The organism is Bradyrhizobium sp. Rc3b, from assembly GCF_900114915.1.
Lineage (GTDB): Bacteria > Pseudomonadota > Alphaproteobacteria > Rhizobiales > Xanthobacteraceae > Bradyrhizobium.
In genome coordinates, this window is the sequence record NZ_FOUS01000005.1 from 190,723 (window position 1) to 305,078 (window position 114,356).

At 64.7% G+C, this 114,356-nt stretch carries 100 protein-coding genes, 1 tRNA gene and 3 pseudogenes (1 of these 104 running past the window's edge); 54 read left to right on the plus strand and 50 right to left on the minus strand.

Translation table 11 applies throughout. The features are described from left to right. Positions 1-96: 96 nt before the first annotated feature. Together BM190_RS13565 and BM190_RS13570 are read right to left on the minus strand one after the other, a co-directional pair. Positions 97-618 (minus strand): REP-associated tyrosine transposase, encoded by a 522-nt coding sequence (locus BM190_RS13565; RefSeq protein WP_177237064.1) that lies wholly within the window; start codon positions 616-618, stop codon positions 97-99. Between the two features lie 131 nt (positions 619-749). Next, entirely contained in the window at positions 750-1,685 is a 936-nt protein-coding gene (locus BM190_RS13570) for a LysR family transcriptional regulator (RefSeq protein ID WP_092255337.1), read from the minus strand. A gap of 116 nt (positions 1,686-1,801) precedes the next feature. Between BM190_RS13570 and BM190_RS13575 the strand changes: the two genes are divergently transcribed. The 3 genes from BM190_RS13575 (at position 1,802) to wrbA (ending at position 3,973) form a co-directional block, all read left to right on the plus strand. Continuing rightward, entirely contained in the window at positions 1,802-2,554 is a 753-nt protein-coding gene (locus tag BM190_RS13575; RefSeq protein ID WP_092255340.1) for an SDR family NAD(P)-dependent oxidoreductase, read from the plus strand. Between the two features lie 36 nt (positions 2,555-2,590). Beyond that, complete coding sequence (locus tag BM190_RS13580) at positions 2,591-3,289, plus strand: pirin family protein (protein ID WP_092255343.1); 699 nt, start codon at positions 2,591-2,593, stop codon at positions 3,287-3,289. An 84-nt stretch (positions 3,290-3,373) separates the two neighbouring features. Beyond that, positions 3,374-3,973 (plus strand): NAD(P)H:quinone oxidoreductase, encoded by a 600-nt coding sequence (wrbA, locus tag BM190_RS13585; protein ID WP_018321536.1) that lies wholly within the window; start codon positions 3,374-3,376, stop codon positions 3,971-3,973. A 60-nt stretch (positions 3,974-4,033) separates the two neighbouring features. Here the strand turns inward: wrbA and BM190_RS13590 are convergent, their stop codons facing one another. After that, positions 4,034-4,510, minus strand: a complete 477-nt coding sequence (locus tag BM190_RS13590; protein WP_018321535.1) for an Lrp/AsnC family transcriptional regulator — start codon at positions 4,508-4,510, stop codon at positions 4,034-4,036. A gap of 122 nt (positions 4,511-4,632) precedes the next feature. Here BM190_RS13590 and BM190_RS13595 point away from each other — a divergent pair, with 122 nt between their 5' ends. Continuing rightward, positions 4,633-5,172, plus strand: coding sequence for an RBBP9/YdeN family alpha/beta hydrolase (locus BM190_RS13595; RefSeq protein WP_092255346.1), 540 nt, complete (start codon positions 4,633-4,635; stop codon positions 5,170-5,172). 21 nt (positions 5,173-5,193) lie between these two features. Here BM190_RS13595 and BM190_RS40395 read toward each other — a convergent pair whose 3' ends face one another. The 3 genes from BM190_RS40395 to BM190_RS13610 form a co-directional block, all read right to left on the minus strand. Then, a complete protein-coding gene (locus BM190_RS40395) occupies positions 5,194-6,336 on the minus strand; it encodes a GNAT family N-acetyltransferase (RefSeq protein WP_177237065.1) in 1,143 nt (380 codons plus the stop codon). A gap of 119 nt (positions 6,337-6,455) precedes the next feature. Beyond that, entirely contained in the window at positions 6,456-7,808 is a 1,353-nt protein-coding gene (locus BM190_RS13605) for an O-antigen ligase family protein (RefSeq protein WP_143109040.1), read from the minus strand. Positions 7,809-7,823: 15 nt separating this feature from the next. Further along, positions 7,824-8,924, minus strand: coding sequence for a glycosyltransferase (locus BM190_RS13610; RefSeq protein ID WP_092255349.1), 1,101 nt, complete (start codon positions 8,922-8,924; stop codon positions 7,824-7,826). Positions 8,925-9,170: 246 nt separating this feature from the next. On the opposite strand from BM190_RS13610, the gene BM190_RS13615 reads away from it, so the two are divergent. Next, positions 9,171-10,163 carry a glycosyltransferase gene (locus BM190_RS13615; protein WP_177237066.1) on the plus strand — a complete coding sequence of 331 codons (993 nt, stop codon included), beginning with the start codon at positions 9,171-9,173 and terminating at the stop codon, positions 10,161-10,163. A gap of 3 nt (positions 10,164-10,166) precedes the next feature. Here BM190_RS13615 and BM190_RS13620 read toward each other — a convergent pair whose 3' ends face one another. Next, on the minus strand, positions 10,167-11,195 hold the full coding sequence (locus BM190_RS13620; RefSeq protein ID WP_092255352.1) for a glycosyltransferase family 2 protein: 1,029 nt from the start codon (positions 11,193-11,195) through the stop codon (positions 10,167-10,169). Positions 11,196-11,589: 394 nt separating this feature from the next. On the opposite strand from BM190_RS13620, the gene BM190_RS13625 reads away from it, so the two are divergent. From BM190_RS13625 to BM190_RS13645, 5 genes are all read left to right on the plus strand, one after another. Next, positions 11,590-12,390, plus strand: coding sequence for a class I SAM-dependent methyltransferase (locus BM190_RS13625; protein ID WP_092255355.1), 801 nt, complete (start codon positions 11,590-11,592; stop codon positions 12,388-12,390). Between the two features lie 291 nt (positions 12,391-12,681). Continuing rightward, positions 12,682-15,051, plus strand: a complete 2,370-nt coding sequence (locus BM190_RS13630; RefSeq protein ID WP_092255358.1) for an exopolysaccharide transport family protein — start codon at positions 12,682-12,684, stop codon at positions 15,049-15,051. Further along, entirely contained in the window at positions 15,044-15,847 is an 804-nt protein-coding gene (locus tag BM190_RS13635) for a WecB/TagA/CpsF family glycosyltransferase (protein ID WP_092255360.1), read from the plus strand. Before BM190_RS13630 ends, BM190_RS13635 begins: the two co-directional genes overlap by 8 nt. 19 nt (positions 15,848-15,866) lie before the next feature. Beyond that, complete coding sequence (galE, locus tag BM190_RS13640) at positions 15,867-16,859, plus strand: UDP-glucose 4-epimerase GalE (RefSeq protein WP_092255363.1); 993 nt, start codon at positions 15,867-15,869, stop codon at positions 16,857-16,859. Between the two features lie 186 nt (positions 16,860-17,045). Then, on the plus strand, positions 17,046-17,387 hold the full coding sequence (locus tag BM190_RS13645; protein WP_092255365.1) for a hypothetical protein: 342 nt from the start codon (positions 17,046-17,048) through the stop codon (positions 17,385-17,387). On the opposite strand, the gene BM190_RS13650 is transcribed toward BM190_RS13645, so the two are convergent. Further along, a complete protein-coding gene (locus BM190_RS13650) occupies positions 17,361-21,476 on the minus strand; it encodes a bifunctional diguanylate cyclase/phosphodiesterase (RefSeq protein ID WP_092255368.1) in 4,116 nt (1,371 codons plus the stop codon). The genes BM190_RS13645 and BM190_RS13650 overlap by 27 nt on opposite strands. Positions 21,477-21,774: 298 nt before the next feature. Here BM190_RS13650 and BM190_RS13655 point away from each other — a divergent pair, with 298 nt between their 5' ends. From BM190_RS13655 to BM190_RS13665, 3 genes are read left to right on the plus strand one after another with little or no spacing between them, the layout of a single operon-like run. Beyond that, complete coding sequence (locus tag BM190_RS13655) at positions 21,775-22,827, plus strand: Ldh family oxidoreductase (protein ID WP_092255371.1); 1,053 nt, start codon at positions 21,775-21,777, stop codon at positions 22,825-22,827. A 21-nt stretch (positions 22,828-22,848) separates the two neighbouring features. After that, on the plus strand, positions 22,849-24,216 hold the full coding sequence (locus BM190_RS13660) for an LLM class flavin-dependent oxidoreductase (protein WP_092255374.1): 1,368 nt from the start codon (positions 22,849-22,851) through the stop codon (positions 24,214-24,216). 15 nt (positions 24,217-24,231) lie between these two features. Beyond that, positions 24,232-25,017: a fumarylacetoacetate hydrolase family protein gene (locus tag BM190_RS13665; protein ID WP_092255377.1), complete on the plus strand. Its 786-nt coding sequence runs from the start codon at positions 24,232-24,234 to the stop codon at positions 25,015-25,017. Between the two features lie 125 nt (positions 25,018-25,142). Here the strand turns inward: BM190_RS13665 and BM190_RS13670 are convergent, their stop codons facing one another. Beyond that, entirely contained in the window at positions 25,143-25,598 is a 456-nt protein-coding gene (locus BM190_RS13670; protein ID WP_092255380.1) for an Lrp/AsnC family transcriptional regulator, read from the minus strand. Between the two features lie 152 nt (positions 25,599-25,750). Between BM190_RS13670 and BM190_RS13675 the strand changes: the two genes are divergently transcribed. Next, positions 25,751-29,200 carry an indolepyruvate ferredoxin oxidoreductase family protein gene (locus BM190_RS13675; RefSeq protein ID WP_092255383.1) on the plus strand — a complete coding sequence of 1,150 codons (3,450 nt, stop codon included), beginning with the start codon at positions 25,751-25,753 and terminating at the stop codon, positions 29,198-29,200. Positions 29,201-29,276: 76 nt separating this feature from the next. Beyond that, on the plus strand, positions 29,277-30,695 hold the full coding sequence (gene iaaH, locus BM190_RS13680; RefSeq protein ID WP_092255385.1) for an indoleacetamide hydrolase: 1,419 nt from the start codon (positions 29,277-29,279) through the stop codon (positions 30,693-30,695). A 121-nt stretch (positions 30,696-30,816) separates the two neighbouring features. Here iaaH and BM190_RS13685 read toward each other — a convergent pair whose 3' ends face one another. After that, positions 30,817-31,728, minus strand: a complete 912-nt coding sequence (locus tag BM190_RS13685; protein ID WP_092255388.1) for a LysR family transcriptional regulator — start codon at positions 31,726-31,728, stop codon at positions 30,817-30,819. A 286-nt stretch (positions 31,729-32,014) separates the two neighbouring features. On the opposite strand from BM190_RS13685, the gene BM190_RS13690 reads away from it, so the two are divergent. The 3 genes from BM190_RS13690 (at position 32,015) to BM190_RS13700 (ending at position 35,414) form a co-directional block, all read left to right on the plus strand. Next, entirely contained in the window at positions 32,015-33,196 is a 1,182-nt protein-coding gene (locus BM190_RS13690; RefSeq protein WP_092255391.1) for an HlyD family secretion protein, read from the plus strand. A gap of 117 nt (positions 33,197-33,313) precedes the next feature. After that, positions 33,314-34,924, plus strand: a complete 1,611-nt coding sequence (locus tag BM190_RS13695) for an MDR family MFS transporter (RefSeq protein ID WP_092255394.1) — start codon at positions 33,314-33,316, stop codon at positions 34,922-34,924. A gap of 28 nt (positions 34,925-34,952) precedes the next feature. Next, on the plus strand, positions 34,953-35,414 hold the full coding sequence (locus BM190_RS13700; RefSeq protein ID WP_092255397.1) for a carboxymuconolactone decarboxylase family protein: 462 nt from the start codon (positions 34,953-34,955) through the stop codon (positions 35,412-35,414). 137 nt (positions 35,415-35,551) lie between these two features. Here the strand turns inward: BM190_RS13700 and BM190_RS13705 are convergent, their stop codons facing one another. The 6 genes from BM190_RS13705 to BM190_RS13730 form a co-directional block, all read right to left on the minus strand. Then, positions 35,552-36,412 (minus strand): D-amino-acid transaminase, encoded by an 861-nt coding sequence (locus BM190_RS13705; RefSeq protein WP_092255400.1) that lies wholly within the window; start codon positions 36,410-36,412, stop codon positions 35,552-35,554. 190 nt (positions 36,413-36,602) lie between these two features. Beyond that, on the minus strand, positions 36,603-37,334 hold the full coding sequence (locus tag BM190_RS13710; protein WP_018321511.1) for an amino acid ABC transporter ATP-binding protein: 732 nt from the start codon (positions 37,332-37,334) through the stop codon (positions 36,603-36,605). A 12-nt stretch (positions 37,335-37,346) separates the two neighbouring features. After that, on the minus strand, positions 37,347-38,039 hold the full coding sequence (locus tag BM190_RS13715) for an amino acid ABC transporter permease (RefSeq protein WP_018321510.1): 693 nt from the start codon (positions 38,037-38,039) through the stop codon (positions 37,347-37,349). A 3-nt stretch (positions 38,040-38,042) separates the two neighbouring features. Beyond that, a complete protein-coding gene (locus tag BM190_RS13720) occupies positions 38,043-38,774 on the minus strand; it encodes an amino acid ABC transporter permease (RefSeq protein WP_018321509.1) in 732 nt (243 codons plus the stop codon). A gap of 115 nt (positions 38,775-38,889) precedes the next feature. Beyond that, entirely contained in the window at positions 38,890-39,801 is a 912-nt protein-coding gene (locus BM190_RS13725; protein WP_092255403.1) for an amino acid ABC transporter substrate-binding protein, read from the minus strand. Between the two features lie 101 nt (positions 39,802-39,902). Continuing rightward, complete coding sequence (locus tag BM190_RS13730; RefSeq protein ID WP_092255406.1) at positions 39,903-41,288, minus strand: M20 family metallopeptidase; 1,386 nt, start codon at positions 41,286-41,288, stop codon at positions 39,903-39,905. 274 nt (positions 41,289-41,562) lie between these two features. Between BM190_RS13730 and BM190_RS13735 the strand changes: the two genes are divergently transcribed. After that, positions 41,563-42,942 carry an LLM class flavin-dependent oxidoreductase gene (locus BM190_RS13735; protein ID WP_092255409.1) on the plus strand — a complete coding sequence of 460 codons (1,380 nt, stop codon included), beginning with the start codon at positions 41,563-41,565 and terminating at the stop codon, positions 42,940-42,942. A gap of 144 nt (positions 42,943-43,086) precedes the next feature. Here the strand turns inward: BM190_RS13735 and BM190_RS13740 are convergent, their stop codons facing one another. The 4 genes from BM190_RS13740 to BM190_RS13755 form a co-directional block, all read right to left on the minus strand. Beyond that, entirely contained in the window at positions 43,087-44,748 is a 1,662-nt protein-coding gene (locus BM190_RS13740; RefSeq protein WP_092255412.1) for a thiamine pyrophosphate-binding protein, read from the minus strand. 260 nt (positions 44,749-45,008) lie between these two features. Continuing rightward, positions 45,009-45,512 (minus strand): GFA family protein, encoded by a 504-nt coding sequence (locus tag BM190_RS13745; protein WP_092255415.1) that lies wholly within the window; start codon positions 45,510-45,512, stop codon positions 45,009-45,011. Positions 45,513-45,635: 123 nt separating this feature from the next. Then, entirely contained in the window at positions 45,636-46,763 is a 1,128-nt protein-coding gene (locus tag BM190_RS13750; RefSeq protein ID WP_092255417.1) for an alkene reductase, read from the minus strand. Between the two features lie 117 nt (positions 46,764-46,880). Continuing rightward, positions 46,881-48,377, minus strand: coding sequence for an aldehyde dehydrogenase family protein (locus BM190_RS13755; RefSeq protein WP_018321502.1), 1,497 nt, complete (start codon positions 48,375-48,377; stop codon positions 46,881-46,883). A 182-nt stretch (positions 48,378-48,559) separates the two neighbouring features. Here BM190_RS13755 and BM190_RS13760 point away from each other — a divergent pair, with 182 nt between their 5' ends. Continuing rightward, complete coding sequence (locus tag BM190_RS13760; RefSeq protein ID WP_092255420.1) at positions 48,560-49,405, plus strand: SDR family NAD(P)-dependent oxidoreductase; 846 nt, start codon at positions 48,560-48,562, stop codon at positions 49,403-49,405. Between the two features lie 159 nt (positions 49,406-49,564). On the opposite strand, the gene BM190_RS13765 is transcribed toward BM190_RS13760, so the two are convergent. The 3 genes from BM190_RS13765 to BM190_RS13775 all read right to left on the minus strand — a co-directional run bounded on the left by BM190_RS13765 (position 49,565) and on the right by BM190_RS13775 (position 50,964). Beyond that, entirely contained in the window at positions 49,565-49,771 is a 207-nt protein-coding gene (locus BM190_RS13765) for a hypothetical protein (protein ID WP_092255423.1), read from the minus strand. Between the two features lie 181 nt (positions 49,772-49,952). Further along, the gene (locus BM190_RS13770; RefSeq protein WP_018321499.1) at positions 49,953-50,228 is read right to left on the minus strand and encodes a YiaA/YiaB family inner membrane protein; all 276 of its coding nucleotides are present in this window, start codon (positions 50,226-50,228) and stop codon (positions 49,953-49,955) included. Between the two features lie 40 nt (positions 50,229-50,268). Continuing rightward, positions 50,269-50,964, minus strand: coding sequence for a PspA/IM30 family protein (locus BM190_RS13775; protein WP_092255426.1), 696 nt, complete (start codon positions 50,962-50,964; stop codon positions 50,269-50,271). Between the two features lie 103 nt (positions 50,965-51,067). On the opposite strand from BM190_RS13775, the gene BM190_RS13780 reads away from it, so the two are divergent. The 3 genes from BM190_RS13780 (at position 51,068) to BM190_RS13790 (ending at position 54,890) form a co-directional block, all read left to right on the plus strand. Next, positions 51,068-51,676 carry a TetR/AcrR family transcriptional regulator gene (locus BM190_RS13780; RefSeq protein WP_092255429.1) on the plus strand — a complete coding sequence of 203 codons (609 nt, stop codon included), beginning with the start codon at positions 51,068-51,070 and terminating at the stop codon, positions 51,674-51,676. 169 nt (positions 51,677-51,845) lie between these two features. Next, positions 51,846-53,117 (plus strand): DUF892 family protein, encoded by a 1,272-nt coding sequence (locus tag BM190_RS13785; RefSeq protein WP_092255432.1) that lies wholly within the window; start codon positions 51,846-51,848, stop codon positions 53,115-53,117. Between the two features lie 150 nt (positions 53,118-53,267). Further along, complete coding sequence (locus BM190_RS13790; protein ID WP_092255434.1) at positions 53,268-54,890, plus strand: ABC transporter substrate-binding protein; 1,623 nt, start codon at positions 53,268-53,270, stop codon at positions 54,888-54,890. Here the strand turns inward: BM190_RS13790 and BM190_RS13795 are convergent. Continuing rightward, complete coding sequence (locus BM190_RS13795) at positions 54,887-56,230, minus strand: glycoside hydrolase family 3 N-terminal domain-containing protein (RefSeq protein WP_092255437.1); 1,344 nt, start codon at positions 56,228-56,230, stop codon at positions 54,887-54,889. The two genes, BM190_RS13790 and BM190_RS13795, sit on opposite strands and share 4 nt — an antisense overlap. Positions 56,231-56,418: 188 nt before the next feature. Between BM190_RS13795 and BM190_RS13800 the strand changes: the two genes are divergently transcribed. From BM190_RS13800 to BM190_RS13810, 3 genes are read left to right on the plus strand one after another with little or no spacing between them, the layout of a single operon-like run. Then, positions 56,419-57,927 (plus strand): DUF4153 domain-containing protein, encoded by a 1,509-nt coding sequence (locus tag BM190_RS13800; protein ID WP_177237067.1) that lies wholly within the window; start codon positions 56,419-56,421, stop codon positions 57,925-57,927. Between the two features lie 12 nt (positions 57,928-57,939). Next, complete coding sequence (locus BM190_RS13805) at positions 57,940-58,644, plus strand: response regulator (RefSeq protein WP_092255443.1); 705 nt, start codon at positions 57,940-57,942, stop codon at positions 58,642-58,644. Then, the gene (locus BM190_RS13810) at positions 58,641-60,227 is read left to right on the plus strand and encodes an ATP-binding protein (RefSeq protein WP_092255447.1); all 1,587 of its coding nucleotides are present in this window, start codon (positions 58,641-58,643) and stop codon (positions 60,225-60,227) included. Before BM190_RS13805 ends, BM190_RS13810 begins: the two co-directional genes overlap by 4 nt. An 83-nt stretch (positions 60,228-60,310) precedes the next feature. Here BM190_RS13810 and BM190_RS40400 read toward each other — a convergent pair whose 3' ends face one another. Further along, the gene (locus tag BM190_RS40400; protein ID WP_018321489.1) at positions 60,311-60,451 is read right to left on the minus strand and encodes a hypothetical protein; all 141 of its coding nucleotides are present in this window, start codon (positions 60,449-60,451) and stop codon (positions 60,311-60,313) included. Positions 60,452-60,530: 79 nt separating this feature from the next. Here BM190_RS40400 and BM190_RS13815 point away from each other — a divergent pair, with 79 nt between their 5' ends. From BM190_RS13815 to BM190_RS13845, 6 genes are all read left to right on the plus strand, one after another. Next, positions 60,531-61,100, plus strand: a complete 570-nt coding sequence (locus BM190_RS13815; RefSeq protein ID WP_092255450.1) for an alpha-ketoglutarate-dependent dioxygenase AlkB — start codon at positions 60,531-60,533, stop codon at positions 61,098-61,100. Between the two features lie 205 nt (positions 61,101-61,305). Beyond that, positions 61,306-61,710 carry a DUF3606 domain-containing protein gene (locus tag BM190_RS13820; RefSeq protein WP_092255454.1) on the plus strand — a complete coding sequence of 135 codons (405 nt, stop codon included), beginning with the start codon at positions 61,306-61,308 and terminating at the stop codon, positions 61,708-61,710. A gap of 133 nt (positions 61,711-61,843) precedes the next feature. Next, positions 61,844-62,773, plus strand: coding sequence for an alpha/beta hydrolase (locus tag BM190_RS13825; RefSeq protein WP_092255458.1), 930 nt, complete (start codon positions 61,844-61,846; stop codon positions 62,771-62,773). A gap of 152 nt (positions 62,774-62,925) precedes the next feature. Beyond that, complete coding sequence (locus BM190_RS13830; RefSeq protein WP_177237084.1) at positions 62,926-64,149, plus strand: ABC transporter substrate-binding protein; 1,224 nt, start codon at positions 62,926-62,928, stop codon at positions 64,147-64,149. A 402-nt stretch (positions 64,150-64,551) separates the two neighbouring features. Next, complete coding sequence (locus BM190_RS13840; RefSeq protein WP_018316147.1) at positions 64,552-65,178, plus strand: LysE family translocator; 627 nt, start codon at positions 64,552-64,554, stop codon at positions 65,176-65,178. 32 nt (positions 65,179-65,210) lie between these two features. Beyond that, complete coding sequence (locus BM190_RS13845) at positions 65,211-66,302, plus strand: enolase C-terminal domain-like protein (protein ID WP_092255460.1); 1,092 nt, start codon at positions 65,211-65,213, stop codon at positions 66,300-66,302. A gap of 9 nt (positions 66,303-66,311) precedes the next feature. Here the strand turns inward: BM190_RS13845 and BM190_RS13850 are convergent, their stop codons facing one another. Beyond that, complete coding sequence (locus tag BM190_RS13850) at positions 66,312-66,851, minus strand: RidA family protein (RefSeq protein ID WP_244550645.1); 540 nt, start codon at positions 66,849-66,851, stop codon at positions 66,312-66,314. A gap of 89 nt (positions 66,852-66,940) precedes the next feature. Between BM190_RS13850 and BM190_RS13855 the strand changes: the two genes are divergently transcribed. Continuing rightward, positions 66,941-67,408: an NUDIX hydrolase gene (locus BM190_RS13855; protein ID WP_092255463.1), complete on the plus strand. Its 468-nt coding sequence runs from the start codon at positions 66,941-66,943 to the stop codon at positions 67,406-67,408. A 14-nt stretch (positions 67,409-67,422) separates the two neighbouring features. Here BM190_RS13855 and BM190_RS13860 read toward each other — a convergent pair whose 3' ends face one another. From BM190_RS13860 to BM190_RS13870, 3 genes are all read right to left on the minus strand, one after another. Beyond that, positions 67,423-67,908 (minus strand): L-2-amino-thiazoline-4-carboxylic acid hydrolase, encoded by a 486-nt coding sequence (locus BM190_RS13860; protein ID WP_092255934.1) that lies wholly within the window; start codon positions 67,906-67,908, stop codon positions 67,423-67,425. Positions 67,909-67,981: 73 nt separating this feature from the next. Beyond that, positions 67,982-68,518: a DUF488 domain-containing protein gene (locus tag BM190_RS13865; protein ID WP_092255465.1), complete on the minus strand. Its 537-nt coding sequence runs from the start codon at positions 68,516-68,518 to the stop codon at positions 67,982-67,984. 32 nt (positions 68,519-68,550) lie between these two features. Further along, on the minus strand, positions 68,551-68,778 hold the full coding sequence (locus tag BM190_RS13870; RefSeq protein WP_092255468.1) for a hypervirulence associated TUDOR domain-containing protein: 228 nt from the start codon (positions 68,776-68,778) through the stop codon (positions 68,551-68,553). A 199-nt stretch (positions 68,779-68,977) separates the two neighbouring features. Here BM190_RS13870 and BM190_RS13875 point away from each other — a divergent pair, with 199 nt between their 5' ends. Continuing rightward, positions 68,978-69,502, plus strand: a complete 525-nt coding sequence (locus BM190_RS13875) for a DUF4440 domain-containing protein (RefSeq protein WP_092255471.1) — start codon at positions 68,978-68,980, stop codon at positions 69,500-69,502. Between the two features lie 232 nt (positions 69,503-69,734). On the opposite strand, the gene BM190_RS13880 is transcribed toward BM190_RS13875, so the two are convergent. After that, positions 69,735-69,809, minus strand: a tRNA-Val gene (locus tag BM190_RS13880). A gap of 75 nt (positions 69,810-69,884) precedes the next feature. Next, positions 69,885-70,244, minus strand: a complete 360-nt coding sequence (gene cpdR, locus BM190_RS13885; protein WP_007597092.1) for a cell cycle two-component system response regulator CpdR — start codon at positions 70,242-70,244, stop codon at positions 69,885-69,887. A gap of 326 nt (positions 70,245-70,570) precedes the next feature. Here cpdR and BM190_RS13895 point away from each other — a divergent pair, with 326 nt between their 5' ends. From BM190_RS13895 to BM190_RS41120, 5 genes and pseudogenes are all read left to right on the plus strand, one after another. Then, positions 70,571-71,461 carry an N-formylglutamate amidohydrolase gene (locus BM190_RS13895; protein ID WP_018316156.1) on the plus strand — a complete coding sequence of 297 codons (891 nt, stop codon included), beginning with the start codon at positions 70,571-70,573 and terminating at the stop codon, positions 71,459-71,461. A gap of 532 nt (positions 71,462-71,993) precedes the next feature. Continuing rightward, positions 71,994-72,776, plus strand: a complete 783-nt coding sequence (gene hisN, locus BM190_RS13900) for a histidinol-phosphatase (protein ID WP_018316157.1) — start codon at positions 71,994-71,996, stop codon at positions 72,774-72,776. A 21-nt stretch (positions 72,777-72,797) separates the two neighbouring features. Next, positions 72,798-73,763: a Bug family tripartite tricarboxylate transporter substrate binding protein gene (locus BM190_RS13905; protein WP_092255473.1), complete on the plus strand. Its 966-nt coding sequence runs from the start codon at positions 72,798-72,800 to the stop codon at positions 73,761-73,763. A 125-nt stretch (positions 73,764-73,888) separates the two neighbouring features. After that, a complete protein-coding gene (locus BM190_RS13910; protein WP_092255938.1) occupies positions 73,889-74,125 on the plus strand; it encodes a DUF3551 domain-containing protein in 237 nt (78 codons plus the stop codon). A gap of 27 nt (positions 74,126-74,152) precedes the next feature. Continuing rightward, positions 74,153-74,257 (plus strand): annotated as a pseudogene (locus BM190_RS41120) (hypothetical protein); the annotation flags it as partial. A gap of 18 nt (positions 74,258-74,275) precedes the next feature. Here the strand turns inward: BM190_RS41120 and BM190_RS41125 are convergent. After that, a pseudogene (locus tag BM190_RS41125) lies at positions 74,276-74,557 on the minus strand (SIR2 family protein); the annotation flags it as partial. A gap of 125 nt (positions 74,558-74,682) precedes the next feature. After that, positions 74,683-75,573 carry a LysR substrate-binding domain-containing protein gene (locus BM190_RS13920; protein ID WP_092255480.1) on the minus strand — a complete coding sequence of 297 codons (891 nt, stop codon included), beginning with the start codon at positions 75,571-75,573 and terminating at the stop codon, positions 74,683-74,685. A gap of 170 nt (positions 75,574-75,743) precedes the next feature. Between BM190_RS13920 and BM190_RS13925 the strand changes: the two genes are divergently transcribed. Beyond that, positions 75,744-76,496, plus strand: a complete 753-nt coding sequence (locus BM190_RS13925; protein WP_092255483.1) for a sulfite exporter TauE/SafE family protein — start codon at positions 75,744-75,746, stop codon at positions 76,494-76,496. Between the two features lie 126 nt (positions 76,497-76,622). On the opposite strand, the gene BM190_RS13930 is transcribed toward BM190_RS13925, so the two are convergent. Then, positions 76,623-77,255 (minus strand): LysE family translocator, encoded by a 633-nt coding sequence (locus tag BM190_RS13930; protein WP_092255486.1) that lies wholly within the window; start codon positions 77,253-77,255, stop codon positions 76,623-76,625. 247 nt (positions 77,256-77,502) lie between these two features. Between BM190_RS13930 and BM190_RS13935 the strand changes: the two genes are divergently transcribed. Next, on the plus strand, positions 77,503-79,299 hold the full coding sequence (locus BM190_RS13935; protein WP_177237068.1) for an adenylate/guanylate cyclase domain-containing protein: 1,797 nt from the start codon (positions 77,503-77,505) through the stop codon (positions 79,297-79,299). A 192-nt stretch (positions 79,300-79,491) separates the two neighbouring features. Further along, positions 79,492-82,254 (plus strand): di-heme-cytochrome C peroxidase, encoded by a 2,763-nt coding sequence (locus BM190_RS13940; RefSeq protein WP_092255493.1) that lies wholly within the window; start codon positions 79,492-79,494, stop codon positions 82,252-82,254. A gap of 214 nt (positions 82,255-82,468) precedes the next feature. Here BM190_RS13940 and BM190_RS13945 read toward each other — a convergent pair whose 3' ends face one another. Continuing rightward, positions 82,469-83,416 carry an alpha/beta fold hydrolase gene (locus BM190_RS13945; protein ID WP_028140009.1) on the minus strand — a complete coding sequence of 316 codons (948 nt, stop codon included), beginning with the start codon at positions 83,414-83,416 and terminating at the stop codon, positions 82,469-82,471. Positions 83,417-83,637: 221 nt separating this feature from the next. Between BM190_RS13945 and BM190_RS13950 the strand changes: the two genes are divergently transcribed. Both BM190_RS13950 and BM190_RS13955 read left to right on the plus strand, forming a co-directional pair. After that, entirely contained in the window at positions 83,638-84,099 is a 462-nt protein-coding gene (locus BM190_RS13950; protein ID WP_026201620.1) for an Hsp20 family protein, read from the plus strand. 284 nt (positions 84,100-84,383) lie between these two features. Beyond that, positions 84,384-85,154, plus strand: a complete 771-nt coding sequence (locus BM190_RS13955; protein WP_092255496.1) for an alpha/beta fold hydrolase — start codon at positions 84,384-84,386, stop codon at positions 85,152-85,154. Positions 85,155-85,393: 239 nt separating this feature from the next. On the opposite strand, the gene BM190_RS13960 is transcribed toward BM190_RS13955, so the two are convergent. Beyond that, positions 85,394-86,185: a hypothetical protein gene (locus BM190_RS13960; protein ID WP_092255499.1), complete on the minus strand. Its 792-nt coding sequence runs from the start codon at positions 86,183-86,185 to the stop codon at positions 85,394-85,396. A 492-nt stretch (positions 86,186-86,677) separates the two neighbouring features. Between BM190_RS13960 and gltB the strand changes: the two genes are divergently transcribed. Then, complete coding sequence (gltB, locus tag BM190_RS13965; protein WP_092255501.1) at positions 86,678-91,411, plus strand: glutamate synthase large subunit; 4,734 nt, start codon at positions 86,678-86,680, stop codon at positions 91,409-91,411. Between the two features lie 160 nt (positions 91,412-91,571). Then, entirely contained in the window at positions 91,572-93,023 is a 1,452-nt protein-coding gene (locus BM190_RS13970; RefSeq protein ID WP_092255504.1) for a glutamate synthase subunit beta, read from the plus strand. 202 nt (positions 93,024-93,225) lie between these two features. Here the strand turns inward: BM190_RS13970 and BM190_RS13975 are convergent, their stop codons facing one another. Next, complete coding sequence (locus tag BM190_RS13975; RefSeq protein ID WP_092255507.1) at positions 93,226-94,983, minus strand: outer membrane beta-barrel protein; 1,758 nt, start codon at positions 94,981-94,983, stop codon at positions 93,226-93,228. 193 nt (positions 94,984-95,176) lie between these two features. Here BM190_RS13975 and BM190_RS13980 point away from each other — a divergent pair, with 193 nt between their 5' ends. Further along, the gene (locus BM190_RS13980; protein ID WP_092255510.1) at positions 95,177-96,184 is read left to right on the plus strand and encodes a KpsF/GutQ family sugar-phosphate isomerase; all 1,008 of its coding nucleotides are present in this window, start codon (positions 95,177-95,179) and stop codon (positions 96,182-96,184) included. A 40-nt stretch (positions 96,185-96,224) separates the two neighbouring features. Here the strand turns inward: BM190_RS13980 and BM190_RS13985 are convergent. After that, positions 96,225-96,773, minus strand: a pseudogene (locus tag BM190_RS13985) (carboxymuconolactone decarboxylase family protein); the annotation flags it as partial. A gap of 74 nt (positions 96,774-96,847) precedes the next feature. Here BM190_RS13985 and BM190_RS13990 point away from each other — a divergent pair. Next, positions 96,848-97,168, plus strand: coding sequence for a winged helix-turn-helix transcriptional regulator (locus tag BM190_RS13990; protein WP_092255516.1), 321 nt, complete (start codon positions 96,848-96,850; stop codon positions 97,166-97,168). Positions 97,169-97,369: 201 nt separating this feature from the next. On the opposite strand, the gene BM190_RS13995 is transcribed toward BM190_RS13990, so the two are convergent. From BM190_RS13995 to hemH, 4 genes are all read right to left on the minus strand, one after another. Next, positions 97,370-97,813, minus strand: coding sequence for an NfeD family protein (locus BM190_RS13995; protein WP_092255940.1), 444 nt, complete (start codon positions 97,811-97,813; stop codon positions 97,370-97,372). A 55-nt stretch (positions 97,814-97,868) separates the two neighbouring features. After that, positions 97,869-98,873 carry an SPFH domain-containing protein gene (locus tag BM190_RS14000; protein ID WP_092255519.1) on the minus strand — a complete coding sequence of 335 codons (1,005 nt, stop codon included), beginning with the start codon at positions 98,871-98,873 and terminating at the stop codon, positions 97,869-97,871. 223 nt (positions 98,874-99,096) lie between these two features. Then, positions 99,097-100,074 carry an ABC transporter substrate-binding protein gene (locus BM190_RS14005; RefSeq protein ID WP_092255523.1) on the minus strand — a complete coding sequence of 326 codons (978 nt, stop codon included), beginning with the start codon at positions 100,072-100,074 and terminating at the stop codon, positions 99,097-99,099. A gap of 10 nt (positions 100,075-100,084) precedes the next feature. Further along, positions 100,085-101,122 (minus strand): ferrochelatase, encoded by a 1,038-nt coding sequence (gene hemH / locus BM190_RS14010; RefSeq protein WP_092255526.1) that lies wholly within the window; start codon positions 101,120-101,122, stop codon positions 100,085-100,087. 83 nt (positions 101,123-101,205) lie between these two features. Between hemH and BM190_RS14015 the strand changes: the two genes are divergently transcribed. After that, entirely contained in the window at positions 101,206-101,604 is a 399-nt protein-coding gene (locus BM190_RS14015; RefSeq protein ID WP_018316180.1) for an MAPEG family protein, read from the plus strand. Positions 101,605-101,709: 105 nt separating this feature from the next. Here BM190_RS14015 and BM190_RS14020 read toward each other — a convergent pair whose 3' ends face one another. The 3 genes from BM190_RS14020 to BM190_RS14030 are packed head-to-tail and all read right to left on the minus strand — an operon-like array spanning position 101,710 to position 105,523. Then, positions 101,710-102,813: a nickel/cobalt transporter gene (locus BM190_RS14020; RefSeq protein WP_092255530.1), complete on the minus strand. Its 1,104-nt coding sequence runs from the start codon at positions 102,811-102,813 to the stop codon at positions 101,710-101,712. Next, a complete protein-coding gene (locus BM190_RS14025; RefSeq protein WP_018316182.1) occupies positions 102,804-103,442 on the minus strand; it encodes a DUF1007 family protein in 639 nt (212 codons plus the stop codon). The genes BM190_RS14020 and BM190_RS14025 overlap by 10 nt, the downstream gene beginning before the upstream one ends. Further along, on the minus strand, positions 103,442-105,523 hold the full coding sequence (locus BM190_RS14030; protein WP_092255533.1) for a M3 family metallopeptidase: 2,082 nt from the start codon (positions 105,521-105,523) through the stop codon (positions 103,442-103,444). Before BM190_RS14030 ends, BM190_RS14025 begins: the two co-directional genes overlap by 1 nt. A gap of 138 nt (positions 105,524-105,661) precedes the next feature. Here BM190_RS14030 and BM190_RS14035 point away from each other — a divergent pair, with 138 nt between their 5' ends. From BM190_RS14035 to BM190_RS14055, 5 genes are all read left to right on the plus strand, one after another. Beyond that, positions 105,662-105,916 carry a hypothetical protein gene (locus tag BM190_RS14035; RefSeq protein WP_018316184.1) on the plus strand — a complete coding sequence of 85 codons (255 nt, stop codon included), beginning with the start codon at positions 105,662-105,664 and terminating at the stop codon, positions 105,914-105,916. A gap of 690 nt (positions 105,917-106,606) precedes the next feature. Beyond that, positions 106,607-107,749, plus strand: coding sequence for a type III PLP-dependent enzyme (locus BM190_RS14040; RefSeq protein WP_018316185.1), 1,143 nt, complete (start codon positions 106,607-106,609; stop codon positions 107,747-107,749). A gap of 129 nt (positions 107,750-107,878) precedes the next feature. Next, positions 107,879-108,466 carry a GNAT family N-acetyltransferase gene (locus tag BM190_RS14045; protein ID WP_092255536.1) on the plus strand — a complete coding sequence of 196 codons (588 nt, stop codon included), beginning with the start codon at positions 107,879-107,881 and terminating at the stop codon, positions 108,464-108,466. Between the two features lie 146 nt (positions 108,467-108,612). Continuing rightward, positions 108,613-109,002: a RidA family protein gene (locus tag BM190_RS14050; protein WP_092255538.1), complete on the plus strand. Its 390-nt coding sequence runs from the start codon at positions 108,613-108,615 to the stop codon at positions 109,000-109,002. A 68-nt stretch (positions 109,003-109,070) separates the two neighbouring features. Then, positions 109,071-110,513, plus strand: coding sequence for a homospermidine synthase (locus BM190_RS14055; protein ID WP_092255541.1), 1,443 nt, complete (start codon positions 109,071-109,073; stop codon positions 110,511-110,513). Positions 110,514-110,664: 151 nt separating this feature from the next. Here BM190_RS14055 and BM190_RS40405 read toward each other — a convergent pair whose 3' ends face one another. From BM190_RS40405 to BM190_RS14080, 5 genes are all read right to left on the minus strand, one after another. Beyond that, positions 110,665-110,994: a hypothetical protein gene (locus tag BM190_RS40405; protein WP_026201622.1), complete on the minus strand. Its 330-nt coding sequence runs from the start codon at positions 110,992-110,994 to the stop codon at positions 110,665-110,667. A gap of 99 nt (positions 110,995-111,093) precedes the next feature. Beyond that, positions 111,094-111,810, minus strand: coding sequence for an MgtC/SapB family protein (locus tag BM190_RS14065; protein ID WP_092255543.1), 717 nt, complete (start codon positions 111,808-111,810; stop codon positions 111,094-111,096). A 134-nt stretch (positions 111,811-111,944) separates the two neighbouring features. Next, a complete protein-coding gene (locus BM190_RS14070; RefSeq protein ID WP_177237069.1) occupies positions 111,945-112,964 on the minus strand; it encodes a WD40 repeat domain-containing protein in 1,020 nt (339 codons plus the stop codon). Beyond that, entirely contained in the window at positions 112,964-114,010 is a 1,047-nt protein-coding gene (locus BM190_RS14075; protein ID WP_092255549.1) for a CobW family GTP-binding protein, read from the minus strand. Before BM190_RS14075 ends, BM190_RS14070 begins: the two co-directional genes overlap by 1 nt. Positions 114,011-114,064: 54 nt before the next feature. Continuing rightward, a protein-coding gene (locus BM190_RS14080) for a metal ABC transporter solute-binding protein, Zn/Mn family (protein WP_018316193.1) crosses the window boundary here: on the minus strand, positions 114,065-114,356 show its 3' portion. 572 nt of this gene lie beyond the right edge of the window; the window shows 292 of its 864 coding nt (coding positions 573-864); its start codon lies off the right edge, out of view; it ends in the stop codon at positions 114,065-114,067.

A 114,356-nucleotide genomic window follows, 5' to 3' on the forward strand; every position in this document is an offset into this window, starting at 1 on the left:
CTTCGCTTTGCCCACCCTACGATAGTTTGCACAAACGATAGATTGGCGAGCTGCCGTAGGGTGGGCAAAGGCGCGCTGCGCGCGCCGTGCCCACGGTCACTCTCCGAAATGACCGGCGATGTCGCGCATGTCCCCGCCCCAATCCACGGGGAGGTCGCCCTGCTCCACGTAACGATGAAAGCTGCTGAGGGACCAGTCGCGCACGCGCGTGACGAGCCCGTGTTTCACGGGATTGAAATGGATGTAATCAACGTGTCGCTCCAGATCTGCGTCGTCGCGAATGGTGTGCTCCCAATAGCGACGCTGCCAAATGCCCTTTTCGCGCTTCTTCAATTTGCTCATTGAAGGCGGCCCGCCCTCCAAGCCTCGCGAAAAGCCGCCCTTGATCAGATTCCACCGCGACGAAAAATCAGCATCGTCCTCCGGAAGCAACCAAACAGCATGGAGATGGTCGGGCAGGATACAAATGGCGATCGTCTCGAACGGGCGGCGCTGCTGAACTGTTCGGTAAATTCGCCTGAGGCGATCAACTTGGTCCACGAGCAGCGTGCTCGAGCGGTCGGCGAGCACGACGGTGAAGAAGAACATGCTGCCTTGTGCCCGCCGATATCGAGACACTTGCGATCCCCTCAGGCGAAGCCGTGGGCACGCTTCGCTTTGCCCACCCTACGATAGCTTGCGCGAACGATAGACTAGCGAGATCTCGTAGGTGGGCAAAGGCGCGCTGCGCGCGCCGTGCCCACCAAAGTCTATCCCGCCCTCGCACCTTTCTTCGCGCGCCGCTTGCAGGTGCCCGGGAGCTTGGCCGCGAGGAAATCGCCGAGCGCTTCGACGCGGGCGGGACGGGGGCCGCCGGGGGGCGTCACCAGGTGCACGGCGCCTTCGGCCTGCTTCCAGTCCTTCAGGATCACTTCGACGGCGCCCGACGAGATCGCTTCGCCAACGATGAATTCGGGCAGCTCGGCGATGCCGAGGCCCGCAATCAGCGCCGGCATCACGGCTTCGCCGTTGTTGACGCGGAGCTGTCCACCCGGGCGCACGCTGGCCTGCTCGCCGGCCGAATTGGTGTAGTGCCAGATGTTGGGCGTCGACATATAGGCGTAGCTGAAGCACTTGTGCTCGGCCAGGTGCATCGGATGCGTCGGCCGGCCGTGCTTCTTCAGATAGGACGGCGCGGCCACGGTGAAGCGCGGCATGGTGAAGAGCCGCCGCGCGAGCAGCGAGGAGTCCGGCAGCCGCGCGATCCGCACCGCCATGTCAAAACCCTCGCCGATCAGGTCGACGGTCGCATCGCTCAAATGCAGATCGACCGAGACTTCCGGATAGGCCTCGAAAAACTCCGGCAGCAGCGGCGCCACCGCCTTGATGCCGAACGTCATGGGCACGGCGAGCCGCACCAGGCCCCGCGGCGCCACCGATTGCGCCAGCGCCTCGTTCTCCGCCGCTTCACCGTCGGACAGCAGGCGCGTCGCGCGCTCGGCGAGCTTGTGCCCGGCGTCGGTCAGCGCAAGCCGGCGCGAGGTGCGGTTGAACAGCCGGGCGCCGAGCCGCTCCTCCAGGCGGGTGACCGCCTTGGACACAGTCGCTTTCGACATCGCCAGCTCGCTCGCGGCCCCCGCGAACGACCGCAATTCCACGACTTTTGCGAAGATCGCGAGTGCCTCGAAATCGGGAAGTTTTGCCATGGCGACCCATCCATAGGGTATTTATGGAAACAATGCGTTTCAACAGTTTCTATTTCTATACCACAGACGGAGGCTTATCCAAGGGGTCATCAGACATTCAGGACTGGAGAAATCCAATGACCAAGAAGCTCTCAGGCAAGGTTGCCCTCGTCACCGGCGGCTCGCGCGGCATCGGCGCGGCTTCTGCCCGCGCTCTCGCAGACGAAGGCGCGGATGTCGCCATCAGCTACGTGGCCTCGCCGGAAAAGGCGGAAGCCGTCGTCACCGAGTTGAAGGCCAAGGGCGTCAGGGCCCGCGCTTTCAGGGCGGACCAGGCTTCCGCCAAGGACGTCACGCAACTGGTCAACGACGTCGCCAGGGAATTCGGCCATCTCGACATCCTCGTCAACAATGCCGGCGTTGCCGCGGGCGGTGCCATCGACGACGCCAATGCCGACACGGATGCCCTCGCCCGCCAGGATCAGGTCAACGTGCACGGCGTCATCGCGGCGATCCGCGCCGCCTCGCAGCTGATGGGTGAAGGCGGCCGCATCGTCACCGTCGGCTCCATGCTGGCCGACCGTGCCTCGTTCCCGGGCCTTGCCGACTACGTCGCCACCAAGGCGGCCGTCGTCGGCTACACCAAGGGCGTGGCACGCGACCTCGGACCGCGCGGCATCACCGTGAACGTGGTGCAGCCAGGATCGATCGACACCGACATGAATCCGAAGGATGGCGGCGAGTTCGCCGAGACCCAGCGCAAGCAGCACGCGCTCCAGCGCTTCGGCCGTCCCGAGGAAGTCGCCGCCGGCATCGTCTTCCTCGCAAGCCCGGACGCCTCCTTCGTCACTGGCACGGTGCTCAACGTCGACGGCGGGTTCGGCGCCTGATCAAGGCGCCAACCACCCACACAAGGAATTACGCAGATGATCGAACTCAGACCTTTCAACAAGCTCGGCAGCGCCGACCACGGCTGGCTCAAGGCCAAGCATCACTTCTCCTTCGCTGGCCATTACGACCCGAACAACATGGGTCACGGCGCATTGCGGGTGTGGAACGACGACGAGATCGCGCCCAACACCGGCTTTCCCGCCCATCCCCACGCCAACATGGAGATCATCACCTATGTGCGCGAGGGCGCGATCACCCATCAGGACAGCCTCGGCAACGAGGGCCGCACTGAAGCGGGCGACGTGCAGGTGATGAGCGCCGGCAGCGGCATCCGCCACTCCGAGTACAATCTGGAGCCGACCCAAACGCGGATCTTCCAGATCTGGATCGAGCCGACGACGCGCGGCGGACAGCCGACCTGGGGTTCGAAGCCGTTTCCGAAAGCGAATCGCTCCGGCAAGCTCGTCACCATTGCGAGCGGGATCGAAGGTGACACGGATGCGCTGCCGATCCGCGCCGATGCGCGGGTGCTCGTCACCACGCTCAAGGCCGGCGAGAGCGCGGAGTACGCACCAGAGAAGGCGCGGCATCTCTACCTGGTGCCTGCGGCAGGTTCAGTCGAGATCAACGGCGTGCGCGTCAACGCCCGCGACGGCGCCGCGATCCGCGACGAGGACCGGCTGAAGATCACCGCGCTCGAGGACACCGAGCTCGTGCTCGTCGACGCGGCCTGACGACTCTCTCCGTCATGGCCGGGCTTGTCCCGGCCATCCACGGCTCAAACAACCATTCAAACTCATCCCCCAACGGAGACCACCATGACCAAAGTTCTCGTCCTCTATTATTCCGCCTATGGCCATATCGAGGCGATGGCCAACGCCGTCGCCGAGGGCGCGCGCGAGGCCGGCGCCACCGTCGACGTCAAGCGCGTACCGGAGCTGGTGCCGGCCGAGGTCGCCAAAGCCTCCTATTACAAGGTCGATCAGGCCGCCCCCATCGCCAAGATTGAGGATCTCGCCAGCTACGACGCAATCATCGTCGGCACCGGCACCCGCTTCGGCCGCATGGCCTCGCAGATGGCGAACTTCCTCGATCAGGCCGGCGGGCTCTGGGCCAAGGGCGCACTGCACGGCAAGGTCGGCGGCGCCTTCACGTCGACTGCGACCCAGCATGGCGGCCAGGAGACGACGCTGTTCTCGATCATCACCAACCTCCTGCATTTCGGCATGGTCGTGGTCGGCATGAACTACGGCTTCGCCGGCCAGATGAAGCTCGACGAAGTCACGGGCGGCGCGCCCTACGGCGCCACCACGATCACCGGCGGCGACGGCAGCCGCCAGCCCAGCGCCAACGAGCTCGCCGGCGCGCGCTATCAGGGCCGCCAGATCGCGGAGACCGCCAAGAAGCTCCATGGCTAAGCTCCATGGCTAGCCACACGGCTGACGCGACGGGCGGCATTCTCTTTCGGGAATGCCGCCTCAGCTCCGCTCGGTCTTCTTCCTGACGAGCTCGCGGCCGATCGGCCGCGCCGGTTCGCTCCGCAGCACCAGCGAGGTCGTCACAGTGCCGAAACCGGCAATGCGATCCACGATCGTCTCCAGGTCTTCCGGCGCCGGAACCAGCACCTTCAGCACGAAGCAGTCATCGCCGGTCACGCGATGGACCTCGATGATGTATGGAATCTCGCTGAATCTCTTCAGGCAGGTCTTGATGTGCTCATGCGACGTGCGCAGGCGCACCAGCGCCATCAGGCCGAGCCCGAGCGCGCGCGGGTTGATCCGGGCCCCGTAGCCTTCGATGATGCCGGCTTCCTCAAGCCGCTTGACGCGCTCGGAGACCGCCGGTTGGGACAGGCCGACGGAACGGCCAAGCTCGGACAACGGCACGCGCGCATTGGCCTGCAGCGCCTCCAGGATCTTCAGATCCTTGGCGTCGATGCTTCCGAAACGATCCAAGAAAATTCTCCATTCCGCCTTGAGATCATCGGCAGATGATCGATTCGGCCGATGACTTGCCATGTCACGCAGCACCGTGACCGGCCACACTGCGCCTCCATCTCAGATATCACGGGACGATCATGCACGACATCATCACCTTGCCCGGCCTCGGCGGCTCCGGCGAAACCCATTGGCAGACGCTCTGGGAGCGCAGTGATGCGTGCTTCGGACGATTTCAGCCGACGAGCTGGGACCAGCCCGAGCTCGACGACTGGGAGCAATCACTGGAGCGAGCGGTCAGGCGCTGCGCGAAGCCGCCGGTGCTGGTGGCCCACAGCCTCGCCTGCCTGCTGGTGGCGCACTGGGCCGCCCGCTTCCCATCCGCGATCGCTGGTGCGTTTCTGGTAGCGGTGCCCGATCCTGACGGCACCAGCTTTCCCGGCGAGGCCGCCGCGTTCAAGCCGGTCCCCGACCGCGCGCTGCGCTTCCCTTCGCTCATCGTCGCCAGCACTAACGATCCCTACGGCAGCCTCGAGGTGACACAGCGACGCGCACGCGCCTGGCAGTCCGGCCTGATCGTGCCGGGCGCACTCGGCCACATCAATGGGTCGAGCGGGCTCGGCGACTGGTCGCAGGGTCGCGCATTGCTGGATGCCTTCTGCGCGGGCCTTCCGAGATGACGGGCGAGCAGACAGCCTGTGTCAGCGCATCTTGCGTATCGCCCGCGCCGCGAGGGCGGCGGCCGCGGGATAGCGGCGCAGGCCCTGCGCGGCGTGGTCGCGCCATGCGAAAGGAGCGCCGCGCCAGGTCAGCGCGACGCTGACGTCGGTCAGCGGCACCCGCTCGGCGCCGAAGCGCCGCTTGTAATCCTGATTGCCGATGCTGAGGTCGAAACGGCGTACGCCTTTCGCATGCATCGCGGCCATGGTGCGCTCGGCGACGAGCAGGCCCGGCGAGCAGCTCGACCATGAGTCGCCGCCGTGGCTGATGCGCAGCAGGTAATAAGTCGCGCCCTGCCTGATGCCGAATGACGTGCCGATGACAGCTTCATCGCAGACCAGTGCCGCAACGACGGCATAGCCTTCCGCGACGCCCTGGCGGGCAACCTCGCGGTAGAACTGCGCATGGGCGTCGTCATTGAGGACGAACCGCGAGCCGAGCTGGCGCATGCGCGCCTGCTGCTGCACATCCATCACGTCCAGCAGCTCATGCGCGCGCGCAACGTCCGCGGCGATCTCGAACCGCGCGCCTTGGTGACGGCTGAAGACGCGCCAGCAGCGCGGCATCTGCATGCGCTTGATCGAGGCTTGATAGTTCTCATAGTCGTCGCCCATCAGCACGACATTGCCGTTCAGCGATGAGGATCCGATCCGCCCGAACGCCACCAGCGGATTCGGCTTGCCACCGACATGGGCCGGCATCTTCTTCAGGCGGAGCAGGTCGAAGCGGTCCGGCAAGCCGCGCAACGCCTCCACCAGCGCCCCGCTGATCGCATGCGCCGCCGCCGCGTCCAACGCGGCATCGCTCGCCAGGATCGGCGCGTTGTTGTCGGAGACGCCGAGATCGGCGAATTCGACGATGCGGATGCCGCGCCTGATGTGGCTGATCATCGGCACCATCGCGATGTCCTTGCCGGTGGCGGCATCCGAGATCATCGCGATCAGCGGCGCAAAATCGTGAAACGCCTCATACCATGCATCGAGCCAGTAACCATGCTGGAATGCGGTGCGATGCCCGGCGCTCAGGCGCGACGCGGCCTGCCGCCAGTCACGCAGGAAATCGACAGCGATGTTCGACGTGCTGGACACGAGGCCATCTGGTTGCTCGACGCTGAGGAACGTCATCTGCGGGGCATACGATTATTGAATGTTTCGAGATAGATTATGTTTTGTCGCGCACCACAAGAGACCTAGCCGCTTAATCGTTAAGCCGATGCCACCATCGCCCCGACTGCGACAAGCTGTCAGCGCTCCGGTTCCATCTGCTCGACGCATTGGAACCTGGCGAGGAAATGCAGGCCGGCCACCGCGAGCGCGAACATGAACCAGATCGGATTCTGCCGTTCGAGCAGGAAGGTCTCGGTCGCGCCGTAATACAGGCCGAACAGCCATACGGTCAGGAACAGCTTTGCCAGTGCGCCACTGCGGTTGTGTGTCTGGGCTGACTGGAAATTACGGAGGGGGGCGAGCACGAACACGAGAATCACGAGCAGCAGCCCCGGCAGACCGATGGTGACCGCGAGGTCGAGATAGCTGTTGTGACTGTGCGCCGCCGACGTCGCCCATTCGGCGCCCTGGGCGGTCTGCCGCGCCGTGACATCATCCCAGAAGGCCGCATAGCCGTGACCGATGACCGGCTTCTCGGCGACGGCCGCGAGCGCGAACTCCCAGATCGCGGATCGGCCGGTGAAGGTCGGATCAAGGGGAAGCAGCCGCGTCATCGCTCCCAGCGCCGGGCTCAAGACACTGCCGACCGTCAAAAGGTTCATCACGATCAGCGGCACGAAGCAGATGATCCGCTTCAGCCACAGGCTCGGCGTCACGTAGACCAGCGACGCGAGCGCATAGATCGCAAGGCACAGCACCGACGAGGTCTTGCCGCCGGTGAAGATCAGGAAGATGCCGGCCAGCGCGGCGATCGCCGGTCCCATCACGAACGAGCCGACGGCGGTCAGGTAGATGCCGACATAGACCAGGATGGTCATCACGGGTGAGGCGATGTTCTTGTGGCCAAAACTGCCGCGCCAGTCGCCGGCAAGCTGCGGCTCGCCAATATCAAGCCCGGTGTGGATCGAATATTGCGGCGCGAGGATGACGCCGAGATAGCAGAGCGCGAGCAGCACCAGCGCGGCAGCGCCCAGGCACAGGTTGAAGCTGCGCTGCGTCGGCGGCAGCAATGGCAGCAGGACGGCGAGCGACGTCACGCTGGCGGCGAGCACGAAGCGCTGGATCGAAACGCCGCGGCTTTCAGAGAGGACAATGTTGATCACCAGCCAGCCCACGAGGCAGAGGTGAAGCGGCGTCACCAGAGTCTTCAGCGCGGGCGCATCGGTGGTGGCGACGAGCAGCACAGCGACCGCAGCGAGCAGTCCCCAGGAAACATAGGCCAGCGCCATTCGTCCGCCGACGACGGTGGTGACATCGGGATTGCGCAGGTCCGGGAACGGATCGAGCGTCACCAGCACCAGCAGCAGCGAGGCGACGGCGACGAGGCAGCGCGCCGCCTGCACGGCATTGAGCTCCGCCAGGCCGTCGCGCAGGACGCGGCCCAACGATCGGGCCTCGAGGTCAGTCATGTCGGCGGCGCTGCGGTCCATACTGCGGTCCACGGCTCAAGACACTTGGTGACGCCGGTGAAGTTCGAGGTCCTGGCTCAAGCCCATTGAGCGTCCGTCACCAGGCCTTTCGGAAGTCTGCGCCACCGGCTGCCGCACGATGCTCCGCGCAATCTCGTAATATTGCAGCGCCCGTTGCTCCAGCGTGAGACTGTCCAGGATATAGCCGCGCGGATCGAACGCGCCCGCGGCACACCCTTCCCAGAAATTGTCCCACCCCGCCTCGAATCCCGCGACGTCGACGAATTTGGCCCCGCAGCGCTCATCCCAATACGGCACCGACGACACGGGCGCGAACTGCACGCGGTGCGGATAGTAATCGGGGTCTCGCCACGGGCCGCCCGGATCCCAGGCGAATACCGGCACGCCGCAAGACAAGGCCTGCTGATAGGCGATGCCCTGGCTCTCGTTCTGACACAGGAAGATCATCGCGCGCGAGGCCGCCAGCGCCGCCTGATAATCTTCTTCCTTGTAGCTGCCATAACGCAGCTCCGTGAACGAGCGGCCCTCTTTTCGCAGACGGGCGCGGACGGGTTCGATCAACTCCGGCGCATAGCGCTCGCGGTCCCAGTGGACCTTGTCGTAGATCAGCACGTCGACCGCCTTCTGCGAGGCGTGCGACGGCACCCAGAGATCGGTATCGATACCGACCGGCCAGGCCTCCGTCTCGGGCCAATACGGCCGGTACATGTCGACGTACCAGGGCCCGGGCACCACGACCTTCTTCACCGGCAGGCGCTTGAACAGATCGAGGTCGTCCAGCGGATGATTATGGGCGGCGACGCCGAGCAGGATCGGATTCTTCCACGCGAATTTGTCGAGCAGGAAGGTGCGGCCGACGATGCAGGCGAGCTCGTCGGGATGCCGCGCGATGTAGCCGTAATCGTTGACGCGGTAGCGGATGCCGAGCCGATCGAGCCCCGCACAGAGATTGAGGAACACGCGAAGCTGACCGCTCATGCGCGGCTCGCCGAGCAGCAACCGGCGCGCCATGCGTCGCAGATGCCGGTCGCCGGGAAACCAGCGATCGTCCTTGTCCTCATAGAAGAGGTTGAGGATCATCGCATCTGGGTCGTGTTCGAATGTCTTTGCGGGCACTGGATTCCATCCGCGGCAGCCGGATGCGCATTCTCGCATGGGACCGGCGGTCGCACTCTTCCAAATTTGCCACAGGCTTAATGCCAGCGGCTTAACGCTAATTGACGAAACCAGCGCCACACACGGCTTCACGGCAACGATCTGGCTGTAATGCGAGTATCATTCGCGGGGCCTGCCCACGTTGCGATCGATCGCATCATCCATTCAGCGCACGCGTCCTGGTTAACAGACTCTTAAAGGCGAGCCGTGGCTCAGATCACCGCCGAAGACGTCCTCGATTTGCCGGCCACCAGACGCGTCGTTCCGGCGGCACGCCAGCCGCTGCCGTCGAGCTCGACCTGGTCGGTGTCCGTCGTCATTCCCGCCAAGAACGTTGCGGCCTATGTCGGCGAAACCCTCACCAGCGCACTGGCGCAGGGCGAGGTGGGCGAAGTCATCGTCGTGGACGACGGCTCGACCGACAACACCGCCGCCATCGTCCGCGGCATTCGCGATCCGCGGCTGCACCTGATCACGAATGATTCCGCCGGTGTGTCGGCAGCGCGCAATCTCGGTGCGCGATATGCCCGCGGCGACTGGCTGCTCTTCCTCGATGCCGATGACCGCCTTCGCTCTGGCGCAGTGGCGGCGCTGCTGGAGGCGGTACGCGCGGCTCCGCGGGCGGTGCTCGTCTATGGCGATTACAACACGATCGACAGCGAAGGACATCAGATCGGCCGGCGCGGCCTGCTGAAGGGGCGCCGGAAGCCGTCCGGCGACGTGCTGACGCGGCTCGCCGCCGGCAATTTCATCGTCAATGGCGGCATCGCGCTCGCGCGCGCGGAAGCTTTCCGGGCCATCGGCGGCTTTGATACGTCCTTGAGATATTGCGAGGACTGGCATTGCTGGTGCCGCTTGGCGGCGATCGGCGAGTTCGAATTCGCGCCAAAACTGCTGCTCGATTATCGCCTGCACACCGCCAACACCATGAACGCCGCGGTGCGGACGCCCAAGGATTTCTTCCCTGCCATCGCGCGGGTATTCGACGACGGGCTGATCCTGGCACGTCTGCCCGAGGGCACGGCGGCCGGACTGCGCCTCGCCGCCGAACTTCATCTCATCACCTACTCGGCGATGCAGGCGGTCCGTTTCGGCCGATATCGCCAGGCTTTTGGCTATCTTGGAATGGTCGGCCGCCGCTCGCTCAAGGCGTTGCCGCGCGCCGCGGCCAGGACTGCCCTCGCCCGCTTCGGCATCTGATCGTCACGACACGATCTTCGAGGCCTCGTAGGGCTTCGGCTCGATCCCGAACGCGGCGAGCATCGAGCCGAACGCGACCATCACGGGGTGCATCGCGACGACGGCCTTCGACGACGTCAGCAGACCTGCGGACCGAACCAGCGAGAGCGGCAACCGTCCGAGCATCTGTACGAACACCCGCGCCCGCGCCGCCGCGCTCTGCGCGGCCTTGTACTGCACGCGATAATTGATCGCGCCGATGCGCAGGCCACGCTTGGCGATCCAGCCGAGGCTGGTGCGGCTTTGCGGCACGGTCTCGGTGATGACGGCCTCCGCCGTCCAGTGGAAGATCATGCCGGCATCACGGCACCGCACGAAGAAATCGCAATCGCCGCCGCCGAGGAAATTGAAGCGCAGGTCGAAGGCGGGACGGTCGAACCGCTCGAAGGCCGCGCGCGTGATCAGACAATTGCCGCAGCCATAGATCAGCGGCACCGCGCCGGAATAGTCGTAGGCGGGACAGAAGGCGGGATGACGCGACAGCCACGGCTTGCTGTCGTCGTCGAACACCGGCAGCACCGGCCCGCCGACCACGTCGGCGCCGGTCGCCTCCGCGGTGCGGACCATCAGTTCGAGCCAGTCGCTTGACGCGATCTCGTCGTCGTCGATCATCAGGAAGCGGGTTGCGGCAGGAAACAGTGCCTGCGCCGTCTCGAACGCAGCATTGATCGCCTGGCAATTGCCCTGCCGCTTCTCGACGAGGCAGACGCCCTGCAGCCTGCCGGCGGCCAGAAACTCCGCGGCAACCGGCGCGCTCTCGCGCTGCGCGGCATCGTTCTCGACCATGACGACGGCAAATGAACGCGGGGTCCGCTGGTTCGCCAGCGACTCCAGCGTCAACCGCAGATGCTGCGGACGGCGGAAGCAGGGAATGCAGACGACGATACCGACCGACAGGTCGATGACCGCGGAGCTCGCCACGATCTCCCGGTTGGGATCGCGCACGGCATCCGCGATACGCGTGGCAGACAGGTCTGTCGGGATCAATGTCATGCCGTTCTAGATGTCCGAGATATATTGAAAAAGCCCTGCTTCATTCGTACGTCCCGCGACGGCACATCGTCGCGGGACAGATGCGTCCCAAAACGAACGGCCTGTTGATGGCGCGTGCCTGCGCCTCACGCCAGTCTCCCGACCGTCCCAAGACAACATCATGCGTTTAACCGCTTTCGCCTGTTTCTCCCGCGAAATCATGCGCACGTGGTACTGCAATTCGCGGTCCACGCGTCGATCAAGACCCAACATGAACAATGCCGTAGTTAATGCGCATGCGCATTAACCCGACCGTAAGCACTGCGACCGGTGAGACGGCGCGGCATCAGATTTGCTCTTCGGGCTCGCGATATTTTTCCTGTAAATTTGAATAGAACAAGCGCGGTCAGAAAATATGAACAAGCCAGCCACGATCGATTTTGCGACAGCCACGGCGATCCGGATCCCCGCGGCCGCGGCACCCGTCCAGGCGCTTCACGATCTCGTCCCGGGCGAAGCGCGCGACAGCCTGCTCGCCGTTCACGACGTGCTGCGGCGCGAACTGCCGCAAGGCCAGCTCGCCATCTATGAAGCCGGCGGCGGCTCGTGCAGCGTCCTGCCGCCGGAATTGCCTGGACGCAGCAAGGTCACCGTCGTCGACATCGACGAGGACCAGGTCCGCAACAACACCTACGCGGACGAGGCTATCCTCGGCGACGTGCAGACCTACCGCTTCGAGCGCGAGACCTTCGATCTCGTGATCTGCTACAACGTGATCGAGCATCTGCCCCACGTCGACGCCGCGCTCCTGAATTTCCGCGATGCGCTCAAGCGCGGCGGCATGATCTTGATCGGCGCGCCCAATCCCCGCTCGCTCTCCGGCGTCGTCACCAAATATTCGCCGCACTGGTTTCACGTCTGGTTCTACCGGCACATCCGCGGCATCAAGGATGCCGGCATGCCCGGCGAGCCGCCGTTCCCGACCTTCTTCCATCCGCTGGTGACGCTGCCCCGGCTCGAAGCCTTCGCGGCCGCCAACGGCCTTGAGATGATCTACCGCCGCGAGGTCGAGAGTCCGCGCTATCCCGAGATGCGCCGGAGCAAGCCGCTGTTCGCGGCGCTCGTGGACGCCGGCGCCGCCGTGCTGAATACCATGCTTTCGCGCGGGACCGACGTCCGTCGCGGCGACTATCACGTCATCCTGCGGAAGAGCTGACGATCATGGCGCGCGCGCGGCCCATTGCAGAACAGGCGGAGCTTCGCAGCCATGCCGCGCGCGGTAACGAACCGTTAATCTCCAGGGAGCCCCGGCATCGCTGGCGTCACGAGGACGCACTGCGGAGTGGCATGCGCTTAAACGCTTTGTTTGCCATTTCGGTGAATAGTCCCTCAATGAGTATGGTTAATTTTCCCTGTTGCGTTGATTGGGCACCTATATCCCGGGTGCATGGCGTAGAGCGAAGAGTAGCCCCTCAGCCTGCGGCATTTGGAATGAAAGCTGGGGATCATGCTTGACTATAACCAGCCGATAGATCGGGCCAGACCGGAGTCGCCGCAACAGAGGCCCCAGGCCGGCTTCAACGTGCTGGAGCTCGCCAATTTGCTCTGGCGACGCAAGATCGCGATTACCGCGGCTGCCCTGCTCGGTGCAACGCTCGCCGTTACCGTGGGCAAGAGCTTGACGCCCCGCTACACCGCCACCGCCCAGCTCTATGTCGATCCGCGCGAGCTTCAGCTCGTCGATCGCGAGCTCACGCCGCGCGCGCAGGACGTCTCCGGCATGGCCATGGTGGTGGAGAGCCAGGCGCGGCTGATCACCTCCAACAGCGTACTGCTCAAGGTGATCCAGCAGACGGGTCTCGACAAGGACCCGGAATTCGGCGGCGGCAGCGACGGCCAGAGCCTGATGTCGTCGCTGCTCGGCCTGATCGGTCTGCAGCCCCGCGCTCCCTCCGCTGCGGACAACAAGGAGGTGCAGCTTGCGGCGCTCGAGGCGCTGAACAGGCACATCACGATCCGCAAGACCGAAAAGAGCTTCATCGTCGACATCGAGGTCTGGTCGACGGATCCGGCGAAGGCGGCGACGCTCGCCAACACGCTGACCAATGCCTATCTCGCCGAGTCCCGCAACTCGCAGGCTTCGGCCGCACGGCGCGCCACCAACGATCTCTCCGGCCGCCTCAAGGAGCTGCGCGAGCGGCTGCGCAACGCCGAGACCGCGCTCGCCACCTACAAGGCCCAGAACAATTTCGTCGGCACCCAGGATGCGCTGATCAGCGATCAGCAGCTTTCCGCCAGCAACCAGCGGCTTTCCGCGGCCCGCGCGGCGACGATGGATGCCCAGGCGCGGCTCGACCAGATCGAGGCGAGCCGCCGTACCGCGGCCGACGCCGGCGCGATCCCGGAGGCGCTGCAATCGCCGACGATCGCGAACCTGCGCGCGCAATATGCCGATGCACGCAAGAAATATGCTGAGCAGGCCGGCGAGCTCGGGCCGCGCCATCCGGCACTGCGCCAGACCGAGAAGCAGGTCGAGGATCTCAAGCGCACCATCAGCGAGGAGATCGATCGCTTCGCCCAGTCGGCCAAGAACGATCTGACGCGCGCCCGCGACTATGAGGCCTCGCTCAACCGGGCCATGGAGGCGCAGAAGCGGCAGAGCGTGCAGCTCAGCCAGGCCGCCGTCCGCCTGCGCGAGCTCGAGCGCGAGGCCGATGCCAGCCGCGACGTCTATCAATCCTTCCTCAAGCGCTCGCGCGAGACCGAAGAGCAGGAGACGCTGAACACTTCGGCGGCCCGCGTCATCGGCGAAGCGACGGTGCCGCAGCGGCGCTCGTTCCCGCCCGCGATGAGCCTGTTCGCCATGATCGGCTTCATCTTCGGCGCGCTCGCGGCGTCAAGCTGGTTCGCCGCGGTCGAACTCCTGCTCGTCGGCGCACCGGCGCCTGCGCCAGTCCGCCGTGAGCGCGAGCCGGCGCCGGAGAGAACGCGCGCTCCCGAGGTATTGCCGGCTCCGGCAGCTCCGCAATCTCCTCAGGTCTCGCGACCTCAGGAAGTGGCGCAGGCCCTGCCAGAACTTGCCGCGCCATCGCTGCAGCCTGCGATGGTCGAAAAGCCCCTGATCGAAAAGCCGCTGATCGCGCGCCTCCAGGAGGCCGACGTCATCCACACGCTCGGAGCCATTCTCGCCACCGGCGGCGGCGTCGACCTTACCCGGCTGGGCTGGCCGACATTGCGGCCCGGCTTTCCGCTGACGAAGCTGCTCAACGCCTGGCGCGATATGCGCACTGCCGTAGCCCGGCGCGCCGGCGACAAGGCGATGCCGGTCATCGCGCTCGTCGGCGCCGGCGACACCACCGGACGCAGCGTGATCGCGCTGAATTTCGCGCTTGCGGCTGCGCGCGACGGCGCCCGCGTGCTGATGATCGATGCCGACCATCAGGCCCACGCACTCTCGAACAAGGTCAGCCGCCCCGGCAGGAACGAACCGAGCAGGCTCGGCTGGCTCTCGATCGGCAGCAAGGCCGCACGCGAGATCAGGACGGTCAACGGCATTTCGGTGCTGCCGGCCGGCGAGGGCGACGCCGGCAAGGCCACCGATGCGATCCGCAAGGCGATTGCGCAGGCGCGCGCCGCGGGCGGCTATGACCTCGTGATCCTCGACGGCCCCGTGATGCCGCTTCTTGCCGGCGGCCGAAAGCTGCTGGACGACACCGACGCGCTGGTGGCGGTGCTGCCGACCAGCCTCGACATCAACGACAGCCTGGAAGAGATCCTGACCGCGCTGGGCCGCGCTGAGCGCAAGCTCGTCGGCGTCGTGCTGGACGAGCTCACCCCTGCAATCCAAACGCGCCAGCGAGGCAGACAATATGCTTGAGCGTCGCGTCAACCTCGACGGACGGGCAGCAACGGCCGACGTGCCGCGAATCACCGTCGGCGGGCTCCGCATGGCCGCGATCGATCTGGAAGCGACCGCCGATTTCATGATCGAAGCGACCGATCCCGACAATCGCATCGGCCGTCCGTTGTTCCTGACCTCGGCCAATGGCGAGGTGCTGGCGCGCTGCTCGACGGAACCGCAGACCGAGCGCCTGTTCCGCGCCGCCGACCTAATCAACGCCGACGGCCAGCCGCTGGTGGCGGCTTCAAGGCTGCAATCCTGGTTTCCCCTGCCCGAGCGCGTCGCGACCACGGACCTGTTCCACGTCGTCGCGCGCAAGGCGGAAGCGGTCGGCCGCACTTTCTACATGTTCGGCGCCAGCGAGGCCGAAAACATCGTGGCGGTCGAGAACGTCCAGAAGATGTATCCGAACCTCAAGATCATCGGACGCAGCCACGGCTATCTGCGAGGCGAGGCGCTGCGCGCCAAGGTCGAGGAGATCAACGCGCTTGCGCCGGACTATCTGTGGGTCGCGCTCGGCGTGCCCAACGAGCAGGCATTCGTGGAGGAATTCACGCCGTACCTGACCAATGTTGGCGTTATCAAGACATCAGGCGGCCTGTTTAACTTTTTGTCGGGCAGCCGTTCCCGCGCGCCGCAATGGATGCAGAAGATCGGACTCGAATGGGCCTGGCGCACCTTGCTCGAGCCGCGTCGCCTGTTCTGGCGCTATTTGACCACCAACCCCCGCGCGCTCTATCTTCTCTTCAGCCGCAACCGGCCCCTCCGCTAAGAGAAGAGCAGAAGACGATATGACCGACCGACCGACCGTCCTCGTCACCGGGGGCGCGGGCTATATTGGCTCGCATGCCTGCCGCGCATTGACCGCCGCCGGCTACCAGCCCGTCGTTTATGACAATCTCTCGACAGGTCATCGCAGCTTCGTTGCCGGCCCCCTGGTGACGGGCGATCTGCTCGACGGCACGGCGCTGGCACGCGCCTTCGCCGACCACAAAATCACGGCGGTGATGCATTTCGCGGCAGCGAGCCTGGTCGGAGAGTCCATGACCGATCCGCAGAAATACTACATCAACAACGTTCAGGGCACGCTGTCGCTGTTGCAGGCGATGCGCAACGCAGGCTGCCATCGCATCGTGTTCTCCTCGACCGGCGCCGTCTACGGCAATGCCGATTCCAAGGAGCTGCCGGAAGACTTTCCCTGCATGCCGATCAATCCCTATGGCGCATCGAAATTGATGATCGAGCGGATGCTCGCCGATTATCGCTCGGCCTATGGCTTCGGCGCGTTCTGCCTGCGCTATTTCAACGCCAGCGGCGCCGATCCGGCCGGCGGCATCGGCGAGCTGCGCGACAATGAAACCCACCTCATTCCCCGCGCCATGATGGCGCTGCAGGGCCATGTCGACTTCGCGGTGTTCGGCGACGACTACGACACGCCCGACGGAACCGCGATCCGCGACTACATCCACGTCACCGACCTCGCCGCGGCGCATGTCGCGGCCCTGAAGCTGCTGGAAGAGGGGCATGCCGGCGGCAGCTTCAATCTCGGCACCGGCTCCGGCTTTTCCGTGCGCGAGATCCTGAACGCGATCAGGCAGGAGACCGGCCGCGAGGTGCCGCACACCGTCAAGCCGCGCCGCGCCGGCGATCCGACTTATCTGGTCGCAGACCCCTCCGCTGCGCGAAAGGTGCTGAACTTCGTGCCTGGCCATTCCGACCTGGCGACGGTCATCCGCACCGCCTGGGCCTGGCACCAGAAGGCGCATCCGTTCAGACCGCGTTAGGCAATCGGGGCGCTCGCGCCTTGCTCGGCGAAGGCGTGAACGGCTAGACTGGGCCTTCGCTGCCGGCGACGATGCCGGCATGCATGCTCGGCCGATTGAGCGAGCCGATTTTTCCGAGCGTCAGGTCACGATCATTTCGGCGCGAAAGCCTGTCATCGGTCGCGGATTCCTGGGAGCATGGAACGAATGCATCAGGCCGCCCGCCTGGAGTTCGAGCGCGTGATGGAGGAGTTTGCCCGCTGGCACATTGTGCCTGCGGACGAGCGCTCCCCTGCGCCCGCCTGGTGGTGGGGACCTGCCATGGCGGTGTTCGACGACCAGGAGCAGATGAGTAGCCCATGGTGCGCCGAACTCGGTTTGAACGAGGGTGCGAGCTTCGCCGAGGGCGCGCACGCGATTCTCGCGCTGTTCGTCGAGCAGACGTCGCTGACGGGGCCTCAGGATTTTCCGAGCAAGGCCGAGGTCGGGGAGCACGACGTCCGCGAGCTGCACCCGCAGCCGTCAGACGACAGCGCGTTTCAGCCGTGACGCCGCGGCTTTCGTGACGGCGACGTCCGGCTCCGGCTGGAGCGGCGGCGCGACAGGCAGGACCATCGGCCGCAGCAGCTCGGCCATCTGCTTGGCCGGCAGCGGCTTCGAGATCAGGAAGCCCTGCATCTCGTCGCAACCATGGGTGCGCAGGAATGCCTCCTGCTCGACGTTCTCGACGCCTTCGGCGACGACGGTCATGCCGAGCGCCTTGCCCATGCTGATGATGGCCTGCGCGATCGCCTGGTCCTCGGAATCCTGCGGCAGGTCGCGCACGAAGGAGCGGTCGATCTTGATGGTGTCGATCGGGAAGTGCTTCATCAGCGACATCGACGAATAGCCGGTGCCGAAATCGTCGATGGCGAGGCGGATGCCGCGGCTCTGGATGGCATCGAGCACCTTGAGCGCGCGGCCGACATTGCGCATCATCATGCTCTCGGTGACTTCGAGCTGGAGCAGCACCGGCGACATGCCGCTGGCCGCCAGCGCCTCGTCGACGTCCTGCAACAGATGCTCGTCGGCGAACTGCCGCGGCGACAAATTGACCGCCATCGACAACGGCAACAGGCCGCGGCGCTGCCAGGCCATGGCTTGCGCGCAGGCCTCGTTGAGCACCCAGCGGCCGATCGGCACGATCAGGCCGGTTTCCTCGGCGAGCGGAATGAACTGAGCCGGCGAGATGTTGCCGAGATCGGGATGCGTCCAGCGCAGCAGGGCTTCCACGCCGGTGATCTGGCCGGTCTCCATGTCGACCTTGGGCTGGTAGTTCAGCGAGAACTGCTCGCGCTCCAGCGCACGGCGCAGCGCGCTCTCCAGCGACAGCCGCTCGATCGACTGCGTCTTCACCTCCTTGGAGAAGAAGCGGTAGCCGTTCTTGCCGTCCTCCTTGGCCAGGTACATCGCCATGTCGGCGTTCTTGGTCAAGGTCTGCGCATCGGAGCCGTTGGCCGGATACATCGCGATACCGATCGAGGCCGTGGTGTGGCACTCGTGTCCGGCGAGCTCCATGGGCTCGGCGAGTGCCGCGAGCAGCCCGGTCGCGATGCGCTGGACGTCGTCGATCTCGCCGCACCGGTCCAGGATCACCACGAACTCGTCGCCGCCGAGGCGCGCCACCACGTCGCTTTCCCGCAGCGCGCCGCGCAAGCGGTTGGCGACTTCGAGCAGGAGCAGGTCGCCGGCCTCATGGCCGAGCGAATCGTTGATGACCTTGAAGCGGTCGAGATCGATGAACAGCACCGCGAAACGGTGGTCGTGGCGCTCTGCAGTTTCGATCGCCTCGCGCAAAAGCCCGTTGAAGGTCTCGCGGTTCGGAAGGTCCGTCAAGCTGTCATGCGAGGCGAGGTACTCGATCCGCTCGTCCGCCTCCTTCTTCTCGTCGGCGCGATCGAAATTCTCCATCGCGAAGGACACGTTGTCGGCGAGACGTTGCAACAGCTCGACGAATTCGGCCGTGAAAGTAGCCGGCTCGGTCGACATGTAGATCATGACGCCGACGGCCTGATCGTGCACGATGAGCGGAAATGCCGCGCCAGATCGCGCGCCGTCGCCGCGGACGACGGCGTGGAATGCGCTGACGCGATCGTCATTGAGATAATCGTTACTGATGCAGGGCCGGCGCGTGCGGAACGCCGTGCCGCTCATCCCGCGTCCTTCGGGCCGCTCGGGGTCGATCGAGAGGCGAACGTTCCGCGTGGTGTTGGAAGATGGCCCGGCACTCGCCACGATCTCCAGCTGGTCGCTGTCGGCCCTGGCCAGCGCGATGGTCGTCGACGTGAACTTGGCACCGTTCGAGGCCGCGAGACAGACGAGATCGAACAGCTCGGCGCGCGACTTCGCCCGCATGATCGCCTCGTTGGTCGCGCTCAGAGCCGCGAACATGCGCGTCAGGCGCTCTTTCTGCGCCTCGGTGCGGGCCTTTTCCTCGGCACGGTCAAAATTGTCGAGCGCGAAGGAGACGTTTTCGGCAAGGCGCCCGAGCAGTTCGACCAGATCGGGCGTGAATGTGTCCTCCTCGGGCGCGAGGAAAAGCAGGATGCCGATGGGCTCCTGGCCCGCCTTTAGAAGCGGGAAGCTGGCGGCGGCCCGCGTTCCGTCCTCGATCGCCTTCGCCCGCCAATATGCCGACCGCGGCTCGTTCAGATAGTCGTTCATGACGCTGGGCCGGCGGGTCCGGAGCGAGGTGCCGATGATCCCCTTGGCTTCGGGATGGTCGGCGGAAATGTTGCAGGTCCGTCCAACCATCTGCTGCTGCAGGCGCCCCTTCACCGCGACGACGCGGACGAGCTCGTTTTCCTCGTCGATGATGCCGATCGTTGCCGACGCGAACACGTCGCCGAGAATAGCTGCCTGGCACGCGGCCTCGAACAGGTCCTCGCGCGTCTTGGCGCGCATAATCGCTTCATTGGTTGCGCTGAGCGCTTCGAACATTCCGCTCAGGCGATTGCGCTGCTTGTCTACCTGCGCCTTCTCCTCGGCGCGATCGAAGCCTTCCAGTGCGAAGGCGACGTTGGCCTGGAGCTTGCGCAGCAATTCGACGAATTCGGGTGTGAACGTGCCGCACTCCGGGGAGTTGAACAGGAACACGCCTTCGACCTGGTCGCCGTTGAAGAGCGGCAACGCGGCAGAGGACGCGATCCCGTTGCGGCGGGCGCTGGCGTGCCAGGGCGCGATGCGCTCGTCGGCGAGAACGTCGTTGCTGACGGCGGGCTGGCGCGTGCGGAACGCGGTGCCGGTCAGTCCGCGCCCTTCCGGCACCTGCTCGGAGATGGATAACTTGAAGTTGCGAACGTGGTCGGCGTTCGGTCCGTAACAGGCGACGACGCGCAGCAGCCCGGCGTGAGGGTCGACCAGGGCGATGTTGGCCGAAGTGAACTTGGCGCCCTTCGCCGTCGCCTCGCAGACGAGGTCGAACAGATCGGCGCGCGACCGCGCCCGCAGGATCGCCTCGTTGGTGGCGCTGAGCGCCGCATACATGCGTGCCAGCCGTTCCTCTTCGGCGGCGATTTTGGCCTTCTCGGACTCGCGGCCGAAATTATCGATCGCGAACGAGACGTTCTCCGCCATACGCAGCAGGAGCGCGACGATCTCCTCGTCCTTGGCCCAGGAGCGGCTGATGAAGAACAGGAGCACGCCGACACTTTCACCGTGCCTGATCAGCGGCGCGACCACGCAGGCGGCAACGCCAGTGTTGACGTTGGCCTGCTCCCACGGCGTGCCTCTGGTGCGGCTGGCGAGATCGTCCTCGACGATGGCCTTCTGCGTCCGGAACACCTCACCGGATAGTCCCTTGCCGTAGGGATTCTCCGGATCAATCGAATAGCGCGCCTGGGTGATCAGTGCGAGGTTCTGGCCGGTGGACGCGACCGGACTCATCCAATGCGAATCCGGTTCGCGGAGCAACACGATGGTCGCCAGCGACTTGCCCCCGTGAACGGAGGCGTCACACACGAGCTGGTAGAGCTCCTGCTCGGTCTTGGCGCGCAGGATGGCTTCGTTGGTGGCGCTGATGGCGCCGAACATGCGGTTGAGCCGCCGGGTCGCCCGTTCGCTGGTCTGCCGCGCTGTTTCGCGGGCGAAATTGTCCAGAGCGTAGGAAATGTTGGCCGACATGCGCTCGAACAGCGACACCATCTGCTCGTTCAGCGAGCCGGCTTCGCGGCGGGTCACGTAGAGCACGCCGACGCTCTTGCCGTTGCAGAGCAGCGGCAGCGCCGCAGCCGCGCCGATGCCGGCGGAAGCTGCACCCTGACGCCACGCCAGCGAACGCGGGTCGTTCAGATAATCATTGCTGACGCACAGTTTCTGATCGCGAAATGCCTCGCCGCCGACGCCCGAGCCTTCGGGTGTGCCGGCATCCGTCGTGATCTCGATCGAGCGCAGCCGCGCAATGTCATCGCCACAGCCGGCCGCAAAATGGAGCCGCCGGTCGTCCGCTCCGACCAGAAACACGGCGACAGCCAAGAAATCCCCGCTCGAAAACCCGGCGTTGCAGACCTTCTGGTACAGCTCGTCCGGCGATTTCGCATAGAGGATCGCTTCGTTGATGGCGCTCAACGCCGCAAATGTGCGCGCGAGTGTCGTCGGCACGATCTCAGCTCCCGGGCATTTCTGCCTATTTCTCCCGGGTGACTTTATGAGGGGCCATCGCCTAAGTGGTGGTTATTGCGCGCTGCAAACAATCGATCAAAGTGAACGAGCTGCGAACGACCCCGGGTAAACTACCGAAAATACCGCCGCGCGGGACGAATCCTCAGCGAGAGGCGCGATCTCTTTACGAATTTGCAGCCCTGTATTGGTTTACGGGAGATTGATATCGCTGCCGCGCTTTGAGACGATGGCCTCCAACAATCAGTGCCCGCCAAGGGCAAAGACCCCGGGGAACGCCATGCCGATCGTCACGGCCGATCGCCTCACGCGCGTCAGCGCCGCCCTACTCCGCGCCGCCGGAGCCTCCGAGGAAGAAGCCGATGCCGTCGCGGTCGGCTGCGTCAATGCCAATCTCGCCGGCCATGATTCCCACGGCGTGATCGCCGTTCCCACCTATATCGACCGGATCAAGGCCGGCCACATCGTTCCCGGCGCCAAATGGACCGTGGTCCAGGAATCGCCGACCACGACCGTGATCGACGGCCATTGGGGCTTTGGTTTCCACGTCAACGCCAAGGCGATGGCGCTGACGATCGACAAAGCCAGGACGGCGAATGTCGCTGCCTGCACCGTGTTCCGGCAAAGCCACGTCGGCCGCCTCGCCGCCTACCCCTTGATGGCGATGCGCGCAGGCATGATCGGGATTGCCACGGCGGATTCCGGCCGCTCGCCGAAGCACGTGGCGCCGTTCGGCGGCAAGGAGGCGCGGCTCGGCACCAACCCGATCTCGATTGCCGTGCCGTCCGATCTCGATGCGCCGTTCTATCTGGATATGGCGACTTCAGCTGTCGCGGCCGGCAAGATCCAGCTCGCGGTCGCGCGCGGCGAGGAGATTCCGACGGGCTGGATCATCGATGCCGAGGGACGGCACACCACCGATCCGACCCAATACCGCAAGGGCGGCGCGCTGCTGCCGCTCGGCGGCACCGAGGGTTACAAAGGCAGCGGCCTTGCTGCGATGGTCGAGGTGCTGTGCGGCCTCCTCACCGGCCTCGGCTTCGGCGTCGAGCCGACGGGGCGACACAATGACGGTTGCTTCATGGCGGTGTTCAATGTCGCCGCATTCCGCCCGCTGCAGGAGTTCAAGCGCGAGGTCGCCGAGTTCGCGCGCTATCTGAAATCGACGCCGCCGTCAGAGGGCAGCAAAGGCGTCTACTATCCCGGCGAGATCGAGGGCCTGCGCGAGCAGCAGCGCCTGCGCGACGGCATCGAGATCGAGGATGCCACCTGGGAAAGGCTGCGCGCGCTGGCGCGGGAATACCGGCTCGACACCGTCCTCGATCTGGCCTGACGGCATCAGGAGAACAGCAGCATGAATCGACAGATGGTCCTGGTCGGCTTTCTCCAGGCGCAGAACTGCACCAACCTGCCGAGCTCCTGGCGGCATCCGGATTCGCGCGACGATTCGATGTCGGCGGACTATTATCAGGAGATCGGCAGAATTCTCGAAGCCGGCAAGTTCCACATGGCCTTCTTCGACGACCGCCTGGCGATGCCGGACCGCTACGGCAACGACCACGCCCATACCGTCGAATACGGCATCCGCTGCGTGAAGATGGATCCGCTGATCGTGCTGACCACGATGGGCATGGTCACCGAGAAGCTCGGGCTGGGCGCGACGTGCTCGACCACTTATTACGAACCGTTCGACGTCGCCCGCCGCTTCGCGACGCTCGATCTCATGTCCGGCGGACGCGCCGGCTGGAACGTCGTCACCTCGCTCAACGACGGCGAGGCGCTCAACATGGGGCGCGACTCCCATCCAGAACATGATTCCCGCTACGACAAGGCCGACGAATTCATGGAGGTCGTGCTCGGCCATTGGGACACCTGGGAAGACGGCGCGCTCATCATGGACAAGAAGACCGGCCGCTTTGCTGATCCGACCAAGGTGAAGCGGCTCGACCACAAGGGCGCGGCGTTCAAGTCACGCGGGCCGTTCACCGTGCCGCGTTCGCAGCAAGGCCATCCCGTGATCATCCAGGCCGGGGCATCGGGCCGAGGCCAGCGCTTTGCCGGGCGGTGGGGCGAGGTGATCTTCACCGCCGCGCGCAATCTTCAGGGCGCCAAGGACGGCTATGCGTCCGTGCGCAACGAGGCCGCCAAGGCCGGCCGCGATCCTGATGAGATGTTCCTTTGCAATTTGACGACGCCGGTCTGTGGCGCGACCAAGGCGGAAGCCGAGGACAGGATGGCGCTGATCAACAAGCTGCCGCTCCAGATCGACGCGCTGTCGCTGCTTGCCGAAGCGCTCAACTACGACTTCGCCTCCAAGGATCTCGACGAGCCGCTGACCACTGACGAGCTGAAGAGCATGCAGGGTATTCTGGGCATCCGCGACGGCGTGCTGAAGAATTCGGGCAAGAGCAATCCGAGCGCGCGCGACTTCGTCACTTTCTCCGGCCGCGGGCAAGTGCAGGACGCAATGGTCGGCGGCCCCAAGGAGATCGCGGACAAGCTCGAGGAGATGTTTGTCGAGCGCGGCTGCGACGGCTTTGTCATCGCGGCGACCTATGTGCCCGGCTCCTACGCCGATTTCGTCCAGCATGTCGTCCCGGAGCTGCAACGCCGCGGACTGTTTCAAAAAGACTATCGCGGCAAGACGCTGCGCGAAAATCTCGGACTGAAGCGGCCCGCGGCCGGCGCCTGGAAGGTGCTGCCGCGCGATGCCGCGGAATAGCAACGAGGACTTGGCATGCGCTGGCTGAAATTTACTGATGCAGGCAAGACCTCGTGGGGAATCATCGAGGACGACAAGGTAATCGCAGTCGAAGGCGATCCCTTCGACGAATGGCAACGCAGCTCGCGCACGCATTCGCTGTCGGACGTGAAGATCGAGTTGCCACTGATCCCCCGCACCTTCTATTGCGTCGGCTTGAACTACCTCAAGCACCTGAAGGAAGCCGCCGACAAGGCCGGCACCGTGCCGGCCGTGCCTGACCGTCCCGAGATCGGCTATCGCGCCCAGAACGCGCTGATCGCACATGACGAGGACGTCGTGATCCCGTCCTTTGCGACGGAGAAAATCCATTACGAGGGCGAGCTCGTCGTCGTCATCGGCAAGAAGGTGAAGCATCTCACGGAGGACAACGCGATGGATTGCGTGTTCGGCTACACTGTCGGCAACGACGTCAGCGAGCGCAGCTGGCAGAAGGCCGACCGCAGCCTGTGGCGCTCGAAGAACGCCGACACGTTCAAGCCGATGGGACCGTGGATCGAGACCGAGGCCGATCTCGAACAGATGGAAACGGTGGTCCGGGTCAACGGCAACGAGACCAACCGCTTCGCGACCAACGACATGATCTTCGGCGTGGTGCCGTTCCTGGTCGAACTGACCAAGTATTTTACCTTATGGCCCGGCGACGTGATCTGGATGGGCACGGACGGTGCCTCGCCCGACATCAAGCACGGCGATATCGTGGAGATCGACATCACCGGTGTCGGGACGTTGCGGAACAGGTTTGTGCGGGAGGGGCGCTAGCGGCCCCGCAGCACCGGTGCCGTAGGGTGGGCAAAGGCGCTCTTGCGCCGTGCCCACCATCTTTTTCCGTCGTGAAAGATCGTGGGCACGCTTCGCTTTGCCCACCCTACGGCACCTCTCGGGAATCAAAACGGCAGCGCCACACTCGACTTGATCTCCTTCAGCACCACGTTGCTGCGGACGTAGCGGATGCCGGGAATGCGGAACATGAACTCGTCGAGGAAGCGGTTGTAGGCCGCCATGTCCTGCACGACGACGCGCAAATGATAATCGGCGTCGCCCGTGGTCGCAAAGCACTCCAGCACCTCGCGGCGCTTGGTTACCCGCGCGACGAATTCGTCGACGAACTTTGCGTCATGCCGCTCCAGTGAGACGTGGAGAATGGCTGACATCGCAAAGCCCGCCTGCTCGCGCGCGACCAGCGCCGCGTAGCCCTGGATGATGCCGGCCTCCTCCAGCGCGCGCACTCGGCGCCAACAGGCAGAGGTGGACATGCCGACCTCGTCCGCCACTTGCTGGTTGGTGGCGCGGCCGTCCTTCTGGAGGTGCGCGAGAATCCGGGTGTCCTGGTCTTCGATCATCGATCGGCTCAATCTGGTGTATTCTACCGCATGATAGCGGAATCCGGGATAATTTACCAGAATCAGCTTGCAGCTAGGAAAGATAGGTAAGACCTACCAACCATCAGGGCCTACCCTCCGCTCATCCGGCAAGGATGCCGCGGGAGGTCCGCATGGACGCCTTTCCGTCACTCGACCCCTACGAACTCTCCGATCGCTACGATCGCGAACACGGCCGCGTCTTCCTTACGGGCACACAGGCCATCGTTCGCATCGCGCTCGACCAAGTCAGGCGCGACCGGGCCGCGGGGCTCAACACGGCCGGCTTCATCTCAGGCTATCGCGGCTCGCCGCTCGGCGGCATCGACCTCGAGCTCTGGCGCATCCAGGAGCGGCTGAAGCGAGACCGCATCGAGTTTCTGCCCGCCGTCAACGAGGACCTCGCCGCGACCGCGGTACTCGGCTCGCAGCAGGTCGAGACGCAGGGAGATCGCGAGGTCGATGGCGTGTTCGGGCTCTGGTACGGCAAGGGACCCGGCGTCGACCGCTCCGGCGATGCGCTGAAGCATGGCAATGCCTACGGCTCCTCGCCGCATGGCGGTGTGCTGGTGGTCGCCGGCGACGACCATGGCTGTGTCTCCTCCTCGATGCCGCACCAGTCTGACGTCGCCTTCATGAGCTGGTTCATGCCGACGCTGCATCCCGCGAGCGTCGGCGAGTATCTCGCGTTCGGCGAATATGGCTATGCACTGAGTCGCTTCTCCGGCATGTGGGTCGGCTTCAAGGCGATCTCGGAGATCGTCGAGTCGGGCGCCTCCGTCGCGCTGCAGCCGCCGCGTCACTTCCGCACGCCGGAGTTCACGCCGCCGCCAGGCGGCCTGCATTATCGCTGGCCTGATTTGCCGGGCCCGCAGATCGAGGAGCGGCTGGAGGCGAAGAAGCACGCGGTCTACGCCTTCGCAAAGGCCAATCCGATCGACCGTCACATCTACGACATTGCGGACGCGACCTACGGCATCGTCACCACGGGCAAGGCACATCTGGACCTGATGGAGGCGCTGCGGCTGATGGGCCTTGATGAAGGCGCCTGCCGCAGCATCGGCATCGACGTCTACAAGGTCGGCATGGTCTGGCCGCTGGCGCTGCATGACGCCATGGATTTTGTGAAGGGTAAGCGCGAGATCCTCGTGGTCGAGGAGAAGCGCGGCATTATCGAGAGCCAGTTCAAGGAATATTTTTACGACTATCCTGGCAGCAAGCCGGAGCGCATGGTCGGCAAGCACGACGAAACCGGGGCAAGGCTGATCTCCTGGATCGGCGAATTGTCGCCCCGCGCGCTGGCGGGCGTGTTGGCGCGCCGGCTTGATCCGATGTTTCCAGGCCTCAATCTCGCCGCACGCGCGGCCGCTCTGATGCCGGAGGCCGCACGCACCATCAACGTCTCGGGCGCGACGCGCACCCCGTATTTCTGCTCGGGTTGCCCGCACAACACGTCAACAAAGGTACCTGAAGGCTCCAAGGCGCTGGCCGGCATCGGTTGTCACTTCATGGCAAGCTGGATGGACCGCGAGACCTCGTCACTGATCCAGATGGGCGGTGAAGGCGTCAACTGGGCGGCTTCGTCACGCTTCACCGGCCACAAGCACATCTTTCAGAACCTCGGCGAAGGCACCTATTACCACTCCGGCTCGATGGCGATCCGGCAGGCGATCGCCGCCAAGGCCAACATCACCTACAAGATCCTGTTCAACGACGCCGTCGCGATGACCGGTGGCCAGCCGGTCGACGGTCCCATCAGCGTGCATGCCATCGCCCACAGCGTCCGCGCCGAAGGTGTGGCGCGCATCGCGCTGGTGTCGGATGATCCGGCACAGTTCTCGCCTGCCGACCTGCCGGCCGGCGTCACCCTTCATCCGCGCGAGGAGATGGATGCCGTGCAGCGCGAGCTGCGCGATGTCCCCGGCGTCTCGGTCCTGATCTATCAGCAGACCTGCGCCACGGAGAAGCGACGCCGGCGCAAGCGCGGGCAGATGGCCGACCCGAAGCGCTTCGCCTATATCAACGATCTCGTCTGCGAGGGTTGCGGCGACTGCTCGGTGGAATCCAACTGCCTCAGCGTCGAGCCGAAGGAGACGCCGTTCGGCCGCAAGCGCCAGATCAACCTGTCGACCTGCAACAAGGATTTTTCCTGCCTCAACGGCTTCTGCCCGAGTTTTGTGACCGTCGAAGGCGCGACGCGTCGCAAGAAGAGCGCGAGCCAGCTCGACGCGGTTGGTCGGACCGCCACACTTCCGTTGCCCGCGACGGCGGCACTCGACCGTTCTTACGACCTGCTGGTGACCGGCGTCGGCGGTACCGGCGTGATTACTGTCGGCGCGCTGATCGGCATGGCGGCGCACCTCGAAGGCCGCGGCGTCTCAGTGCTCGACTTCACCGGCTTCGCGCAGAAATTCGGGCCCGTGCTGAGCTATATCCGCCTCGCCTCGAGCCCCGCGGCGCTGCATCAGGTCCGTATCGACCAGGGCGCAGCCGATGCGCTGATCGGCTGCGATCTCGTCGTCAGCTCCTCGCCGAAGGCCTCCGGCACCTACCGCCGCGGCACGCGCGCCGCGATCAACACCGCGGAGATGCCGACCGGCGACGTCGTCCGTTTCCGCGATGCCGATCTCGCCTCCCCCGCGCGCCTGCGTGCCATCGGCCAAGTCATCGGCGAGGGCAATCTCGGCACCATCAACGCCAATGCGCTGGCCGAACGACTGCTCGGCGATGCCGTCTATGCCAACATCATCATGCTGGGCTTTGCCTGGCAGCGCGGTTTGGTGCCGATCTCACTGCAAGCGCTGCTGCGTGCAATCGAGCTCAACGGCGTCGCCGTCGAGCGCAACAAGCAGGCCTTTGCCTGGGGCCGGGTCGCCGCAGTCGATCCGGACTTTTTGCCGAGGGTGGACGATGCGCCCAAGGCCGAGACGCTCGACCAGATGATCGACCGTCGGGCCGATTTCCTCACCACCTATCAGGACGACGCCTATGCGGCGCGCTACCGGGCGACCGTCGCAAGGGTCCGCCGCGCCGAAGCTGTCCTGAACAGCGAGGCCCTGACCGAGGCCGTCGCACGCGCCCTGTTCAAGCTGATGGCCTACAAGGACGAATACGAGGTGGCGCGGCTGCACATGCAGGGCGGATTCCTCGACGAGCTGAAGCGCGAATTCGAGGACGGCTTCAGCGTCCAGTATCACCTCGCCCCGCCCTTCCTGCCGTCGCGGCGCGACGCACGGGGGCGCCCGCGCAAGCGCGCCTTCGGCCAATGGATCCAGATGCCACTCGCCGTGCTCGCGCGCTTGAAGGGGCTGCGCGGCACGCGGTTCGATCCGTTCGGCTACACCCGGGAAAGGCGCACCGAGCGCGAGCTGATTGCCTGGTATGAAGGTTTGATCGAGCGGTTCCTCGGCGGGCTCGATGCCGCACATCTGCCAGGTCTCGTCGCAATCGCGACAGCGCCGATGGACATTCGCGGCTATGGCCCGGTCAAGGACGCCGCGATCGGAAAGGCGAAGATCGAGGTCGAGCGGCTGTTCAATGAACTCCACCCGTCGCCGCCGGCAAAGCTGCGCGCCACCGGTTGACGCGGAGCCGGCGAGGCTTCAGCCTCTATGCCCGGGAGGGCGCCCTGACGGCTGCCCGCCAATCGGGTGACGCATCATGGATTTCGACCAGTTGACCCTGACCCAGGCCGCGGCCGCCCTCCGCGCCGGTTCAGTCACGAGTACCGCGCTCACAACGGAGGCTCTTGCCCGCGCCAAGGCCAATGCCGATCTCAATGCCTTCGTCACGCTGGACGAGGCCGGCGCCTTGAAGGCCGCCGCGGCATTCGACACAACGGGTGACAAGGACAAGCCGCTCGGCGGTGTGCCCCTTGTGATCAAGGACAACATCGAGGTCGCGGGACTGCCCTGTAGCGCTGGCACACCCGCACTCAGAGATTACGTTCCGAAAGCCGATGCGCCGGTCGTGGCAAAGCTGCGCGCGGCGGGCGCGATCATCATCGGCAAGACCAGCATGCACGAGCTGGCCTTCGGCATCTCCGGCTACAACACCGCGTTCAAGACCGGCACCGAGTTCGGCGTGCGGAACGCCTATGATCGCAACCTGATCGCCGGCGGCTCCTCGTCGGGCACGGGTACGGCGATCGGCGCACGGATCGTCTCAGGCGGGCTCGGCACCGATACCGGAGGATCGGTGCGCGTGCCCGCCGCGCTGAACGGATGTGCCTCGCTGCGCCCGACCGTCGGCCGCTATCCACAGGAAGGCATCGCCCCGATCTCGCACACGCGCGACACTGCAGGCCCGATGGCCGCGACCATGGCCGACGTCGCACTGCTCGATCGCGTCATCACGAATGGCGAGGCGGCCCTACCGGCCGACCTGAAGCAGGTGCGGATCGGCGTCGTGAAGACGATGTTGACCAATCTCGATGCCGATACCGAAACCGCCTTCCAGGCCGCTATCGTGCGGATGAAGGCCCACGGCGTCACGATCGTCGAGGTCGAGATGCCGCAGCTCGCCGAACTCAACGGCCAGGTCGGCTTCCCGGTCGCGCTCTATGAAGCCTATGACGACATGGTCGGCTATCTCGCCCGCACCGGCACAGGCCTCACCATCGAAGCGCTGGCGAAGGAGATTGCGAGCCCCGACGTGAAGGGCACCTATGATGGCCTCGTCATCCCGCGCAAATTGCCGGGTCCGGACAATACACTGCTCGATGCCAGGCCGATCTACGACGCGGCGATCAAGACCGCACGACCGGCGCTACAGGCGCTCTATGCCAGGACCTTCGCCGATCATCGGCTCGACGCCATCGCTTTCCCGACCACGCCGCGCGTCGCAATCGCATCCAATCCCGACTCCAGCAGCCTCGAGAACTTCGGGCTGTTCATCCAGAACACCGACCCCGGCAGCAATGCCGGCATTCCCGGCATCCAGATCCCGATCGCGCTCGGCGCCACCAGCAGATTGCCGATCGGACTTGAACTCGATGGCCCTGCCGGAAGCGATCGCCGCCTGCTCGCGATCGGCTTGTCGGTTGAAAAGCTGTTCGGGCGGCTGCCGCCGCCGCATTGACGCTCTCGTAGGGTGGGCAAAGCGAAGCGTGCCCACGTCTTCTGTCCACCAATTGACAGATCGTGGGCACGGCGCAAGGGCGCCTTTGCCCACCATACGACACGGCCGCTGCCGGCGCGGCTCACGAATACGGATTGATCAGCTTTTGCTGCTCGGCGCTGTGGTACGCGAGCAGGTCGATGAAGGTCCTGACCTTTGCCGACAGATGATGACGATGCGGATAGACCGCGTTCATCGACAGCTCGATCGTCCGATATTCCGGCAAGAGGCGCACGAGGCGGCCGGCTTCGAGGTCGTCCTGAATGAGAAATCCCGCCATCAGACAGATTGCGGCCCCCTCCAGTGCGACCTTGCGCAGCGCTTCTCCGCTATTGGTGACGAAGCTGCCCGAGATGCGTACGGAGGCCGGTGCGCCTTTGCGATCGAGGAAGCGCCATTCGTCGCCGAACGGATAGTTCAGGTGCCGGCCACAATTATGCGCGGCGAGCTCGTCGAGCTTCTGCACCCGGCCGTGCTTCTCGAGATAATCGTGCGAGCAGCACAGCACGTGACGCCAGGTGGCGAGGCTGCGGACGATCAGGCTTGAATCCGGCGGCGAGGTCATGCGCAAGGCGACATCGTAGCCTTCCTCGATGAGATCGACGTCAGCCTCGCCCATTCGCAGATCGACCTTGAGCTCCGAATAGGTCGACAGAAGCTTTGCCACCACAGGCGCGACGAACTGCACCATATGCGTGGCGACGTGGATGCGCAGCGTGCCGCGGGGCACCGACTGCAATTCACTTGCGATATCGTCGGCCTGTTCGATGTCGGCGAGGATCTGGACGCACCGGTCGTAATAGGCCTTGCCGATCTCGGTGAGGTTGACCTTGCGCGTGGTCCGCTGAAGCAGCCTCACCCCGAGCCGGTCTTCCAGCGCCTGAACGTGATTGCTCACCATGGTGGTCGACATGTTGAGCTTGCGGGCGGCTGCAGAGAAGCCGCCGGTCTCTACCACCCGGCTGAAGACTTCGAGGCTGGTCAATCGATCCATGGCGCCGATTATCCGCCTTTGATGGATAATCGCAAGAAATTCACCCCGATTATCTATCAAAACACGGGATTTCACCCCGCGTGGAGCAGGACGCATGCGTTAGCAGCAATCGCTCGACGGGCGCGGCAATCCCGCTGGGGCAGTCGCGGGTCTGGTTCGCTAGACATCACAACCAAGGCGACCTCTCCGGATTATCCAACCCTGATGGATAATCCTTCCAGCATTTCGCCGATTATCACCCGGCCCAGAAAGACCAATAGTCTCAGGACGCCGATAGGAGACTTCCATGTCCGAGATGCCCCGCGCCGAGACTTTTCAGCAGGCAACTGAAATCACCCCCGATAACCCCAAGACCCCGCCGACTGCCCCGGCCCGGAACGGGGTGCGGCGCGCGGCGCTGGCGCTCGCGTTCCTCGCGGGCACGACAACCGCTGTTTATTACGGGCACGATTACTGGACCAACGGCCGCTACCTCGAGACAACCGACGATGCCTATGTGAAGGCTGACTCCACGATCATCGCACCAAAAATCTCCGGCTACATCGCCAAGGTGCTGGTCAGTGACAACGAAAAGGTGAAGGCGGGGCAGGCGCTGGCCAAGATCGACGATCGCGACTTCAAGGCGGCGCTCGACCAGGCCAAAGCCGACGTCGCCGCCGGCGCAGCCTCGGTGCGCAACATCGATGCCCAGCTCGAGCTGCAACAGCCGATCATCGAGCAGAGCACGGCTGACGTCACTGCAGCCGACGCCAACCTGAAATTCGCGCAGGAAGAGCGCGCCCGTTACGACGACCTCATGAAGACCGGCTCCGGCACGATCCAGCGCGCGCAGCAGACCGACGCGGCGCTACGCGCGAGCAGCGCGCAATTGCAGCACGCGAAATCCGGCCTTCTTGCCGCTCAGCGCAAGATCGACGTGCTCACCACCCAGCGCGCCCAGGCGGCGGCCCAGCTCGAACGGGCCCGCGCTGTCGCACAGCAGGCGGCGTTGAACCTGTCCTATACCGAGATCACCGCGCCGGTCGAGGGCACCGTCGGCGCTCGCTCGCTGCGCGTCGGCCAGTACGTGCAAGCCGGCACGCAATTGATGGCGGTGGTGCCGCTCGATGCGGTCTACGTGGTCGCCAACTTCAAGGAGACCCAGCTCACGCATGTGCGGCCGGGTCAGCCGGTCGAGTTGCACGTCGACAGTTTTCGCAATCGAACCCTGCACGGCCATGTCGACAGCCTGTCGCCCGCGAGCGGGCTCGAATTCGCGCTGCTGCCGCCCGACAACGCCACCGGCAATTTCACCAAGATCGTGCAGCGGGTCCCGGTGAAGATCGTGCTCGACGACCACAGCCTCACCGGCCTGCTGCGCCCCGGCATGTCGGCGGTGCCGACGGTCGACACCAAGCAGGCGGTGCTGGCCGAGCGCGAGACGGCGAAGCGCCTCGCCGGCAACACGTCCCGCCCGAACGGCGGCTGAAGCCGGAAGGCCTCGGCAGGATTATCAAATCCTGCCGAACGATCCTTCCACAGCTTCATCGATTATCGAAACCATTCGCCTGACGCATCCTGTCTCCGTACCCGAGACGAGGCCTTCATGAGCACGCTGCAACCGACCCTCGACGCCGCCACCAATCTCGCCGCCCCCGCAGCTCCGAGCACGCCGGCCGTATCCGCAAAGACCTGGGTCGCCGTGATCGGCGCGACGCTCGGCGCCTTCATGGCGGTGTTGAACATCCAGATCGTCAACGCCTCGCTCGCCGACATCCAGGGTGCGATCGGCGCCGGCATCGACGACGGCGGCTGGATCTCGACCTCCTATCTGGTCGCCGAGATCGTGGTGATCCCGCTGTCCGGCTGGCTGGCGCAGGTGTTCTCGATCCGGATTTACCTTCTGACCAATGCGATCCTGTTCCTGGTTCTCTCGGCGGCCTGTGCACTTGCGCAGGATCTGCCGCAGATGATCGTGCTGCGCGCCGTGCAGGGATTTACCGGCGGCGTGCTGATTCCGATGGCGTTCACGCTGATCATCACGCTGCTGCCGCGCGCAAAACAGCCGGTCGGCCTTGCGCTGTTCGCGCTGTCGGCGACGTTTGCGCCGGCGATCGGCCCGACCATCGGCGGCTATCTCACCGAAAATTTCGGCTGGGAGTACATCTTCTACGTCAACCTCGTCCCCGGCGCGGTGATGGTCGGCATGCTCTGGTACGCGCTCGAGCCCAAGCCGATGAAGCTGGCGCTGCTGCGCGACGGCGACTGGGCCGGCATCATCACCATGGCGATCGGGCTATCGGCGCTGCAGACCGTGCTGGAGGAAGGCAACAAGGACGACTGGTTCGGCTCGCCCTTCATCGTCAAGCTGTCAGTGATCGCGGCCGTCGCGCTGACCGCCTTCCTGATCATCGAGCTCACGGTGAAGAAGCCGCTGCTCAACCTGCGCCTGCTCGTCCGCCGCAATTTCGGCTTCGGCATGCTCGCAAACTTCCTGCTCGGCATCGCGCTGTACGGCTCGGTCTTCATCCTGCCGCAGTATCTGTCGCGCATCCAGGGCTACAATTCCGAGCAGATCGGCATGGTGCTGGCCTGGACCGGATTGCCGCAACTTCTGCTGATTCCGCTGGTGCCGCGCTTGATGCAAAAGTTCGATGCGCGGATCATCATCGGCGTCGGCTTCGTGCTGTTCGCGGCTTCCAACTTCATGAACATCTATATGACCAACGATTACGCCGCCGACCAGCTGCTGTGGCCCAACGTCGTCCGCGCCATCGGCCAGGCGCTGGTGATGGCGCCGCTCTCGGCGGTCGCTACCGCCGGCATCGAGCCGGAGAACGCGGGCTCGGCCTCGGGCCTGTTCAACATGATGCGCAATCTCGGCGGCGCCGTCGGCATCGCACTGCTCCAGACCGTGCTGACCAAGCGCGAGCAGTATCACTCCAATGTGCTGATGCAGTCCGTCTCGGTGTTCGAGCAGGCCACCCGCACACGGCTGGAACAGCTCACGCAATATTTCGTCAATCACGGCATCCTCGACCGTGCGGATGCAGCACATCGCGCCTATGTCGCGATTGGCCATATCGTGCAGAAGCAGGCGTACATTCTCGCCTTCAGCGACACGTTTTATCTGCTCGGCATGGCACTGATCGTCGCGCTCGCCGCGGTCCTGTTCCTGAAGAAGCCCGGCCAGACCTCAGCCGGTGGCGCCCACTGACTCAACCCAGCAAGCAAGGAGAACGACCATGAAACCCCGCATGAACTACTATCAGGCCGCGCCGGATACGATCAAAGCGCTGATGGCGCTGGAGACGCAGATCCAGTCCACGGGGCTCGAGAAATCGCTGATCGAGCTCGTCAAGATCCGGGCGTCACAGATCAACGGCTGCGCCTTTTGCATCAACATGCACACCGAGGACGCCCGCAAGCGCGGCGAGACCGAGCAGCGCATTTATTTGCTCGATGCCTGGCGCGAATCCCCGCTTTACACCGATCGCGAGCGCGCCGCGCTGGCCTGGACGGAATCGGTCACGCTGATCTCGCAGACGCATGCGCCTGATGATGTCTACGAGCAGGTCCGTGCGCAGTTCTCCGAGGAAGAGACCGTGAACCTGACCATGCTGATCGGCGCCATCAACGCCTGGAACAGGATCGCGATCGCGTTCCGTGCGATTCATCCGGTGAAGATGAAGGCGTCGGTGGCGTGACGGGAGGCGCTCCCCTCACGGGTAAGTCTCGTAGGGTGGGCAAAGGCGCACTTGCGCCGTGCCCACGTCTTCCCATCAAATAGGCAGGACGTGGGCACGCTGCGCTTTGCCCACCCTACGGCAGCTGAGTGCGCGGCTCAGACCGCCGTCGCCTTGGCGAACTCCACGTAGATCTCGCGCAGGCGCGTCGCCATCGGGCCGGGCTTGCCGTCGCCGATGGTCTTGCCGTCGATGGCGACCACCGGCTGGACGAACAGTGAAGCCGACGTCGCAAAAGCCTCCTTCGCGGCAAGCGCCTCGGCGACCGTGAACGAGCGCTCCTCGACACGGAGCTGACGTTCCTCGGCGAGCGCCACCACGGCCTTGCGGGTGCAGCCCGGCAGGATCGCGTTGGAGTTCTTGCGGGTCACGATGACGTCGTCCTTGGTGAGGATGAAGGCCGAGGACGAACCGCCTTCGGTGACGTAGCCATCTTCCAGCATCCAGGCTTCGCCGGCGCCGGCTTCGGCCGCCGCCTGCTTTGCCAAGACCTGCGCCAGCAGGGCCACGCTCTTGATGTCGCGCCGCTCCCAGCGGATGTCTGGCACGGTGATGACGTTGATGCCGGTCTTCGCCGAAGCGGCGTTGATGATATCCTTCTCCGAGGTGAACATCACCAGGCTCGACTTGACGTCGCCCTTGGGAAACGGAAAGTCGCGGCCCTTGTCGGCGCCGCGTGTCACCTGGAGATAGACCAGGCCATTGGCGACCTTGTTGCGCGCGATCAGCTCCTTCTGCAGCTCGGTGATGCGCGCGACCGTCTCCGGCAGCTTCAAGCTGATCTCGCCGACCGAGCGCTCCAGCCGCGCCAGATGCGAGGCGTTGTCGACCAGCTTGCCGTCAAGCACGGCCGAGACCTCATAGATGCCGTCGGCAAACAGGAAGCCGCGATCGAGGACCGAGATCTTGGCGTCCGAGAGCGGGACAAATGAGCCGTTGACGTAGGCGATCGGGTCCAAGGCAGGTCTCCTGGGGGGAAGGGGGATTTGGCCACCGGTATAGGAGATTTGGCGAGCCCGATAAACCCTCGATCCGTCATTCCGGGGCATTCGCAAAGCGAATGAGCCCGGAATCCATCTTACCTCGCGTACTGCCGCCCGATGGATTCCGGGCCCGCGCCAAGAGGCGCGTCCCGGAATGACAGGGGAGCTAATGCGACAGAATCTTCGACAAGAACTTCTGCGCGCGGTCGCTGCGCGGCTGGCCGAAGAAATCGTCCTTCGCCGCGTCCTCGACGATCTCGCCGCGGTCCATGAAGATCACGCGATTGGCCACTTTGCGGGCAAACCCCATCTCGTGGGTGACGACCATCATGGTCATGCCCTCATGGGCGAGATCGACCATGACGTCGAGCACTTCGCTGACCATTTCGGGATCGAGTGCCGAGGTCGGCTCGTCGAACAGCATGACGATCGGGTCCATGGCAAGCGCGCGCGCGATTGCCACGCGCTGCTGCTGGCCGCCGGAAAGCTGCGCGGGAAATTTCTGTGCCTGTTCCTTCAGGCCGACGCGATCCAGCAGCATCATGCCCTTCGTCACCGCCTTGTCAGACGACCTGCCCAGCACCTTCTGCTGCGCGAGGCAGAGATTATCGATGATCTTGAGGTGCGGGAACAGCTCGAAGTGCTGGAACACCATGCCGACGCGCGAGCGCAGCTTGGGCAGATTGGTCTTGGGGTCGTTGACCTTGGTGCCGTCGACGCTGATGTCGCCGCTCTGGAACGGCTCCAGCGCATTGACGCACTTGATCAGCGTCGACTTGCCCGAGCCCGAGGGTCCGCAGACCACGACGACCTCGCCCTTGGTGACGCTGGTGGTGCAATCGGTCAGCACCTGGAAGCTCGGAGTGTACCATTTGTTGACGTGGCTGATTTCGATCATGACCGACACGCTCTATCGAATGATGGCGATGCGCGCCTGGAGGCGACGGACGCCGAAGGACGCGATACAGGAAATGGTGAAGTAGACGACGGCTGCGAACAGATACATTTCGACGAGACGCCCGTCGCGCTGCGCGACCTTGCTCGCCGCTCCCAGGAAGTCCGTGATCGAGAGGACATAGACCAGCGAGGTGTCCTGGAACAGCACGATGGTCTGCGTGATCAGGACCGGCAGCATGTTGCGGAAAGCTTGCGGCAACACGACGTAGCGCATGGTCTGGGCGTAGGTCAGCCCCAGCGCGCTGGCCGCGGCCGGCTGGCCGCGCGAGATCGACTGGATGCCGGCGCGCATGATCTCGGAGAAGTACGCCGCCTCGAACATGATGAAGGTGATGAGCGAGGATGCGAACGCGCCGACGCTGATGGGACGCGAGGCGCCGGTTAGCCACTGCCCGATATAGGGCACCAGGAAGTAGAACCAGAAGATCACCAGCACCAGCGGCAGCGAGCGCATGAAGTCGACATAGACCCCGGCGATCCGGCCGAGCAGCTTGAGGCCCGACAGGCGCATCAGGGCGAGCGCCGTGCCGAAGACGAGGCCACCGAGGGCTGCAAGGCCCGTCAGCGTCAGTGTGAACGTCATGCCCTCGTAGAACAGATAGGGCAGAGCGCGGCGGATGACGTCGAAATCGAGATTGCCGAACATCGCTTATTTCCCCGTGATGTAGCCGGGGATCGCGACCCAGCGTTCGAGGAAGCGCATCGCGGTCACCACGACGGCGTTGACGAGGAGATAGAGGATGGTCGCGGCGGTGAAGGCCTCGAACACCTGGAACGAGAATTCCTGCATCGAGCGCGCCTGTCCGGTCAGCTCCAGCAGGCCGATGGTGATCGCGACCGCCGTGTTCTTGATGGTGTTGAGGAACTCCGACGTCAGCGGCGGCAGGATGATGCGGAACGCCATCGGCAGCAGCACGTAGCGATAGCCCTGCACGGTGGTCAGACCCAGCGCGGTCGCCGCCATCTTCTGCCCGCGCGGCAGTGAGCCGATGCCGGCCTGCAGCTGCACGGCCACGCGCGCCGACATGAAGAAGCCGACGCCGATCGCCGCCGTCCAGAACGGCGCGTTCGGCAATTGCTTGAGCCAAATGCCGGCGGCCTTCGGCAGCAGCTCCGGCAGCACGAAGAACCACAGGAACAGCTGCACCAACAGCGGCATGTTGCGGAAGAATTCGACATAGGCGAAGCCGAACCAGTTCGCCCCCTTCGACGGCAGCGTGCGCATGACGCCGACGATCGAGCCGGTGATCAGCGCGATGACCCAGGCCAGCGCCGCGGTTTTCAGGGTCAGCGCCAGGCCCGACAGCAGCATGTCGAGATAGGTGCCCGTCCCCATCGGGTTCGGCTGGAAAAAGATTCCCCAGTTCCAGTTATAGTTCACGTGTCCCCCGCGCGAACGCGCCAGTCAGAGATATCCTGGCCGCCTATGCAAATGTCCGGCCACCCCTGTGTCAAGAGTGGCCGGACATGATCCCGATCGAAAGATCGAGGTTATCTTACTTATAGTCGTCCGGGTTCGGCGAGTCCGTCGGCTTGGCGAACTCGTTCTTCAGCTCGGCCGAGATCGGCGTGTTGAGGTTCAGGCCCTTCGGCGGGATCTTGGCGGTGAACCACTTGTCATAGATCTTCTGGGCCTCGCCGGACGTATAGAGCGCCGCGGTCGCCGCATCGACCACCTTCTTGAAGGCGGCATCGTCCTTGCGCAGCATGATGCCGTAGGGCTCCGGCTTGGAGAATGCGTCCTTGGAGATGACGTAGTCAGCCGGCGACTTCGAGCCGGCGACGAGGCTGGCGAGCAGGATGTCGTCCATCACGAAGGCAACCGCGCGGTCGGTCTCGACCATCAGGAAGGCTTCGGCGTGGTCCTTGGCCGGAATGATGTTGGCGCCGAGCTTTTTCTCGACGTTGGCCTCGGTCAGCTGCTTGATGTTGGTGGTTCCCGCGGTCGAGACCACGGTCTTGCCCTTGAGGTCTTCGATCGACTTCAGGCCGCTCGACTTCTTGAAGACGTAGCGGCTCGCGGTCAGGTAGTGGGTGTTGGTGAAGGCAACCTGCTTCTGGCGCTCGGCATTGTTGGTGGTCGAGCCGCATTCGAGGTCGATGGTGCCGTTCGCCATCAGCGGGATACGGGTCGCCGACGTCACCGGGTTGAGCTTGACCTCGAGCTTGTCGAGCTTGAGCTCCTTCTTCACGGCGTCGACGATCTTGTAGCAGATGTCCATCGCAAATCCGACGGGCTTCTGATTGTCGTCGAGATAGGAGAAGGGGATCGAGGAGTCGCGGAAGCCCAGCGTGATGGCGCCGGTGTCCTTGATGTTCTTCAGCGTGCCTGTCAGCTCCTGGGCCCCGGCCTGGCTGACGGCGAAGGTCGCGGCGAGCGCGAGCCCAATGCTACGGAAATGTTTCACTTTTTTGGTCCCCTTTCAGGATGATGCGGCCCGGATGCAAGCACAGATTGGGCCGGATTAGAATGTGACTTTCGGCTGGCTTGCGGCAGAGGTTAATGGGCTCAGGTCAGCGGCTTGGGCAATTCCCCGAGATCCCAGAACAGGCCGGCCATCACCGTCAAGGCTTCTTCCGTCAATGGCAGCAGGATGTGCTCATTGGGCGCATGCTGGGAGCAGCCGGGATAGGAGTGCGGGACCCAGATCGTCGGCAGACCCAGGATCTCGGAGAATACGTCGTTGGGCAGCGAGCCGCCGAAGTTCGGCAGCACCGCCGGCGGCTTGCCGGTGGTCTCTTTCACCGAATCCGCCGCCCATTTGATCCAGGGGCTGTCGAAATCGGTGCGCGATGCAGCAAAGCTCTGCGCCGCCCGCACCTCGACCATCGAAAAGCCCTTCTGGACAAGATGCGCGCGGATCGCCTCGATCAGGCCGCCGACCTCGGTGCCGACCACGAAACGCAGTTGCAGCACGGCATTGGCATGGCCCGGAATGGCGTTGGCCGGCTTCTCGATATTGCCGGATGACATCGCCAGCACTTCCAGCGTGTTCCAGGCGTAAAGCCGCTCGGCGGCCGACAGCCCCTCCTCGCCCCAGTTCTCGGCAAGCGCCGGCTCGTCCTCGGTCGGCACCACCTGTACGTCGGCAAGATAGCTGCGGATCTGGTTGCTGAGGCGCGGCGGTTTCAGGGCGTCGAGCTGCAGGCGGCCATGGCCGTCGACCAGCGTCGAGATCGCATTCACCAGAATGGTCGCGGGGTTGGCGAGCACGCCGCCCCAATTGCCGGAATGGTGGCCGCCATCGCGCAGGTTCACATCCAGATGAATGCGGATGCCGCCGCGGCATCCCAGGAACAGCGTCGGGCGGTCGGCGGACAGGCGCGGCCCGTCGGAGGCCATGAACAGGTCGGCCTTGAGCGCGTCGCGATTGAGGTCGCACACCTTGCCCAGATCGGGTGAGCCGATCTCCTCGCCCATCTCGACGATGAACTTGGCGTTGAAGCCGAGCTTGCCGCCACGGGCGTCGCGCACCGCGCGGAGTGCCGCCATGTTGATGCTGTGCTGGCCCTTGTTGTCGGCGGTGCCGCGGCCATAGAGCCGCGTGCCCGCAACCGTCGTGCGCCAGGGATCGCGGCCCTCGCGCCACTCGCCCTCCATGCCGTCGACGACGTCGCCATGGCCGTAGATCAGCACGGTGGGCGCTGAGGCGTTTTCGTGATGCTCGGCGAACAGGAACGGCGACTTGCCACTGGGGGACTCGACGATGCGGCTGGTAAAATCCAGCGCGGCAAACGCCGGCTGCATCTCCTGTTCCAGATAGGCGCGCAGCTCGGCGCCGCGCGAGGGATTCTGGCTTTCGGTCTTGAAGGCGACGCGGCGGTCGAGTTCAGCGAGGAACGCACCGGATTTGAAATCCTCACGGGCGCGGGCGATGGCGTCGGCTCTGGTCATGACTTGCTTTTCGAGACTTTGAGACAAAGGACACTACCCGAGACAGGTGGCCCTTCGAAAGTGGCGGGGACGTCGATAGTTCTTGGAGTTCTCTTGAACTTCTCTTGTAGTTCTCTTGGGAATTCGTTCTTGCTCTCTTGAGACTGGCTTGCCAAGGGCGGCAGCCCGCTGATTTTGGCCTTGCCAAGCGCAGGTTATATGCAAGAACTTCGCCAAGTTCGGGCGCACATCTACCATTCGAAGAGCGCTCAGTATAGAGCGCCGGGGAACGATCATGGCCAAGCAGATCAGGCTCAATGCCTTTGCGATGAATTGCGTCGCGCACCAGTCGCCGGGCCTGTGGACTCATCCACGCGACCGCACCGCCGAGTATAACCGCCTGCCCTACTGGATCGATCTTGCCAGGACACTGGAGCGCGGCCGTTTCGACGGGCTGTTCCTGGCCGACGTGCTCGGCGTCTACGACGTCTACGGCAACAGTCCTGACGCTGCCTTGCGCAACGCAGCACAGACGCCGTCGAACGAGCCGCTGCTGCTGCTCTCGGCGATGGCCGCGGTGACGAAAGACCTCGGCTTCGGCGTCACCAGCAATCTGTCGTTCGAGCCGCCCTATCCGTTCGCGCGGCGGATGTCGACGCTGGACCATCTCACCGAGGGCCGGATCGGCTGGAACGTCGTCACCGGCTATCTCGACAGTGCCGCGCGTGGCGCCGGCAAGGACAAGCAGACCGGGCATGACGACCGCTACGACATCGCGGACGAATATATGGAGGTGGTCTACAAGCTCTGGGAAGGGAGCTGGGAGGACGACGCCGTGCTACGCGACCGCAAGCGCGGCATCTTCACCGATCCCAGCAAGGTTCACCGCATCAATCACGAGAGCGCGAACTACCGCATCAACAACACCATCCATCTCAGCGAGCCCTCGCCCCAGCGCACGCCGGTCCTGTACCAGGCCGGCACCTCGCCGCGCGGCCGGCAGTTCGCGGCCAAGCATGCCGAATGCGTGTTCATGTCGGGACCGTCGGCCAAGATCATCGGGCCGCGTGTCGCCGCGATCCGCCAGGAGGCCGCCGCGGTCGGCCGCGATCCGGCTGAGATCCTGATGTTCAACATGATGACGATCATCCTCGGCAACACGGAAGCAGAGGCTGCGGCGAAATATGCCGACTACCGGTCGCATATCAACCCGGAAGGCGCGCTGGCCCTGATGTCGGGCTGGACCGGCATCGACTTCTCCGGCTACGAGCTCGACCAGCAGGTCCGTCACGTCCAGAACGATGCCGGTCGCAGCGCACTCGACAACGTCACCCGCGGCGATCCGGACCGCGTCTGGACCGTGCGCGACGTCATCGAGCATGTCGGCATCGGCGGCGCCGGCCCTGTCGTGGTCGGCACGCCGGAGATGGTCGCGGACAAGATCGAGGACTGGTTCGAGAAGACCGACGTCGACGGCCTCAACGTCGCGTTTGCGATCTCGCCCGGCGATTTCGAGGATATTGCCGACATGCTGGTGCCGGAGCTGACGCGGCGCGGACGGTACAAGTCGGAATACGCCAAGGGCACGCTGCGGGAGAAGCTGTTCGGCGCCGGCCGCGCAAGGCTCGATGCGCCGCATCCGGCGGCCGGATATAGGGTGGGGAGGAAGGGGTAGTTGCCACGTCCTAGGTGTCGTCCCCGCGAACGCCGGGACCCATAACCCCAGGGAGTGGTTTGGCGAAGACTCCTTGTTCGGGATTAGCTCTGTCCGCAATCGATAGATCGCGCGGTGGGTCCCGGCGTTCGGAAGCAGCCTGCCCTACACCTTCCCGTCCACCATCACCTCGATCAGCTTCGTCCCCGGCCGATTGAACGCCGATGCCAGCGTCGCCTTCAGCTCGCGGGGATCGCTGACCTTGATCGCCTCGCAGCCGAGCGCCTTGGCGACGCCGGCGAAATCCACGGGCGGATCGACGAAATCCATGCCGACATAATTGTCGTCGCCGTGGAAAGCGAGCAGGCGCTGCTTGATGATGCGGTAGCCACCATTGTTGACGATGACGACGTTGAGCGGCAGCTTGTGATGCGCCGCGGTCCATAGCGACTGGATCGAATACATCGCACTGCCATCGCCCGAGAAGCAGACGACCGGACGATCAGGATTGGCGATGCTAGCGCCGACCGAGGCCGGCAGGCCCCAGCCGATGCCGCCCGAGGCAAGACCGTGATAGCCGTAGCGATCGCGATGCGGCCGCAGCGCCGTCACTTGACGGCTGGAGGTGAGGCCTTCGTCGACCAGGATGGCATTGTCAGGCATGGCCTCGACCATTTGCAGCACCAGGAAGTCCGGATCGATTGGCGTGCGGCCAGCGCTCTTGCCGATCTGCTCGACCAGCGCCGCGCGGCGTGCGGTCCAGTTCTTCGGCGCGAGTTCGGCGAGACGCTGCTTGGCGCGGCTCGCCAGTGTCGCGCCACCCATCTCTTTCAGCACCGGGATCAGCGCGCGCAAGGTTTCCTTCAGATCCGCCTTCAGGGCGATCTCGACGCCATAATTCTTGGCGATCTCCCAATCGACGAGGCCGATCTGCACGACACCGAGACCATCCGGCAGCGCATCAACCTCGCTATAAACAGACATCCGCAACGGATCGCCGCCGAGCGCGATCAGGAGGTCGTATGGCGCAAGCGTATCGCGCGCGACCTTCTGCACGCGTGCCAGCGTGCCGACGAAGCTCGGGCTCTCCGACAGGAAGTGCGAGCCATAGGGCGTCGAGGACTGAAAGGCCGCCGCGCCGAGCAGTTCGGCAAGTTCGGCGGCCTCCTTCAGCGCATCGCTCTTGACCACCTCGTCCATGGTGACGATCACGGGGCGCTCCGCCCTGAGCAGGCGCGCAGCAAACGCCTTGAGCGCTTCGTCCGACGGTCTCGTCCGCGCGTCGATGCGGGTGGAGCGGCCGAGATCGATCCCGGCTTCGCTGTTCAGGATGTCGCCGGGCAGCGAGATGAACACCGGCCCCGTCGGCGGCGTCGTCGCAATCTTGGCGGCACGGCGCACGATGCGCGGCAGATCCTCCAGCCGCGTCACCTCCACCGCCCACTTCACCAGCGGCTCGGCCATGCGCACCAGCGGGCCATACAGCACTGGCTCCATCAGGCCATGGCCCTGCTCCTGCTGGCCGGCGGTCAGGATCATCGGCGTACCCGTGAACTGGGCGTTGTAGAGCGAGCCCATCGCGTTGCCGAGGCCGGGCGCGACATGGACGTTGCAGGCGACGAGCTTTCCCGAAGCGCGGCTATAGCCATCGGCGATCGCGACCACCAGACTCTCCTGCATCGCCATCACGTAGGTGAGGTCTGGATGGTCCTTCAGCGCATGCATGATCGGCAGCTCGGTGGTGCCGGGGTTGCCGAACAGATGCGTGATGCCCTCGTCCTTGAGCAGCGCGAGAAAGGCGGAGCGGCCGGTGATCTTGTTCTTCATGTTTCCTCCAGGAGCGGACGTTGCCGCAAGGACTGAAAGCATGATGGCCGAAGTCGCGGGAGGCGCGCAAGGAAGCGTGGTCATGGCTGCGTTGCATGGAAACCCCGCTCGTGTCCCGGACGCGACGCAGCGCGCAGCGGTGCGGCGCAGAGCCGGGACCCAGTTGCTCGCCGCATTCTCCGCCGTATGGGCCCCGGCTCAGCGGAGCGTCACTTCGTGCCGCACCGCTTCCGGGGCACGAGAGCGGAGTACGTTGCGCATTACATCTCCTCCCGCCCCAGCTCGAACGGATCCTCGCCACCCGCCCGCTTCTTCTTTTTCGAGCGCTGCCAGACCACGCCCGGAAAGCCTTTCAGCGGCACCAGCGGCTCGCCGGTATAGGCCCAATCCTGCAGCTCCTCGATCGCGATGTGATAGAGCGGCTGGCGGCCGGTGCGCTCCCTAAAGAGCGCACGCGGGATGTTGACCATGTGCGGACCGCGCGGACGTTCATAGGCGATCGGCGTCCCGCATTGCGAGCAGAAGCTGCGCGTGGTCCTGGTGGACTTGTCCTCGTAGCGCGTCAGAGCCGTCTTGCCTGACGTAATGCGAAACCGCTTCTTCCAGCTGCCGACATAGGTCGCGTACGCCGCGCCGTGAGCGCGGCGGCTGGAGGCGGAGTGATCGTGCCAGGCCCAGCGCGCAGGGATATCGATCTCGAAGGTGACCTTGCCGCAGAGGCATTGCCCGGTGGCGAGGCCTGCGGCGGCTGCGGCTTTGGCCATTTGTGTTTTCCCTGCTGTCATTCCGGGATGGTGCGAAGCACCAGACCCGGAATCTCGAGATTCTCCGGTGCGCAATTGCGCACCATAGTTCGATGCTACGCATCGCCCGGATGACGGAAGAGATCAGGCCGGCGTCAGCTCGTCATAAACAGGATAATCCGTGTACCCCTTCTCCTCGCCGCCGTAGAACGTCGCGCGGTTGTACGGGGTGATCGGATAGTCATGCTCCAGCCGCCGCGGCAGGTCGGGGTTGGAGATGAAGATGCGGCCGAAGGCAATGATGTCGGCGTGCCCCTCGGCGATCGCGGCATTGGCGGTCTCGCCGGTGAAGCCTCCGGCGGTCATCAGCACGCCGCTGTAGTGCGGACGGAACAGCACCATCGCGGAAGGCACGTTCTCCCAATGGACGTCGGCACGGCCGGCGCCGCTGGAGCGCGGCTCGATGAAGTGCAGATAGGCAAGGCCGAGCTTGTCGAGCGCCTTCACCACGTGTGTATAGAGCGGCATCGGGTCGGGCTCGCCGGAATCATTGGCGATGCCGTGGGGCGACAGCCGCACGGCGACGCGGTTGGCGCCCCAGACATCGATCGCGGCCTGCGTGACCTCGAGCAGCAGCCGCGCGCGGTTCTCGATTCCGCCGCCATATTGATCGGTGCGCTGGTTGCTGCGTGATTGCAGGAATTGCTCGAGCAGATAGCCGTTGGCACCGTGGATCTCGACGCCGTCGAATCCGGCCGCGAGCGCATTCTTCGCGCCTTGCCTGAAGGCCTCGACGATACCCTTGACCTCCTCGGTCTCCAGCGCTCGCGGCGTCTCATAGTCCGAGATCTTGCCGTCGGCCGTCATCGCCTTCATGCCCTCGGCCTTGATCGGGATCGCCGAAGCCGAAACCGGCAGCTCGCCGCCGTGGAAGGAGGAATGCGAGACGCGGCCGACATGCCAGAGTTGGAGGAAGATGATGCCGCCCTTGGCGTGCACCGCATCCGTCACCTTGCGCCAGCCGGCGATCTGCGTTTCCGAATAGATGCCGGGCGTCGCGGGATTACCGCGGCCATGCGAGAGCACCGGCGAGGCTTCGGCGATGATCAGGCCACCTTGCGTCGCACGCTGGCCGTAATATTCGGCGTTGAGCGGCCTCGGAGAAAAGCTCGCGCGCTCGGCCCGCATGCGTGTCAGCGGCGCCATCGCCACGCGATGCGCAAGCTTGTACGGCCCGACCTGCAACGGTCTAAACAACGCCTCGAATTTCATGCTGACCCCGAATTACTTTGGAAGGATGCGGATCATATAGCGAGGGGCGGCCCCCGGAAAAGGCGCCGCCCCACAAAAGCAGATATTCCCTCTCGCGGAAGGCGGAGAGCACAGGGGCTAGGCCGTCTTGACCCAGACGGCCTTCACGTTGAGATATTCCTCGACATGCTGCTTGCCGGACTCGCGGCCATAGCCGCTCATCTTGTAGCCGCCGAAGGGCACGGCCGGGTCCATGGCCTGGTAGCAGTTCACCCAGACCGAGCCGGCGCGCAGCGACTTTGCAACCGCATGCGCCTTGCTGACGTCGCGCGTCCACAGGCCCGAGCCGAGGCCGAAGGTGGTGTTGTTGGCGCGCTTGACCAGCTCGTCCATGTCCTTGAATGCGATCGCTGAGATGACGGGGCCAAAAATCTCCTCCTGCGCGATGCGCATGTTGTCCTGAACGCCCGCGAACACGGTCGGCGAGACGAAGAAGCCCTTCGACAATGCCCCCTCGGTGACGCGGCCCCCGCCGGCGAGCGCCTTCGCGCCTTCCTTCTGGCCGATGTCGAGATAGCCGGTGACGCGCTCGAGCTGCTGCTCGGACACCAGCGGGCCGATCTGCACATTGGGATCGAGACCGTTGCCGACCTGCAGCTTCTTGCCGAACTCGGCGACGCGGCCGACGAACTCCTCGTAGATCGACTGCTCGACGAACAAGCGCGTGCCGGCGCTGCAGATCTGCCCCGAATTGGCGAACACCGCCATCGCCGCACCCGGCACTGCGGCGTCGAGATCGGCGTCGGCGAACACGATGTCCGGCGACTTGCCGCCGAGCTCGAGCGAAACACGCTTGAGGTTACCGGCGGAGGCGCGGATGATCGACTGACCCGTGACGTGCGAGCCGGTGAAGGCGACCTTGTCGACGTCATGATGCGAGGCGAGCGCGGCGCCCGCGGTCTCGCCATAGCCGGGCACGACGTTGACGACGCCGGGCGGAATGCCGGCCTCCATCGCCAGCTCGGCGATACGCAGCGATGTCAGCGGCGCCTCTTCGGCGGGCTTGAGCACCACGGTGCAGCCGGTCGCGATCGCCGGGCCGATCTTCCAGATCGTCGCGGTCAGCGGGCCGTTCCAGGGAATGATGGCGCCGACGACACCGATCGGCTCCTTCAGCGTGTAGGAGAAGATTTCGCCGGGCAGCGAGTTCTCGATGGTCTCGCCGTGGATCGCCGTGGTCTGGCCGGCGTAATAACGCAGCATGCCGACGGCGCGCAGACGATAGGCCCGGGTGCGGCTGAGAGGCGCACCCATGTCGAGGGTGTCGAGCTGCGACAATTCGTCGAAATTCTTCTCGACGAGATCGGCGAGCTTGAGCAGCAGATTCTGCCGCTCGAACGGTTTCACTTTGCTCCAGGGGCCCTCGAAGGCGCGGCGGGCGGCGGCAACCGCACGATCGATGTCTTCCTTGTCGCCCTCGGCGACGGTGGCGAGCAATTCGCCGGTGGCAGGGTTGTGAGTCTCGAAGCGCTTGCCTGAGGCTGCGTCGACCCACTTCCCGTCGATCAGCATCTGCTTGTAGGACCCATTCGCGAACGGATGGCGCGTGATCGGAATAGCCTGCGACACAGCCATGGCTGCACTCCCTGTCAGGTGATTTATTGGTTCGATCTGGGCGGGATCGTTGGGATGAAGGATACAGCCGTGCCGGATAGGCGTAAAGGCAGCGCCGAACGAAGACCTCCCATGCCAACTTGTGCAGGGTCGGAGTGCTGCCATGTTATAACGCGACGAAGAGTCCTCCCCGGAGATGATCCATGCCACATCCCGCCATCGTCAAAGACAATGTCGCCGTGATCACAGGTGGCGCATCCGGAATCGGATTTGCGGCGGCCGCAGCGTTCGCGCGCGCCGGCATGAAGGTGTGTATCGCGGACGTGGACCAGAAGCGGCTGGCGGACGCTGCGACAAAACTGTCATCCGTCACGGTTGCCACGAACGTGATGACCTTCGCCGTCGATGTCAGCAGCGCGGAGAGCGTGACGGAACTGGAACACGCCGTGGCTGCGCAGTTCGGCGGAACGGACCTGCTCATGAATAATGCCGGCATCCAGCCGGGCAGCACGCTGTTCGGCGAACCCGACAATTGGCAGCGCATCATCGCCGTCAATATGTGGGGCATCATCAACGGCTCGCGCATCTTCGCGCCCAACATGATCGCACGCGGCAAGACCGGCCTCATCATCAACACCGGCTCGAAGCAGGGCATCACCACACCGCCGGGCGACCCCGCCTACAATGTCTCCAAGGCCGGCGTGAAGGCATTTACCGAAGCGCTTCAGCACGAGCTGCGCAACATGAGAGACTGTCGCGTCACGGCACATTTGCTTATTCCCGGCTTCGTCTTCACCGGCCTCACCGCGAAGGGGCGCACCGAAAAGCCGGACGGCGCGTGGACGCCGGAGCAAACGGTCGATTTCATGCTGGCGCGGCTGGAGGCGGGCGATTTCTACATCCTGTGCCCGGACAACGACGTGCCGCGCGCGCTCGACGAGAAGCGCATGCAATGGGCCGCCGGCGACATCGTCGAGAACCGCCCGCCGCTGTCGCGCTGGCACCCGGACTACGCGGACGCGTTCACCAGGTTCGTGGAAGGGAAATAACTGTCAGACCCTCATGGTGAGGAGCGCGCCCTTGCGCGCGTCTCGAACCATGCAGGCCCGGCTGCAACAGCCCGGCCTCGATCCTTCGAGACGCCCGCTTTCAGCGGGCTCCTCAGGATGAGGGTTGGAGTGTTCGCGGCGCGGTAAGTCGCAACCGCCCTACAGCGTCTCTTGCTGATGCCCGCAATTCTTGCAAGCGAACTTGACCCGGGTCTGGCCTTTTTCCGCCTGGATCCGGTTCGGCGCGCCGCACTTGCCGCAGACGGCCTCGATGCGGGTCGCGCCCTGCTTGACGACGATGGTCTTCTTTTCCATCGATTCGCGGATCAGGCGCTCGGCCTCCTCACGCAGCGATTGTTTCGACAAAGCTCGTCTCCGCCTCTGGAAAGCGCGAGAGCCATAACGCACCTGCGTTCGAAGTACAATGCGGGATGCGGATCGGAAGGCCCGATCAAAACGTCATTCCGGGTGGTCGCGGACGCGAGAGCCGCGGCGCGACGCTCCGCGGCTCTCTTGCTCGTGGTCCGATTGGCGCAAGGCACATTCTTCAAGCCGCCTTGGAAACCTCCATCAGCAGCCGTTCGGCCTTGGCATCCTCGATGCGGTTCACCAGCCGGCTGCTCTCGTGATTGTCGCGCACGGTCTTGGTCAGGGTGATGCAGGTCTGGATCAGCATCACGATGCCCATGGTGAGATAGCCCTTCATCCAGAGGTCGATCGGCAGGAAGAAGATGCCGATGGCAATGAGGAACGCGGAGGCTGCGAAGGACGCGTAAGTGAAGGTCACCCAGGCGCTGCTATGGGGTTGGCCGTTCTGGTTCATGATCGTCTCCTGTTGGTTCGAATGATGATGGGGTTGGGGATCAGGCAGTCGGCGCGCGCTTGGACTTCAACCGGACCAGCACGTCGTCCGCAGTCGTCTTCAGCCGGGGGCCAAAACCCTGCTCGGCGAGTCTCTCGGCGGTGGCGAGCGGACCGGTGGCCGCATCGAGCTCGACCAGCGCATCATCGGCCGCCTGGGCCTCCACCTGCCGCTCGCGCAGGCGCCGCAGGGTGCTCTCCGCCTCCGGCAGCGTGGATTCGTAAGGGCGTGCCGCCTCGATGCCGCTGCGGCGAAGCGAGCGCACCGCCTCCGAGGCGCGGGCGACGCGGCGGCCGCGATCGAGCTCGGTGATGCGGGCCTGCGCGGTTGCGACGTGTCGCTTCAGCCGGGCGATCTCGGTCGCGAACAAGGCGCGGGCCGTCATCGCCGCATCGCGGTCGGCCTCCAAGCCTGCGATGGCTTCGGCAGCGTCCCTGGCGAGATCCTCGCGGCCGCCGTCGAGCGCCGCAACCGCGCGCGTCTCGAGATCGGCAATGCGGGCGATCGTCGCCTCGAGCTTGCGGCCTTCCTGCTGATCCTGCGCGATGGCCAGGGCCAGCGTCCGCTTGCTGCGCTCGACGGCGGCTGCCGCATCCCGCATCTGCTGGTCGAGGATCAGAAGGGCAGTTCGGTCTTCCAGCTCTTCGCCGGCGGCGGCCACGCTGCCGCGGAAAAGTGTCACGACGGTCTTGAACATCTGTTGCTCCCTGTTATGAGCGTTGCTCACAGAACCTTTGTAGCAACAACCTTGAACATTGTTCAAGAGAAATTTGAGCAACGCTCAAGAATTTTGCCGACATATGTCTAAAGCCTTGGAACGTCGAGAGAAACTTCGATCCGCGCTCATCCTGGCGGCGGAACGGATGATCGCGGACCGTGGTTTGTCAGGGCTGAAAACCCGCGATCTCGCCCGCGAGATCGGCTGCGCCAATGGTGCGGTCTATAATCTCGTGGCCGACATGGACGAGCTGATCCTGCGTGTGGGGTCGCGCACGTTGCTCCGGCTCGACGAGGCGCTGAGCGTGGCGGAAGGCGCGGGCGTCCCCTCGCCGCAGGAGACCCTGGTCCGCATCGCCATCGCCTATTGCGATTTCGCGGCGGAAAATCTCCAGCTCTGGCGCGCGCTGTTCGAGCACCGCATGGAGGCCGACAAGGTCGTCCCCGACTGGTCCGTCGCGGATCAGATGCAGCTGTTCCGCCACATCTACCAGCCGCTGGCCGCGCTGTTTCCAAAGCGCGGCCAGGAGGAGCTCGGCATCACCGCGCGCAGCCTGTTCTCGGCGGTGCATGGCATGGTGGCGCTGGGGTTGGAGCAGAAGCTGGTCGCCGTGCCGCTACCGGCGCTGCGCAAGGAAATCGCAGGCCTCGTGCGCGCGATGATTGACGGACTGATCGCGCGGGCGCCGTAGAGCCGCGCAGCAGCGGGATCGTAGAGATCTCGCCTGCACCAACGAACGTGCATATGCGCTCCGCTTTACTTCCTCGCACAGCACCGGATCCGAATCTCGACGAGAGTAGGAACGAACATTCCGAGGGTCGGTTGACGCGCATAGTTTCCCTCAGAGCGCGAGCCCTCCCATGTATCATCACGTCAAAAAACTGATGTTCACCGTGCGTGTCGACGAACCCGATCCCCGCTTCGGCAATATGCTGCTCGAGCAGTTCGGCGGCGCCAACGGGGAACTCGCGGCCGCGATGCAATACTCGATTCAAGGTTTGAATTGCGAGGACCCCGACCGCAAGGATCTCTTGATGGATATCGGCACCGAAGAGCTCAGCCATCTCGAAGTCGTCGGTTGTCTCGCACGGATGCATCTTGCGCCTTCGAAGAACGACCGCCAGGCGGCGGAAGCCGATCCGCTGATTGCGATCGCCGGCGGCGGCGGCGTCAACCTGTTCAATTCGCAAGGCAATCCCTGGACCGCCGACTATCTCAAGATCACCGGCGAGCTCGACGTCGACCTCCGCAGCAACATCGCCGCCGAAGCGCGCGCGAAGATCGTCTATGAACGGCTGATCAATTTCTGCGACGACGCCGGCAGCAAGGACGCACTCCAGTTCCTGATGACGCGGGAGATCACTCATATGAAGGCGTTCGCGCGAGCGCTCGAAAGCCTGTCGAAGCCGGCCTTCAGCGTCGGCAGGATCGCGCCGACGCCCGGCCTGGTGAACCAGTACTTCAACGATTCCACCGGCAGCGGTGAGCACGGCGAAATCGACACCCGCGGTCCCTGGAACGAGGGTGAGGACTGGGTGTTCACGGAATCGCCCGCGCTGCAGTCCGCCGATCCCGGCGCCGGCACGCCGATCGTCACGGAGAGCTCACCGCCCGTCGACGAAGCCGGCCTGACCGATCTGCTGCTCCATGAACTGCGCGACATTCTCCATGCCGAGAAGCAGTTGACCAAGGCGCTTCCCAAGATGGCGCAGGCCGCCCGCTTCGACCAGTTGCGGGAATTGTTCGAGCAGCATCTGGCCGAGACCGAGAATCAGATCGAGCGCATCAACGAATGCTTCGAGCTGCTCGGCGAGAACGCTCGCGCCAAGCCTTGCAAGGGCATGATGGGCCTCATCGAGGAAGGCCAGGAGGTCATGAAGGAAGGCGAAGAACAAGAGGACGCAGCCGCCGACCTCGCACTGATTTCTGCGGCTCAACGCGTCGAACATTACGAGATGTCCGGCTATACCACCGCACGCAACCTGGCACAGCAGCTCCGGCATAGCGCAGTGGTCGCCCTGCTCTCCAAATCCCTCGCCGAAGAGGAAAACGCCGATCTCCTGCTCAATCAGGTCGCGCGATCGCTGATGTCGGTTGCGAAGATGCCTGCCGCTCTGGAGCAGGCCGAATAGGAAGCGCCTGGCGCAACGCACCGGCGCACTGAATGAAACCGCCTCGCGCCGTCGCGCGAGGCGGCCGGCCATGGATACGGTACGATCATTCGTGCCGGTGGCACACACCTTGCCTCTCGATACCGGACAATTGCCGGACAGGAGGCCCCCATGAGCAGTTCACCCTTCCATATCAGCCGCCGCAGCGTGGTGCTCGGCGGCGTGGGTGCCGCCGGCATCAGCGCCGTCGCGCCTTCCTTCGCCTGGGCGCGGGGCCGGAGCGAGACGCTGCTGGTGGTGCAGGAGCTGGGTCCGAACTCGCTGGACATGCAGGGCGTCGGCTCCAACCAGACCGTGAACGGGCTATCGTGGAATTGCTACGACCGCCTGCTCTCCTACGCCTCCAAGACGCTGCCGGACGGAACGCTGTCGTATGATCGCGAGAGGCTCGCGCCCGAACTCGCCGAGAGCTGGGAGGTCGCGGCCGACGGCATGTCCTGCACCTTCCGCCTGCGAAAAGATGCAAAATTCCACGACGGGACGCCGGTTACGGCCAAGGACGTGAAATGGTCGTTCGACCGCGCGGTGAAGGTCGGCGGCTTTCCGACCTTCCAGATGTCGGCGGGATCGCTGGAAAAGCCCGAGCAGTTCGTAGTCGTCGACGATCACACTTTCCGCATCGACTATGTCCGCAAGGACAAGATGCTGCTGTTCAACGTCGCCGTCGTGGTGCCGTTCATCATCAATTCCGAGCTGGCGAAGAAAAATGCGACGGTTGAAGACCCGTGGGCGCTGGCGTGGCTGAAGAACAACGAGGCCGGCGGCGGCGCCTACAGGATCGAGAGCTGGAAGCCCGGCAGCGAGACCGTGCTGGCGCGCTTCGACGACTGGAAGAGCGGACCGTTGCCGAAGATCAGGCGCGTGATCGCACGCGACGTTCCCTCCGGCGGCACGCGCCGCGCCATGCTGGAGCGAGGCGATGCGGACTTGTCGAGCGGCTTTGCGCCGCGCGATTTCGACCAGCTGATCAGGGAAGGCAAGGTCAGGGTGTCGGGCGTGCCGATCCCCAATGCGCTCTGGTACGTTGCTCTGAACACCGCAAAGCCGCCGTTCGACAACGCCAAGCTGCGCCAGGCCATCGCCTGGGCGATGCCGTATGAGCAGATCCAGAGCAGCGCGTTCTTCGGCCGCGCCGTTCCCATGTACGGCGGCGCCGCCGACGTTTCAAAGCCGGTTTGGCCGCAGCCGTTTCCCTATGTCACCGATCTCGACAAGGCCAAGGCGTTGATGAAGGAAGCCGGCTTCGCCTCTGGCCTGGAGACGACCTTGTCGCTCGACACAGGCACCGCGACCGTCGGCGAGCCGACCGCGATCCTGATCCAGGAGAACCTCGCCAAGATCGGGATCAAGGCGGGAATCGAAAAGACCCCCGGCGCAAACTGGCGGACGACGCTGAATAAAAAAGAGCTGCCGCTTGCGCTCAACCGTTTCAGCGGCTGGCTCGATTATCCCGAATATTACTTCTACTGGAATTTCCACGGCAACAACTCGATCTTCAACATCTCCTCCTACCAGAACAAGGAGATGGACGCGCTGATCGACAAGGCCCGCTTCACCGCGGACGCGGCCGAGTACGACCAGTGCGTGAAGGACTTCATCGCGCTCTGCATGCGCGACGTGCCGATCGTTCCGCTCAACCAGCCGATCCACGACGTCGCCATGCAGAAGGCCGTCACCGGCTACGAGTTCTGGTTTCACCGCGAGCCGGACTACCGTCAGTATGTGAAAAGCTAGTCCTGGCGGGCGAGGCTGATCGCGCCCGAGCCTACGAGTGCCTGCTCGATCGGAAATCCTCTTTCCAGACGCGTCGCGCTTGCGCGCAGCATCGCCGCATCGAGCCGGCCCTGCCGCCAGCCGTCCAGAGCGCAGGCGAAGACGCGGTAGAACTGCGTTCCGTCATAGGCGACCAGCAGCAGGTCGACGCCGGCATTGATCGCCTCGACCACGGCCTTGCAGACGTCGTTCTGGTAGATCGCCCCCATCACGAGGTCGTCGGTCATCACCATGCCCTGGTAGCCCCATTTGTCCCGGAGAATGCCATCGACGACGCGCTTGGAATGCGAGGCCGCACGGTCGGGATCGACCGCGGTCAGCGTGACATGGCCGACCATCAGCGCGCTACGCGAATGCGACAGCACCTCGCGGAACGGAAGCCAGTCGGTGGCTTCCAATTCCCCAACCGGTGTATCGAGATTGGCACTGAAATGATGCGTGTCGTTGCGCACGCGGCCGATGCCCGGAAAATGCTTGAGCGTGGCACCGACGCCGGATTCTTCCAGCCCGCGGACATAGGCACTTGCGATCGTGCTGACGACAGCAGGATCGGTTGCAATTGCGCGCTGGCCGATCAGCGTGTGGAAATCGAGACGGTTGCGCCTCGCCGGCGGCTTGAGGTCGAGCACCGGCGCGAGATTGAGGTTGACGCCAAGCGCACTGAGCTCGTGTCCGTGAATGCGGCCGAATTCTTCGGCTTTGGCTTGCTGGTCGTCGGGCGCCAGCCCGGTGAGCGTCGCCAGCGCCGGCACCTTGGTCAGCGGCGGGGCAAGATGCCCGACGATGCCGCCTTCCTGGTCGGCAGCGACGACCAGCGGCGGCAGGCCCGCCGCGCGCCGCTTGTCCTGAAGCGCCGAGATTTCGGCACGTAGCGCCGCAATCGTCCGGCCCCGGATGTTGTGCCGGGTCACGTAGACGCCGCCGATCAATCCCTGCTCGGCCAGCCGCGCGACCTCGGGAAACGAGGAATAGCCGACCATGAAATGAGGCCCGAGCTGTCGCGCCTCGGCGGCGCTTGCGCCGAGAACGTCGTGCTTGCGCAGCTCGAACTTCAGATGTGCCGCGGACATCAGGAGCGGCGACAAGCACCAGAGCGTGACGAGCAGCTTGCCCGCGATACTACGCCAGCGCCCGCGGCGCAGCAGGAGAACGACGATCGCGATGCTTGCGACGACAAGCGCGATGTTTCCGGCGCCGCGCAACGGGACCAGATAGGGATCGTTCTTGTTCGCGGCCGCGAATGCGACCACAGGCGCGGCAAGCCAGAGCAGGATGAGACCGATACGGCGGAGGAATTGCATGATGCATCACGCGCTGGGAGTGGCGATGCTTCGCACCTATCAAAGCGATTTGCGCTGGGCGAGAGGCAAAAGCGCGCCTGCACGAAAACTGCAAAAGACTCCTGAAACCGTGCAGACGATGATCCCGGCTTCTGCACAAGCACCGTTCAGACTTCGTGATGCCACCCATCACGAAAGGTCTTCTGGACATGACGAGCCTGGCTTCGACGATAGCAGCGGACCTCCAGCCGCTCAGGCATTCCTCCATTCCGGCCAAGCTCGGCCTCGCGCTGGTGCTGGCCGCACTGGCGGACTGGCTGTTCTATGGCCACCGGATCGGCCTATCGCTGGCCCTCTTTGCCGTCGCCACGGCTTGCGTGTCGGTGCTCTTCAATCACGCGGCCCTGAACCTGCGGCGCGCCCTGATCGCCACAGCCATTCTCATCGCCGGCCTCGCACCGGCCGTCGAGGAGCTCAACGCGATCTCGTTGCTGATCCTCGGCGCGGCTCTGCTTATCGCCCTGCTGCTGGCGACCAATCCGGAGACGACCGGGCTCGCCGACCGCGTCCGCGCGCTACGCAACTTCGTCCTGCTCGGCCCCTTCAGGTTCTTCCTCGATGCGCCTCAGGGGTTCAACGCGTCGGCGCTGACCCGCGGCATCGCGCGCTGGCTGCTCCCGGCAGCACTCAGCACGGTCTTCGTCGCGCTGTTCGCCGCGGCCAATCCGGTGATCGAGCAATGGGTGTCCCTGCTCAATCCGAAACTCATCCTCCAATATATCAGCATCCCGCGCGCACTGTTCTGGGCCTTGATGCTGGCGTTGGTCTGGCCGTTCATCCATGTGCGCTGGCGGCGCAAATCCATAGTCGCCACCGCCGTCGCGGACGGACCTGTGCCGCCGCCGCTCCCGCCGCTGGTCTCGGCGGAGTTTCTTGGCCCCTCCACCATCCTGCGCTCGTTGATCCTGTTCAACCTGCTGTTCGCGGCGCAGTCCATTCTCGACGGCATCTATCTCTGGGGCCATATGGCGCTGCCGGACAATCTGACCTATGCGGGCTATGCGCATCGCGGCGCCTATCCGCTGATCGTGACCGCCCTGCTCGCGGCGGCTTTCGTGCTTGTTGCGATGCGCCCGGGCGGGCCGGCTGAGAAATCGCCAGTGATCCGCCCGCTGGTCTATCTCTGGGTCGGGCAAAACGTGCTTCTCGTCGCCTCCTCCATCCTTCGCCTCAACCTCTACGTCGACATCTACATGCTGACCTACTGGCGGATCGCGGCCTTCATCTGGATGGGGCTGGTCGCGCTCGGACTGGTCCTGATCGTGACCCGCATCGCCCTCAACCGGTCCAACCAATGGCTCGTGGGCGTCAATCTGATCGCGCTCGCGATCGTGCTCTATGGCTGCTCACTCGTGAACTTCGATGCCTTCATTGCCGACTACAATGTCAGCCACAGCCGGGAAGCATCGGGCAACGGCGTGCAGATCGACATCGACTATCTCCTGACGCTCGGACCGCAGGCACTCCCCGCCATCGACAGGGCCATCGCACTTCGGCCCGGCGCCAGCGAGAGCTGTCTTGTGTCGCGACGCGACCGCCTTGTAGAACAGCAGCGTCAGGATCTGGCCTGGCGGAGCTGGGGCTTTCGGAGCTGGCGACTGCAGCGCAGGCTGGACGCGCAGGCGAAAGATCAGACCGGCAGCCGGCCGGCAGGGTGAGCGGAGACTTTCTTGGCGCATCGCATTCTCATCGTCGACGACGAAGGCCATATCCGCGAGGTCATCCGCGTTGCGCTGAAGAAGGCCGGCATGGACGTGATCGAGGCCCGCGACGGCAAGGAGGCGCTCAGCCGCTTTGCCGCCGACAGGCCCGATCTGATCGTGCTCGACATCGGTATGCCCGAGTTCGACGGCCTCGATGTCTGCCGCGAGATCCGCAAGACGTCCGACGTGCCGATCCTGTTCCTGTCGGCGCGCGACGAGGAGATCGACCGCATCCTCGGCCTCGAGATCGGCGGCGACGACTACGTGACGAAGCCGTTCAGCCCGCGCGAGCTGGTGGCGCGGGTCAACGTGATCCTGCGCCGGCTCAGTCCGCGCAACGGCGAGATCAAGGCGGGTCCCACCGCGCTGTCGCAAGGCGGCCTGCTGATCGATCCCGAGCAGCATGTCGCGACCTTTGCCGGCACGCCGCTGAAGCTGACCGCGATCGAGTTCGGCATCCTGCGTGCGTTCCTGACCCGACCGACCTCGGTGTTCAACCGCGAGCAGCTGATGCGGGCGGCCTATCAGCTCAACATCCAGGTCTCCGACCGCACCATCGACAGCCACATCCGCAACATCCGAGCCAAGCTCGCCGCGCTGGCCTGCGACAACGTGATCGAGACCATCCACGGCGTCGGCTTCAAGCTCGGCCGCTGCGAGAAAGCGGCATGAGCGCGGCGCCCGACAAATGGCGGCCGTCGCTGGCCCTCGTGATCTTCACGGTGCTGACCACCGTAGGCGTGCTGCCGCTGGTCGGCCTGTTCTTCTTCCGCCTCTATGACAACCAGTTAATCCGCCAGACCCAGGCCGAGCTGATCGCGCAAAGCCGCGTGCTGGCGACGATCTATGCACAGGAGGTCACGGCCAGGCTCGACAGCGGCCTGACGCTCGGCGCCGAGGTGCCGCCGAACGTGCTGCCCGACCCCGGCGACCAGGTCACCCCGATCCGCCCCGCGCTCGATCTCACCGCCAACGATCTGCTGCGCCGGCGGCCGGATGCGCAAGCCGCGTCTCATCCGTCGCAGGCGGCCTATGTCGAGATCGGCGCAAGGCTGACGCCGATCATCCGCGAGACCCAGAAGGTAACGCTGGCGGGCTTCCGCATCCTCGATCCGCAGGGCGTCGTCATCGCCGGGCGGCAGGAGGTCGGCCAATCGCTCGCCCATATCGAGGAGGTCGCGGACGCGCTGCACGGGCAATACCGCGCCACCTTGCGCAACCGCGTGCCGGACAAGCCGCCGCCGCCGATCTATTCCTTCAGCCGCGGCCTCGGCGTGCACGTGTTCTCGGCGATGCCCGTCATCGTCAACAACCGCGTCGCCGGCGTGATCTACACCACGCGGACGCCGAGTAACATCTTCGACCATCTTTATCAGGAGCGCGCCAAGTTCGTGCTGGCCGGGCTCGCCGTCATCCTCGGCACGATCGCGATCGGCCTGGTGTTCTCGCGCACCATCACCCTGCCGATGCGCGAGCTGATCGACCGTGCCGCACGGATCGGCCGCGGCGACCGCGAGGCCTTCCAGCCGCTCCGGCATTACGGCACGCGCGAGTTCGCCCAGCTCTCGCACAGCTTCCTCGGCATGGCCGAGCAGCTGGCGCGACGTTCCGACTATATCGCGACATTCTCGGCCCATCTCACCCACGAGCTGAAATCACCGCTGACCTCGATCAAGGGCGCGGCCGAGCTGCTGCAGGATTCGTATCAAGGCAGGTCTGACGGACTGACGCCGGCCGAGCAGAAGACGTTCATCGCCAACATCCTGTCCGACACTCAGCGGTTGGAGGCGATGGCGCAGCGGCTGCGCGATCTGGCGCGCGCCGAGAGCCTGCCGCAGAACGAGCGCACGGAGCTTGCACCCGTCATCGCCGATCTCAGGAACAGGTTTCCGGCAAGCTCCATCGAGGCCAGCGGCAGCCTCGACCGGGCGATCGGCATGTCCAGCGAAAAGGCGCTGATCGTGCTGTCGCATCTCGCCGACAACGCGATGCGGCACAAGGCCGGGACGATCAGGCTGCATGCTGTGGACGAGCGCACGACCCTGCGTCTGACGGTGAGCAATGACGGCGAGCCGATCTCGGCACCGAACCGCGACAGGATTTTTGATGCCTTCTTCACCACCCGCCGCGACCAGGGCGGCACCGGGATGGGGCTTGCGATCGCGCGGGCGGTGATGGCGAGCCATGGCGGCTCGATCAGGCTGAAGCCGACCGACGAGGGCGCGGCCTTCGAGCTACAATTCCCTGTCGCCTGAGGCGCGATGAGGTCATCGCCCCTCAGCTTTTATTTGGGCATGATCTGTTCGGAAAACCGCTTCACACTTTTCCGGATCATGCCCTAGATCGCAAACACCCACGCCGCGACGATTGTGCCGATGGTGACGAGACCAGCGATGGTCCAGCCAGCGGCATATTCCAGCTCAGGATGACCGGTCGCCCGCATGATCTCTGCCGGATCGGCGGTATGCTTGTGTGCCATGACAGCCTCGCACGTTTCTTCCCGCGTCATATGTAAGTCGCACCAGCCGCCATTAGGTTCCATCACGGAAATGCGAGGCATGACGCAGCTTGGCTTGTTCGCCGTCCCTGACGAAGGCCCTACCGGTCTTCGCTACGCGGACAATTTTATCGAAACCGCCGTCGAGCAAGGCTTGATCGGCCGCATCGCAACATTGCCGCTCGAGCGTTTTCAGTTCGGGGCGTTCGAGGGCAACCGCCGGGTGGCGTCGTTCGGCTATCGCTATGACTACACGCTGCAGCGGCTCGCCGAGGCGGAGCCGATCCCGGACTGGCTATTGACCATCGCGCGTCAGGCCGAGGCCTGGGCCGGGCTGCCGGAGGCCAGCGTCCGGCAGATGCTCTGCACCGAGTATGAGGCCGGCGTCGGCATCGGCTGGCACCGCGACAAGCCGCACTTCGACAAGATCCTCGGCCTGTCGCTCGGCTCGGCCTGCAAATTCCGCTTCCGCCGCCGCAGCGGCGACAAATGGCAGCGCCATACGCTCGAGGCCCAGTCGCGCTCGCTGTACATGATGGAGGGCGAGGCGCGCTCGCAATGGGAGCACAGTATCCCGCCGGTCGAGGCGCGGCGTTACTCCATCACGTTCCGGACGATGAAGCGGGCCTAACGCGGCCGGCCAAACAAAAAATGCGAAAACAACCCCATGCAAAGTAGAACGCCCGTTCTGCCCGAGGCGTGGCCACGCCGCACAAGGGTTTGACACATCGGTGCAAAACCGCCGCCTTGCGCAATCACCGCACGGCTTGCGTCTTGCCTTCCGAATCCGGTTGCATGCTAGATTGGCAGCACGCATTCCGCGGCAGGAGGGAAGCATGGCCGACAACAAGGCAAAGCGCGGCGGGGCCGATCGGGCGCTGATTGCGCTCACGGAAAAATATGAAGTCGCCTACTGGTCGAAGAAGTTCAAGGTGACCCCCGCCAAGCTGAAATACGCCGTCAAGAAGGTCGGCCGTTCCGCCAAGAAGGTCGAGGCGTATATCAAGCTCCAGAAGCACCGCGCCTCCGACAAGAGCCGGATCGCGCTGAGCGAAGCCTATGAGGTCCGTTACTGGTCGAAGAGATTCAAGATCACCCCGGCCAAGCTGAAAGCTGCCGTCGCCGCGGCCGGCCATTCCTCCAGGAAGGTCGAGGCCTATCTCGCCGCCCGGAAGGCTGCAAAGAAGAAGTCCGCCAAGAAGACGACGAAGAAGGCTGCCAAGCGCAAGAGCGCCGCCTGAAACGCCGCCAAGCCTTGAAACGGCGGACGAACCAAAGGTGCCGTGAAATCGCCTCAAGGCGGACGAATAAGGCGAATTGAAAAGACAGGCCAAACCGGCGAACCAATATGGGGGGCGCAAAGGCCGGCACCAAATGAAGAATTATCTCGCTTTTTTCCTGTTTCTGACCATCACGACAGCATCCGCGCATGGCCCGTTGCCGGCGCCGCTGACGCCGCCCTCCGACCTCATCCAGACAGGCCTGACCGATTCCGACACCACCGCCGGCGGCACCGCGCGGCTGTGCGAGCAGGTCACCTTCTCGCGGGGCCTGCGCTACGGCGAGAGCGAGGCCAACGTGCTCGACGTCGCCGCCAGCACGACCAAGGCGGATACGCCGCGGCCGGTGCTGCTGTTCGTGACCGGCGACAGTTTCACCGGTGACCGCGCCGCCCCCGAGCTGTCGCGCCAGATCCAGGACCAGGCCATGTGCTTTGCCGCCCGCAATGACATGATCGGGGTGCGCGTCAATTATCGCCTGGCCCCCGCAGCGACCTGGCCGATGGGAGCGACCGACGTGGCGGCGGCGCTGTCCTGGGTTCACGGCAATATCGACCTGTTCAACGGCGACGCCCGCGAGATCGTCGCGGTCGGCTACGGCGCCGGCGCGTTCCATGTCGCAACCCTGCTGGCGCATCCCGACCTCCAGGCCGACCGTGCCGATGTCGCGGCCGTCGTGCTGGTATCCGGCATCTACCGTGCCGGCAAGGACGCCAGCGACAGCGAGAAGGCCTATCTCGGCGGCGACGCCAGCCAGTACAACGCGCGCTCGGTATTCCCCGGCATCCTCAATGTCGATGTGCCGATCGTGCTGGCCTGGGCCGCGGACGATTCCCCTGGCCTCGTGACGCAGGGCGAGACCCTGAAGAAGACGCTCTGCGGCGCCGGCCATTGTCCGCGCAGCGCGCTGCTGCGCAGCCGCGACGGCATCGCCTCCGCCTTCGGATTGGATGGCTCCGGCGACAGCCTCGCCGAGCCGACCCTGCTGCTGGTGCATCAGCTCGAGGCGCGCGGGCTGCCGTAGCGGCGTGTCAGTACGCCTGCCATTTCGTACGGGCCTGCGCTGTATTGAAGCGGGCTGCCAAGCCACACGATTGCCAAACGCCTGATCTAGATCAACTCGCCTTGGTGCGGACTGAGCCGACCTCGTTGGGGGCCAACGACAAGGTGTCGAGCATGCGCGTCACCGGCAGACTGCTGTTCGTTTTGATCGCCGCACTCGCGTCGCTTGGCGCGATGTCCGAGCAACGCGCGGACCAACCCACAAGCGACAAGGAAATCCGCGTCGGCAATGTCATGCCGTATTCGGGAGCGCTCTCTGAATTCGGCGCGATCGGTCAGGCGGAGGCCGCCTATTTCGACATGGTCAACGCGCGCGGCGGCATCAATGGCCGCAAGATCCGCTTCATCACGCGCGACGACAATTCCGATCCGTCGACCGCGCTGGAGCTGACGCGCAATCTGGTCGAGAAGGACGACGTGCACCTGATGTTCGGGTCGTTCGGCACGCCCGGCAATCTCGCCACGCGCTGGTATCTGAACGAGAAGAAGGTGCCGCAGCTTTTCGTCGCCTCCGGCGACGAGGAGCTGAGCCAGGCCAGGGCTTTCCCCTGGACCATGGGCTGGCAGCCGTCGATCCGGTCGGAGGGGCGCATCTACGCCAACTACATTCAGGCCTATTATCCCAGGAAGAAGATCGTCGTGCTCTGGCAGAACGACCAGTTCGGACGCATGCTCTACAAGGGAATCCAGGACGGACTTGGCGATCTAAACCGCCATGTCCTCGTCGACATCGCCTTTGACATCGGTGACGAGCACCTCGACGGGCACGTCTCGATCCTCAAGCGCGCCGGCGCCGATATCTTCGTCTTTCTAGGCGTACCGTCGACGGCATCCAAGGTGATCAGGCTCGCGGCTTCGCTCAACTGGCGTCCGGTCTTCATCGTCAACGATACTTCCGCCTCGATCGCCAATGCGATGGCGCCCGCAGGCCTGGAGAATTCGGCCGGCGTGATCTCGGCGGCCTTCCTGAAGGACCCCAGCGACCCCGCCTGGAAAGACGATCCTGCCATGAAGGAATGGTTCGCCTTCATGGACAAATACCATCAAGTCGAAAGCACCAACAACAGCGCCGCGGTCTTCGGCTACGCCGCGGCCGAGGCGTTGACGCAGGTGCTGAAGCAATGCGGCGACGACCTGTCACGCGAGAACATCATGCGTCAGGCGGCTTCGCTGAGGGGTTACAACCCTTCCGTCGCGCTGCCCAACATCAGGATGAATACCTCGCCGAACAACTATCTGCCGATCAAGCAGATGCGGCTGGTGCAGTTCGACGGGCGGTCGTGGCAGCCTTTTGGTGAGGTGATCGAGACGGCGTTCACGGAGGGGGCGGCGAGGTGAGGCCCACGTAGACCTTTTGGTGGGCCTCCTTCCTCTCTCGTTGCGGGAAGCGCACGCTTACCCTCCCCTGGAGGGTAAGAGAGCATGCCCCACGGAAGCTCTCTCAGAACAGCAGCCCTCACGCGGGCTTGAGCGAAGCCAGTGCGTTTTCCAGCAGCGCGCGCCGCATCGCCGGATTTCACCACCGCGGGATCGAGATAGAGCTCCAGGCCCGGCGCGCGCTCGGTGATGACACCGCTTCGCTCGGCCGCCGCATCGCTCAGCGCGTCGACCGAATAGGGAATCACCTCGCGGCTGATGGAGACAGCTCTGAGAACCAGGAGCCTATGCCGCATCGAGGGCTTGCATTGAGAGACCGGGTCTGGCTGGTTCTAGCTCCTGACAATCAGACCGGAACTCACCATGATCCAGTTCGACACGTTGCTGACCTATATCGCGGTGGTTCTCGGCCTCTTTCTCATTCCGGGTCCCGCGGTGCTCTTGGTGCTCGGGCGCGCGTCTGTGGGCGGGCATCGCGTCGGAATTGCCACCGGTCTTGGCATCGCTACTGGAGACCTGCTTCACACCGCGATGGCTACGCTCGGATTGTCGGCGGTGCTGATGACCTCGGCCCTCGCCTTCAGCCTGGTGAAGTACGCCGGCGCTGCCTACCTCATATATCTCGGCATCCGCGCGCTTATGGAAAGAGGCGAGGATATCAAGTTGGCGCAGTCGCGTTTGGTCGACGCGTCGCTCGCCTTCCGGCAGGCGGTGCTGGCCGAACTGCTCAACCCGAAGACGGCGCTCTTCTTCCTGGCCTTTCTCCCACAGTTCGTACATTCCGAGAAGGGCTCCGTCGTTGCCCAGCTTGCAATTCTTGGCCTCATCTTCGTCATCATGAGCGCGATCTACACCGCGTTGATCGCTCTTGTTGCCGGGCAAGTCGCTGGCTGGCTCACCCGTCATCGCAGCATCGGCCGCTGGCAGGGCCGCGTCATCGGGGCGATCTACCTGGGTCTTGGCGTTCGCATGGCCTTGCAGCAAAAGTAGCCTGATCGTTCCGCCCCCGCCTGGAGAGACTCATGACCGAGACCATTCGCATCAAGCGCTTCCATGCGCGGCCCGTGATCGTGCCGATGAACCTGCCGCTGCAGACCTCGACCGGCGCTGTCGCCAAAGCCCCGCTGGTGCTGATCGACTGCGAGACCGACCAGGGCGCCCGCGGGCACGCCTATCTGTTCTCGATCACACCGTCGGCATTGAAGCCGCTGACGGCGATGGTCACGGAAATGTCAGACCTGCTTGCCGGCGACGAGCTGCTGCCGTTCGAGATCGAGCGCAAGCTGACCCAGCGCTTCACCCTGCTTGGCCTCGCCGGCCTGCAGCGGCTGGCGCAATCCGGCATCGACATGGCGGCGTGGGATGCGCTTGCCCGCAGCAGAGGCCTGCCGCTGGCACGGCTGCTCGGCGGCGCGCCGAAGCCGGTCAGGGCGTACAATTCGAAGGGGCTCGGCATCATGCCGGCGGGCGCCGCGGTCGAGGAGGCGCACAAGCTGCTGGCCGAGGGGTTTCAGGCCGCCAAGATCCGCGTCGGCCGGCCTGATGCGCGGGAGGATCTCGCCGTCGTCCGCGCGGTGAGAAAGGCCGTCGGCGACGAGGTGACGCTGATGTGCGACTACAACCAGGCACTGACGGTGACCGACGCCATCCAACGCGGCGAGATGCTCGACGACGAGGGCTTGAGCTGGATCGAGGAGCCGATCCGCCACGACGATTATGCCGGCTGCGCCCGCATCGCCGACGCACTGCATACGCCGGTCCAGATCGGCGAGAATTTTGACAGCGCCTTCTCGATGCAGGCGGCGCTTTCCGCGGAAGCCTGCGATTACGTGATGCCCGACGTGCAACGGATCGGCGGCGTGACCGGATGGCTGCGCGCCGCGTCGCTCGCGCATGCCGCCGGCATCGAGATGTCCTCGCATCTGTTCTCCGAAGTGAGCGCGCATCTGCTCTGCGTGACGCCGACGGCGCACTGGCTGGAATATGTCGACTGGGCCGACGCTGTGCTGTCGACGCGGCTCGATATCAAGGACGGCTTTGCGCTGCCGAGCGAGGAGCCCGGCAACGGGATCGCGTGGGACGAGGCGGCGATTGCCAAATATCTCGTCAGATAACGCTGCCCGCTATGACCGAACAGCGGCAATCATGTTCAGCTCGACCGGCGCCCCTCGCGGCAACTCGGCGACGCCGACGGACGTCCGCGTATGACGACCGCGCTCGCCGAGGCGTTCGATCAGCCGGTCGGAGGCACCGTTCATGACTTGCGACTGCTGGGTAAATCCAGGCGCTGAAGCGACGTATCCAACGAGCTGCAGGACCTGGACGATCCGGTCCTCTCCGCCTGTGGCGTGATTGATGGCGGAGATGCAGAGATCAGCGCAAAGGGCAGCAGCTTCCTGTGCGGCCGCGATATCGACGCCTGCTCCGACCTTGCCCACATACAGCAGGTCTTCGCCGCGACGCGGCAGCTGGCCACTGACATAGGCGAGCCCGCCATGGATGATCACCGGCAAGTAGTTGCCGCCGGGCTTATTCACGCTGCTCATCTCAATAGCCTGCCTTCTCTTCACATCCGGCGGAGCGACGCATTTCGTCGCACGCGATAGCTCGATCGCACCAGCTCGCCGTGGCGGATGACCGGACAATGACAGGCCGCGAATCATGGATCAAGCCTGCGAAGCTGATCAGGCCTGGCGTGAAGACCTGACCTTCGTGCATTGCACGGAGGCGGCGCGCGCGATAACGATCCGTCATGACCATTTGGCGCCCTCATCCCCACATCCGCGTCGTCGCGATCGGCCTGCACTGGCGGGACGGGCGCCTGCTGGCGGCCGAAATTCGCGACGATGCCGGGCGGATCAAGGGCGTACGCCCGCTCGGCGGCGAGATCGAGTTCGGCGAGAGCTGGCGCGCTGCGCTGATGCGCGAGCTCAACGAGGAGCTCGGCATCGACGTCACCATCACAAGCGAGCCGTTGGTGCTGGAGAACATTTTTGTGCACGAGGGATCGACCGGGCACGAGGTGATGTTCATCTGCGAGGTGGAGTTTCCTGACGGCGCCTTCGCCGGTGAGGACCGCATCGACTTCCTCGAGGACAATGGAGAGCCGATCGTCGCGCGCTGGTTCAACCTTGCCGATCTCGATGTGGACGACGGACCGAGCCTTTATCCGACCGGGTTGAAGGATGTGCTGCTGGGAGCAAAAGACGGCGGGACGTGAGAGGAGGCGCTCCCTCACCGGCCCTCGCCGCCATCGCGCCGATAGCGGAAGTCGCAATGGGACGCGCCTTGCATGATCGTCTGCGTCCGCGTGAGCTTGATGTCGGGACCAAAGCCTTCCGCGGTCGCAAAATCGGCCGTGCAGATCAGGAGGAAGCCGAGCTCCGGTTCGCCGAGCGCTTTATAGAATTCGGCATAGGCGCAGCGCTTGACGTCGAAGGCAAAGGCATCATGCGACTGCTCGATGACGTCATAGGCGAGCGCGTCATCGCGGGAGTAGGTCTTGAAGGCAGACGATACAGCCTTGCCAAGATCGGCTTCGCTCTCGCCCCCGTTCTTGGCCTTCCAGAATTCCTCGCCGAAGCCGCGATAGAGATCGCCGAGCGCCTTGCGCACCAGCGCGTTGGCGCGCGCCTCGCCGAGCTCGGCCTGGAGCGCCTTGACCAGCGGCACCAGCACCTGGGCCTGGATTTTTGCTTGCTCGATGACGGATATGCTCATGGGCGGGCTCGCGTCGGAAGGCCACATCGCAGCCAGGATGGAGCGCAAGCATAATCTCCGCGGCGAGGATTGGCTAACTCTCGGCTGGGTAGGCTAGGCGGCCGTCAGCCACGCCCCGCGCCGCCGGGTTCATTTCGGCCGGTTTGACCTGCCCGGGACCGAGAATGTGGAACACCGTCTCGCCGGCGGCGAGCAGGTAGTCGGTGATGATCCTACGGTGACATCGCCACCACAATGTCTCCGCGCACATGATGGCGCAGCGCTCCATCTGCCCGACGGCGCGCAGATGTGCGAGCCCTTCGTGAAAGGCCGCGCCCATCGCGTGGTCGGCGTAATTGTGAAAGCTGCCGTTCTGCCAGAAGGCATTGGTCTCACGCGGCACCTCGCGCTTGCGGCTGCGCAGGCCGCCGAGCGAGGCAATGTGCTCGTAGCCGATCGAAGCAGCCGCGAGCGATTGCGGCAGGGTCTCGCGATTGTACTGCGGGTTGGTACGGGAGCGGGGCACGGTCCGAACGTCAACCACGAAGGTGACCGCGCTGTGATGCAACAATTCGAGGAATTCCTCGATCGAACGTGTGGCGTGGCCGATGGTGAAGAACGGATGAGCCATGGTGAGACCTCGACCGCTCGGCTCGCCGGCCGTCAGCTTTTCAACGACCGCAACGCCCGGCCCTTGTGCAGGGCGACGTGATCGGTCTTGTCGCTCCTGATCTCGTACTGCGGATCGTCGGGCGTGGCGTGATGGACGTAGCCCTTGTAATCGACGTCGGCGGTGTGCACGCGCTGGATATGGACGCGCACCCGGCCGGCCTCGGAATTCCAGCTGACGTGGTCGCCGACGGCAAACCTTTTTCCGCGGGTCTTGGACATGGCGGATCAATGCGCGGCAGCACCGGCCTGTTCCAGGGGGCAGCCCCCGACCGCGCGGGGCAGGCTAAATCCCTGCGGCAATCCACCAAGGCGTGGGCAACGAAGACGTGATGCAGCGGCGACCGCGGATCGCGCGATCCTGAAAGGTCGGCGAGGCGATCGATGATATTACGGCTATCATTCAAAACGAGAGGTAACCATGCCCCCTTCCGAGATGTCTCGAGGCTCCATCAGGCCGCGGCCATCTGGGCGATGCCGTCGTGCTGCGGCAGCGACCGCAGCGCTGGTGCTCGCCGCAACGTTCTGGTCAGCAGGAGGGGCGCAAGCTGCCGCAAATGACGCCGAGGCACGAGCCATCTTCGAGAAATTCATCGCCGCGCAGAATGCGCATGATGCGGACGATGTGAAGGTGATGCTCTGGAATTCGCCCGGCACGCTGTTGTTTGCGAGAGGCATCGAGACGCGAGGCCGCGATGCGGTCGCCACCCGCTTCAAGGCCTATTACGAGGGCACCTGGCACCTCGAACCCGACATGTCGAAATTCCACGTTGCGGTGATCTCGAACGAGGTGATGCAGATTCTCGTTCCAATCGTTTTCACACGCGGCCTTCCGAGCAAGCCGTCGCAACAAAATACGTTTCTGATCAGCCAGACCTACGTTCAGGATGCGACCGGCTGGCACGTCGCCTCCATCCTGCCGGTGGCGAACACGGAACTGAAGTGATGGCCGGGATGGGCCTCTGCAGGGGCAACCCGGATTGCGCTTCGCTCCATCCGGGCTACGGGCTGTCCAGCGAAACCGAGCAAGACGCCCCAGTCCGTCTCCGCTCTTCGAGCTACGCCGGACACGCTTCGCATTGAGATCGTGGCTTGCCGAGCCGTAGCTCGCGGCGGCAGCCCGCCTGCGCCCTTCGGGCTTCGGCGCGGCATCCTTTTCTCGCTTCGCGAGCGAAGGATGGTGGGCACGACAGGGATCGAACCTGTGACCCCTACCATGTCAAGGTAGTGCTCTCCCGCTGAGCTACGTGCCCTAATAGTCCACTTACGTCGGGTGGGGTCCCTATAACGGACGAGGGGACCCTGCGCAAGGACGGAACGGGGCCGATTTAGGCCGCCAGCATCTTGTTCACTTCGCTGACCAATTCGCGCAGATGCACGGGCTTGGACAGCACCTTGGCGTTCTTGGGGGCGTCCGAATCCGAGTTCAGGGCGACCGCGGCGAAGCCGGTGATGAACATGATCTTGATGTCGGGGTCGAGTTCCGAGGCCCGGCGGGCGAGCTCGATGCCGTCCATCTCCGGCATCACGATGTCGGTGAGCAGCATCTCGAACGGCTCTTCCCGCAACCGCTGATAGGCGGCCATGCCGTTGTCGTGGGACGAGACCTGAAAACCGGCGTTTTCCAGCGCCTTGACCAGGAAACGGCGCATGTCGTTGTCGTCTTCGGCGAGCAGGATTTTTGGCATGGCAGGAAACGTCGAATCCCCAGAGGATATCAGCAGAGCTTACTAAGCCGGACAGAGGGTAAATTTGGGGTGAAAATCTTAACCCCAAGCCGGCTGCGCTGCCGGCTCCTTGTGAACCGGAATGCTGCTCGAATCAATCGAGCCCCCGGCGCATCCCCGCTTCCCTGCCCACACGGTTAAGACATGTTCCAGCGCCAATCACATCTTTTCGCTTGGCAGAATGGTTGCGATTCCGGACAATGACGACACATAAGAGCCGCATCGATCGGCCGAATCAATTCGATCCGGGGCCCGGATCCTGCCGCTAAGGGACGAAGCCTGAGAAGATGACCCGGTTTGACGGCGAGGTGTCGCCAGCCTTCGAGATCGTTGAGCCCGCGCAATGGCGCGCGCCTGTCATCTTCAACTCGCCCCATTCCGGCTCGACCTATCCGGACGAATTCCTCGCGGCGTCCAGGATCGACCTGCCGACGCTGCGGCGGTCCGAAGATTCCTTCATGGACGAGCTGATCGGCCATTTGAGCGAGCGCGGCTTTCCGACCGTGCGGGTCAACTTTCCCCGCTCCTATGTCGACGTCAACCGCGAGCCCTATGAGCTCGATCCCCGCATGTTCAGCGGACGGCTGCCGAGCTTTGCCAATACCCGCTCGATGCGGGTCGCCGGTGGCCTCGGCACCATTCCGCGCGTGGTCGGCGACGGCCAGGAGATCTACCGCGACCGCATCCTGGTCGACGATGCGCTGGGGCGGATCGAGACGCTGTACAAGCCCTACCACCGCGCGCTGCGCCGGCTGATCAACAAGGTGCACCAGATGTTCGGCACCGTGGTGCTGGTGGACTGCCATTCGATGCCGTCGGTCGGCGTGTCCCGCGACGAGCCGCGCCGGCCCGACGTCGTGATCGGCGACCGCTACGGCACGAGCTGCACCCCGCTTCTGCCCGACCGGGTCGAGGAGACCATGACCGGCCTCGGCTATTCGATCGGCCGCAACAAGCCCTATGCCGGCGGCTTCATCACCGAGCATTACGGCAATCCCGCGAGTGGCCTGCACGCGGTGCAGCTCGAGCTCAACCGCGCGATCTACATGGACGAGCGGCGGCGCGAGCGGAGTGCGCGCTTTGCGCAAGTGGCATCCGACTTCGGCGTTCTCGCCGACGTGCTCGCGACCACGATTCCCTTCGGCGATCTCGGCCCGTTCCAGGCCGCGGCGGAATAGGCGCCGGCCTTCCTTCGTCAGATCGTATTGCCTGTGATTGGCGCGAGCGCGCCTTCGCTTTGCTTTCGAGGCGCACGTTGAAACGAAAACAGAGCCGCAAAGAAAAAAGGGCCGCTCGCGAATGACGCAAGCGGCCCAAGTCTAGGGAGGAAACGCCCAAGGAGGGCAGCGGTAACGCCAAGCGCTACCGCACCGCAACAATATGCGACCGCGACGCACAAAGTGCAAGGGCTTTCGAGCCGTTTCCCATGCAGTACGCACATGGCTCAATTGCTTCTATGGAAACCCAGATTCAGTTTCTTTGATAAGGAAATTCAATGGGTTGATAGTCATTTGCATACGAACAAGGCATATTCGGAACTAAGTTTTCAACTCCGTGATCGATATTTGGCCAGCAGATGACTTGAATGAGGCAGCCGCCTTCGGCATCCAAAATACCAGGGTGCAAGATCAAGACAGCGCTGCACGAGGGAGGCGAATTGAGCTAGGCAGGAGGAAGCTCCATCCAACTTTCGCTTTGAGGATTTGGCCTGTGACGGTGATCGACTTCTCCGCCTTCATCGGACGGCTCGCCACCGCCTCCGGCGAAACTATCCTGCCGTTCTTCCGCACCTCGCTGTCGATCGACGACAAGAGCAAGACCAAGGATTTCGACCCCGTCACGGAGGCCGATCGCGCCGCTGAGGCGGTGATGCGCCGGCTGATCAAGGCCAACTTCCCCCAGCACGGTATCGTCGGCGAGGAATTCGGCAACGAGCGCGAGGACGCCGACTATGTCTGGGTGCTCGACCCCATCGACGGCACCAAATCCTTCATCGGCGGCTTTCCGATCTGGGGAACGCTGATCGCACTGCTGCACAAGGGCGCGCCGGTCTACGGCATGATGCACCAGCCCTTCATCGGCGAGCGCTTCTCCGGCGACAACGGTTCGGCCAACTACAAGGGCCCGTCCGGCGAGCGCCGGCTCCAGGTCCGCCGCTGCGCCTCACTTTCGGAAGCCACGACCTACACCACCAGCCCGCTTCTGATGAACGACCGCGACCGCGCCATTTTCAGCCGTATCGAGCAGGGCGCGCGTCTGTCGCGCTATGGCGGCGACTGCTACTCCTATTGCATGCTGGCGGCCGGCCACGTCGATCTCGTGGTCGAGACCGAGCTGAAGCCTTACGACATCGCAGCGCTGATCCCGATCGTGACCGGCGCCGGCGGCGTCGTCACCACCTGGGAAGGCAAGCCGGCCCAGGGCGGCGGCCGCATCGTCGCGGCCGGGGATGCCAGGGTTCACGAAGAAGCACTGAAGCTGCTCAACCAATAACAAACGCGAGCGGAGGCTTGCATGACCATCTCACGCAGGCTTCTTCTTGGATTATTGCTGCTGCTGCCGACGCTGGCGTCCGCGCAGAACTTTCCGACGAAGCCGATCAAGTTGATCGTGCCGTTCCCGGCCGGCGGGCCCAACGACATCATCGCGCGGGTGATCGGCCAGCGCATGTCGGAGCTGTCAGGGCAGCCGGTGCTGATCGACAATCGCGGCGGCCAGGGCGGCGTGCTCGGCACCGATGCGGTCTCCAAGGCCCCGCCCGACGGCTACACCATCGCGATCTCCTCAGCCGGCGCGCTCGCGATCAGCCCGAGCATGGAGAAAGTCGCCTACGACACCTTGAGCGACCTTACCCCGGTGACGCTGGTTGCGACCGTGCCGGAAATGCTCGTGGTCGCCACCAACGTGCCCGCCAAGGACATCGGCGAATTGATCGCGCTCGCCAAGGCGCAGCCGGGAAAGCTCAACTTCGCCTCCTCCGGCGCTGGCAGCCTGCCACACCTCGCTGGCGAGCTGTTCAAGCTGACGGCGAAGATCGACATCGTCCACGTGCCCTATCGCGGCGCAGCTCCCGCCGTGAACGATCTCTTGGGCCAGCAGGTGCAGATGACGTTTCTCGATCTCCCCGTGCTGCTGCCGCAGGTCAAGGCCGGCGCGCTGCGTCCCATTGCGGTCGGCTCGGCCGCGCGGGCGCCGACCGCGCCCGATGTGCCGACCACCGCGGAAGCGGGTTTTGCCGGCCTCCACATCGAGAACTGGTACGGCATGGTCGCACCGAAGGGCACGCCGAAGGAGATCGTCACGGCGCTGCATGGCCTCGCCACCAAGGCGATGGCGGATCCGGCGGTGAAGGGAAAGCTCGCCGCCCAGGGCGCGACGCTGGTCGGCGACGAGCCGGAGCACTTCCGGCAGTTCATCGCGGACGAGACCGCGAAATGGGCCAAGGTGATCAAGGACGCCGGCGTGGAGACGGCGAAGTAGGGCCGGCTGACGGGCCGCTGGCGGCCGACCTCGCCGAACCCGATGTGCCGCGACCCCAGGCGTGCCGAGCCCATTTGGAACGCCGCCTCACTGGCCGCGTTTCAATGTCGAAATTGGAGATTTCCATGAAGCGTCGTTTGCTGATAGCTGCCGCCACTCTGTCGTTCATGGCGTGCCTTGGCTGTTCGACCTCGGCAGTTGCGCAGGATCGCTACTGCCTCCAGGGCCGGACCTGGGGCTATCCGGGCAATTGCCAGTTTGCCAGTTACGCTCAATGCATGGCGACCGCCTCGGGCACGCACGCCTATTGCGGCATCAACCCGCGCTATGCCCAGGCACGCCGTTACAGGGAATACCGGTAAGTAACCTCCGCCAAGGCGAGCCGTGCCATGGACCCGGAGCGATCCCTGACGGCCGTGGTCTTTTCCGGCGGCCTGGGCCTAGGTGCCTATCATGGCGGGGCATTCGAAGCCCTGACTGATCTGGCACCGCGGATCGATTGGGTGGCCGGTTCATCGGCGGGCGCGATCACGGCAGCCTTGATCGCGGGAGGCGGTCACGCCATCCATCGGCGCAATGGTGGTGATGTCCCAGTTGGCCAAGACGGCTTCCTGCACAGGATTGCGCTGCGCGACAAATACAAAGGATTTCGGCCGGTCCTGGCGGTGGCCGGAATCGTCTCAAATCTGCCGGTGCAGGAGCAGACGTATGTTGGGGGCGGACATGCTGTAGCCGACCAACAGCAGCATGCTTCCCAAGGCGTCGGCGCGGAAACGGATATCTAGCGGGGAATTGAGCAATCCGGAGAAAGACCAGATCGATCCGAAGCGGCCACCGGTCGACCTGGAGAATGGCAGAAATCGAACAGGCACTAGGCGCGGTCTGTCAGGACGTCGCTCCTCGATCGCGACGGCACTGCTCACACCGTCTCTGCCCTTAAATGCTCCACCAGCATCTTGGCCGGCCGTGGCAGCGCCTTGAAGCTGCGCGCGCAGATCACGAGGCGGCGGTTGGCGAAGGCATCGCGCAGGCGGACGATGGCGAGCGGCATCAGCTTGGCGCAGCGGCGGGCGGCGGATTCGGGCACGAGGGCCACGCCGACATCGGCGGCGACCATCTGGCAGATCGCGTCGAAATCGCGCAGGCGTGCGCGGAAATGCGGGCGCATGCCAAGCCGCGCCGCGTGCTTCGAAATATGCATCTGAAGCGCAGTGGCGCTGGTCAGCCCGACGAACTCGCACGCCCCCGCCTCCTGGAAATCGATCTGGCGGCGGCCGGCGAACGGGCCGCGGCGCGAGGTCACCAGCGCCAGGCGGTCCTCGCTGAACACAAAGCGCTCGATATGATCGGGCAGCGCGTGCTCGGCGGCGAAGCCGAGATCGGCCGCGCCTGCGGTGATCGCGGCTGCGATGTCGGTGCTCTCGCGCTCCTCGATGTCGACGGCGATGTCGCGATGCTCGCGCAGAAAGCCGGCCAGCGCCTTCGGCAGATGCTCGGACAGGCCGGAGGTGTTGGCGAGGAAATGCACACTGGCGCGCACGCCAGAGGCAAAGCCGGCGAGATCGCCGCGCATGGCGTCGATCTGGTGGATGACCAGCCGCGCATGGTCGAGCAGGCTTTCGCCCGCCGCGGTCAGCTCGACGCCGCGCCGTCCGCGCTTGAGCAGCGCGACCCCGAGCGCGTCCTCGAGCCCCTTGATGCGCGCGCTGGCCGAGGCCAGGGCCAGATGCGACCGCTCCGCACCGCGGGTGATGCTGCGCTGGTCGGCGACCGCGATGAACAGCTGGAGGTCGACGAGGTCGAAACGCATGGCAGGTCTCTTTCTTGTTGTTGGAGCACGATCTTGACGGAAAACCGCTGCGCACTTTGCGCTGACGCGGCCCTGCGGGTCCGGATCATGCGTCAGCCTTCGTCTCCAACGAAGGCTTGCTCCGTAACCTCCAGATTGTGCGTCGGCGCGGCTTCGGTCAATGTGCAGGCATGATCGACCCGCTTCTCATTGTCATCGCCGCCGTCTTCCTGGTCGCCGGATTCGTCAAGGGCGTGGTCGGGCTCGGCCTGCCGACCGTGTCCATGGGCCTGCTCGCGGTGAGCATGACGCCCAGCCGCGCGATCGCCATCGTCATCGTGCCCGCCATCGTCACCAACATCTGGCAGACCTTCGTCGGCCCTTATCTGCGCGACATCCTGAAGCGGCTGTGGCCGCTGATGATCGGCACCGTGATCGGATGCTGGCTCAATGCCGGCGCGCTGACCGGCCCGCATGCGCGCTACGGCACGATCGTGCTGGGCGTCCTGCTCGTCATCTACGCCGTGATCGGCCTGAACAAATTCCAGTTCCGCGTCGCGCAGCAAAACGAGAAATGGGTGGGCGGCGTGGTCGGTGTCGTCACCGGCGTGATCTCGGCCTCGACCGGCGTGCAGGTGATCCCCTCGATGCCGTTCATGCAGGCGATCGGCATGGAGAAGGACGAGCTGGTGCAGGCGCTCGGCGTGTTCTTCACGACAGCGACGCTGGCGCTCGCCTTCAACCTCACCGCCGTTGGCCTGGTGACGCCAGCCAATGTCGTGCCGGGCGCGGTGGGTATGGCCATGGCTTTTGCCGGCATGTTCGTGGGACAGTCGGTGCGGGCGCGAATGCCGGCGGAAGCGTTCCGCCGCTGGTTCCTGATCGCGATGATCCTGCTCGGCCTTTATCTCGCCGGCAGCGCGGTGGCGAAGGAATTCGGCTAGGGCAGACCGTAGGGTGGGCAAAGCGAAGCGTGCCCACGCATTTTTTGTGACCGAGAGAGGGTGGCGGGCACGGCGCAAGTGCGCCTTTGCCCACCCTGCGCAGCTTCCCTCATCCGTTCGAACGAGCTACCGCGTCTCCAGCATGGCGACGCGGATGCCGAGATAGATGAAGAGGCCGCCGAGCGCGCGGTTGACCCAGGCGATCGCACCTTCGGATTCTCGCAGCCGGTGGGCGGCTTTGGCCGCGAACGCGGCCAGCACCAAGCACCACAGCGTCCCTGTAGAGATGAAGATCAGGCCGAGCGTCAGGAAGGCGAGCGGCTTGTGCGGTGAATCGGCCGCAACGAATTGCGGCAGGAAGGCCAGGAAGAACAGCGCGACCTTGGGATTGAGCGCGTTAGTGAAGACCCCTTGGAGGAACACCCGCCGCAGCGAGCTTCGCACCGGCTCGTCGATCGCCGCCGCCAGCACAGGACGCGACCACAGCATCTGAATCCCGGTGAACACGAGATAGGCCGCGCCGACCAGTTTCAGGATCGAAAAGGCGGTCGACGAGGCCATCAGCAGGGCCGAAAGGCCGATCGCGGCGGCCGCGACATGGACAAAACAGCCGCAACTGATGCCGAATGCGGCCGCGGCGCCGCCCCGCCAGCCCATCTGCATGCTGCGACCGATGACGTAGACGGAATCAGGCCCCGGCGTGATGTTGAGCAGCACGCCCGAGAGGATGAAGAGCCCGATTTCGTGAATGCCCAGCATGCAAAAGGTGCCCCTGCCGCCCGTTCGTGCGTCGCAATTCCGCTTAGTCGGTTCGGCCGCCGCCGTCCACCGCCGGGATTGCGTGGGATTTACCTCGAATTTGCAATGCGGATCATGCTTCCGCTCGGCCACATCTGCTTTATAAAGGCGAGGTTCTTGAAATGCGGGATTCGAGCCGACTTGCCACGCTGTGGCCAGTCCCAGGTCCCTTCACGATCACTTATCGATCCCTTGGAGCTTCCGGGATATGGAAAGACGTCTGGCCGCCATCGTCTGCGCCGATGTCGCCGGCTATTCGCGCATGATGGGCAGCGACGAGGCCGGCACCCATGCCGCCTTCAAGGCCCATCGCAGCGCGATCCACCCGATCATCCTCAATCACGGCGGCCGCGTCGTGAAGAACACCGGCGACGGCTTCCTGCTGGAGTTCCCCTCGATCGTCGGCGCCACCGAGGCCGCGATCGCGATGCAGACGCTGATGGCGGAGCGCAACCACCATCTGCCGGCCGACCGCGCCATGCAGTTCCGCCTCGGCATCCACATGGGCGACGTCATCGCCGATGAGGACGAGGTATTCGGTGACGATGTCAACATTGCCGTCCGCCTGGAATCGGTGGCGAGCCCCGGCGGCTTTGCGATCTCGGCCAAGGCCTACAAGGAGGCGAGCAAGCATCTCAGCGTGCCGCTGGTCGATGCCGGCAATCATCGCTTCAAGAACATCAAGGATGCGGTCGGGGTCTGGACCTGGACACCCGAGGGTGCGCCGGCGCTCGCGCCCGAGCTCCGCGAGGCGTCCGCCCTCTCGCAACAATACCGCACCGCGATCGTCGGCGTGCTGCCCTTCGCCAATCTCAGCGATGCCCAGGACGAATATTTCTCCGACGGCCTCACCGAGGATCTGATCCACGCGCTGTCGCTGCAATCCTTCTATCGCGTGCTGAGCCGCAACTCGACTTTCGCCTTCAAGGGCAGGAACACCAGCACCCGCCTGATCGCGCGCGAGATCGACGCCACCTATTTGATCCAGGGCTCGGTGCGGCGCGCCGGAGCCAAGATCCGCGTCACCGCCGAGCTGATCGCGCCGGAGACCGGCGAGCAGCTCTGGACCGGCCGTTACGACCGCGACATCGGCGACTTCTTCGCGATGCAGGACGAGATCACGACCAATCTGTCCGCCGCCATCGCCACCGAGATCGTCCGTGCCGAAGCCTCGGCGCCCGCGCGACTCTCGACCGACGTCACCGCCTGGGACCGCTTCCTCAAGGGGCTGTCGCATTACTACCGGCAGACCAAGGAGGACCTGGCCACCGCCGTCGATCTGTTCCGGGAGGCCATCAGGGTCGATCCCAAACTGTCGATCGCGCACGCCTATCTCGCCACGATCCAGATCCAGAGCATCCAGTTCGGCTGGGTCAAGGGCACGCGAGAGATGTGGGCCGAGGCGATGAACCTCGCCGAAACCAGCGTCCGGCTCGACCCGCGCTCGTCCTTTGCATTCTCGATCCTGTCCTGGGCGCACGCCATGGAAGGGCATTATGAGGCGGCGATGGACGCGGCCAAGCGCGCGGTCGCGCTCAATCCCTACGACATGGGCGCGCGCGGCGTGCTCGGCATCTGCCATTTCGTCATCGGCGAGCACCGGGAGGCGATCGAGCTGTTCTCGATGGCCGCGCAGCGCGACAACAGCGACCCGCGCTACCAATGGGCGGCACTGAACGCCTTCAGCCATTATCTGTTGCGCCAATATGACGCGACCCTGTCATGGGCGCGCGAGCAGCTCTACATCAACCCCAACCACATGCAGGCGCTGGCGATCCGCGCCGCGGCCCTGGCACAATTGGGCCGGAGCGCCGAGGCGAGCGAGGCGACGGGCGTGCTGATGGGCAACTACCCGACCCTCAATGTCGATCGTCATTTGCGCAACTTCCACTGGAAGCGGCCCGAGGATCTCGCCCATTATCGCGAGGGGCTGCTGAAGGCCGGCGTGCCGCTCGGCAAGCTGACCCTGGTTCAGAGCGACGTCAAACGCGTCGCCGAGTCCTGACCGGCAGACCGCGGTCTCCCGCAGCCGTTCCCTTTGGTCTTTGGCCAGAACCGCCTGCTTGTTGACAGGACAGTGAATTCGGCCACACTTCGCCACACGCTGAAGTAGTATAATCTGATGTCGGTTTGTTAGGACTTTCCGCGCTTGATCGGCGCCTCATTTCACGATTCGCTGTTTTCAGGATTTTGGGCCATGCATGACCCCGCTTCGAAGCCGCCGTTCGATCCCTCGGTCCAGGTCTCGCCGAACAATCCCTGCCCATTCCTGCGCGGCCTCGTCGGCGAGGGCTTCGTCGAGGGCGGCACCGTCCCGCTCGGCAAGCTGTCGGAGACGATCGCGAACGCGACCGGCGAGACCGGGCTGAAGAAGGCGTCTGCCCAGCTCCAGGTCCGCGGCGTGGCGCTCATCGCCAATGGTCTCGGTCACATCCTCAAGAGCATCTTTTCGGGCGCGCAGCTCGATGCGCTGCGCGGGGGCCCGCTGGACAAACGCGGTGCCGGCTCGCGCATCCTCGGCGTCGACGGCAAGGTCAACGACGACGAGATCGCTCGGTTCGCGAGTTTCGGCCGGACTTACACCGATCCGAATGGCGGCTCCGAGCTGGGCCTCAACGCCTCGGAAATCGAAATCTTCATGCGCGACAACCTCAAGCGCGCCGGCAGCGCCGCGCGCTGGTACTACCCGCTGCTGATGAAGTTCGAATGGCCGATCCTCCTGAAGATCATCGGCAAGGGCACGGGCGAGGATCGCTATCTCAGCGTTGCCGACGTGCGCACGCTGTTCAACGAGCGCCAATTCCCCGCGCGCATCAACCAGCGACTGGTCCCGCCGGTGCTATCGACCTGCCAGCGCGTGGTGCGGGGCGCCCTCAAGCTTGCGGCCTTGCTGATCGCCGTCGGCCTCGTTGCTCTTGTCGCGGTGGCCGAATTCCCCAATCAGGTTCGCGCCATGCTGCCGCAGAAGGGAATTCTCGTAAATCTCCTGCCGCCGCCCTTGCCTGCGGTCCCGGAGACGAAGGCCGCCTTCTGGCTCGAGCAAAACTGGTCGCTGAAGGACCGGCACTGGTTCCACCATGCCAGCCAGGGCACCGCGACCTTCCCCGTGCCCTATGAATGGTTCATGGCGCTGGAGCAGCCACGCCTTCATCTGTTCTCGAAGCCCGGCATGATGAAGGACAGCGCCTACCTCGAAGGCTTCGGCTTCATCCCGAGCCCGCAATCGATCCAGACCGACACGACGACGTTGCGCCGCTTCGGTTACGCCAATGTCTACGAGACGACGCAGGTGCCGGACTGGTCGACCAGATGGACGCCGGTGGAGAACGTCGACGGCCTGCCGGTCGGTTTCGCGCGGATGACCGGCGTCGTCGATCCCGCGACCGGCCGTCGCGAGGAAGATAAGATCGGGCTGACCTGCGCGGCCTGCCACACCGGCCAGATCCATTACCAGGGCGTGGACGTGCGCTTCGACGGCGGCCCGGCCATGACCGACCTGAAGAAGCTGGAGCTCTCGACCGGCCTGTCGATCGCCTACACCCTGTATGTCCCGTTCCGCTTCCAGCGCTTTGCCGATCGCGTGCTCGGCCCCGATGCCAGCAAGACTGACCGCGCCGCACTCAAGCAGAAGCTCAACGCGATCGGCACGTTCCTGATCGACTGGGCGAAAACCCAGCAAAAGACGGTTGAAAGCAAGAAGACCTGGAACGGCAGGCAGCAGCAGGACACGGAGGAAGGGTTCGGCCGCCTCGACGCTCTCAATCGCATCGGCAACCAGGTCTTCTCACAGGATCTCGCGCTGAGCGGGGTCAAGGGCTTCGAGAAGAACCTGCATGCCCAGGACGCGCCGGTCAGCTACCCCGCGATCTGGACCGTGCCCTGGTTCAAATTCGCCCAGTACGACGCATCGATCGAGCAGCCGTTGATCCGAAATGCCGGTGAAGCGCTCGGCGTGACTGCGCTGCTCAACCTGTCCGATGCCTATCCGGAGGACCGGCTGTGGCGGTCCTCAGTGAACATCAGGACACTCGGCTGGATCGAGGACATGCTGAGAGGCCCCGATCCGTTCAAGCCGGCCGATCCCTCTGCCGATCCGAAATTCGGCGGCCTGCTGGCGCCGCAATGGCCCTCGCAGATCCTCGGCGATGCATGGAGGATCGATCAGGCCAAGGTCGAGAACGGCCGCAAGATCTACGCCGAGATGTGTTCCGGATGTCACCTGCCGGCCGTCAACACCAAGGCTTTCTGGTCCTCGACTCATTGGGAGGCGAGCGGCGACAGCAAGGTCCTGAACGCGGTCACGATTCCCCTCAAGGAGATCAAGACGGATCCCGAACAATCCCTTGTTCTCAGCAACAGGATCGTCGATGTGCCCGGCTTCCTGAAGGTGAATACGGCCGACCTCCAGAAATGGTGGCAATGCGACATCCCGACCGCGAGCAAATCGCCCAATGAGATGGTCTATGCGCTCGGGCTCATGACGGTGGTCGATCTCGTCGCCCGCAAATGGATGGACGACGAGAAGGTCCCGGAGGCCGAACGGGCGAAATTGTGGAATCTCGCGCGCAAGAATTGTCTCAATCCGGCGCCCGACCCGCGCTATCGCGCGCGGCCATTGAACGGCATCTGGGCAACGGCGCCTTACCTGCACAACGGTTCGGTGCCTTCGCTGTATTGGTTGCTGAAGCCGGCGAACGAGCGCCCAACCAAATTCTGCATGGGCCGCCGCGACTATGATCCCGTCACCGTCGGCTTTGCGGTGACCGCGGATGAGACGTGCAAGACGGGCGAAACGCAGTTCTCGGCGGGGTCGGAGAAGGACCCGGTCCAGGGTAACAGCGTGCTCGGCCATTCCTTCGAGCGCAAGGAAGGCGAACCGAAACGCGACGGCGTCATCGGCCGCATGTTCAAGGACGATAACGAGCGCTACGACCTGATCGAGTATCTGAAGACGCTGTAGATGATCTTCACCTCTCCCCGCTTGCGGGGAGAGGTCGAATTCGATTGCAGATCGAATTCGGGTGAGGGGGACTCTCCGCGAATCCAACTCTCACCGCCCCCGCGGAGACTCCCCTCACCCCGACCCTCTCAGCGCGAGCGAAGCTCGTCGCGTCCCCGCATCCGCCTTCGCCAAGGCTTGGGCGGACATGAGCGGGGCGAGGGAGAAGGTCTCCTCACTTAAACAACGGCGTGCCCGGCACGAAGGCGTCGAAGGCGGCCCAGAACTGGGAGCGGTAGCGGTCCTGCTCCTGGAGGATCTCGTGCTTGGCGCCGGCGATCACGAGATGGGAGCCGGCGCGCAGATGATAGGCGAACTCCTCGATCGCCGCGGTCGAGACCACGGCATCGTTGGAGGCCGCCAGCATCAGGATCGGCTGGCGGATCTGCGAGGGGTAGTTCTTGCCCTTGAAGGTGTTCATGGCGCGGAAGGCGGTGTCGGCCCAGGCCACGGTCGGTGATGCCAGCCCGAGCGTCGGGTCCTCCTCCAGGATCGCGGCATTGCGCGCATAGCGCACCGGATCGCTGGTCACGGGATTGTTGATGAAGGGATCGAGCCCGGTGAGACGGTCACTGCCGCCGGGGACATAACGGCCGCCCTGCCCGAGCAGGCGCATGGTCTTGAGCAGCGCACGCACCGGAAGCGAGGTGGTGCGGCCGGGCAGGTCGATCATCGGTGCCGACAGCACCATGCGATCGAACCAGCGCTTGCCCGCATGCGCCACCCGCAGCATCACCGTGCCGCCCATGGAGTGGGCCAGCGCGAAGAAGGGCGGCGGGCAGTCCGGCAGCACGACCTGCTGCACGAAGGCCTCCACGTCGACCTCGAAATCGGAGAAATCGCGCACATAGCCCTTGCGCGGGTCGCGCAGGCGGCGCGAGGAATGGCCCTGCCCGCGCCAATCGATCATCGCCACGGCAAAGCCGCGGTCGCGCAAATCGCGCACGGTCTCGAAATATTTCTCGATCTGCTCGCTGCGTCCGGTGAAGACGCAGACGGTGCCCTTGCGGTTCGCCGGCGGCGCCCAGCGCGCAAAGCGCAGCTCGGCACCATCGGGCGTCTTGATGGTACCGCTGACGACGTCTTCGGGGACGGGATTGGACGGGATCGAGACCAGCGTCATGATTGGAAGTGCTTGGGCGCGAAGTGCTGCAAATCAAGGGGCGGGAGCGCCGAAAAGGCGCTGATTGCCGCCCTCTTGAACGCCGTCTCGTTCCACCCATATCATCTTCGTGCAGGCCGCTACCAGTGTTTCGGAACCGGAACATCAGGCTGCACACAGACTAAAGCCCGGCCCGATTGGCGGGCGGGTTACCCAACAGTCGCTCAATGGAGGACTTGACCATGCGTAGCTATGATCTCACCCCCTTCTATCGTTCCACCGTCGGCTTCGACCGCCTCTTCAGCCTGCTCGACCAGGCCAGCTCGGACGGCAGCCCCGGTTATCCCCCCTACAACATCGAGCGTACCGGCGAGAACGCCTACCGCATCACCGTTGCGGTCTCGGGCTTCGCCAGGGATGAGCTCTCCATCGTCGCGAAGGAAAACACGCTGACGATCAAGGGCGAGAAAGTCGCCAACGAGAACAGCAAGTCCGAAGTGCTCTACCGCGGCATCGCCGCGCGTGCCTTCGAGCGCGCCTTCCAGCTCGCCGACTTCGTGCAGGTGAAGGACGCCTCGCTCGAGAACGGGCTGCTTCACGTCGACCTCGTCCGTGAGATTCCCGAGGCGAAGAAGCCGCGCCAGATCGCGATCAACACCAGCGCACCCAAGGCGCAGGTGATCGAGAACTCGGTCGCTGCCTAAGCAATAGGCCACTTCCAGGTTGCGAAAACGCCCCGGTGCCCCGGGGCGTTTTTTGCGTGCTCAGTCCGCGGCTTTTGTTTTCGGTCGAAATGGAAATACAGGTTCGGGTCGTCATTCTAAGTCTGGTCCGGTTCAGGCGCGGGAAACCAGAGATAGCTGCATCGATTGCGCAATCGCGATGCTCCCCGACCAGACGCTTGTCACAGCTTGGTGACCGCGCGTAACGCCGACGCTCCACGTGCCGTCCTTTCGAGATCGAACCCAAAACAAGACGGAGAAAGATCATGTCACTCTGGCGCAGCCTTTTTGTCGCCGCGAGCCTTCTGGCGGCTCCCCTCAGCCTTGCTCATGCGCAGACGCCGCAAACGGTGAAGGCGAAAAACGTCGTGCTGGTGCACGGTGCCTGGGCCGACGGCTCGAGCTGGTCGGAGGTGATCCCGATCCTCCAGGCCGCAGGCCTGCACGTGACCGCGGTGCAGAATCCGCTGTCGTCGCTTGCGGACTCGGTCGAGGCGACCAAGCGCGCGCTGGCCGAGCAGGATGGTCCGACGGTGCTGGTCGCGCATTCCTGGGGCGGCACCGTGATCAGCCAGGTCGGCACCGATCCGAAAGTAACCGGGCTCGTCTATGTCGCCGCCCGTGCGCCGGATGCGAACGAGGATTTCGTCGCACTGTCGAAGCAGTTTCCGACCGGCCCGGTGCGTGCCGGCATCGTCGAGCGCGACGGCTACACCAAGCTTTCAGAAGAGGCCTTCCTGAAGTACTTCGCCAACGGCGTGAAGCCCGAACAGGCCAAAGAGCTCTACGCCGTGCAATGGCCGACCGCGGCGTCGATCTTCGCCGGCCGCACCACGGAAGCTGCGTGGCATTCGAAGCCGAGCTGGTACGCGGTGTCGAAGAACGATTACACCATCAATCCCGATCTCGAGCGCTTCCTCGCCAAGCGCATGAACGCAACCACGATCGAGCTCGATGCCGGCCATCTCTCGCTGGTGTCGCATCCGAAGGAGGTCACGAATTTGATCCTGGAAGCGGCGGGGTATCCGCGGAGCTGAGGCTTCACCGCGACAACGCAAAAGCGCCCGAGATCCTCGGGCGCTTTTTGTTTTGCTCAGTCTCCCGGATGTCGTCCCCGCGAACGCGAGGACCCATAACCCCAGGGAGCAGTTTGGCGAAGGCCAGTGGTCCGGTACTCGCACCTCATCCGCACCGATAGATCACGCGGTATGGGTCCCTGCGTTCGCAGGGACGACGGCGTGGGTGCGGCCGGCGCGATCGCGTCAAACTCGCGGTGCTAATCCAGCCCCTGCGCGGCAGGCATCTCCTGCGTCGGCAGAATCGTTGGGGCCGGCTTGGCCTGGCCGACGGTTGGCGCAATGGCTTGTGGCGCGGCCTCGGCAGGCCTCGCCTGCGCGGCAGCGGTCTGCTGCGGGGCTTGGGCCTGCGGCGCCTGAGCCTGCTGCGCCACCGGCTCCGCCGGCTTGGCGGCGGCGACCGGCGTCTCGCCGCGTCGCGGGGCGGCCTTGGGCAGCGGCACGGCGCGGCTCGTCACATGCGGGATCGCGGCCGGCGGCCGCGGCGGGCCGCTGCGGATCACGGTCGGCGGCGGCAGCGCGCTTTGCGGACCGTAAGGCGAGGACGCGCGCTCGTCATAGGCGGGCGCCATGCCGTAGGCGTCGGCGGCTGGCATGAAACGGATGATCCGCCCGTCGCGGGCGTCGATCACGAGCCGGCCGTCGTCACCGCGACGGTCGATCACCGCGATGGTGTAGACGCTGCCGCGCAGGCGCGGGATGCCGAGCGGCGAGAAGCCGTTTTCACGCAAGACCGCGTAGACCTCGGTCGACGGCAACAACGCCGGACCGCGCTCTTCGTAACCATAGCCGTAACCGTAGCCTTGGCCGTAACGCGGCGGCGGTGGCGGGGCGGCTTCGGGGGGCGCATAGGGTCCGTCGAAATCCGACGCCGGGATGATCGCCCCTCTCGCAATACCGTTCGCGGGAACTTGCGCCAAAACCTGCCCATGCCCGGCGCTCATGGCGAGCGCCAGCGTGGCGGCAGCCACACATCCTGTGAAAAACTTCATCGTCGACACGCTCCTGTCAGGCCCCCGAATGCCTCGCGCTCTTTCGCTTCTTGCGGCGTGGCGCGCCTTTCGAAGGGTTGATCCGAAGCTTCATTTGGGATTTCGGCGCCCACAGGGCCGGATCGGGGCGCGTTTGCTTCAAAACCGGGGCCGCGCAACTTTCGGAAAGCGATTGATTGACATATCGGGAATCGGGACTTCCGCACGCTTGTGTGCTAGACAAAAATTTGGCAAGGTGATGGTTAGGACAGGAAGACTGTCTCAATTTTGCTTGCGGTTCCGGCATTGGAATTGCAACGAAAGCGGGTGCTTTCGAGCACCATAAGGCAACGGGCAAAGCCGTTCTCGGGGACGAAGAACGCCTTGGCCTGAATTTAAGAAAATGCGGCTCGCTAGCGGACGAGCGGTGACCCAGAGGCGGGTGCCGCGGAACGCCCAAGGTGCGCCGATGATGGCGGTGAGGCAGCTTGCCGCATGGAGAGGATTGGAACAATGAACGGGTCGCAATTCGAGCGCGCAAACATCGTGGCAGAAGAGCTGTCGGCGACGGTCGCCTCGAAAACGACCGATCCGATTCAGGAACACAATTCGCGCCCGCCAGCCGTTGGCCTCTACGATCCGAGCCTGGAAAAGGATTCCTGCGGCGTCGGCTTCATCGCCAATATCAAGGGCAAGAAGTCGCACGAGATCGTCGCGGACGCGCTGAGCATCCTGTGCAATCTCGAGCATCGCGGTGCCGTCGGCGCCGACCCGCGCGCCGGTGACGGCGCCGGCATCCTGGTGCAGATCCCGCACGCCTTCTTCAGCCGCAAGGCGAAGGAGCTCGGCTTCGCATTGCCCGCACCCGGCGAATACGCCATCGGCGCGCTGTTCATGCCGCGCGACACCGCATGGCGCAACGTCATCAAGAGCATCATCGCCGACCAGATCAAGGAGGAGGGCCTGACCCTGCTCGGCTGGCGCGACGTGCCGACCGATAATTCCTCGCTCGGCGTCACCGTGAAGCCGACCGAGCCTGCCTGCATGCAGGTGTTCATCGGCCGCAACGGCACCGCCAAGACCGAGGACGAGTTCGAGCGTCGGCTCTACATCCTGCGCAAGTCGATCTCGCAGGCGATCTACCAGCGCCGCGACCGCGGGCTCGCAGGCTATTACCCCTGCTCGATGTCCTGCCGCACCGTGATCTACAAGGGCATGTTCCTCGCCGACCAGCTCGGCAAGTACTATCCCGATCTGCACGAGACAGATTTCGAGAGCGCGCTCGCGCTGGTGCATCAGCGCTTCTCGACCAACACCTTCCCGGCCTGGTCGCTGGCGCATCCCTATCGCATGATCGCGCATAACGGCGAGATCAACACGCTGCGCGGCAACACCAACTGGATGGCGGCGCGCCAGGCTTCAGTGAGCTCCGAGCTCTACGGCAAGGACATCAACCGGCTCTGGCCGATCTCCTACGAAGGCCAGTCGGACACCGCCTGCTTCGACAATGCGCTCGAATTCCTGGTGCAGGGCGGCTACTCGCTGCCGCACGCCGTTATGATGATGATTCCGGAGGCGTGGGCCGGCAATCCGCTGATGGATGAGAAGCGCCGCGCCTTCTACGAATATCATGCCGCGCTGATGGAGCCGTGGGACGGCCCCGCCGCGATCGCCTTCACCGACGGTCGCCAGATCGGCGCCACGCTCGACCGCAATGGCCTGCGGCCCGCGCGCTACCTCGTCACCAAGGACGACCGCATCGTGATGGCGTCCGAGATGGGCGTGCTGACGATCCCCGAAGACCAGATCATCACCAAGTGGCGCTTGCAGCCCGGCAAGATGCTGCTGGTCGACCTCGAGCAGGGCCGCCTGATCCCGGACGACGAGATCAAGGCCGAGCTTGCCAGGAGCCATCCCTACAAGGAGTGGCTGGAGCGGACCCAGATCGTGCTGGAGGAGCTGCCGAAGGTTCCGACGACAGGCGTGCGCTCCAATTTGTCGCTGCTCGATCGCCAGCAGGCGTTCGGCTACAGCCAGGAAGACATCGCCATCCTGATGACGCCGATGGCGGCCACGGGCGAGGAAGCCGCGGGCTCGATGGGCAACGACACGCCGATCTCGGCGCTGTCGGACAAGTCCAAGCCTCTGTTCACCTACTTCAAGCAGAACTTTGCGCAGGTCACCAACCCGCCGATCGACCCGATCCGCGAGGAGCTGGTGATGAGCCTCGTCTCCATCATCGGACCGCGGCCGAACCTGTTCGATCTGCAGGGCCTTGCCACCACCAAGCGCCTCGAAGCGCGCCAGCCGATCCTGACCGACGCGGATCTCGAAAAGATCCGCTCGATCTCGGACGTCGCCGAGTCGCACTTCAAGTCGCGCACGCTGGACACCACCTTCCACGCCGGTCTCGGTGCGGCCGGCATGGACCAGGTGCTCGACGAGCTCTGCGCGCGTGCCGAAAGCGCGGTGCGCGAGGGCGTCAACATCATCATCCTGTCCGACCGCATGGTCGGCACCGACCGGGTGCCGATTCCGGCACTGCTGGCCTGCGCCGCCGTGCATCATCATCTGATCCGCGTCGGACTGCGTACCTCGGTCGGTCTCGTCGTCGAATCCGGCGAGCCGCGCGAAGTGCATCACTTTGCCTGCCTGGCCGGCTACGGCGCCGAGGCGATCAATCCTTATCTCGCGTTCGAAACCATCGTCGCGATGAAGGACCGCCTGCCCGGCTCGCTCGACGATTACGAGATCGTCAAGCGCTACATCAAGTCGATCGGCAAGGGCCTTTTGAAGGTGATGTCCAAGATGGGCATCTCGACCTACCAGTCCTATTGCGGCGCGCAGATTTTTGACGCGGTCGGCCTCAAGGCGGACTTCGTCGCAAAGTTCTTCGCGGGCACGCATACCCGCGTCGAGGGCGTCGGCCTTGGCGAGATCGCCGAGGAGGCGGTGCGCCGTCATGCCGACGCGTTCGGCGAGGCGCAGGTCTACAAGACCGCGCTCGACGTCGGCGGCGAATACGCCTATCGCAGCCGCGGCGAGGACCATGCCTGGACCGCCGAATCGGTGTCGCTGCTGCAGCACGCCGCGCGCGGCAATTCGCAGGAGCGCTATCGCGCCTTCGCAAAGATCCTCAACGAGCAGTCGGAGCGGCTTCTGACGCTGCGCGGCCTGTTCCGGATCAAGAACGCCGACGAAGAGAAGCGCAAGCCGATCCCGCTCGACCAGGTCGAGCCCGCCAAGGACATCGTCAGGCGCTTCGCCACCGGTGCGATGAGCTTCGGCTCGATCTCGCGCGAGGCGCACACCACGCTCGCCATCGCCATGAACCGGATCGGCGGCAAGTCGAACACCGGCGAAGGCGGCGAGGAAGCCGACCGCTTCAAGCCGATGCCGAACGGCGATTCCATGCGTTCGGCGATCAAGCAGGTCGCCTCGGGCCGCTTCGGCGTCACCACGGAGTATCTCGTCAACTCCGACATGATGCAGATCAAGATGGCGCAGGGCGCCAAGCCCGGCGAAGGCGGTCAGCTGCCCGGCCACAAGGTCGATGCGACCATCGCCAAGGTCCGGCACTCGACGCCGGGCGTCGGCCTGATCTCGCCGCCGCCGCACCACGACATCTACTCGATCGAGGATCTGGCGCAGCTCATCTACGATCTCAAGAACGTCAACCCGACGGGCGACGTCTCGGTCAAGCTCGTCTCCGAGATCGGCGTCGGCACGGTGGCCGCGGGCGTTGCCAAGGCGCGCGCCGACCATGTCACTATCGCGGGCTTCGAAGGCGGCACTGGTGCTTCGCCCCTGACCTCGATCAAGCATGCCGGCTCGCCCTGGGAGATTGGGCTAGCCGAAACCCACCAGACCCTGGTGCGCGAGCGGCTGCGCAGCCGCATCGTGGTTCAGGTCGACGGCGGCTTCCGCACCGGCCGTGACGTCGTGATCGGCGCATTGCTGGGCGCCGACGAGTTCGGCTTCGCCACCGCCCCGTTGATCGCGGCCGGCTGCATCATGATGCGCAAGTGTCATCTCAACACCTGCCCGGTCGGCGTCGCGACCCAGGACCCCGTCCTGCGCAAGCGCTTCACCGGTCAGCCCGAGCACGTGATCAACTACTTCTTCTTCGTTGCGGAGGAAGTCCGCGAGATCATGGCTTCGCTCGGCTTCCGGACCTTCAACGAGATGGTCGGCCAGGTTCAGCTGCTCGACCAGACAAAACTGGTCGCGCACTGGAAGGCCAAGGGCCTCGATTTCTCCAAGCTGTTCGTCAAGCAGAAGGAAGAGAAGGGCCAGAAGATCTATCACTCCGAGCGCCAGAACCATCATCTGGAGGCGGTGCTCGACCGCTCGCTGATCGAGAAGGCAACGCCTGCGCTCGACCGCGGCGCGCCGGTGAAGATCGAGGCCACGATCAACAGCACCAACCGCTCCGCGGGCGCGATGCTGTCCGGTGCGGTCGCCAAGATCTACGGCCATGCCGGCCTGCCGCACGACACCATCCATGTCAGCCTCAAGGGCACCGCAGGCCAGGCTTTCGGCGCCTGGCTCGCCCACGGCGTCACCTTCGAGCTCGAAGGTGAAGGCAACGACTATGTCGGCAAGGGTCTCTCGGGCGGCAAGATCATCGTCAAGCCGCCGAAGAACTCCGCCATCGTGCCGGAAGAAAGCATCATCGTCGGCAACACCGTGATGTACGGCGCGATCGAGGGCGAGTGCTATTTCCGCGGCATCGCCGGCGAACGCTTTGCCGTGCGCAACTCGGGCGCGGTCGCCGTGGTCGAGGGCGCCGGCGATCATTGCTGCGAATACATGACCGGCGGCATCGTGGTCGTGCTCGGCAAGACCGGGCGCAACTTCGCGGCCGGCATGTCCGGCGGCATCGCCTACGTGGTCGACGAGACCGGCGATTTCGACAGGCTGTGCAACATGGCGATGGTCGAGCTCGAGCCGGTGCTGTCGGAAGAGCTGATCAACGCCGGCACCTATCACCATTCCGGTGACCTCGAGGCGCACGGCCGGGTCGACGTGTTCAACAACCTGCTCGCCTCCGACGTCGAGCGGCTGCACGTCCTGATCTCGCGCCATGCGAAAGCCACCGGCTCCAAGCGCGCCGCCGACATCCTTGCCAATTGGAAGGAATGGCTGCCCAAATTCCGCAAGGTGATGCCGGTCGAATACCGGCGCGCGCTGCGCGAGATGGCCGCCAACGCGGACGCCGAGCCGAAAATCGCGATCGGGGCGTAAGAGAAAGCCCTCATGGTGAGGAGGCGCGGAAAGCGCCGCCTCGAACCATGAGACCACCATCCGGGCCTCTATCCTTCGAGACGCGGCGCGAAGAGCGCGCCGCTCCTCAGGATGAGGAGTGAGAGAACAAAGAACTTAAGCGGCAGGGACTTCGGGTTTAATGGGCAAGATCACGGGTTTTCTGGAAATCGAACGGCACGACCGCAAGTACACCCCGGTCGCCGAACGCGTGAAGCATTACAACGAGTTCGTCGTTCCCTTGACCGAGAAGGAAACGCGCGACCAGGCCGCGCGCTGCATGAATTGCGGCATTCCCTATTGCCACGGCACCGGCTCGGTCGCGCCCGGCACGCCCGGCTGCCCGGTCAACAACCAGATCCCCGACTGGAACGACCTCGTCTACCAGGGCAATTGGGAAGAAGCCTCGCGCAATCTGCACTCGACCAACAATTTCCCCGAGTTCACGGGGCGCATCTGTCCGGCGCCGTGCGAAGCCTCCTGCACGCTCAACATCGACGACAACCCCGTCACCATCAAGACCATCGAATGCGCGATCGTCGACCGCGCCTGGGACAATGGCTGGCTGAAGCCTGAGGTCGCAGCGGTCAAGACCGGCAAGAAGGTCGCGGTGATCGGCTCGGGCCCGGCCGGCATGGCCTGCGCCCAGCAGCTCGCGCGCGCCGGCCACGACGTGCATTTGTTCGAGAAGTACGCCAAGGCCGGCGGCCTGCTGCGGTACGGCATCCCCGACTTCAAGATGGAGAAGGGTGTCATCGACCGCCGCGTCAAGCAGATGGAGGGCGAAGGCGTCACGTTCCACTACAACAGCCATGTCGGCGTCGACGGCAATGTCGATCCGCGCGAGATGCTCAACGAGTATGACGCGGTGGCGCTGACCGGCGGCGCGGAAGCCCCGCGCGACCTGCCGATTCCCGGCCGCGAGCTGTCAGGCATCCACTACGCCATGGACTTCCTGCCGCAGCAGAACCGCCGCGTCGCCAGCGAGCCGCTGAACGGCGTCAAGGAGATCCTGGCCGGCGGCAAGCACGTCGTCGTCATCGGCGGCGGTGACACCGGATCAGACTGCATCGGCACCTCGCTGCGCCAGGGCGCGCTGTCCGTGACCCAGCTCGAGATCATGCCCGCCCCGCCCGAGCGCGAGAACAAGGGCCTGACCTGGCCGAATTGGCCGCTGAAGATGCGGACGTCCTCAAGCCAGGCCGAAGGCGCAGTGCGCGAATACGCCGTGCTGACCCAGAAGTTTTCCGGCGAGAACGGCCAGGTCAAGAAGCTGCACTGCGTGCACGTCGACGACAAGTTCAAGCCGATTGCCGGCACCGAGTTCGAGTTAGAGGCCGAGCTCGTCCTGCTCGCCATGGGCTTCGTCCATCCCGTGCACGAGGGCCTGCTCAAGATGCTCGCCGTCGAGCTCGACCCGCGCGGCAACGTCAAGGCCAACACGCTGGACTACCAGACCTCGCGTCCGAACGTGTTCACCGCCGGCGACATGCGCCGCGGCCAGTCGCTGGTGGTGTGGGCGATCCGCGAGGGCCGGCTGTGCGCAAGGTCGATCGACACGTTTTTGATGGGGAAGACGGATCTGCCGCGCTGAGCTTTTTGCTCCGCCGCCGGTCAGCAAACGTTGTCATCGCCCGGCTTGACCGGGCGATCCAGTATTCTAGAGACATCTAACGTATACGGATAGGCCGCGGCGTACTGGATGCCCCGGTCGAGCCGGGGCATGACAGCGGAGTAAGTGGCGAGAGCGGAGCCGAACCAAGCCGCATGCGCTCAAACGCGCCTCACCGCAGCCCTCAATTCTGCAGCCTCACCCCCACCATCACCACCGTCCCCTGCGAGCTCGAGCCCGGCTGGTTCGAGTCCAGGATGTCATGGCGCAGCGTGCCCTTGACCCAGATGTTGCGGTTGAGCTTGTAGATCAGATTGCTCTCGAACGAGTAGGTCTTGTCGTTGCGGTTCTGGCCCTGGTAGTCGAGCGTGCCGTAGGTGAACTTGCCGACGGCGGTGAGCCAGCGGCGGAAGTCGTGGTCGACTTCGGCCGAGTAGGTGCGCACCAGCACGCCGGAGGAGCCAGGGATGGTGGTCTCGGCGATCTGCGTGTCGGTGAAGAATTTCACCGTGGTGAGGCCGCTCGCATTCCAGATCAGCGAGCCCGTGGTCAGAAACCCTGCGAGCTGGCTGAGGCGCGGGTCGGTGTAGTTGCGCGCGGAATAGCCGACCGAGATTTCGCCGGTGAGGATGCGCGAGAATTCGAAGGACGAGCCGACCTTGGCGTAGCCGCCGTTTGAATCGCGGAAATAGCCGTTGCGGTCGGCGGCCTGGTCGTGGACGCGGGTGTCGCCCTGGATCTCGACGAATGGCTTCAGTCCCGGCTTGAGGTCGTAGGAGAAGCGGCCGATGCCGCCATACTGGTTGAAATCGCGATCGCCGTTGCTGAAGGTCGAGCCGTCGGTGAGCTTGGAGTCCGTGTAGGCGGTGCGATCGACCGTGGCGCCGGCGGCGACCTGGAAACGATTGAAGGTCTGGTCGAAGCCGACGGTGGTGCCATAGGCGGCGTAAACCGGATATTTCTGCAGGCCGGCCTGCACGTTCGGGCTGCCGGGATTGTCGGTGGCGAGCCGCAGGCGCAGCTGCGAGGTCAGCTTGAGATCGCGGTCGACGTCGAGGCGGCCGTCGACATGGCCGGTGAAGTCGGGACGATCGGCCTCGACCGGCGAAGGCGAGGCAAAACCGTTGATCGTCGCCGGCATGTTGTTGGTGTAGCCGGAGAACGAGCCGCGCAGGTCAGCGACCAGCGCGTGGCGCTCCCAGTCGGACATCACCAGCAGATCAGGCGCAACGACATAGACTGGCGATCCCACCGGCTTGTTGAGACGCGTCGGATTGCTGTCGTAGCCGGTGGAGAGCTCGAGCCCGCCCTTGATCAGGAAGCTGCCGGCATAGTCGCCGACGGCTCCGAACGCATCGTCATCCGCCTTGAGGCGGCGGCGCAGCGGCTGGCCGGGCACGGTGCCCGCCATCGCCGCCGGCACCGGCGCCTTGTTGGCGGACGCGGATGGCGGCGGCGCGATTCTGGGCAGGCCGAGCGTCGAGGGCGGCGGCGCCGTGGTCGGCACCGGCGAGCCGGGCCCGGCGGCGCGCTTCGGCTTCGGCTGGCCCGGATAGAGCTTGGGTTGCTGTCGCTTGCGGTTGAGCGAATCATAGCCGGAGGCGCTCGCGCCAGTGGCGGCGGGCAGTCCGTAGGTCGGGACCTGACCGACGCGCGAGGTCGCCGGCGTCTGCTGGCGTTTGCGCGGATCGGCACCTTGATCGGGCAGTGCCGGCAACGCATCCGACGGCGCCTGCGGCACGCCTGCCGTGCGGCGCGTCGGCAGCGTCTCGGGCGCGGCGAAGCCGCCGCGGTTGGGATTGAACAGATCGGACGTGAGGCTCTGGCCGGCCGCGGGCACGCTTGTGAGGGCCGTCAGCGCAAGACCCGGCGCAAGGCACGGCAAAGCCGCGCGCAGGAACTGCGCGCGTTTGCTCCGGCCGGTGCCTGGAGACGACCCCACGATGGAATAACTCCAACGAAATCAAACACTTTCACGGTGACCTCCGCCGGCTGGCGGGAACCATCGTTAATGGAGTTAAAACAATTATGGTTAATGACCGGTTGAGGGCTTAGGCGCGCTCGTCGCCTCCACCGCCGCGGCGTGCTAATGAGGCGCCGACCGGGCAAACGCCCCCTCCTCCCTGGACCAGAACATGCCGAGTTCGAAACCGCTGATGACCCAATCATCCGGCCCCATCCCCGACAGCGTCGAATCCGCGCTCCGCACGCTGGAGACGGAGAGCGGCGGCATCAACGCGCTCGCAGCCGCCCTGCGCGGCCCGCTGGGCGAAACGTTTGTCAAGGCGGTCGATCTGATCCGCAACGCCAAGGGCCGCGTCATCGTCACCGGGCTCGGCAAGTCGGGCCATATGGGGCGCAAGATCGCCGCAACGCTGGCCTCGACTGGCACGCCGGCCTTCTTCGTGCATGCCGCGGAGGCCGGCCATGGCGACCTCGGCATGATCACCACCGACGACGTCATCATGGCGCTGTCCTGGTCCGGCGAGCAGCCGGAGATGAAGAACCTCGTGAACTACTCGGCGCGGTTCGCCATTCCCATGATCGCGGTGACGTCGAACGCGGCGTCCTCGCTGGGACAAGCCGCGGACCTCGTGATCGAGCTGCCGAAGGCGCGCGAGGCCTGCCCGCACAATCTGGCGCCGACCACCTCGACCCTGATGCAGGCCGCGATCGGCGATGCCCTCGCGATCGCGCTGCTCGAAGGCCGCGGCTTCACCGCGCTGGAGTTCGCGCATTTCCACCCTGGCGGCAAGCTGGGCGCGATGCTGAAATTCGTCCGCGACTACATGCGCACCGGCGCCGAGATTCCGGTCAAGCCCCTGGGCACCAAGATGTCGGAGGCCGTGGTCGAGATGTCGGCCAAGGGCCTCGGCTGCGTCTGCATCGTCAACGAAGCGAACGAGGTCGCGGGCATCATCACCGACGGCGACCTGCGCCGCCACATGCGGCCCGATTTGCTGACGGCGTCGGTCGACGAGATCATGACGAAGCAGCCGAAGACCGTGCCGCCGTCCATGCTCGCCACCGAGATGATCGAAGTGCTGAACACTAGCAAGATCACGACGCTGGTCGTGACCGAGGCGGGCAAGGTGGTGGGCATCGTGCATCTGCACGATCTGCTGAGGGCCGGCGTGGCGTAATTTCTTCGCCTCTCCCCGCTTGCGGGGCGAGGGAGTCCACCGCCGGAAATCGCGCCGCGTTCTCCTCCAGCGGCAGCCGCAGCCCGTTCGCCAGATACGACACCGTGCGATAGAAGCCGCACAGCAGCATGATCTCCAGGATCTGCGCCTCGTCGTAATGCGCGGAGAGCGCGGCGAACTCTTCGTCGCTGAACGTCGCGCGGTGATGCAGCGCGTCGACCGCTGCGATCAGCGCCTGTTCGGCCGGCGACCAGCACGGTGACGTCGCATCGCCCTGCACGGTGGCACGCACCTCGTCTTCGGCGAGCTTCGCCGGCCCGGCGAAAACCGCGACATGCACGCCCCATTCATACTCGCATCTGTTCAGCGCGCAGGTGCGGTCGATGACGATTTCGCGCTGGCGCAGGGAGAGCGGGCCGGGATCGAGCAGGCCGCCGGCGCGAAACTTGTCCCAGGCGCGGGCATGGCCTGCCATCACCCGGAAAAGCACCAGCGGCGCGGCGCCGCGCATGATGCGGTCGAACTGCGCCTGGATCTCCGGGGGATAAGGCGGGGTGAGCGGGGCAATGCGCGGCGTGGATTGGGACATCGGCCGCCTCCTTTGCTACATTTATTGTAGCTATACGCTACACTATCTGTAGCACGGCGCAAGGGGGCGGGGCGATGGCAAAACAGGCAGCATCAGGAAGCGTCCGCGGCTCGCGCACCGGGCGGCCGATCATGGCGCTGCTGGACCTGCTCGGCCGGCGCTGGAGCCTGCGAATATTGTGGGAGTTGCGCGGCGAGCCCCTCACCTCCCGCGCATTGCGCACTGCCTGCGACGAGGCCTCACCGACCGTGCTGCAAGCGCGGCTGACGGAGTTGCGCGAGGCGGGGTTCGTGGAGCTGGGGGAAGGCGGAGGCTATGGGCTGACGCCGCTCGGGCGGGAATTGTGCGAGATGGTCATGCCGCTGCACCGGTTTGCGGAGAGGTGGAAGGGGTAGCGCTTTTTCTTACCCTCCCCTGGAGGGGTCCGGGACGAGCGAAGCTCGCCCGTGGGTCGGCTCACATGGAGCGTAGCGAAATGTGAGACGGGGTGGGGTGACGGTCTCTCCACCGCGGCAGCGCCCGTGTTGAGAGATCACCCCACCCCGCTCGCGCTACGCGCGATCGACCCTCCCCCTCCAGGGGAGGGTAAGAGACGGCTACGCCGCCGCCACGGTCAGGTTCGCACCGTCGACCTGCACCACCTTCACCCGCGTCCCCGCCGGCGTATCCGGACCTGCGACGCGCCACACGGTGTCGCCGATGCGCACGGTGCCGCTGCCGTCGATGATCGGCTTCTCCAGGGTGAACTCGCGGCCGAGCAGTGCCTCGGTTCGCTTGTTGAGGAACGGGCTGGCGCTTGCTTCCGGCTTCGGCCGTGCAAGGCGGCGCCATATCGGCACGGCGGCGGCGGCAAACACCGCGAACATCACGAGCTGGATCTGCCACGATATGACGACGGTGAACGAGATCAGGCCGACGAGCAGCGCGGCGAGCCCGAGCCAGAACAGGAATATGCCCGGCGCCAGCACCTCCAGCGCCATCAGGATGAAGCCGAAGATGAGCCAATTCCAGCTGCCGAGCGATACGAACATGTCGGTCATGACACGACCTTCCATCATGGTGCATGCCCCCGTGCGGAGGGACATGCGCCGGTGACTATCCCTGCCGCGGCGGCACCGCCGGCGGCGTGCTGCCTGTCGTCGGCACCGAGCCGGTGCGGCGCGCGGCGGCGGCTGCGGAGGCGGCGCTTTCGCCGAACGTTGCCTTTGCGATCTCGCCGATGCCGGCGAGCGAGCCCAGCATGGAGGTTGCTTCCATCGGCAGCATGATGATCTTCTGGTTCGGCGCGTCCGCGAACTGGCCGAACGCCTTGATATATTTGTCGGCGATGAAATAGTTCAACGCGGCGACGTCGCCCTTGCCGATCGCTTCCGACACCGCCAGCGTCGCCTTGGCTTCGGCCTCGGCCAGACGCTCGCGCGCCTCGGCGTCGCGGAAGGCGGCCTCGCGGCGGCCTTCGGCCTGGAGGATCTGGCCCTGCTTGGCGCCCTCGGCGCGCAAAATCTCGGACTGGCGCTGGCCTTCGGCGGCGAGGATGTCGGCGCGCTTGACGCGCTCGGCCTTCATCTGCCGGCCCATGGCTTCGACGAGGTCGGCGGGCGGCACGATGTCCTTGATCTCGATGCGGTTGACCTTGACGCCCCAGGGCGACACCGCGGCGTCGACGACGCGCAGCAGGCGCTCGTTGATCTCGTCGCGGTGCGACAGCACCTGGTCGAGATCCATCGATCCCATCACCGAACGGATGTTGGTCATGGTCAGGACCGTGATCGCCTGGGTCAGATTGGCGACCTCGTAGCTCGCCTTCGCGGCGTCGAATACCTGGTAGAAGGCAACGCCGTCCACCGTTACCGTGGCGTTGTCCTTGGTGATGACCTCCTGCTCGGGGATGTCGATCACCTGCTCCATCATGTTGATCTTGCGGCCGACGCGATCGAAAGAGGGCACGATCAGATTGAGCCCGGGGCTCAGCGTCTGCGTGTATTTGCCGAACCGCTCGATGGTCCAGTCATAGCCCTGCGGCACCGTCTTCACGCCGGCAACCAGCGTGACGATGACGAGCAACACCAGAACAATCGCAAAAATGTCGAAACCGCTCATATTTCCTCCAAGGCAGGAAAAAGCTCCTTGCCGCGCCGTCATTGGTCGGGAGCGCAACCCTACCGGTTCAGCGGTCGCAATTCACGTCGGTATCGATCCAATTCTGCACAAGTCATCCAAACGGGGAAGGATCAAGATATGTATTTGTAGCGGGCCCTTGGAAGCGTGCAGCGGAAACCTAGCGGCGAAAATTAACGAATCTGAAGGCGCACGTTAGACGATTTCATTCGATCACGTCATTCGCGAGGGCGATGAGGCCCGGGTGAAGTGTGACGCCGCACTCCCTAGCGGCCTTGAGGTTGACCGCTAGCTCGAACTTGGTGGGGTTCTGCACTGGCAGGTCGGCTGGCCGCGCGCCCTTCAGAATGCGGTCGATATAGTCCGCGGCGCGGCGGAGCTGCTCGGCGCTGTCTGTGCTGTAGGACATCAGCCCGCCCTCCTCGACGAAGGTGCGGCTCCAGAACACCGCCGGCACGCGCGCCTGCGCGATCGCCGCCAGAAGCTGGCCGCGATTGGCCATGGTGAAGAAGTCCGGCAGGATCAGAAGGCCGCCGTCCCTCCGCGACGCCAGCGCTGCTATGGAGACGGCGTCATGCACCGGCGCGGGCTCGACCGTCACCTGAAGGGTCCGTGCGGCGTCCTCGATCGTGCGCAGCATCAGCGGCGCGAACGGGGCGGTGGCGGGATTGTAGACGACGAAGACGCGAGACACCTTTGGCGTGACCTGCGTCAGCATCTCCAGCCATTTGCCGGCCAACGGGCCGTCGTAATCGGTAAAGCCGGTGACGTTGCCGCCGGGATGCGCGAGGTTTTCGACAAAGCCCTGGCTGACGGGATCGGTGACGACGGCGAACACGATCGGGATCGTGGTGGTGCGCTGGCGCAGCTCCTCGACCGAAGGCGTGCCGACCGCCAGCAGGACGTCGGGCCTGAGCGCGATCAGCTCGTCGGCGAGCCGCGCGATGCGCGCGCGGTCCCCGCCACCACTGCGCCAGTCGATCTTGAGGTTGTCGCGCTCTTTCAGGCCATGTCCGGCGAGCGCCTCGAGCAGGACCATGCTGCGCGTCTGGCCGATCGCATCATCGGCAGCCGTGACCGAGAGCACGCCAAGCCGACGTGCCGCGTTCGGTTGTTGCGCCAGGACTGGGACCGGCAGCGCCGCGATCATCCCAAGAAACGCCAGACACTCTCGGCGGTTCATGGGACGCCCATCAGATCCAGCCCTGGAGCTCACGCAGCACCAGGGTGCGGATCACGTCCATGCCCGGGTCGCTGTCGTTGAGGCAGGGGATCGCAGAAAACTGCTCGCCACCATTGTGCTTGAAGATCTCGGCGTTCTCCTGCGCGATCTCCTCGAGCGTCTCCAGGCAGTCGGCGGAAAAGCCCGGCGTCACCACCGCGAGGCGGCGCACGCCTTCCTTCGCGAGCCGCTCCATAGTCTTGTCGGTGTAAGGCTGGAGCCACTCGGCATTGCCGAAGCGCGACTGGAAGGTCAGCAGCAGTTTGGTCTCGTCCATGCCGAGCCGGCGACGCAGCGCTTCGGTGGTGGCGATGCAGTGCTGCTGATAGGGGTCGCCCTTGTCGACATAGGATTTCGGCATGCCGTGGAACGACGCCACGATCAGCTCCGGCTTGAAGGACAGGGTTGCCAGATGCGTCTCGATCGAGACGGCAAGCGCCTCGATATAGGCCGCATCCTCGTAATAAGGCGGCGTCACCCGCAGCGTCGGCTGGTTACGCAAACGGGCGAGCACGCGGAACACTTCGTCGCAGACCGTCGCCGAGGTCGAGGCGGAATATTGCGGATAGAGCGGGACCGCCAGGATGCGCTCGCAGCCTTTCGCGATCAGTGCGTCGATGCCCGACTTGATCGAGGGATTGCCGTAGCGCATCGCCCAGTCGACCACGACGTGGGCCCGGTCCGACAGGGCGGCGGCCAGCTTGTCGCTCTGCGACCGCGTGATGGTCTTCAGCGGCGACTCGTTCTTCTCGGTGTTCCAGATCTTCTGGTAGTCGAGCGCCTTGGTGCGGGGGCGGCTGCGCAGGATGATGCCGTTCAGCACGAACTTCCAGACCAGGCCCTGGTCCTCGATGACGCGGGCGTCCGAGAGGAACTCCTTCAGGTAGACCCGCACGCCGGGCGCATCGGCCGTGTCGGGCGTTCCGAGATTGATCAGGAGCACGCCAGCGCGCGGCAAGGCGGATTGGGCGGCCGGTCTCGCGGCCTCGATGGGGACGACACTGGTCATGGCTCTGTGGGTCGCGCGTTGGTCCGAACTTGTCAAGATGAGGCCGGTTTCGCTAGGGTCGCACCCAGGCAGGGGAGGCAAAGATGACACTCGCGGAATGGTGCGTCTTTGGAGCGCTGCTGCTCTATCTGTCGACGATCGGCTCGATCAAATGGATCAGGTTTCGCCGCTTCGACAATTCCCGGCCACGCGACCCCGCCTTCTACGAGGACGCGCTCTCGCAGCGCGCGCTCGGCGCGCACCAGAACGGCATCGAGACCTTCCCGTTCTTCGCCTTCGCGGTGCTGCTCGCCGAATTCAGGGATTCGCCGCAGCGGCTGATCGACGAGCTCGCGGCCCTCTTCCTCATCGTGCGCCTTGCCTATGTGCTGACCTATCTCGGCAACCGCCCGACGCTGCGCTCGATCCTCTGGAGCATCGGCTTTGCGATCAATCTTGGGATCTTCTTCATGCCGGCGCTGAAGCGGTTTCTGCCGGTGTGAGGTTTGCGACCGTAGCCCGGATGGAGCAAAGCGTAATCCGGGGTCTTTCCACGGCGGCACTGTCCCGGATTGCGCTGCGCGCCAGCCGGGCTACGAGACCTTCGCCTAGAAACACGTCGTCCGCTCGGCCGCGATGTAGCCGAACAACAGGCCCGCGCCAAACAGCAGCACGACGCCAGCAGCCGCGAATTCGATGCCGCGCATGAACAGCGCGCCGCCGCCGTCGCGCCCTGCGCTGAGGCGGGCGGCGATGTCCTTGGCGGAGACGGCGACGACCGCGATGGCCGCGACCGTGATCGCGGTGCCTAATCCCATCAGGAAGGTGGCGGCGATGCCGGCCCAGAACAGGCCCTGGGCGAGCGCGAACACCAGCACCAGGATCGCGCCCGAACAGGGGCGGATGCCGACGGTCAGGATCGCAGCGAAGCCGCGCCGCCAGCCACCGGGGCCGGCGAGCTCGCTCGGCGTGGGGCCATGGGAATGACCGCAATGCTCGTCATGGACGTGGTCATGCCCGTGGTGGGCATGATCATAACCGTGATCGTGATGATCGTGGGCATCGTGATGATGGTGATGACCGTGATCGTGATGATGCGGCACGCCGGCGATCGCCGGCACCGGCTGGGCCGCCTGCAGCGCCCGGATGAAAATGCGGCCCTTGACCCAGACGAGGCGCAGCCCGAACAGCGCGATCAGGGCGTAACTCGCGATCTCGATCGCCCCTTCCGCCTTGCACATGGTCTTGGCCGTCGCATTCAGCACCCAGGCAGAAATGCCGACGATGAGGATCGCCACCAGCGACTGCATCAGCGCCGAGGCGAACGACAGCGCGATGCCGCGCCGCGCGGTCTCGCGGTTGGCGACGAGATAGGAGGCGATCACTGCCTTGCCGTGGCCGGGGCCGGCGGCGTGGAAGATGCCGTAGGCAAACGAGATGAAGAGCAGCGTCCACACCGCCGAGCCGTCGGACTTGGCGGCGCGAATGGTTGCCGACATCTGGCGATAGAATTCCGACTGTTTGGCCAGCAGCCAGCCGATGAGGCCGCTGGCCTCGGGCTGGGCCGCCTGCGCCGGGCGCGGCGCGCCAAAGGGATTTTGCGCGAAGACATCGTGAAGCGCCGCATCAGCCACGCCCATGACGAGGAAGACGGCGGCGCAGACAAGAAGCCCGCAGGCGAGCGGAGAGCGAAGACGGCCGATCAAGGGCAATCCACCGTGATCTTGTTGGCGAACATCATGCCGAAATTCGAGTTCTCGCCGTTCATGAAGGTCTGCTCGTTGAGCTTCTGCGCGCTCGCGGTGCCGTCGCTCGGGCGCTCCAGCTTCATCTGGCAGCCGGCGGGCGCGCCCACCAGTTTCACCGGGCTCTCCTTGGCCATCTGGAAGTCGATGAAGAAAGAGCGGTCGAACACTTCGAGCACCAGCTGCTTGGACTTGACCGGGTTCTTCAGCGGCAGCGTGAAGTGCAGGGTCAGGACCGTATCCTTGTAGTCGAGGAAATAGTCGACCGGCTCCTGGAATCGCTCCTTCTTGCCGTCCGCTCGCGCGAAGGTGAAGTAGGCGTATTCCTTGAGCGACTCGACGTTGGTCTGCGCCAGCGGCCCAAGCTCCTCGCGCGTATAGGCGCCCTTGGTCTTGCTCTCGAGCCCCTGCACCGCATAGGACGAGAACATGTCATCAAACGTCCAGGCGTGGCGGACGCCGGTGATGGAGCCGTCGGCCGCGTAGAGCAGCTCGCTGGTCGCGGTGATCCAGACATGCGGATGGGCCTGCGCCGTGCCTGCCGCGAGCGACAGGCCGGCGGCAAGCAGCGATCCGAACAGGGCGCGCATGCCCATCAGGCCGCCTTCGCGTCATCGAGCAGGCCGCGCCGGCGCAGCAGCGCGTCGGGCTCCGGCGGGCGGCCGCGGAACGCCTCATAGGCGGCCTCGGGATCGACCGATCCGCCCGAGGCGTAGATGTCGTCGTGCAGGCGCTTGGCGACGGCGGGGTCGAAGATGTCACCGGCCTCCTCGAAGGCGCCGAAGGCGTCGGCGTCCATCACCTCCGACCACATGTAACTGTAATAGCCGGCGGCATAATGGTCGCCGGTGAAGATGTGACCGAACTGGGTGGGCCGGTGACGCAGCGCGATCTCCTCGGGCATGCCGATCTTCTCCAGCTCCTTCTTTTCGAAGGCGCGGACATCCTGCGCCGCTTCGGCCGGCTGGGTGTGGAATTCGAGATCGACCAGGGCCGAGGAGACGAATTCGACCGTGGCAAAGCCCTGGTTGAATTTTCGCGCGGCCAGGAACCGCTGCAACAGCTCGTCCGGCAGCGGCTCGCCGGTCTGGTAGTGGCGGGCGAACTTCTGCAGCACCTCGGGCCGCTCCTGCCAGTGCTCGTAGAGCTGCGACGGCAGCTCGACGAAATCGGTGAACACGGAGGTGCCCGACAGCGACGGATAGGTCACGTTGGAGAGCATGCCGTGCAGGCCGTGGCCGAACTCGTGGAACAGGGTGCGGGCATCGTCGGGCGACAGCAGCGAAGGCTCGCCGCCGGCGCCCTTGGCAAAATTGCAAATATTGAGAACCAGCGGCGCAACATCGCCGTCGAGCTTCTGCTGGTCGCGCAGCGAGGTCATCCAGGCGCCGGAGCGCTTCGACGGCCGGGCGAAGTAGTCGCCATAGAACAGCGCCTTGTGCTTGCCGTCGGGGCCCTTGACCTCCCAGACCCGGACGTCGGGATGCCAGACCGGAACGTCCTTGCGCTCCTTGAAGGTGATACCGAACAGGCGCGTGGCGCAGTCGAAGGCGGCGGCGATCATCTGGTCGAGCGACAGATACGGCTTGATCGCGGCATCGTCGAAATTGGCGCGCTGAAGGCGCAGCTTCTCGGCGTAGAAGCGCCAGTCCCAGGGAGCGAGCTTGAAATTGCCGCCCTCTTCCGTGATCAGCGCCTGCATGTCGTCGCGGTCGGCGAGCGCCCGCGCTCTGGCCGGCTTCCAGACCCGCTCCAAAAGGCTCCGGACCGCATCCGGCGTCTTGGCCATGGAGTCCTCCAGCCGGTAAGCGGCGAAGGTCGGATAGCCCAGCAGCTTGGCGCTCTCTTCACGCAGCTTGAGGACCTCGACGATGGTTCCATTGTTGTCGTTGGCATTGCCGTTGTCGCCCCGCGCGGTGAAAGCCTTGTAGACCTTCTCGCGCAGATCACGCCGGGCGGAGCTCTTCAGGAACTGTTCGACTGAGGAGCGCGACAGCGTGACGATGGCCTTGCCTTCCATGCCGCGCTCTTCTGCCGCAGCCTTGGCGCTGGCGACGAAGCTCTCCGGCAGGCCCTGGCGGTCGGCCTCTCCCAGCTCCATGACCCAGTCTTGCTCATCGCCGAGCAGATGATGGCTGAAGCTGGTGCCGAGTTGGGCGAGCCGCTCGTTGATCTCCGCCATCCGCATCTTGGCCTCCTCGGAGAGGCCGGCGCCGGCGCGGTGGAAGCGGGTGTAGGTGCGCTCCAGCAGGCGAAGCTGCTCCGGAGCCAGGTCCAGATTGGCGCGGTTCTCGTGCAGCTGGGCGATGCGGCCGAACAGCACGGCGTTCATCATGATCGGATTCCAGTGCCGTGCCATCCGCAGGGAGACCTCCTTGTCGATCTCCAGGATGGCCGGGTTGGAATGCGCCGAGACGAGGTCGTAGAACACGGCCGCCACCTTGCTCAGCAGCTTGCCCGAGCGCTCCAGCGCCGTGATGGTGTTAGCGAAGTCGACCGCCGCCGGATCGTTGGTGATCGCCGCGATCTCGGCGGAGTGGTCGGCGAAGGCCTGCTCGAAGGCCGGCAGGAAGTGCTCGGGCTTGATCTCGTCGAACGGCGGGGTCGCAAACGGCGTCACCCAGGCCTTCAGCAGCGGGTTGGTCTCGGAGTCCGTAATTTGGCGGGGTTCTGACATCACAAGTCCCGATTTCGTGGCTCAATTGTTGCGGCCAGCTATAGCACGCGATAGGGCTTTTTTGGGCCATTTGCCCTTGCTCCCGGCCGCCTTTTCGGGGAGATTGCGGCCCTCGACAGACTAGGGATCCCTGAGCTCATGAACGCGCCTTCCTCCTCGTCCCGTCAGATCGCCTGGCCAAGCGTCATCACCGTCATCAGCGCCGCCATCCTGATCGGTGCGGAGGTGTTCGGCGCGGCCTTCGCCGGCGGCTGGGCGCTCGCGATCCTGTTCGGCCTCGGCGACCAGGGCACGCACATCCTGCAGGCCGTGCTGTTCGCGCTCGGTGTGCTCGTGATGACCGCGTTCATCCGCGCGGCCCAGCGTGTCGAGCCCTTCACGAAGCGCCGCTGACGCTTCTCGCGCGCGAGAGACGCGCGCGCTGCCGCAGAAAACTTAACGCGTGTTCATCTTCCGCGTCGCTCGCGCAACACCGCGCAAGCAGATGTTAGGCAATTCTGTTCTCAGCCTAAAAAAATTCTTGCGAAGCTGATTCAAAACGCTTATGTGCGCTCTTGCCCAATTTCGCACGTGCCTGTGGTCGTGTGTCAGTCGGTAGGTATCCGGACAAGAGGCCGGACAGCCGCCAAGGGGTGAAGAAGCCGAGGGGCTCTTCGGAAGTGCGGAAGTCGGAAGACGGAAGGTCGCAAGGCCTGAAGGTCGGACGAAGAAGCAAACCCGGAGCGTCCAGCATCTCTCTCAAAGAGATGCCTTGTCGAAGGTGACTTCGCTCTTTGCAACCGTGACTGGCAGCCGGAGGCGAACCGGCGCACCCCGCTCTCAACGGGGGACGCGACTTAAAGCAACGACGGATCGGGCTTTTTTGGTCTCTACCGGCATTCCAACGCCGGCGCGGGCTACTGAAAAGGCTTGTCCTTCATTGCCAGGTGTGCGGGCGGGAAATTCCCAACCAATCCACGGCAGCACAATTCGGTCTAGGGGTCTTTGCCCTGTCGCGTCTCCATCGTGCGGCAGCGGCGTAGCACCCTCGTCCGAGAACCACTTTGAACGAGCTCCGTCGCTGGGGCCGCTTTGGAGAGTGCTATGACCGAACGTATCCAGGAATTCCTGCGCAACCGCCGCAAGGATGGCCTCGACACCGAGCCGTGCCTCGTCGTCGACCTCGAGGTCGTGCGCGACAATTACCAGACCTTCGCCAAGGCGCTGCCCGACAGCCGCGTGTTCTACGCCGTCAAGGCGAACCCGGCACCGGAAGTGCTGGCGCTGCTGGCATCCATGGGCTCCTGCTTCGACACCGCGACGGTCGCCGAGATCGAGATGGCGCTGGCCGCGGGTGCGACGCCCGACCGCATCTCCTTCGGCAACACGATCAAGAAGGAGCGCGACATCGCGCGCGCCTTCGCGCTCGGCATCCGGCTGTTCGCCGTGGATTGCGCCGCCGAAGTCGAGAAGGTCGCCCGTGCCGCACCCGGCGCGAAGGTGTTCTGCCGCATCCTCTATGACTGCGCCGGCGCCGAGTGGCCGCTGTCGCGCAAGTTCGGCTGCGACCCGGAAATGGCCGTCGAGGTGCTCGACGTTGCCAAGCGCCTGGGCCTGGAGCCGTGCGGCATCTCGTTCCATGTCGGCTCGCAGCAGCGCAAGGTGAAGGCGTGGGACCGTGCGCTGGCGATGGCCTCGCAGGTGTTCCGCGACTGCGCCGAGCGCGGCATCAACCTGTCCATGGTCAACATGGGCGGCGGCTTTCCGACCAAGTACCTGAAGGACGTGCCGCCGGTCGTGACCTACGGCCGCTCGATCTTCCGCGCGCTGCGCAAGCACTTCGGCAACCAGATTCCGGAGACCATCATCGAGCCGGGCCGCGGCATGGTGGGCAACGCCGGCATCATCGAATCCGAGGTCGTGCTCATCTCGAAGAAGAGCGACGAGGACGAGGTGCGCTGGGTCTATCTGGACATCGGCAAGTTCGGCGGTCTCGCCGAGACGATGGACGAGTCGATCCGCTACGCCATCCGTACCCGTCATGACGGCGCGGACATGACGCCGTGCGTGCTCGCGGGTCCGACCTGCGACAGCGCCGACGTGCTGTACGAGAAGAGCCCGTATCCGCTCCCCGTCACGCTCGAGATCGGCGACAAGGTGCTGATCGAAGGCACCGGGGCCTATACGTCGACCTACTCGTCGGTGGCGTTCAACGGCATCCCGCCGCTGCGGACGTACCATATCTGATCCGCCTCTTTCTCTGAGGCCTGACGAACCCGGGAGCCGGCTTGCCGGCTCCTCCCTGACAGTTCGATCTGACGACGTCTTGGACAGGCGTGCTGCGCGCACGCCGGTTCAAGCGGGGACTGACGCGCCATGACTGCTTTTCGGAAGCCACAGATCGCCCTCACCTCGAAAGCCGCTCCGTTCGCGATCCGTGCGGAACGTGCTGTCGACGTCGCCGCCCGTGAAGCGCTGCTGGATGCCTGCTTTGGCGAGAACCGCCATGACCGCACCTGCCAGCGCCTGCGCGACGGACGCGCGCCCGCCACAGGCCTTGCCCTGTCGGCGGTGCGCGAGGGCAAGCTCGTGGGAACCGTGCGGCTGTGGCACGTCAGCGCCGGAGGCAGGCCCGCTCTGGTCCTCGGACCGCTGGCGGTGGACCCTGCCTGCCGCGAGCTCGGGATCGGCGCCGCGCTGATGCATCAAGCGCTGGCCGCCGCCCGAGCGCGCGGGCATGAAGCCGTCATCCTGCTCGGCGATGCCCCCTATTATGCCCGCTTCGGCTTCTCGGGCGAGAAGACCGGCGCGCTGGCGCTGCCCGGCCCGTTCGAGCGCGACCGGCTGCTCGCGATCGAATTCCAGGCGGGTGCGCTCGATGGCGCCGAGGGGATGATCGTCCCGACCGGCGCGCCCCTGTCCAAACGGAGGATCCTTCGCGCCCTCCATGCGCACGCGGCCTGAGGGATTGCCATGATGGCGACGACCGAAGCCGCGTAAAGCGGCAACGCTTGGCTGCGCCGTCCTGACGCCTGATCTTTCGGGGTTGCGCAGGCTCGAGAAACGCCCTTTAACCCCGCGAAACACGCCTTTCAGTCGAGGTCCGAAGCATGTCCCGTCGCCTCATCTCCACCGGCTCTCCCCTCGAGAAGACCGTCGGCTACAGCCGCGCCGTGATCGACGGCGATTTCGCCTTCGTCGCGGGAACCACGGGCTATGACTACACCACGATGACGATGCCGGCCGATGTCACGAGCCAGTCACGCAACTGCTTCAAGACCATCGAAGCTGTCCTGAAAGAGGGCGGATTCGAGATGGCCGATATTGTCCGTGCGACCTACTACGTCACCGACGCCAGCTACATCGACGCCCACTTCGCCGTCTGCGGCGAGGTCCTCGGTGACATCAGGCCGGCGGCGACGTTGCTGGTCGTCAGCGCCCTCGCCAAGCCCGAGATGAAGGTCGAGATCGAAGTCACCGCCAAGCGCCGCAGCGTCTGACAAGCGCCGCAGCGCCTGATCCACCCCTCACCATTTGTTTGCCAGCACGTTCCGGAGAAAACCATCCCATGAGCCCCGCCTCGCAGATCTACGCGAAGATCACCGGTCCCATCGTCATGGTCGGCTTCGGCTCCATCGGCAAAGGCACGTTGCCGCTGATCGAGCGGCATCTCGACTACGACAAGTCCCGCGTCACCGTGATTGATCCCAAGGACGAGGGCCGCAAGGCGCATTGCGAAAAGCACAATGTGCGCTTCATCCAGAAGGCCGTGACCCGGGACAATTACCGCGAGTTGCTGACCCCGCTGCTGACCGAAGGCGGCGGCCAGGGCTTTTGCGTCAATCTATCGGTCGACACTGGCTCCACCGACATCATGGAGCTCTGCAACGAGCTCGGCGCGCTCTACATCGACACCGTCAACGAGCCCTGGCTAGGCTTCTATTTCGACTCCTCGAAGGGTCCGGAAGCGCGCTCCAATTACGCCCTGCGCGAAGCCACGCTGGCGGCCAAGCGCGCGCGTCCCGCGGGCTCGACCACGGCGGTCTCCTGCTGCGGCGCCAATCCCGGTATGGTCTCCTTTTTCGTCAAGCAGGCGCTCCTCAACGTCGCCGCCGATCTGAAGCTCAATGCCCCCAAGCCGAAGACCAAGGCCGAATGGGCGGATTTGATGCGGCAGGCCGGCATCAAGGGCATTCACATTGCCGAACGCGACACCCAGCGCTCGAAGAAGCCGAAAGAGCCCGACGTGTTCGTCAACACTTGGTCGGTCGAAGGCTTCCTGTCGGAAGGCGTGCAGCCGTCAGAGCTCGGCTGGGGCACCCATGAAAAATGGATGCCCGAGAACGCGCGGACCCACGAAGCTGGCTGCGGCGCTGCCATCTACCTGATGCAGCCCGGCGCCAACACGCGCGTGCGCACCTGGTGCCCGACCCGCGGCGCGCAATATGGCTTCCTCGTCACCCACAACGAGTCGATCTCGATCGCCGACTACTTCACGGTGCGCGACGCATCGGGCAAGGCGATCTACCGGCCGACCTGCCACTATGCCTATCACCCCGCCGACGATGCCGTGCTGTCACTGCACGAGATGTTCGGCCGCGCCGCGAAGATGCAGGAGAAGCACCACATCCTCGACGAGAACGAGATCGTGGACGGCATCGACGAACTCGGCGTGCTGCTGTTCGGCCACGACAACAATGCCTACTGGTACGGCTCGCAGCTCTCCATCGAAGAGACCCGCGCGCTCGCACCCTATCAGAATGCCACCGGCCTGCAGGTGACCTCTGCCGTGCTCGGCGGCATGGTGTGGGCGCTGGAGAACCCGAAGGAAGGCATCGTCGAAGCCGACGAGATGGATTTCGATCGCCTGTTGGAAATCCAGCTGCCCTATCTCGGCCCAGTGAAGGGGTTCTACACCGACTGGACGCCGCTGACGGATCGTCCGGGACTGTTTCCGGAAGACATCGACACCAGCGATCCCTGGCAGTTCAAGAACATTCTGGTGCGCTGAGGGGCGCGGGCTTCGGCCCCACCACAGCTGTCATGCCCCGCGAAGGCGGGGCATCCAGTACGCCGCGGCGTCTCGGTTCAATCACTACGGTCTCTGAAAATACTGGATCGTCCGCCTTCGCGGACGATGACACCGTTGGTCTATCAGACAGCTACTTCTTCTCGATCGGCGGCGCGATCTTCTCGGCCGGTGCCGGCGGCAGTGCCGGCTTGGTCGCCGCGCCTTGTGTCTGCGGCTCAGGCCGCGCCGGCTCGGGGGCCGGCGTGGTCGGCCGGTCGCCGCCCGGCTTGGCTTCCGCGGGCACCTTGCTCTGCTCGTCAGAGGGCGTGCCCTGAAGCGGCGGTGTCGCCTGCGCCAGCTGCATCCGGCTCTCGGCGCGGATCTGCGCGATCGATATGCCCGATATAACGACACCTGCTGCGAACAGCGAACAGGCGATCAGAAGGTCGAGTTTCAGTCTGCGCTTGTCATTGACTGTCATGTCGATCACCGCCTTTGTCCGCGGGATCAACGAAATTGCCCGACCAGGGTTCCGTTCCCGGCGAGGGGGAACTGCAGCCTGCGCGCCAAAACGCCGCGCTCACTCCGTCGTGCTGACTTCCCACGTCGCGTGGCGGACGCCGGGCAGATGCTGGAGATCGGTCGCCGCCGCGTTCAGCTCGTTCGGGTCGACCGCGCTGGCGACCAGCTTGGCGACAATCTCCAGCATATCCTCGCCGAGCTCGACGACCTCGATACCCGCCACCGGATATTTCGCACCTTCGAGCTTGTCGACGAGGCGGTCGCGCATGTCGGGCAGTGCGTCGGCGGCGACCGCGAGCTTGAAATAATAGGTCGCCTCCAGCGCCTTCTCGTTCAGCGGGATGCGGTTGATGGCGTTGACCAGGGGGCGCAGCATGGTGTTGCCGGCGATCACGAACACGGTCAGCGCTGCAGCCTGCGCGATCATATCGGCACCGGCGCAGGAGCCGACCGCGGCCGAAGCCCATAGCGTCGCAGCGGTGTTGAGCCCGCGCACGTCCATGCCTTGCTTCATGATGACACCGGCGCCGAGGAAGCCGATGCCCGAGACGACATAGGCGATGACCCGCACCGCGCCGTCGGCGCCGTCCAGCTGCATGGCGAGATCGACGAAGGCGGCCGCGCCGACCGCGACCAGCACATTGGTGCGCAGGCCCGCGGTACGCTGGCGATATTGCCGCTCGGCACCGATCAGCGTGCCCAGCACGAAGGCCGTGGTCAGGCTGACCAGCGTGTCGAGGAAATCAGCAAGCTGGAAGGTCGTCAGAAATCGCATGAATGTCAGCCGCGGTAGGGTGGGCAAAGGCGCGCTCTTCGCGCGACGTGCCCATCACTTTTGCTTCGCTGAGAGAAATCGTGGGCACGACGCAAGGGCGCCTTTGCCCACCCTACGGCCGGAACCATGACGAATTAAAGCTCGAGAAGCCCGCCGTCCCCATTTTCATCGGCGAAAGCGAGCAGCGTGCCTTTCGCATTCCAGGCGATCGCTGCGACAGGGGGCGTGCCGTTGCGGCGGACCAGGATCTCGGCGCCATCCTCCAGCCGCACCATCAGCACGGTGCCGTCGCTGTAGCCGGCGGCGAGGATGTCGTTCTTCGGATGGCAGGCGACCACCGACACCCGCGCCTGCAGCGGCGCGAGCATCGCGGGCTCCTTGCCCATCGGGCCATCCTTGCTGGCGAACGGCCAAATGATGACGGTGTCGGCGCCCGAGGTCGCGAGCCCCTTGCCGCCCGCGCTCCAGGACATCGAGCGGACGCGGCCGGGATAGCCGGTCATCCGCATATGCCTGTTGTCGGCAAGCCGCCAGCCATGCAGCGCCGCCTCGTGCATGGTGGTGACCAGGAATTTGTTGTCCGGGCTGAAGGTGACGCCGAGATGCGAGCCGGCCCAGGGCAGGAATTCGGCTGATCCCGCCATGTTCGGAAACCACAGCGTCGCGCCATTGTAATGGGCGATTGCGAGCCGGAGTCCCTTGGGCGCGAACGCAAGCCCACCGACGGTCGAGGGCACCTCGAGCGACTTCTCTTCGGACTTGCCGCTCTTGACGAAAGCCGTCTTGCCGGCCGACCAGGCGTAGGAGCCGTCCGCGTGCAGCGCCACCGCATCGATCCAGCGTCGCTTGGGATCGGTGGCGAGCAGCGTCACCTCGCCCTTGGCGTCGAGCGAGACGACCTTGCCGTCGTCGCCGCCCATCACCAGGCGCTTGCCGTCGCAAGCGGTGGAGAGAATGCCGCCGCTGTGAACAGTGACCGTGCTGATCTTACCCTTGTCATCGACGAACGCGACATTCTCCTCGCCGCCGACGAAGGCGGCGCGATCCCTGAGGAAATGCACCGAGGTCACGCCCATGCCGAGCGTAACAGGCTTGACGCGATCGGTGACGGAGACGATCGAGGCGGAATCGGGGGCCGGCGAAAACTCTTTCATCACGAGACGATGCAGCTCTCAAAACCCTTGCGGATGGTTTCTTCCGGCAATTCGCGACCGATGAAGACGAGGCGGCTCTCGCGCGGCTCGCCCTCCTTCCACTTCCGCTGGTGGTCACCCTCCAGCATCATGTGGACGCCCTGGAAGACGTAGCGGTCGTCGTCGTCGTGGAAGGCGAGGATGCCCTTGGAGCGCAGGATCTTGCCGCCCTCGACCTGCACCAAATTCTGCAGCCAGGGCATGAACACGTTCGGATCGAGCGGCTTGTCGGTCTTGAGCGACAGCGACTGCATGTCCTCGTCGTGATAGTGCTTCAGGCCGTGACCGTGATCATGGTGGTGGTGATCGTGGCCGTGATGGTGGTGATCATGGTCGTGGTCATGATCGTCGGCCTCCAGGAAGTCCGGCTCGATGTCGAGGATGCGGTCGAGATCGAAGGCGCCGCGGTCGAGCACGTCGGCCAGGGCCACCGAGCAGCGCTCGGTGCGGTGGAGTTTCGCATAGGGATTGATGCCGCGGATGCGGGCTTCGACCTCGGCAAGCTCGCCCTTGCTGACGAGATCGGTCTTGTTCAGCACGATGACGTCGGCAAAGGCGATCTGGTTCTTGGCCTCGGGCGCGTCCTTGAGCCGATCGGACAGCCATTTGGCGTCGGCCACCGTGACCACGGCATCGAGCCGCGCATTCTTCTGCACGTCCTCGTCGACGAAGAAGGTCTGGGCGACCGGCGCCGGATCGGCAAGGCCGGTGGTCTCGACGATGATGGCGTCGAACTTGCCCTTGCGCTTCATCAGGCCGTCCATGATGCGCACGAGGTCACCGCGCACGGTGCAGCAGATGCAGCCATTATTCATCTCGAACACTTCCTCATCGGCGCCGATGATGAGGTCGTTGTCGATGCCGATCTCGCCGAATTCGTTGACGATGACGGCGTATTTCTTACCGTGATTCTCCGACAGGATGCGGTTCAGGAGCGTGGTCTTGCCGGCACCGAGATAGCCGGTCAGGACGGTCACGGGAATTTTCTGAGAGGTCGCTTCAGACATAACAACTCCGGACTTCGGGCTTTTCGCGCGACGCGAGGCGGGGTGGCCCCTGCCCTAGTGGTCAAGCGCGCTGGTCAGCGCCTTTATATTGTGCCTGACCATATCAATGTAAGTGGGTGCAGGCCCCTTTTCGCCGGTCAAACCGTCCGAAATCAGGGTCCCGCCGACTTTTGAGCCGGTCTCGGCCGCGATCCGCCGGATCAGCCGGTCGTCGCTGATATTTTCCAGGAACACGGCCGGTATTTTTTGGGCCTTGATCTGGCCGATGATGGCCGCGATGTCGCGTGCGCTCGGCTCGGTTTCGGTGGAGACCCCCAGGGGGGCGATGAACTGGATACCGTATTCG

Excerpts from the sequence above, each read along its gene's own strand:
- BM190_RS13570 (WP_092255337.1), bottom strand. The coding sequence starts at position 1,685 with ATGGCAAAACTTCCCGATTTCGAGGCACTCGCGATCTTCGCAAAAGTC.
- BM190_RS13575 (WP_092255340.1), top strand. The coding sequence starts at position 1,802 with ATGACCAAGAAGCTCTCAGGCAAGGTTGCCCTCGTCACCGGCGGCTCG.
- BM190_RS13580 (WP_092255343.1), top strand. The coding sequence starts at position 2,591 with ATGATCGAACTCAGACCTTTCAACAAGCTCGGCAGCGCCGACCACGGC.
- wrbA (WP_018321536.1), top strand. The coding sequence starts at position 3,374 with ATGACCAAAGTTCTCGTCCTCTATTATTCCGCCTATGGCCATATCGAG.
- BM190_RS13595 (WP_092255346.1), top strand. The coding sequence starts at position 4,633 with ATGCACGACATCATCACCTTGCCCGGCCTCGGCGGCTCCGGCGAAACC.
- BM190_RS40395 (WP_177237065.1), bottom strand. The coding sequence starts at position 6,336 with ATGACGTTCCTCAGCGTCGAGCAACCAGATGGCCTCGTGTCCAGCACG.
- BM190_RS13605 (WP_143109040.1), bottom strand. The coding sequence starts at position 7,808 with ATGGACCGCAGCGCCGCCGACATGACTGACCTCGAGGCCCGATCGTTG.
- BM190_RS13620 (WP_092255352.1), bottom strand. The coding sequence starts at position 11,195 with ATGACATTGATCCCGACAGACCTGTCTGCCACGCGTATCGCGGATGCC.
- BM190_RS13625 (WP_092255355.1), top strand. The coding sequence starts at position 11,590 with ATGAACAAGCCAGCCACGATCGATTTTGCGACAGCCACGGCGATCCGG.
- BM190_RS13630 (WP_092255358.1), top strand. The coding sequence starts at position 12,682 with ATGCTTGACTATAACCAGCCGATAGATCGGGCCAGACCGGAGTCGCCG.
- BM190_RS13635 (WP_092255360.1), top strand. The coding sequence starts at position 15,044 with ATGCTTGAGCGTCGCGTCAACCTCGACGGACGGGCAGCAACGGCCGAC.
- galE (WP_092255363.1), top strand. The coding sequence starts at position 15,867 with ATGACCGACCGACCGACCGTCCTCGTCACCGGGGGCGCGGGCTATATT.
- BM190_RS13645 (WP_092255365.1), top strand. The coding sequence starts at position 17,046 with ATGCATCAGGCCGCCCGCCTGGAGTTCGAGCGCGTGATGGAGGAGTTT.
- BM190_RS13655 (WP_092255371.1), top strand. The coding sequence starts at position 21,775 with ATGCCGATCGTCACGGCCGATCGCCTCACGCGCGTCAGCGCCGCCCTA.
- BM190_RS13660 (WP_092255374.1), top strand. The coding sequence starts at position 22,849 with ATGAATCGACAGATGGTCCTGGTCGGCTTTCTCCAGGCGCAGAACTGC.
- BM190_RS13665 (WP_092255377.1), top strand. The coding sequence starts at position 24,232 with ATGCGCTGGCTGAAATTTACTGATGCAGGCAAGACCTCGTGGGGAATC.
- BM190_RS13670 (WP_092255380.1), bottom strand. The coding sequence starts at position 25,598 with ATGATCGAAGACCAGGACACCCGGATTCTCGCGCACCTCCAGAAGGAC.
- BM190_RS13675 (WP_092255383.1), top strand. The coding sequence starts at position 25,751 with ATGGACGCCTTTCCGTCACTCGACCCCTACGAACTCTCCGATCGCTAC.
- iaaH (WP_092255385.1), top strand. The coding sequence starts at position 29,277 with ATGGATTTCGACCAGTTGACCCTGACCCAGGCCGCGGCCGCCCTCCGC.
- BM190_RS13685 (WP_092255388.1), bottom strand. The coding sequence starts at position 31,728 with ATGGATCGATTGACCAGCCTCGAAGTCTTCAGCCGGGTGGTAGAGACC.
- BM190_RS13690 (WP_092255391.1), top strand. The coding sequence starts at position 32,015 with ATGTCCGAGATGCCCCGCGCCGAGACTTTTCAGCAGGCAACTGAAATC.
- BM190_RS13695 (WP_092255394.1), top strand. The coding sequence starts at position 33,314 with ATGAGCACGCTGCAACCGACCCTCGACGCCGCCACCAATCTCGCCGCC.
- BM190_RS13700 (WP_092255397.1), top strand. The coding sequence starts at position 34,953 with ATGAAACCCCGCATGAACTACTATCAGGCCGCGCCGGATACGATCAAA.
- BM190_RS13710 (WP_018321511.1), bottom strand. The coding sequence starts at position 37,334 with ATGATCGAAATCAGCCACGTCAACAAATGGTACACTCCGAGCTTCCAG.
- BM190_RS13715 (WP_018321510.1), bottom strand. The coding sequence starts at position 38,039 with ATGTTCGGCAATCTCGATTTCGACGTCATCCGCCGCGCTCTGCCCTAT.
- BM190_RS13730 (WP_092255406.1), bottom strand. The coding sequence starts at position 41,288 with ATGACCAGAGCCGACGCCATCGCCCGCGCCCGTGAGGATTTCAAATCC.
- BM190_RS13735 (WP_092255409.1), top strand. The coding sequence starts at position 41,563 with ATGGCCAAGCAGATCAGGCTCAATGCCTTTGCGATGAATTGCGTCGCG.
- BM190_RS13740 (WP_092255412.1), bottom strand. The coding sequence starts at position 44,748 with ATGAAGAACAAGATCACCGGCCGCTCCGCCTTTCTCGCGCTGCTCAAG.
- BM190_RS13745 (WP_092255415.1), bottom strand. The coding sequence starts at position 45,512 with ATGGCCAAAGCCGCAGCCGCCGCAGGCCTCGCCACCGGGCAATGCCTC.
- BM190_RS13750 (WP_092255417.1), bottom strand. The coding sequence starts at position 46,763 with ATGAAATTCGAGGCGTTGTTTAGACCGTTGCAGGTCGGGCCGTACAAG.
- BM190_RS13755 (WP_018321502.1), bottom strand. The coding sequence starts at position 48,377 with ATGGCTGTGTCGCAGGCTATTCCGATCACGCGCCATCCGTTCGCGAAT.
- BM190_RS13760 (WP_092255420.1), top strand. The coding sequence starts at position 48,560 with ATGCCACATCCCGCCATCGTCAAAGACAATGTCGCCGTGATCACAGGT.
- BM190_RS13770 (WP_018321499.1), bottom strand. The coding sequence starts at position 50,228 with ATGAACCAGAACGGCCAACCCCATAGCAGCGCCTGGGTGACCTTCACT.
- BM190_RS13775 (WP_092255426.1), bottom strand. The coding sequence starts at position 50,964 with ATGTTCAAGACCGTCGTGACACTTTTCCGCGGCAGCGTGGCCGCCGCC.
- BM190_RS13780 (WP_092255429.1), top strand. The coding sequence starts at position 51,068 with ATGTCTAAAGCCTTGGAACGTCGAGAGAAACTTCGATCCGCGCTCATC.
- BM190_RS13785 (WP_092255432.1), top strand. The coding sequence starts at position 51,846 with ATGTATCATCACGTCAAAAAACTGATGTTCACCGTGCGTGTCGACGAA.
- BM190_RS13790 (WP_092255434.1), top strand. The coding sequence starts at position 53,268 with ATGAGCAGTTCACCCTTCCATATCAGCCGCCGCAGCGTGGTGCTCGGC.
- BM190_RS13795 (WP_092255437.1), bottom strand. The coding sequence starts at position 56,230 with ATGCAATTCCTCCGCCGTATCGGTCTCATCCTGCTCTGGCTTGCCGCG.
- BM190_RS13800 (WP_177237067.1), top strand. The coding sequence starts at position 56,419 with ATGACGAGCCTGGCTTCGACGATAGCAGCGGACCTCCAGCCGCTCAGG.
- BM190_RS13810 (WP_092255447.1), top strand. The coding sequence starts at position 58,641 with ATGAGCGCGGCGCCCGACAAATGGCGGCCGTCGCTGGCCCTCGTGATC.
- BM190_RS40400 (WP_018321489.1), bottom strand. The coding sequence starts at position 60,451 with ATGGCACACAAGCATACCGCCGATCCGGCAGAGATCATGCGGGCGACC.
- BM190_RS13815 (WP_092255450.1), top strand. The coding sequence starts at position 60,531 with ATGACGCAGCTTGGCTTGTTCGCCGTCCCTGACGAAGGCCCTACCGGT.
- BM190_RS13820 (WP_092255454.1), top strand. The coding sequence starts at position 61,306 with ATGGCCGACAACAAGGCAAAGCGCGGCGGGGCCGATCGGGCGCTGATT.
- BM190_RS13825 (WP_092255458.1), top strand. The coding sequence starts at position 61,844 with ATGAAGAATTATCTCGCTTTTTTCCTGTTTCTGACCATCACGACAGCA.
- BM190_RS13830 (WP_177237084.1), top strand. The coding sequence starts at position 62,926 with ATGCGCGTCACCGGCAGACTGCTGTTCGTTTTGATCGCCGCACTCGCG.
- BM190_RS13840 (WP_018316147.1), top strand. The coding sequence starts at position 64,552 with ATGATCCAGTTCGACACGTTGCTGACCTATATCGCGGTGGTTCTCGGC.
- BM190_RS13845 (WP_092255460.1), top strand. The coding sequence starts at position 65,211 with ATGACCGAGACCATTCGCATCAAGCGCTTCCATGCGCGGCCCGTGATC.
- BM190_RS13850 (WP_244550645.1), bottom strand. The coding sequence starts at position 66,851 with ATGATTCGCGGCCTGTCATTGTCCGGTCATCCGCCACGGCGAGCTGGT.
- BM190_RS13855 (WP_092255463.1), top strand. The coding sequence starts at position 66,941 with ATGACCATTTGGCGCCCTCATCCCCACATCCGCGTCGTCGCGATCGGC.
- BM190_RS13860 (WP_092255934.1), bottom strand. The coding sequence starts at position 67,908 with ATGAGCATATCCGTCATCGAGCAAGCAAAAATCCAGGCCCAGGTGCTG.
- BM190_RS13865 (WP_092255465.1), bottom strand. The coding sequence starts at position 68,518 with ATGGCTCATCCGTTCTTCACCATCGGCCACGCCACACGTTCGATCGAG.
- BM190_RS13870 (WP_092255468.1), bottom strand. The coding sequence starts at position 68,778 with ATGTCCAAGACCCGCGGAAAAAGGTTTGCCGTCGGCGACCACGTCAGC.
- BM190_RS13875 (WP_092255471.1), top strand. The coding sequence starts at position 68,978 with ATGCCCCCTTCCGAGATGTCTCGAGGCTCCATCAGGCCGCGGCCATCT.
- cpdR (WP_007597092.1), bottom strand. The coding sequence starts at position 70,244 with ATGCCAAAAATCCTGCTCGCCGAAGACGACAACGACATGCGCCGTTTC.
- BM190_RS13895 (WP_018316156.1), top strand. The coding sequence starts at position 70,571 with ATGACCCGGTTTGACGGCGAGGTGTCGCCAGCCTTCGAGATCGTTGAG.
- BM190_RS13905 (WP_092255473.1), top strand. The coding sequence starts at position 72,798 with ATGACCATCTCACGCAGGCTTCTTCTTGGATTATTGCTGCTGCTGCCG.
- BM190_RS13910 (WP_092255938.1), top strand. The coding sequence starts at position 73,889 with ATGAAGCGTCGTTTGCTGATAGCTGCCGCCACTCTGTCGTTCATGGCG.
- BM190_RS13920 (WP_092255480.1), bottom strand. The coding sequence starts at position 75,573 with ATGCGTTTCGACCTCGTCGACCTCCAGCTGTTCATCGCGGTCGCCGAC.
- BM190_RS13925 (WP_092255483.1), top strand. The coding sequence starts at position 75,744 with ATGATCGACCCGCTTCTCATTGTCATCGCCGCCGTCTTCCTGGTCGCC.
- BM190_RS13930 (WP_092255486.1), bottom strand. The coding sequence starts at position 77,255 with ATGCTGGGCATTCACGAAATCGGGCTCTTCATCCTCTCGGGCGTGCTG.
- BM190_RS13935 (WP_177237068.1), top strand. The coding sequence starts at position 77,503 with ATGGAAAGACGTCTGGCCGCCATCGTCTGCGCCGATGTCGCCGGCTAT.
- BM190_RS13940 (WP_092255493.1), top strand. The coding sequence starts at position 79,492 with ATGCATGACCCCGCTTCGAAGCCGCCGTTCGATCCCTCGGTCCAGGTC.
- BM190_RS13945 (WP_028140009.1), bottom strand. The coding sequence starts at position 83,416 with ATGACGCTGGTCTCGATCCCGTCCAATCCCGTCCCCGAAGACGTCGTC.
- BM190_RS13950 (WP_026201620.1), top strand. The coding sequence starts at position 83,638 with ATGCGTAGCTATGATCTCACCCCCTTCTATCGTTCCACCGTCGGCTTC.
- BM190_RS13955 (WP_092255496.1), top strand. The coding sequence starts at position 84,384 with ATGTCACTCTGGCGCAGCCTTTTTGTCGCCGCGAGCCTTCTGGCGGCT.
- BM190_RS13960 (WP_092255499.1), bottom strand. The coding sequence starts at position 86,185 with ATGAAGTTTTTCACAGGATGTGTGGCTGCCGCCACGCTGGCGCTCGCC.
- gltB (WP_092255501.1), top strand. The coding sequence starts at position 86,678 with ATGAACGGGTCGCAATTCGAGCGCGCAAACATCGTGGCAGAAGAGCTG.
- BM190_RS13970 (WP_092255504.1), top strand. The coding sequence starts at position 91,572 with ATGGGCAAGATCACGGGTTTTCTGGAAATCGAACGGCACGACCGCAAG.
- BM190_RS13980 (WP_092255510.1), top strand. The coding sequence starts at position 95,177 with ATGCCGAGTTCGAAACCGCTGATGACCCAATCATCCGGCCCCATCCCC.
- BM190_RS13990 (WP_092255516.1), top strand. The coding sequence starts at position 96,848 with ATGGCAAAACAGGCAGCATCAGGAAGCGTCCGCGGCTCGCGCACCGGG.
- BM190_RS13995 (WP_092255940.1), bottom strand. The coding sequence starts at position 97,813 with ATGACCGACATGTTCGTATCGCTCGGCAGCTGGAATTGGCTCATCTTC.
- BM190_RS14000 (WP_092255519.1), bottom strand. The coding sequence starts at position 98,873 with ATGAGCGGTTTCGACATTTTTGCGATTGTTCTGGTGTTGCTCGTCATC.
- BM190_RS14005 (WP_092255523.1), bottom strand. The coding sequence starts at position 100,074 with ATGAACCGCCGAGAGTGTCTGGCGTTTCTTGGGATGATCGCGGCGCTG.
- hemH (WP_092255526.1), bottom strand. The coding sequence starts at position 101,122 with ATGACCAGTGTCGTCCCCATCGAGGCCGCGAGACCGGCCGCCCAATCC.
- BM190_RS14015 (WP_018316180.1), top strand. The coding sequence starts at position 101,206 with ATGACACTCGCGGAATGGTGCGTCTTTGGAGCGCTGCTGCTCTATCTG.
- BM190_RS14025 (WP_018316182.1), bottom strand. The coding sequence starts at position 103,442 with ATGGGCATGCGCGCCCTGTTCGGATCGCTGCTTGCCGCCGGCCTGTCG.
- BM190_RS14030 (WP_092255533.1), bottom strand. The coding sequence starts at position 105,523 with ATGTCAGAACCCCGCCAAATTACGGACTCCGAGACCAACCCGCTGCTG.
- BM190_RS14035 (WP_018316184.1), top strand. The coding sequence starts at position 105,662 with ATGAACGCGCCTTCCTCCTCGTCCCGTCAGATCGCCTGGCCAAGCGTC.
- BM190_RS14040 (WP_018316185.1), top strand. The coding sequence starts at position 106,607 with ATGACCGAACGTATCCAGGAATTCCTGCGCAACCGCCGCAAGGATGGC.
- BM190_RS14045 (WP_092255536.1), top strand. The coding sequence starts at position 107,879 with ATGACTGCTTTTCGGAAGCCACAGATCGCCCTCACCTCGAAAGCCGCT.
- BM190_RS14050 (WP_092255538.1), top strand. The coding sequence starts at position 108,613 with ATGTCCCGTCGCCTCATCTCCACCGGCTCTCCCCTCGAGAAGACCGTC.
- BM190_RS14055 (WP_092255541.1), top strand. The coding sequence starts at position 109,071 with ATGAGCCCCGCCTCGCAGATCTACGCGAAGATCACCGGTCCCATCGTC.
- BM190_RS40405 (WP_026201622.1), bottom strand. The coding sequence starts at position 110,994 with ATGACAGTCAATGACAAGCGCAGACTGAAACTCGACCTTCTGATCGCC.
- BM190_RS14065 (WP_092255543.1), bottom strand. The coding sequence starts at position 111,810 with ATGCGATTTCTGACGACCTTCCAGCTTGCTGATTTCCTCGACACGCTG.
- BM190_RS14070 (WP_177237069.1), bottom strand. The coding sequence starts at position 112,964 with ATGAAAGAGTTTTCGCCGGCCCCCGATTCCGCCTCGATCGTCTCCGTC.
- BM190_RS14075 (WP_092255549.1), bottom strand. The coding sequence starts at position 114,010 with ATGTCTGAAGCGACCTCTCAGAAAATTCCCGTGACCGTCCTGACCGGC.